The sequence below is a fragment of the Microbulbifer bruguierae genome, assembly GCF_029869925.1.
Classification (GTDB): Bacteria; Pseudomonadota; Gammaproteobacteria; order Pseudomonadales; family Cellvibrionaceae; genus Microbulbifer; species Microbulbifer bruguierae.
In genome coordinates this window covers 922,598-1,037,940 of the sequence record NZ_CP118605.1, presented here as the reverse complement: position 1 = coordinate 1,037,940, position 115,343 = coordinate 922,598, and the positions used below count along the sequence as shown (strand labels likewise).

General features: G+C 57.2%; 94 protein-coding genes, 5 tRNA genes and 1 other RNA gene (2 of these 100 running past the window's edge). 60 read left to right on the top strand and 40 right to left on the bottom strand.

The window, feature by feature from the left end; translation table 11 throughout:
• Positions 1–474 carry the end of a lysophospholipid acyltransferase family protein gene (locus tag PVT68_RS04455; protein WP_280321421.1) on the top strand. Its footprint begins 1,203 nt before the window's first position, so the window shows 474 of its 1,677 coding nt (coding positions 1,204–1,677); its start codon lies beyond the left edge, outside the window; it ends in the stop codon at positions 472–474.
• 64 nt (positions 475–538) lie between these two features.
• Here PVT68_RS04455 and PVT68_RS04450 read toward each other — a convergent pair whose 3' ends face one another.
• Complete coding sequence (locus PVT68_RS04450; RefSeq protein ID WP_280321420.1) at positions 539–1,198, bottom strand: hypothetical protein; 660 nt, start codon at positions 1,196–1,198, stop codon at positions 539–541.
• Positions 1,199–1,533: 335 nt separating this feature from the next.
• Between PVT68_RS04450 and PVT68_RS04445 the strand changes: the two genes are divergently transcribed.
• Complete coding sequence (locus PVT68_RS04445) at positions 1,534–3,006, top strand: NfeD family protein (protein WP_280321419.1); 1,473 nt, start codon at positions 1,534–1,536, stop codon at positions 3,004–3,006.
• A gap of 57 nt (positions 3,007–3,063) precedes the next feature.
• Positions 3,064–3,834 (top strand): slipin family protein, encoded by a 771-nt coding sequence (locus PVT68_RS04440; protein ID WP_280321418.1) that lies wholly within the window; start codon positions 3,064–3,066, stop codon positions 3,832–3,834.
• A gap of 49 nt (positions 3,835–3,883) precedes the next feature.
• Here PVT68_RS04440 and PVT68_RS04435 read toward each other — a convergent pair whose 3' ends face one another.
• Together PVT68_RS04435 and PVT68_RS04430 are read right to left on the bottom strand one after the other, a co-directional pair.
• Entirely contained in the window at positions 3,884–4,498 is a 615-nt protein-coding gene (locus PVT68_RS04435; protein ID WP_280321417.1) for a 2-dehydro-3-deoxy-6-phosphogalactonate aldolase, read from the bottom strand.
• Between the two features lie 121 nt (positions 4,499–4,619).
• Positions 4,620–6,362, bottom strand: coding sequence for an IlvD/Edd family dehydratase (locus PVT68_RS04430; RefSeq protein ID WP_280321416.1), 1,743 nt, complete (start codon positions 6,360–6,362; stop codon positions 4,620–4,622).
• Positions 6,363–6,625: 263 nt separating this feature from the next.
• Here PVT68_RS04430 and PVT68_RS04425 point away from each other — a divergent pair, with 263 nt between their 5' ends.
• Positions 6,626–7,561, top strand: coding sequence for an SDR family NAD(P)-dependent oxidoreductase (locus PVT68_RS04425; protein ID WP_280321415.1), 936 nt, complete (start codon positions 6,626–6,628; stop codon positions 7,559–7,561).
• 167 nt (positions 7,562–7,728) lie between these two features.
• Here PVT68_RS04425 and pgi read toward each other — a convergent pair whose 3' ends face one another.
• From pgi to nhaC, 3 genes are all read right to left on the bottom strand, one after another.
• A complete protein-coding gene (gene pgi, locus PVT68_RS04420) occupies positions 7,729–9,348 on the bottom strand; it encodes a glucose-6-phosphate isomerase (RefSeq protein WP_407666139.1) in 1,620 nt (539 codons plus the stop codon).
• An 840-nt stretch (positions 9,349–10,188) separates the two neighbouring features.
• A complete protein-coding gene (locus tag PVT68_RS04415) occupies positions 10,189–11,292 on the bottom strand; it encodes a DUF3549 family protein (protein ID WP_280321413.1) in 1,104 nt (367 codons plus the stop codon).
• An 84-nt stretch (positions 11,293–11,376) separates the two neighbouring features.
• On the bottom strand, positions 11,377–12,870 hold the full coding sequence (gene nhaC / locus PVT68_RS04410) for a Na+/H+ antiporter NhaC (RefSeq protein WP_280321411.1): 1,494 nt from the start codon (positions 12,868–12,870) through the stop codon (positions 11,377–11,379).
• 344 nt (positions 12,871–13,214) lie between these two features.
• On the opposite strand from nhaC, the gene PVT68_RS04405 reads away from it, so the two are divergent.
• The 8 genes from PVT68_RS04405 (at position 13,215) to PVT68_RS04370 (ending at position 24,552) form a co-directional block, all read left to right on the top strand.
• Positions 13,215–14,390: a 1-acyl-sn-glycerol-3-phosphate acyltransferase gene (locus PVT68_RS04405; RefSeq protein WP_280321410.1), complete on the top strand. Its 1,176-nt coding sequence runs from the start codon at positions 13,215–13,217 to the stop codon at positions 14,388–14,390.
• A 149-nt stretch (positions 14,391–14,539) separates the two neighbouring features.
• Positions 14,540–16,696, top strand: a complete 2,157-nt coding sequence (dinG, locus tag PVT68_RS04400; protein ID WP_280321409.1) for an ATP-dependent DNA helicase DinG — start codon at positions 14,540–14,542, stop codon at positions 16,694–16,696.
• Positions 16,697–16,710: 14 nt separating this feature from the next.
• Positions 16,711–17,037 carry a YqcC family protein gene (locus PVT68_RS04395; protein WP_280321407.1) on the top strand — a complete coding sequence of 109 codons (327 nt, stop codon included), beginning with the start codon at positions 16,711–16,713 and terminating at the stop codon, positions 17,035–17,037.
• 306 nt (positions 17,038–17,343) lie between these two features.
• Complete coding sequence (locus PVT68_RS04390) at positions 17,344–18,018, top strand: ATP-dependent zinc protease family protein (RefSeq protein ID WP_280321406.1); 675 nt, start codon at positions 17,344–17,346, stop codon at positions 18,016–18,018.
• Positions 18,019–18,126: 108 nt separating this feature from the next.
• Complete coding sequence (locus tag PVT68_RS04385; protein WP_280321405.1) at positions 18,127–19,659, top strand: inactive transglutaminase family protein; 1,533 nt, start codon at positions 18,127–18,129, stop codon at positions 19,657–19,659.
• Positions 19,659–20,645 (top strand): alpha-L-glutamate ligase-like protein, encoded by a 987-nt coding sequence (locus PVT68_RS04380; RefSeq protein WP_280321404.1) that lies wholly within the window; start codon positions 19,659–19,661, stop codon positions 20,643–20,645. Before PVT68_RS04385 ends, PVT68_RS04380 begins: the two co-directional genes overlap by 1 nt.
• Positions 20,646–20,717: 72 nt before the next feature.
• A complete protein-coding gene (locus PVT68_RS04375) occupies positions 20,718–22,808 on the top strand; it encodes a TonB-dependent receptor (protein ID WP_280321403.1) in 2,091 nt (696 codons plus the stop codon).
• A 67-nt stretch (positions 22,809–22,875) separates the two neighbouring features.
• Complete coding sequence (locus tag PVT68_RS04370; protein WP_280321402.1) at positions 22,876–24,552, top strand: right-handed parallel beta-helix repeat-containing protein; 1,677 nt, start codon at positions 22,876–22,878, stop codon at positions 24,550–24,552.
• Between the two features lie 113 nt (positions 24,553–24,665).
• Here the strand turns inward: PVT68_RS04370 and PVT68_RS04365 are convergent, their stop codons facing one another.
• From PVT68_RS04365 to PVT68_RS04350, 4 genes are all read right to left on the bottom strand, one after another.
• Positions 24,666–27,437, bottom strand: coding sequence for a valine--tRNA ligase (locus PVT68_RS04365; RefSeq protein WP_280321401.1), 2,772 nt, complete (start codon positions 27,435–27,437; stop codon positions 24,666–24,668).
• 142 nt (positions 27,438–27,579) lie between these two features.
• Positions 27,580–28,611: a hypothetical protein gene (locus tag PVT68_RS04360; RefSeq protein WP_280321400.1), complete on the bottom strand. Its 1,032-nt coding sequence runs from the start codon at positions 28,609–28,611 to the stop codon at positions 27,580–27,582.
• Positions 28,612–28,655: 44 nt separating this feature from the next.
• Entirely contained in the window at positions 28,656–29,081 is a 426-nt protein-coding gene (locus PVT68_RS04355; protein WP_280321399.1) for a DNA polymerase III subunit chi, read from the bottom strand.
• A gap of 245 nt (positions 29,082–29,326) precedes the next feature.
• Positions 29,327–30,796 carry a leucyl aminopeptidase gene (locus PVT68_RS04350; protein WP_280321398.1) on the bottom strand — a complete coding sequence of 490 codons (1,470 nt, stop codon included), beginning with the start codon at positions 30,794–30,796 and terminating at the stop codon, positions 29,327–29,329.
• Positions 30,797–31,165: 369 nt separating this feature from the next.
• Here PVT68_RS04350 and lptF point away from each other — a divergent pair, with 369 nt between their 5' ends.
• Entirely contained in the window at positions 31,166–32,320 is a 1,155-nt protein-coding gene (lptF, locus tag PVT68_RS04345; protein ID WP_280321397.1) for an LPS export ABC transporter permease LptF, read from the top strand.
• Entirely contained in the window at positions 32,307–33,368 is a 1,062-nt protein-coding gene (gene lptG, locus PVT68_RS04340; RefSeq protein ID WP_280321396.1) for an LPS export ABC transporter permease LptG, read from the top strand. Before lptF ends, lptG begins: the two co-directional genes overlap by 14 nt.
• A 24-nt stretch (positions 33,369–33,392) precedes the next feature.
• On the opposite strand, the gene PVT68_RS04335 is transcribed toward lptG, so the two are convergent.
• Both PVT68_RS04335 and PVT68_RS04330 read right to left on the bottom strand, forming a co-directional pair.
• Positions 33,393–33,899 carry an RDD family protein gene (locus PVT68_RS04335; protein ID WP_280321395.1) on the bottom strand — a complete coding sequence of 169 codons (507 nt, stop codon included), beginning with the start codon at positions 33,897–33,899 and terminating at the stop codon, positions 33,393–33,395.
• A 96-nt stretch (positions 33,900–33,995) separates the two neighbouring features.
• Positions 33,996–34,508, bottom strand: a complete 513-nt coding sequence (locus PVT68_RS04330; protein ID WP_280321394.1) for a hypothetical protein — start codon at positions 34,506–34,508, stop codon at positions 33,996–33,998.
• A 538-nt stretch (positions 34,509–35,046) separates the two neighbouring features.
• Here PVT68_RS04330 and PVT68_RS04325 point away from each other — a divergent pair.
• From PVT68_RS04325 to PVT68_RS04305, 5 genes are all read left to right on the top strand, one after another.
• The gene (locus tag PVT68_RS04325) at positions 35,047–37,812 is read left to right on the top strand and encodes a family 20 glycosylhydrolase (protein WP_280321393.1); all 2,766 of its coding nucleotides are present in this window, start codon (positions 35,047–35,049) and stop codon (positions 37,810–37,812) included.
• 310 nt (positions 37,813–38,122) lie between these two features.
• On the top strand, positions 38,123–39,751 hold the full coding sequence (locus tag PVT68_RS04320; protein ID WP_280321392.1) for a GMC family oxidoreductase: 1,629 nt from the start codon (positions 38,123–38,125) through the stop codon (positions 39,749–39,751).
• Positions 39,748–40,560 carry a 23S rRNA (guanine(745)-N(1))-methyltransferase gene (gene rlmA, locus PVT68_RS04315; protein WP_280321390.1) on the top strand — a complete coding sequence of 271 codons (813 nt, stop codon included), beginning with the start codon at positions 39,748–39,750 and terminating at the stop codon, positions 40,558–40,560. Before PVT68_RS04320 ends, rlmA begins: the two co-directional genes overlap by 4 nt.
• A gap of 18 nt (positions 40,561–40,578) precedes the next feature.
• Entirely contained in the window at positions 40,579–41,034 is a 456-nt protein-coding gene (tadA, locus tag PVT68_RS04310) for a tRNA adenosine(34) deaminase TadA (protein WP_280321388.1), read from the top strand.
• Positions 41,035–41,050: 16 nt separating this feature from the next.
• The gene (locus PVT68_RS04305) at positions 41,051–41,488 is read left to right on the top strand and encodes a potassium channel family protein (protein ID WP_280321386.1); all 438 of its coding nucleotides are present in this window, start codon (positions 41,051–41,053) and stop codon (positions 41,486–41,488) included.
• Positions 41,489–41,547: 59 nt separating this feature from the next.
• Here PVT68_RS04305 and PVT68_RS04300 read toward each other — a convergent pair whose 3' ends face one another.
• Positions 41,548–42,123, bottom strand: a complete 576-nt coding sequence (locus PVT68_RS04300; RefSeq protein ID WP_280321385.1) for an NADPH-dependent FMN reductase — start codon at positions 42,121–42,123, stop codon at positions 41,548–41,550.
• A 189-nt stretch (positions 42,124–42,312) separates the two neighbouring features.
• Here PVT68_RS04300 and PVT68_RS04295 point away from each other — a divergent pair, with 189 nt between their 5' ends.
• Both PVT68_RS04295 and PVT68_RS04290 read left to right on the top strand, forming a co-directional pair.
• Positions 42,313–43,224 carry a LysR family transcriptional regulator gene (locus PVT68_RS04295; protein ID WP_280321384.1) on the top strand — a complete coding sequence of 304 codons (912 nt, stop codon included), beginning with the start codon at positions 42,313–42,315 and terminating at the stop codon, positions 43,222–43,224.
• A gap of 66 nt (positions 43,225–43,290) precedes the next feature.
• A complete protein-coding gene (locus tag PVT68_RS04290) occupies positions 43,291–44,679 on the top strand; it encodes a hypothetical protein (protein ID WP_280321383.1) in 1,389 nt (462 codons plus the stop codon).
• A gap of 53 nt (positions 44,680–44,732) precedes the next feature.
• Here PVT68_RS04290 and PVT68_RS04285 read toward each other — a convergent pair whose 3' ends face one another.
• The 3 genes from PVT68_RS04285 to PVT68_RS04275 all read right to left on the bottom strand — a co-directional run bounded on the left by PVT68_RS04285 (position 44,733) and on the right by PVT68_RS04275 (position 47,722).
• The gene (locus PVT68_RS04285) at positions 44,733–45,437 is read right to left on the bottom strand and encodes an SRPBCC family protein (protein WP_280321382.1); all 705 of its coding nucleotides are present in this window, start codon (positions 45,435–45,437) and stop codon (positions 44,733–44,735) included.
• A gap of 199 nt (positions 45,438–45,636) precedes the next feature.
• Positions 45,637–47,010 (bottom strand): ATP-binding protein, encoded by a 1,374-nt coding sequence (locus PVT68_RS04280; protein WP_280321381.1) that lies wholly within the window; start codon positions 47,008–47,010, stop codon positions 45,637–45,639.
• A gap of 4 nt (positions 47,011–47,014) precedes the next feature.
• Positions 47,015–47,722 carry a response regulator transcription factor gene (locus PVT68_RS04275; protein ID WP_280321380.1) on the bottom strand — a complete coding sequence of 236 codons (708 nt, stop codon included), beginning with the start codon at positions 47,720–47,722 and terminating at the stop codon, positions 47,015–47,017.
• 233 nt (positions 47,723–47,955) lie between these two features.
• On the opposite strand from PVT68_RS04275, the gene PVT68_RS04270 reads away from it, so the two are divergent.
• The gene (locus tag PVT68_RS04270; RefSeq protein ID WP_280321379.1) at positions 47,956–48,453 is read left to right on the top strand and encodes a Spy/CpxP family protein refolding chaperone; all 498 of its coding nucleotides are present in this window, start codon (positions 47,956–47,958) and stop codon (positions 48,451–48,453) included.
• Between the two features lie 117 nt (positions 48,454–48,570).
• Here the strand turns inward: PVT68_RS04270 and PVT68_RS04265 are convergent, their stop codons facing one another.
• Together PVT68_RS04265 and PVT68_RS04260 are read right to left on the bottom strand one after the other, a co-directional pair.
• Positions 48,571–49,347, bottom strand: a complete 777-nt coding sequence (locus tag PVT68_RS04265; RefSeq protein WP_280321378.1) for a 16S rRNA (uracil(1498)-N(3))-methyltransferase — start codon at positions 49,345–49,347, stop codon at positions 48,571–48,573.
• Between the two features lie 29 nt (positions 49,348–49,376).
• Positions 49,377–50,219 carry a 6-carboxytetrahydropterin synthase gene (locus PVT68_RS04260; protein WP_280321377.1) on the bottom strand — a complete coding sequence of 281 codons (843 nt, stop codon included), beginning with the start codon at positions 50,217–50,219 and terminating at the stop codon, positions 49,377–49,379.
• A gap of 272 nt (positions 50,220–50,491) precedes the next feature.
• Between PVT68_RS04260 and ffs the strand changes: the two genes are divergently transcribed.
• From ffs to PVT68_RS04245, 3 genes are all read left to right on the top strand, one after another.
• An RNA gene (ffs, locus tag PVT68_RS04255) (signal recognition particle sRNA small type) lies at positions 50,492–50,588 on the top strand.
• A 280-nt stretch (positions 50,589–50,868) separates the two neighbouring features.
• The gene (locus PVT68_RS04250) at positions 50,869–52,806 is read left to right on the top strand and encodes a M2 family metallopeptidase (protein WP_280321376.1); all 1,938 of its coding nucleotides are present in this window, start codon (positions 50,869–50,871) and stop codon (positions 52,804–52,806) included.
• A 296-nt stretch (positions 52,807–53,102) separates the two neighbouring features.
• Positions 53,103–53,573: a Dps family protein gene (locus tag PVT68_RS04245; RefSeq protein ID WP_280321375.1), complete on the top strand. Its 471-nt coding sequence runs from the start codon at positions 53,103–53,105 to the stop codon at positions 53,571–53,573.
• Positions 53,574–53,682: 109 nt separating this feature from the next.
• Here PVT68_RS04245 and PVT68_RS04240 read toward each other — a convergent pair whose 3' ends face one another.
• Positions 53,683–54,579 carry a LysR family transcriptional regulator gene (locus PVT68_RS04240; RefSeq protein ID WP_280321374.1) on the bottom strand — a complete coding sequence of 299 codons (897 nt, stop codon included), beginning with the start codon at positions 54,577–54,579 and terminating at the stop codon, positions 53,683–53,685.
• A gap of 236 nt (positions 54,580–54,815) precedes the next feature.
• Between PVT68_RS04240 and PVT68_RS04235 the strand changes: the two genes are divergently transcribed.
• Positions 54,816–56,789, top strand: coding sequence for an acetoacetate--CoA ligase (locus PVT68_RS04235; protein WP_407666122.1), 1,974 nt, complete (start codon positions 54,816–54,818; stop codon positions 56,787–56,789).
• A gap of 146 nt (positions 56,790–56,935) precedes the next feature.
• Here PVT68_RS04235 and PVT68_RS04230 read toward each other — a convergent pair whose 3' ends face one another.
• Positions 56,936–57,079, bottom strand: a complete 144-nt coding sequence (locus PVT68_RS04230) for a DUF3149 domain-containing protein (RefSeq protein WP_280321373.1) — start codon at positions 57,077–57,079, stop codon at positions 56,936–56,938.
• A 230-nt stretch (positions 57,080–57,309) separates the two neighbouring features.
• On the opposite strand from PVT68_RS04230, the gene PVT68_RS04225 reads away from it, so the two are divergent.
• The 4 genes from PVT68_RS04225 to PVT68_RS04210 all read left to right on the top strand — a co-directional run bounded on the left by PVT68_RS04225 (position 57,310) and on the right by PVT68_RS04210 (position 64,430).
• Positions 57,310–57,696, top strand: coding sequence for a hypothetical protein (locus PVT68_RS04225; protein WP_280321372.1), 387 nt, complete (start codon positions 57,310–57,312; stop codon positions 57,694–57,696).
• 173 nt (positions 57,697–57,869) lie between these two features.
• On the top strand, positions 57,870–59,690 hold the full coding sequence (locus tag PVT68_RS04220) for an autotransporter assembly complex protein TamA (protein ID WP_280321371.1): 1,821 nt from the start codon (positions 57,870–57,872) through the stop codon (positions 59,688–59,690).
• A gap of 1 nt (position 59,691) precedes the next feature.
• On the top strand, positions 59,692–63,714 hold the full coding sequence (locus PVT68_RS04215) for a translocation/assembly module TamB domain-containing protein (protein ID WP_280321370.1): 4,023 nt from the start codon (positions 59,692–59,694) through the stop codon (positions 63,712–63,714).
• A 47-nt stretch (positions 63,715–63,761) separates the two neighbouring features.
• Complete coding sequence (locus tag PVT68_RS04210; protein WP_280321369.1) at positions 63,762–64,430, top strand: nucleotidyltransferase family protein; 669 nt, start codon at positions 63,762–63,764, stop codon at positions 64,428–64,430.
• Here the strand turns inward: PVT68_RS04210 and PVT68_RS04205 are convergent.
• Positions 64,318–65,235 carry a M90 family metallopeptidase gene (locus PVT68_RS04205; protein WP_280321368.1) on the bottom strand — a complete coding sequence of 306 codons (918 nt, stop codon included), beginning with the start codon at positions 65,233–65,235 and terminating at the stop codon, positions 64,318–64,320. The two genes, PVT68_RS04210 and PVT68_RS04205, sit on opposite strands and share 113 nt — an antisense overlap.
• 236 nt (positions 65,236–65,471) lie before the next feature.
• Between PVT68_RS04205 and PVT68_RS04200 the strand changes: the two genes are divergently transcribed.
• The 3 genes from PVT68_RS04200 to PVT68_RS04190 all read left to right on the top strand — a co-directional run bounded on the left by PVT68_RS04200 (position 65,472) and on the right by PVT68_RS04190 (position 70,309).
• Complete coding sequence (locus PVT68_RS04200; RefSeq protein WP_280321367.1) at positions 65,472–66,842, top strand: SLC13 family permease; 1,371 nt, start codon at positions 65,472–65,474, stop codon at positions 66,840–66,842.
• 183 nt (positions 66,843–67,025) lie between these two features.
• The gene (locus PVT68_RS04195; RefSeq protein WP_280321366.1) at positions 67,026–69,209 is read left to right on the top strand and encodes a prolyl oligopeptidase family serine peptidase; all 2,184 of its coding nucleotides are present in this window, start codon (positions 67,026–67,028) and stop codon (positions 69,207–69,209) included.
• Positions 69,210–69,358: 149 nt separating this feature from the next.
• A complete protein-coding gene (locus PVT68_RS04190) occupies positions 69,359–70,309 on the top strand; it encodes a MaoC family dehydratase (RefSeq protein WP_280321365.1) in 951 nt (316 codons plus the stop codon).
• Positions 70,310–70,436: 127 nt separating this feature from the next.
• On the opposite strand, the gene fdxA is transcribed toward PVT68_RS04190, so the two are convergent.
• From fdxA to PVT68_RS04160, 6 genes are all read right to left on the bottom strand, one after another.
• Positions 70,437–70,760 (bottom strand): ferredoxin FdxA, encoded by a 324-nt coding sequence (gene fdxA / locus PVT68_RS04185; protein ID WP_280321364.1) that lies wholly within the window; start codon positions 70,758–70,760, stop codon positions 70,437–70,439.
• Between the two features lie 141 nt (positions 70,761–70,901).
• On the bottom strand, positions 70,902–73,535 hold the full coding sequence (mutS, locus tag PVT68_RS04180) for a DNA mismatch repair protein MutS (protein WP_280321363.1): 2,634 nt from the start codon (positions 73,533–73,535) through the stop codon (positions 70,902–70,904).
• 258 nt (positions 73,536–73,793) lie between these two features.
• Complete coding sequence (gene ppnN, locus PVT68_RS04175) at positions 73,794–75,167, bottom strand: nucleotide 5'-monophosphate nucleosidase PpnN (RefSeq protein ID WP_280321362.1); 1,374 nt, start codon at positions 75,165–75,167, stop codon at positions 73,794–73,796.
• Positions 75,168–75,330: 163 nt separating this feature from the next.
• Positions 75,331–78,777, bottom strand: coding sequence for a pullulanase-type alpha-1,6-glucosidase (gene pulA / locus PVT68_RS04170; protein WP_280321361.1), 3,447 nt, complete (start codon positions 78,775–78,777; stop codon positions 75,331–75,333).
• Between the two features lie 310 nt (positions 78,778–79,087).
• Positions 79,088–79,164: transfer RNA gene (locus PVT68_RS04165), tRNA-Arg, on the bottom strand.
• Between the two features lie 268 nt (positions 79,165–79,432).
• Positions 79,433–80,434 (bottom strand): tRNA dihydrouridine synthase, encoded by a 1,002-nt coding sequence (locus PVT68_RS04160; RefSeq protein ID WP_280322575.1) that lies wholly within the window; start codon positions 80,432–80,434, stop codon positions 79,433–79,435.
• Between the two features lie 365 nt (positions 80,435–80,799).
• On the opposite strand from PVT68_RS04160, the gene PVT68_RS04155 reads away from it, so the two are divergent.
• The 6 genes from PVT68_RS04155 (at position 80,800) to PVT68_RS04130 (ending at position 86,854) form a co-directional block, all read left to right on the top strand.
• A complete protein-coding gene (locus PVT68_RS04155; protein ID WP_280321360.1) occupies positions 80,800–81,048 on the top strand; it encodes an OadG family protein in 249 nt (82 codons plus the stop codon).
• 123 nt (positions 81,049–81,171) lie between these two features.
• The gene (oadA, locus tag PVT68_RS04150) at positions 81,172–82,965 is read left to right on the top strand and encodes a sodium-extruding oxaloacetate decarboxylase subunit alpha (protein WP_280321359.1); all 1,794 of its coding nucleotides are present in this window, start codon (positions 81,172–81,174) and stop codon (positions 82,963–82,965) included.
• A gap of 56 nt (positions 82,966–83,021) precedes the next feature.
• Positions 83,022–84,290, top strand: coding sequence for a sodium ion-translocating decarboxylase subunit beta (locus tag PVT68_RS04145; protein WP_407666172.1), 1,269 nt, complete (start codon positions 83,022–83,024; stop codon positions 84,288–84,290).
• Between the two features lie 176 nt (positions 84,291–84,466).
• Positions 84,467–85,255, top strand: coding sequence for a co-chaperone DjlA (gene djlA, locus PVT68_RS04140; RefSeq protein WP_280321357.1), 789 nt, complete (start codon positions 84,467–84,469; stop codon positions 85,253–85,255).
• 17 nt (positions 85,256–85,272) lie between these two features.
• The gene (locus tag PVT68_RS04135; protein ID WP_280321356.1) at positions 85,273–85,578 is read left to right on the top strand and encodes a BolA family protein; all 306 of its coding nucleotides are present in this window, start codon (positions 85,273–85,275) and stop codon (positions 85,576–85,578) included.
• Positions 85,579–86,092: 514 nt separating this feature from the next.
• The gene (locus PVT68_RS04130) at positions 86,093–86,854 is read left to right on the top strand and encodes an OmpW/AlkL family protein (protein ID WP_280321355.1); all 762 of its coding nucleotides are present in this window, start codon (positions 86,093–86,095) and stop codon (positions 86,852–86,854) included.
• A gap of 126 nt (positions 86,855–86,980) precedes the next feature.
• Here the strand turns inward: PVT68_RS04130 and PVT68_RS04125 are convergent, their stop codons facing one another.
• Positions 86,981–87,958, bottom strand: a complete 978-nt coding sequence (locus PVT68_RS04125; RefSeq protein ID WP_280321354.1) for a calcium/sodium antiporter — start codon at positions 87,956–87,958, stop codon at positions 86,981–86,983.
• Positions 87,959–88,178: 220 nt separating this feature from the next.
• On the opposite strand from PVT68_RS04125, the gene PVT68_RS04120 reads away from it, so the two are divergent.
• Positions 88,179–89,129: a tellurite resistance TerB family protein gene (locus PVT68_RS04120; protein WP_280321353.1), complete on the top strand. Its 951-nt coding sequence runs from the start codon at positions 88,179–88,181 to the stop codon at positions 89,127–89,129.
• Here the strand turns inward: PVT68_RS04120 and PVT68_RS04115 are convergent.
• Positions 89,101–90,492 carry a serine hydrolase domain-containing protein gene (locus PVT68_RS04115; protein ID WP_280321352.1) on the bottom strand — a complete coding sequence of 464 codons (1,392 nt, stop codon included), beginning with the start codon at positions 90,490–90,492 and terminating at the stop codon, positions 89,101–89,103. The two genes, PVT68_RS04120 and PVT68_RS04115, sit on opposite strands and share 29 nt — an antisense overlap.
• 142 nt (positions 90,493–90,634) lie before the next feature.
• The gene (gene recQ, locus PVT68_RS04110; protein WP_280321351.1) at positions 90,635–92,500 is read right to left on the bottom strand and encodes a DNA helicase RecQ; all 1,866 of its coding nucleotides are present in this window, start codon (positions 92,498–92,500) and stop codon (positions 90,635–90,637) included.
• Between the two features lie 142 nt (positions 92,501–92,642).
• Between recQ and PVT68_RS04105 the strand changes: the two genes are divergently transcribed.
• Positions 92,643–93,116 (top strand): hypothetical protein, encoded by a 474-nt coding sequence (locus PVT68_RS04105; protein WP_280321350.1) that lies wholly within the window; start codon positions 92,643–92,645, stop codon positions 93,114–93,116.
• 42 nt (positions 93,117–93,158) lie between these two features.
• Here the strand turns inward: PVT68_RS04105 and PVT68_RS04100 are convergent, their stop codons facing one another.
• Positions 93,159–93,926 carry a glutaminyl-peptide cyclotransferase gene (locus PVT68_RS04100; protein ID WP_280321349.1) on the bottom strand — a complete coding sequence of 256 codons (768 nt, stop codon included), beginning with the start codon at positions 93,924–93,926 and terminating at the stop codon, positions 93,159–93,161.
• 54 nt (positions 93,927–93,980) lie between these two features.
• Here PVT68_RS04100 and PVT68_RS04095 point away from each other — a divergent pair, with 54 nt between their 5' ends.
• Positions 93,981–94,604 carry a DUF502 domain-containing protein gene (locus tag PVT68_RS04095; protein ID WP_280321348.1) on the top strand — a complete coding sequence of 208 codons (624 nt, stop codon included), beginning with the start codon at positions 93,981–93,983 and terminating at the stop codon, positions 94,602–94,604.
• On the opposite strand, the gene mnmC is transcribed toward PVT68_RS04095, so the two are convergent.
• The 4 genes from mnmC to PVT68_RS04075 form a co-directional block, all read right to left on the bottom strand.
• Positions 94,571–96,694, bottom strand: coding sequence for a bifunctional tRNA (5-methylaminomethyl-2-thiouridine)(34)-methyltransferase MnmD/FAD-dependent 5-carboxymethylaminomethyl-2-thiouridine(34) oxidoreductase MnmC (gene mnmC / locus PVT68_RS04090; protein WP_280321347.1), 2,124 nt, complete (start codon positions 96,692–96,694; stop codon positions 94,571–94,573). The genes PVT68_RS04095 and mnmC overlap by 34 nt on opposite strands.
• Before the next feature lie 13 nt (positions 96,695–96,707).
• Entirely contained in the window at positions 96,708–97,229 is a 522-nt protein-coding gene (gene fldB, locus PVT68_RS04085; RefSeq protein ID WP_280321346.1) for a flavodoxin FldB, read from the bottom strand.
• An 18-nt stretch (positions 97,230–97,247) separates the two neighbouring features.
• Entirely contained in the window at positions 97,248–97,715 is a 468-nt protein-coding gene (gene trmL / locus PVT68_RS04080) for a tRNA (uridine(34)/cytosine(34)/5-carboxymethylaminomethyluridine(34)-2'-O)-methyltransferase TrmL (RefSeq protein WP_280321345.1), read from the bottom strand.
• Between the two features lie 101 nt (positions 97,716–97,816).
• A complete protein-coding gene (locus tag PVT68_RS04075; protein WP_280321344.1) occupies positions 97,817–98,347 on the bottom strand; it encodes a glycine cleavage system protein R in 531 nt (176 codons plus the stop codon).
• 253 nt (positions 98,348–98,600) lie between these two features.
• Between PVT68_RS04075 and PVT68_RS04070 the strand changes: the two genes are divergently transcribed.
• The 3 genes from PVT68_RS04070 to PVT68_RS04060 all read left to right on the top strand — a co-directional run bounded on the left by PVT68_RS04070 (position 98,601) and on the right by PVT68_RS04060 (position 100,453).
• A complete protein-coding gene (locus tag PVT68_RS04070; RefSeq protein WP_280321343.1) occupies positions 98,601–99,407 on the top strand; it encodes a class I SAM-dependent methyltransferase in 807 nt (268 codons plus the stop codon).
• 159 nt (positions 99,408–99,566) lie between these two features.
• On the top strand, positions 99,567–99,797 hold the full coding sequence (locus PVT68_RS04065) for a YheU family protein (RefSeq protein ID WP_280321342.1): 231 nt from the start codon (positions 99,567–99,569) through the stop codon (positions 99,795–99,797).
• A complete protein-coding gene (locus PVT68_RS04060) occupies positions 99,797–100,453 on the top strand; it encodes an alpha/beta family hydrolase (RefSeq protein WP_280321341.1) in 657 nt (218 codons plus the stop codon). The genes PVT68_RS04065 and PVT68_RS04060 overlap by 1 nt, the downstream gene beginning before the upstream one ends.
• Here the strand turns inward: PVT68_RS04060 and PVT68_RS04055 are convergent.
• Positions 100,431–100,715, bottom strand: coding sequence for an antibiotic biosynthesis monooxygenase family protein (locus PVT68_RS04055; RefSeq protein ID WP_280321340.1), 285 nt, complete (start codon positions 100,713–100,715; stop codon positions 100,431–100,433). The two genes, PVT68_RS04060 and PVT68_RS04055, sit on opposite strands and share 23 nt — an antisense overlap.
• Positions 100,716–100,856: 141 nt before the next feature.
• Here PVT68_RS04055 and tusA point away from each other — a divergent pair, with 141 nt between their 5' ends.
• A complete protein-coding gene (gene tusA / locus PVT68_RS04050; protein ID WP_280321339.1) occupies positions 100,857–101,090 on the top strand; it encodes a sulfurtransferase TusA in 234 nt (77 codons plus the stop codon).
• A gap of 74 nt (positions 101,091–101,164) precedes the next feature.
• Here tusA and PVT68_RS04045 read toward each other — a convergent pair whose 3' ends face one another.
• The gene (locus PVT68_RS04045; protein ID WP_280321338.1) at positions 101,165–101,851 is read right to left on the bottom strand and encodes a hypothetical protein; all 687 of its coding nucleotides are present in this window, start codon (positions 101,849–101,851) and stop codon (positions 101,165–101,167) included.
• 475 nt (positions 101,852–102,326) lie between these two features.
• On the opposite strand from PVT68_RS04045, the gene PVT68_RS04040 reads away from it, so the two are divergent.
• From PVT68_RS04040 to PVT68_RS04020, 5 genes are read left to right on the top strand one after another with little or no spacing between them, the layout of a single operon-like run.
• The gene (locus PVT68_RS04040; protein WP_280321337.1) at positions 102,327–102,965 is read left to right on the top strand and encodes an elongation factor P hydroxylase; all 639 of its coding nucleotides are present in this window, start codon (positions 102,327–102,329) and stop codon (positions 102,963–102,965) included.
• Complete coding sequence (locus PVT68_RS04035) at positions 102,962–103,885, top strand: 5'-3' exonuclease (RefSeq protein ID WP_280321335.1); 924 nt, start codon at positions 102,962–102,964, stop codon at positions 103,883–103,885. Before PVT68_RS04040 ends, PVT68_RS04035 begins: the two co-directional genes overlap by 4 nt.
• Positions 103,882–105,045, top strand: coding sequence for a 4-phosphoerythronate dehydrogenase (locus PVT68_RS04030; RefSeq protein WP_280321333.1), 1,164 nt, complete (start codon positions 103,882–103,884; stop codon positions 105,043–105,045). Before PVT68_RS04035 ends, PVT68_RS04030 begins: the two co-directional genes overlap by 4 nt.
• Positions 105,042–106,235 (top strand): ATP-NAD kinase family protein, encoded by a 1,194-nt coding sequence (locus PVT68_RS04025; RefSeq protein ID WP_280321332.1) that lies wholly within the window; start codon positions 105,042–105,044, stop codon positions 106,233–106,235. Before PVT68_RS04030 ends, PVT68_RS04025 begins: the two co-directional genes overlap by 4 nt.
• Positions 106,236–107,174, top strand: coding sequence for a class I SAM-dependent methyltransferase (locus PVT68_RS04020; protein ID WP_280321331.1), 939 nt, complete (start codon positions 106,236–106,238; stop codon positions 107,172–107,174).
• A gap of 97 nt (positions 107,175–107,271) precedes the next feature.
• Here the strand turns inward: PVT68_RS04020 and PVT68_RS04015 are convergent, their stop codons facing one another.
• Positions 107,272–107,667, bottom strand: coding sequence for a hypothetical protein (locus PVT68_RS04015; protein ID WP_280321330.1), 396 nt, complete (start codon positions 107,665–107,667; stop codon positions 107,272–107,274).
• An 11-nt stretch (positions 107,668–107,678) separates the two neighbouring features.
• A complete protein-coding gene (locus tag PVT68_RS04010) occupies positions 107,679–108,893 on the bottom strand; it encodes a pyridoxal phosphate-dependent aminotransferase (protein ID WP_280322574.1) in 1,215 nt (404 codons plus the stop codon).
• 297 nt (positions 108,894–109,190) lie between these two features.
• Here PVT68_RS04010 and msrB point away from each other — a divergent pair, with 297 nt between their 5' ends.
• The 9 genes from msrB (at position 109,191) to queF (ending at position 113,888) form a co-directional block, all read left to right on the top strand.
• A complete protein-coding gene (gene msrB / locus PVT68_RS04005; RefSeq protein ID WP_280321329.1) occupies positions 109,191–109,613 on the top strand; it encodes a peptide-methionine (R)-S-oxide reductase MsrB in 423 nt (140 codons plus the stop codon).
• 22 nt (positions 109,614–109,635) lie between these two features.
• Positions 109,636–110,454 carry a DUF1499 domain-containing protein gene (locus tag PVT68_RS04000; RefSeq protein WP_280321328.1) on the top strand — a complete coding sequence of 273 codons (819 nt, stop codon included), beginning with the start codon at positions 109,636–109,638 and terminating at the stop codon, positions 110,452–110,454.
• A 195-nt stretch (positions 110,455–110,649) separates the two neighbouring features.
• Positions 110,650–110,725, top strand: a tRNA-Glu gene (locus tag PVT68_RS03995).
• A 1-nt stretch (position 110,726) separates the two neighbouring features.
• A tRNA-Gly gene (locus PVT68_RS03990) sits at positions 110,727–110,802 on the top strand.
• A 106-nt stretch (positions 110,803–110,908) separates the two neighbouring features.
• Positions 110,909–110,984: transfer RNA gene (locus PVT68_RS03985), tRNA-Glu, on the top strand.
• A gap of 39 nt (positions 110,985–111,023) precedes the next feature.
• Positions 111,024–111,099 (top strand) — tRNA-Gly (locus tag PVT68_RS03980).
• Positions 111,100–111,249: 150 nt separating this feature from the next.
• On the top strand, positions 111,250–112,200 hold the full coding sequence (locus tag PVT68_RS03975) for an ABC transporter ATP-binding protein (protein ID WP_280321327.1): 951 nt from the start codon (positions 111,250–111,252) through the stop codon (positions 112,198–112,200).
• A complete protein-coding gene (locus PVT68_RS03970; RefSeq protein WP_280321325.1) occupies positions 112,197–112,970 on the top strand; it encodes an ABC transporter permease in 774 nt (257 codons plus the stop codon). The genes PVT68_RS03975 and PVT68_RS03970 overlap by 4 nt, the downstream gene beginning before the upstream one ends.
• An 84-nt stretch (positions 112,971–113,054) precedes the next feature.
• Positions 113,055–113,888, top strand: a complete 834-nt coding sequence (queF, locus tag PVT68_RS03965) for an NADPH-dependent 7-cyano-7-deazaguanine reductase QueF (protein WP_280321324.1) — start codon at positions 113,055–113,057, stop codon at positions 113,886–113,888.
• A 70-nt stretch (positions 113,889–113,958) separates the two neighbouring features.
• On the opposite strand, the gene PVT68_RS03960 is transcribed toward queF, so the two are convergent.
• Positions 113,959–115,343 carry the 3' portion of an adenylate/guanylate cyclase domain-containing protein gene (locus PVT68_RS03960; RefSeq protein ID WP_280321322.1) on the bottom strand. The gene runs 10 nt beyond the window's last position, so the window shows 1,385 of its 1,395 coding nt (coding positions 11–1,395); the start codon falls outside the window, past its right edge; its stop codon occupies positions 113,959–113,961.

Genomic DNA, 115,343 nt, shown 5'->3' with positions numbered 1-115,343 from the left:
AGTTTCCTGCTACCGGAATACTGGCGCAGCCGCGGACTGGATTTGCTGTGGTGTGGTATTGGCCAGTGGATTGTGCGCAACAATCGCCGCTATCTGTTTGGCCCGGTATCGATGCCGGGAACCTTCTCCCGCCGCGCCAAGTCCGCGATAGTGCGCTTCTTCCTGTACTACTTTTCCACCGACAACCCTCTCGGCAACGCGCGCTTGCCGTTTGTGGAGGCCTGCGAGGACCTGCCCGAGCTTTCCGGTGATACACACGAAGATATGCTGCAGTTGAAGGAAATTCTCAAGGAAGAAGGGGTGGTATTGCCGCCGCTATTCAAGAAGTACACCGCAGTGACTGTGTCCGGGGGCACCAGCTTCCATGCCTTCAATATCGACCCGGATTTCTGTGATTCCGTAGATGGGTTGGTCGTAGTGGATCTGGAAAAAATGGATCCGAAGTTTGCACGGCGGTATCTGGCGGGAAGCTGACTCGGGAAGTGATCACCGGCTGGGGATATCGACGGTTGTATACATCCAGCCGGACCACATGGGATCACGGTATTCCGTATTTATCCGCAAGACGGCCAATATCTTCCTCAGACCGTTTTCTTTGGGTGCATTTGATCAGAAAGCGCTGGCTGACCGTACTGTCGATGTCACCGGGTAATAGCTTCTTTTCTTCCCAACAGCGGTCTCCTTTCTGGAAAAAGGTGCCGTTGTTAGTCGTTAATTCGACATCGCGGGATTCAAACTTCCGTACCCGATTGCGTTCGGTTTCCAGGCGGGTGGACAGACCGGGGTCAAATACCGTGGAGCGGGACTTGGCTCCGTCGTTTGAAGGTGGCGGTGTGAAGCTGTCTCGAGTGGGTTTCGGAGTATTTGCCGTTGAGATGGATGGCGCCGAGGGTTGATCCCGTGATGCCTGGCTAGCTTTATCTGGTACTGCTGGAAACACCTTTGCTCTGGGCTCTCGCTGCGGTTTCAGTATCGCGCTACTTTCTTTCTTCGCGGTCGGTAGAGGTGTCGTTGTCTGCGGAATTTCTGGTGTGACGTCCGGCAGTTTGGTTGGAGTATCAGGCACCTTCGGGGGTGCGTCTAAAGCCGTCAGTGTTACGTCTAACGTCGTCGTCGCAACTGGTGTTTCCTTGTCAGGCGCGACGGGATCCAATGTGACAGGCAGAAAAACCAGGGCCAAGTGTACCGCCAGGGCCACAAGCAGTCCGACAATAAGCGGCCTCGTGTCGCCCAATCTGTCTTGGGACACCGGGATGGTTTCTACAGGAGAATCAGTGACAGGATTACAGGAAGGATACACGAAGTAGGATTGCCGATGGTTTGCTGCCAATGAATGCTGAGCACAACTGTCTGTTTGGATTGTCAGGACGTCACTGAGTTCCCCATACTGGGTTTCTCATGTAGTGCCACCACACTGCAGTCCGGCGCGTCGATATTCGGCGCTTCTTCCCCTGTCTGTTTCCCTGTAGAGTTTTTTTCTTCTGATACGCTTGTGTTTCCTGTTTCAATACTTTCGCACCCGGAATAACAGACATGAATCAGTGGTGGTCGAAAGGGGTACTCGTCTGCCTGTTGCCTGTTTTGGCACAGATCATTTCTATTTGCGCCTGGGCGCAGGAGTCTGCGGAGAGCGAGCCCGGGCCCCATATCGCTGTGCTCGCGATTGACGGCCCCATAGGGCCGGCCACCACCGACTACTTTGTCAGGACCAGTGAAAAGGCGCGTGAACAGGGCGCGCAGCTGTTTATCGTTAACATGGATACTCCCGGCGGCCTGGATGCGGCCACCCGGGATATCATCCAGCATATCCTCGCTTCGGACGTCCCGTTCGTTACCTATGTCACACCCGCCGGTGCCCGGGCTGCCAGCGCCGGCACCTATATCCTTTATGCCAGTCATGTGGCGGCGATGACACCATCTACCACGCTGGGTGCGGCCACGCCGGTGCAGATGGGCGGTATGCCCGGTCAGCAGGAGCCACCGGGGACAGCGCCGGAGCAAACTCCCAGGCATTCAAACGACGACGGGAAGGACGGCGAAAAGGAGGATGGCGAAAGGGAGGATGGCGGCTCCGACGCCCCAGCGGAATCTGAGCCCGGTTCCAGGCGGGGCACACAACCCGGCACAACAATGGAACGCAAGGTCATCAATGACTCTGTCGCCTATATCCGAGGCCTGGCACAGCGTTATGGACGCAATGCGGACTGGGCAGAGAAGGCGGTACGCGATGCGGCGACCCTGACGGCGAAAGAGGCACTGGCAGAAAATGTGGTGGATGTTGTGGCGGAGAATCAGCAGCAGTTGTTACTACAGCTGCCCGGGCGAGAGGTGAGGCTGCGGGAAGGCACCGTCAAGATTGCGGCAGAAACCGCACGCCTGCCGGTAGTGGATTATGCGCCCGACTGGCGCAACAAATTGCTGTCGCTAATCACCAATCCCCAAGTGGCCTACATACTGTTGCTGGTCGGTATCTATGGCCTCATCTTTGAAGGTTACAGTCCGGGCGCCATAGTCCCCGGAGTTGTCGGGATCATCTGCTTGTTACTGGCGTTTTATGCGCTGCAGGTACTGCCGGTCAATTATGCTGGATTAGCGCTGATTGTCGTAGGTGCCCTGCTGATTGCCGCAGAACTGTTTGTGCCAAGCTTCGGTGCCCTGGGCATTGGCGGTGTGGTGGCGCTGGTAATCGGTTCGATCATGCTGATCGATAGCGACGTGCCCGGAATGCGCGTGTCCAAGGGGTTGATTGGCAGTATCGCAGCGGTCAGCGGTCTCGGTTTACTGGGATTGTTGTATGCCGTAGGGCGCAGTCTACACAAACCAAAAATTGCCGCCAATCAGGCGATGATTGGACGTACCGCGGTGGTAACCGAAGTCGAGCCTGAACTGCTGGTGAAAATCGATGGAGAAATCTGGCGCGCGCACTGCGACAACCTGTTGACCGAGGGCCAGCTGGTCCGGGTAGTGGCGGAGAGGGGGCTCAACCTGCAGGTGGAGCCGGAATAGTCCGACGGCTGATATTTTTCATCCTGAAAAATTGATGCTGCGAACAAGGAGGTCTCTATGATCAGTTATTTTGCCAGTCTGCTGTTTCTGGCGGTGGCGCTACTCATTATGTACGCGATCCGTATCCTGCGGGAATACGAGCGTGCGGTGGTGTTTTTTCTCGGGCGTTTTCAGGCGGTAAAAGGACCTGGGTTGATCATCATCATTCCCATTATCCAGACCATGGAGCGGGTGGATTTGCGCACGGTGGTCATGGATGTGCCCACGCAGGATGTGATCAGCAAAGATAATGTCTCGGTAAAGGTGAACGCCGTTGTTTATTACCGGGTAATCGATCCACAGTCCGCGATCATCAACGTGGAAAACTACCACGAAGCGGTGAGTCAGCTTGCACAGACTACGTTGCGCTCGGTGCTGGGAAAACATGAGCTGGATGAGATGCTATCGGAGCGTGACAAGCTCAATGTGGATATCCAGAAAATTCTTGATGAACAGACGGATGCGTGGGGTGTGAAGGTGACCAATGTGGAGATCAAGCATATTGATCTCGACGAGAGCATGATCCGCGCGATTGCCCAGCAGGCGGAGGCGGAGCGGTCCCGAAGGGCCAAAGTGATTCACGCGGAAGGCGAGGCCCAGGCGGCGATGAAACTTACCGAGGCGGCAGACCAGCTGTCGAAAAACCCCAACGCGATTACCCTGCGTTATATGCAGACCTTGATTGATATTGCCGGCGAACAAAATTCCACAATTGTATTCCCGCTGCCGATGGATCTGATCAAGCCGTTGCTGGATGCCGGATCGAATAAAGCGGCGAGCAAGGAGTAAAAAATATCGTGATTTGACTCATGTGAGTCTCGATAGAGCCTTGACGGTGTCATGAAATCGATTGGTATTTTTCTACGTAGTTTCGTGCCCTTGCACTCACGTTTTCATGACTGCGCCCAGGTTTATACAGGTCGCTGCCAATTCCAAAGCCGGCGATGCCGGCCGCATAAAAGTCGTACATGTTGACCAGATTAATGCCGCCAACGGCGAGTAAAGCGCACTCCGGCGGCAGTACCACTTTCAAGTTTTTCACATAGTCAGGGCCGAGACTGATTGCGGGAAACAGTTTGAGATATCGGGCCCCCGCGTTGATTGCGGAAAACGCCTCGGTAGGTGTCTGGATACCGGGCATGCTTACCAGCCCTAATTCAAGACTACGGCGGATTACGGCGGGGTCGCAGTTGGGGGAAACAATCAGCTTGGCTCCGGTTTCGGCGACGGCTTCAACCTGCTTCACAGTGGTCACGGTACCGGCACCACAGCAGGCGCGGTCGCCGAAATACCGCACCAGTTTTGCGATGCTCTGCAACGGCTCGGGTGAATTCAGAGGCACTTCGATGTAATAAAAACCCGCATTGTGGATAGTCTCTGCTACAGGTATCACTTCCTCTGGCGTGATGCCGCGTAAGATTGCCACCAGCGGGAAACGCTGCTCCGAGGGCATAAGTTAATTTTCCTTGTCTCTTGGTCGTTTCCTTACCTACGCTGGCTTAAGATGGGAGTTCTGCCAGCGTCATTTTTTCGCTAAAAATAGCTGTAATGTCTGATTTTTGGAGTCTGCGATGTCAGTGGGATTCCCGTGAGACTTCGTCACCGGAACCGCCCACAAGGAAGTCCAGGTCAGCGCCCTTGTCGGCCTGCAGCACTGTGTCGACGTATAGTCTGGCGTAACCCCGCTGGTAGGTGGGTTCGGGTTTGTTCCGCTGCCACTCTTCAAGGCGCGCCTGCAGTTCCTGATCGGAAATTTTCAGATTGAGGGTGCGGGCCTCGCCGTTGAATTCGATCAGATCGCCGCTGCGCACCACCGCCAGAGGACCGCCGGCGCTGGCTTCCGGGGCCACGTGCAGGATTACCGAGCCAAATGCTGTGCCGCTCATACGGGCGTCGGAAATCCGCAGCATATCCTTGACGCCTTTTTCCAGCAGTTTTTTCGGCAGTGCCATATTGCCCACTTCCGGCATGCCCGGGTAGCCCTTGGGACCGCAACCCTTGAGCACCATGATGCAGTGCTCGTCGATGTCCAGCTCCGGCAGGTCTTTGCGTGCGTGGTAGTCCTCAATGGATTCGAATACAACGGCGCGGCCGGTATGGTTCATCAGTTCGGTGGAGGCGGCGTTGGGTTTGATGATGGCACCCTGGGGGCAGAGGTTGCCGCGCAGCACCCAGATTCCGGAGTTCTCTTTCACCGGGTTGTCCAGGTTGCGGATCACATCGTCGTTGTAGCATTCGACGTTTTCGATTTGTTCGCCCAGGGTTTTACCGCTGACGGTGGTGGCGCTGAGATCCAGATGCGCACCGATTTTTTTTATCACCGCGGGCAGGCCGCCAGCGTAGTGGTAGTCCTCCATCAGGAAGCGGCCAGACGGCATCAGGTCCACAAGCAGCGGCAGGTCGCGGCTGTAGCGGTCGAAGTCTTCCAGTTCCAGGTCGATCTCCAGACGCCCGGCCAGGGCCAGAAGGTGCATGACGGTATTGGTAGAACCGCCGATGGCGGAGTTGACCTTGATGGCGTTGATCAGGGATTCCTTGCGCACGATGTCTTTCATGCGCACATCCTCTTCCACCAGGCGCACGATTTCTCGGCCGGACATATGTGCCATGGCCTGGCGGCGGGCGTCGACCGCAGGGATGGAACCGTTGTAAGGCAGGCACAGGCCCATGGCCTCCACCAGGTTGGAGACGGTGGAGGCAGTGCCCATGGTCATGCACACGCCGCGGGAGCGGGACATAGCGCTTTCGGCGGCAATGAAATCTTCCTGGCTCATTTCCCCGGCGCGCACCGCTTCCGAGAACTTCCACACATCGGTGCCGGAGCCGATATCGCGACCGCGGAATTTGCCGTTCAGCATGGGACCGGAAGACACCACAATAGTGGGCAGGTTGACGCTGGCGGCTCCCATCAGTTGGCCGGGGGTGGTCTTGTCGCAGCCACCCAGCAGCACCACGCCGTCGATGGGGTTGCCGCGAATGGATTCTTCCACGTCCATTGCCAGCAGGTTGCGGAACAGCATGGCGGTGGGGCGCATCTGGGTTTCGCCGAGGCTGGTGACCGGGAATTCCAGCGGTACGCCGCCAGCTTCCCAGATGCCGCGTTTCACGTATTCCGCCATTTCCCGCAAGCCAGAGTTGCAGGGAGTGATTTCAGACCAGGTATTGCAAATGCCAATGATGGGGCGGCCGTCGAAGCAGTGGTCGGGATACCCCTGGGCTTTCATCCACGAGCGGTGGATGAAACCATCTTTGTCCAATTTGCCGTAGCTCAGTTGGCTGCGGCGTGGCTTGCCGGGCTTGTCGTTATTATTGCGCATCAATTTGTTATCTCAATCTCGTTATTGCCGGCATGACGATGTCTCCTTGCAGTACGTCTTTAAAGTCATCGGCTTGTTTCGGGGTTACACACGAAACAGTGCAGCTGGCGCAGATCAGAAATGCCAGGGAAACGGTAGTCCGAGATACGGGATTTGGTCATTGGAAGCGCCATGCTCGGATATGTTTTATGACGGATGTAAGAGGCTGAATCGGCTAATTATTTATTTTATTTATATGATAAATCTAGCCAAGGGTAGCGGGCTTGGTTGTTACAGTCAATTATCATAATAATCCTATGAATCGACATGGCCGAAAAGTTTCAGTACCTTTGTTTGATATCGGTGATTTTTTTATAAATAAGAGGTGGCAACTAATGTCCCGCGAAGAACAGCAGATTGACGATTTTGATCAGGTATTTGCCAGCGGTGAGCTGGAGAAAATCACCCGTTACCGGGATCTCGAAGGTAAAAGGGTGTTTATTACTGGTGGTGGTTCAGGCATCGGTGCTTATTTGACGGCGGCTTTTGCGTTGCAGGGAGCCCGAGTCAGTTTCGTTTCACTGCGTGACCGAGCCGCGGAGCAGCTGTGTAACCAGGTGGAAGCTTGTACGGGTTTGCGTCCTCATTACGCGACTTGTGATATCCGTGATCTGGTGGCGTTGGAATCTTCCATGCAGGCCGCAGTAGCTGAGTTGGGGGGGCTCGATGTGCTGGTAAATAACGCAGCACGAGATACGCGCCATACTATTGACAGTCTGACGCCAGAGCAGTGGGACGAATCAATAAACATCAACTTGCGCCCACAGTTTTTTGCTATGCAGTGGGCCGCGCGGGAAATGGTAAAAGCTGGTGGAGGCAGCATTGTTAACCTTGGTTCAAACTCCGCCAATCTGGCGCTATGCGGTTACCCTGCTTATGTAACTGCGAAAACGGCAATCGTCGGCCTGACGCGTGCCGCGGCACGTGAACTGGGGCAGAAGGGAATTCGTGTAAATGCACTGGTCCCCGGTTGGGTTATGACCGAGCGCCAGAAACGCCTTTGGGTGACTGAAGAGGCGCTGGCGGAGTGCCTTGCCGGACAGAGCCTGAAATTCCCTATTCAGGGCGAAGATCTTGTGGAAGGCGCATTGTTCCTGGCCTCACGTGCGTCGCGAGTAATTACCGGGCAGCAATTGATCGTTGATGGCGGTCGCGTTTGACGACTTGCTTATCGTCTGACTGAAATCTATGAAAATACCGCTGTTTGCCGTTGTTAAAAAGAACGCGGCAACTTCTGTCCAGAAAATGAAAACGCCCCGGAGGTTCAGTTCCTCCGAGGCGCCTGTGGTTTTTATTTTTACCGTTATCCGGACTTATCCAGGATTGCTTATTCTGGCCTTAGCAGCTTCTTGAGTAGAGTGGCGGTGGATCCATCCCAGTCTTGCGGAATATCTCCGTCAATTGCCTGATACACGGCATTGCCGAGTACTTTACCCAGCTCCACACCCCACTGGTCAAACGGGTTGATGTCCAACAGGCATCCAAAGGTAAATACCTTGTGCTCGTACAGAGCCAACAGGCTGCCGAGATGGAAAGGATCGAGTTTTTCCAGGATCAGGGTATTGCTCGGACGGTTGCCGGGGACCACTTTGTGCGGCGCCAGCTGGTGTACCTCTTTGTGTGTGTGGCCGGAGGCTTCCAGTTCCCTGCGTGCTTCGGCCAGGGATTTTCCGCGCAGTAACGCCTGGCTCTGGCTCAGGCAGCAGGACAGCAGCCACTGATGTTGTTCCTTCAGTTCTGACGTCGGTTCCTTGATGGCGACAAAGTCTGCCGGAATCATGTCCGTACCCTGATGCAGCAGCTGGTGGAATGAGTGCTGTCCGTTGCTGCCTTCGGCACCCCAGATCACGGCGCCGCTGGGGTATGGCAGTGGTTCGCCGCCGCGGGTGACGCTTTTGCCGAGACTTTCCATATCCAGTTGCTGTAGCCACGCCGGGAACTTGGCCAGGCGCTGGGCATAGGGGAGAACAGCCAGGCTGCCGGCACCCCAACACTGGCGATACCAGAAGTGGATCAGAGCCATCAGCACGGGCAGGTTCTGTGCAAACTCCGCCTCGGCGAAGTGGGTGTCCATGGCATTAGCGCCTCTGAGGAGCTCGCTGTAGACTTCGAATCCGCAGGCGAGTGCTACCGGGAGACCGATGGCAGACCACAGGGAGTAGCGGCCGCCCACCCAATCCCACATGGGGAAGATGTTCTGCGCGGCAATACCGAAATCCTGGGCCGCGACAATATTACTGCTCACCGCGACAAAGTGCTTTTCCAGCTCAGATACCGCACAGCCTGCGTCGAGTACCCACTGGCGCGCTGACAGGGCGTTCTGGCGGGTTTCCAGCGTGGAGAATGACTTGGAGGCGACGATAAACAGGGTCTCGTCAGCGGGCAGCGGGGCGATGGTATCGCTGAGGTCAGCACCGTCGATATTCGCTACAAAGTGAACCGTCAGGTCCTTGTTGTGCCAGGGGCGCAGTGCTTCCCACACCATACGCGGGCCGAGATCCGAACCACCGATACCGATATTGACAACGTGGCGGATACGCTTGCCGGTGAATCCGGTCCAGGTACCGCTGTGCACCTGCTCGACAAATTTCGCCATTTGCGCGCGGCAATCGGCGACAGCCTGCTCGTGTTCGGTCGTGGGTTCACCCTGAAAACGCAGAGCGGTGTGCAGGGCTGGGCGGTGTTCCGTATTGTTGATATTGGTACCGGAGAGCAGGGCCCCGATCCGGTTTTTCAGTTGCGCGGTATCGGTGTAACCCAGCAGTAGTTGCAGGGTGTCTGTACTGAGCAGGTTTTTACTGAAGTCCAGATAGATACCGGCAGCTTCCGCACTGAATGATTGGGCGCGGTCGGGTGAGGCTGCAAACAGCTCGCGCAGTGACCAGTGTTGCTGGTCTTTGTGTTGTTGCAGTTTGGAGATGGCAGCAGAGAGGGGGAGAGCATCCATGGTCATTAATTGTTCGCTAAATGATTTTATCGGGAAAGACGGAAATTTTAGCGACAAATATGCGGTGCGACCAGTGTAGGAACCGGGTTTACTTCGCAGCTTGTAGGGAAAGTCGGGAACGAATCGAAAATGGTGGCGTGAGGCGACGTCTGATTCCGTGGCCGGTTTAATTCATCCAAAATGCAAAATGCCGCTTCGAAAAGCGGCATTTGCATGTTCCTGGCAGGACGGTGGTTACTTAACCACCTTCATGCAGCGAACGTTATCGGATGCCATCCAGCAATCCGCGTCCGCGGGGCAGGCCATAGAAGTCGGAATCTGTTCTGAGCCCGGAGGGCAGGCGGCCGGCATCGGAGCCGGTGCACAGCAACCTGCGAGGACCAGTGCACAAATAATTCCGGTTAAGTACTTGGCTGGAGTGAAATTCATCCCCTAACTCCTTTCCGTTGATGTTAGTCAATAGCATAGACAATAAAACGTCACCTGTTTGGTGTGCTTTGTAAAAATCTTTTCTACAAACATACCGCCCAATGGAGTGTAATAGGCGCGCGGTAAAAATAGCCGCCACGGTTCAATTCAGGATAAATATGCCGCCAGTTTGTCGCGGCCGTATGCCCGAATTTAAAGGGTTTTCCGCCAATCTGAGGGATAGAAGGTTGCAGGGCGGAGAAGGTTTTTTTTCAGTAAAGCGAAAATTTTTTTTTTGCTTGTGGGTAAAGCGCCCATTTAAAAAAGTGAGCGCCATTTTTCCTGTGTTCGGAAATTTTTTCGGGTGGCGGCCGGGAAGGTAGCCGGGTAAATCACTGGATGGTTTGGGCGTGTGTATACGCGTCTGCAGGTCTATTTTCCGGCCGGATTCAAAAAGGCACCAAATGCCAGGGCGAGGCCCTCGGTTCGTTCCGGGTTCCTCAAGACGGCCAGCAGTACATTGCGCAATTGTGGCAGAAACAGCAGATCGGTCAGCAGCAGGTTGAAGGTTTCCTGAGGCTGGCTTTCACTTAATTTCTCCAACCATAGTTGCGCAATCTCGGGAACAAATAAATCGTCCGTGCAGCGGCTGCCAATTGCGGCAAGAACCTCCCCGTTTGTGCCGGCCAGGCTTTGCAGCAGTGTAAGGAGAAATTGCTGGCGCATACCGCTGGCTGGGCTGTGGGATATCCCGCGAACAAGTGCCGTCAATAGCGCTGTATCCGGTTCCCCCGAAGCCAGGGATTGCTCACCCCTTGAAATCAATGGTTGTACCAGCTGATGATCAATGGTTTCACTTTCGAGGCACTGGCAAAGAGCGATGAGTGCGGGGGTGGCAAAGCGCGGCAGGCTGTGGCATAGCGATTCCTTTTCTTCCTCCCAGCGCACAGCCAGGTCTGCGAGCCCCTGAACGGCGAGCTGCTCCCAGGGGAAACACGCGGGATCCTTGGCGTAGGCCTTGGCAGCAGGGTAGTGATCGCTGTACGGGCGTCTCAGTATCTGTCCTGCCTTGGCGTGAAACACGGCGCGCTTATCTGCCGGCGGGTTAAATATCAGCTCGCTTTGCTCCAGTGTCCGCTGCAGATGTTTGCCCGGATCACGGTGGCCATTGGCGCCCTGGCCCTCCCCGGCATAGAGTCCTTGTTGCAACTGCTTCAGAAACCGGTCGCGAATGGGAAGGAGAAGTTTTCCCTGCTCATCCAGGGGGAAGCGCAGGAACCACACCACCGGCAGCGATGCAGAGCCTGGTTCGCCCGCGGGCCACAACAGCAGGCCACACCACGCCTGCCGCAGATAGGGGTGGGGCCAGGGGGAGGTGCCCTGTTCGAAGGCCTCGGCCGCTTTTCTGCTGATCGGCTGCACCCGCCGTCCGACGTCGAACCAGCGCAGATTGAAGTCTGCTGCCGCAACCAGTTCTGACAGGGTGGTTGGCGCGGTTGGGGGAGGCACGGGGTTATTTTCGTTCACGGCGGACATGGATTTTTGCGGTTGTGGTGGCGATAACTAGGCGGTAGAGCGCAACTGCGCTCTACCGAACAGGATAGAAAAAAACCGGCGGGATTACTCCGCAGGGATAGGTTGAGTCTGCTTGCCCAGTGGCATCTGCTTGAAGTGCAGCCAGCCGTAGGCGATAGCCAGCAACGGGCAAATGATGTTGAAAAGGGCAAACGGCGCGTAAGTGAATGTGGTGATACCGAGGGTCGCACTCATATAGGCGCCGCAGGTGTTCCAGGGAATCAGTACCGAGGTGATGGTGCCGGAATCCTCCAGGGTGCGGGACAGATTCAGGCCATGCAGACCTTTTTCGGCGAAGGCGTCACGGAACATGCGGCCGGGGATGATAATGGCCATGTACTGGTCCCCAGCCGCGGCATTCATGCCGAAGCAGGTGAGCACGGTGGAGGTGATCAGGCCGCCAACGGATTTCACACCGGAAAGCGCCCAGTTGACGATGCGCTCCAGGAAGCCAGCTCGCTCCATCGCGCCGCCGAAGGCCATCGCAGAGATGATCAGCCAGATGGTGTTGAGCATGCTGCTCATGCCACCCTTGGACAGCAGGGATGCTACCGCTTCATTGCTGGAAGTGGACTTGTAACCGTCGAACAGGCTGTGCCAGGCGCCTTTCAGCAGGCCCAGAGGACCTTCGTCGCCCGCCAGCTGACGAGTGGCGTTGGGCTCGAAGACCATCGCGATCAGGCAGCCTACCAGTGCGCCAATCATCAGGGTTGGATAGGCCGGGATCTTTTTCCATGCCATAAACAGCAGCAGAACCAACGGCAGCAGGCTGACGAAGGAAATCCTGAACTCTTCCTGCAGCGCACCGAGTAATTGCTCGATATCTCCTGCTGATGTATGGCCGGTATCGGCGCTGAGGCCGATCACCGCGAATACGATCAGAGCAACGACGAAGGCCGGAATAGTGGTCCACAGCATATGGCGGATGTGTAGAAACAGGTCGTTGGAAGTTACCGCCGCAGCCACGTTGGTGGTGTCAGACAGTGGGGACATCTTGTCGCCAAAGTAGGCGCCGGAGATCACCGCACCAGCGGTGATAGCGGGGTTCAATCCCAGGGCAGCGGCGATGCCCATCAGCGCCACACCCAGCGTGCCTGCGGTGGTCCAGCTGGAGCCGATGCTCAGGCCGACGACGGCACAGATGACGCAGCTGGCGGCGTAAAACCACTGCGGAGACAGCATCTGCACCCCGTAATAAATCATCGATGGCACCGTGCCGGCGAGTATCCAGCTACCGATTAGTGCGCCCACCGCCAGCAAGATCAGGATGGCTCCGAAAACCAGGCTGATGCCATGCAGCATGCCGCCTTCCATCTCATTCCAGGTGAATCCATTTTTCATGCCCATCAGGGCCGCCACGCCGGCGCACAGCAGCAGGGCTATCTGGTTGGGACCGTAGGAAGAGTCGGCGCCATAGAAAAACACGGACAGGGAGAGTAAGGCGATCAGTACCAGAAGGGGGATAAGGGCGTCCAGCAGACTGGGGCTGCGACTGGTGTGATGCGGATCGCGAGGTGTGCTGGAACTGGTATTGCTCAAGGGTGTCTCCTAACGTCTGGCAGCCTGGTATTGTCTCGACTATCCGGTCAAGCTCTTGTTATTTATGGCGTAAAGCGGGCTATTCTCGGGGGAGGCTGGACAGAAGTCTATAGTCGGCGGCTTCAGGGCTGGTGGCGGCAGGGCTAGAGCCACAGGGTAAGGACAGGCTGGTGCAGGCGAGGGATTACCGGTCAGTCCACTGCAATACTGGCAGTTCTCCTCTGCATCCGGTATGTTCTGCGCCCGGTCGCCTGAGCCTTGAAGTCGCTAGGCCAAAATAAGAACGAGCCAGAGCGCAGTACCGTTAGCGAGCGTGCGCCGAAGTTGGCAGGTAACACAGTTAAATGAATTCGAGAAATTTGGATCCCGATCTGTTTGATGAAATTCGCCCCTACCGCGACGATGAAGTACGGCCTGTGCTGCGACGTCTGGTAGAAGACCCTGAAATGTCCCGGGTAGTGGCGCATTTCCTGCTTCCTGGCGCCGCCAGTAAGCTCGAGCGCCCGCTGGCATGGCTGGTGCGCCAGTTTGTGCGCTTTGAATTCCGTAAAGCGAAGAATGTGCGCGGTGTGCAGGAGGTGGTTGCCCGGTATCTGGAAAAAGCGGTCAATCGCACCAGTTGCGGCCTCACCATTTCCGGACTGGAAAGTTTGCCGAAAAATCGCGCCTGTCTGTTTGTCAGCAATCACCGGGATATCGCGATGGACCCGGCGCTGGCGATTCTGGCGATGTTTAAAGAAGGGCATGAAACGTCCCGTATCGCCATTGGCGACAACCTGCTGTCCAAGCAATTCGCCACCGACATCATGAAACTGAACAAGTGTTTTGTGGTGAAACGCAGTTCCGGCAGTCGCCGGGAAAAATTGACGGCGGCGACCACGCTGTCCAATTACATCCACTATTCCATCGTCAATGACAATGAGCATGTGTGGATAGCCCAGCGTGCAGGTCGTGCCAAAGACGGTCTCGACCGCACCAATCCTGCGCTGGCGGCGATGTTTGCGATGGCCAAGCCGAAAGAGCAGTCGTTCGCAGATTTTTGGCGGGAGTTGCACATTGTGCCCCTTTCGGTTTCCTACGAATGGGACCCCTGTGATCGCGATAAGGCGCGGGAGCTCTATATCAAGGAGCACCAGGACGAGTACGAGAAAGAAGCGCACGAGGACCTGGGCAGTATCGGCAAAGGTGTGGTGGGCCAGAAAGGGCATATTCACGCTGCCTTCGGTGCGCCGATTGAGAAGGATTTCAACGATGTTTCGGCACTGGCTGAAGAAATCGACCGTCAGATCATCGGCAACTATGTCCTCCATCCCACCAATCTGATCGCCTATCAGATGATTTACGGTGAGTCTCCGGCACTGCCCGTTGGCTACCCGGCCAAACCCTGGCACCCGGATGAGCACATGGAAATCCGCGAGCAGTTTGACAAACGCATGGCTGCGATTGACGAACGCTGGCGCGACAAGGTGATTCAGGGGTATGCCAACCCGGTGGTCTCTCGCCTTGCGTTTGAGCAGTAATTTTGGAAGACGTTGCGCCTCTTTTGCGCTGTTCTGAATCGCTGCACTGAACTGAACCGGTGCTTGGTGAATCCAGGTTGGCTAAACCCTGAGCAACCGTGGATAATGCGCGGCTGACTCAACCTCAATGCATTTTTAGCCGGTTTCCAGTGCTCAGCGATAAAGACAAAGACTCCATCCAGAACGCCTATCGACAGTTTCTTAATGGCCGTGAGCTGAAGGCCCGCTACGGCCAGAAGCTGATGATCGCGGCGATTGCGCGGTCGATAGGCGGTATTCAGCGCAATGGGGCCGGTGAGCGGGACCACGGTAAAACCGACGGCGAACATATCTGTGTAGTGGAAGCGGGAACCGGTACCGGTAAGACCGTGTCCTACCTGCTCGCCGCCATTCCCCTGGCTATTGCCCACGACAAAACCCTTGTGGTCTCTACCGCCACAGTCGCTCTGCAGGAGCAGATCATCAACAAAGACCTGCCGGAACTCATCCGCCACTCGGGTCTGAAATTTGAAGTCTCCCTCGCCAAAGGCCGCGGTCGCTACCTTTGCCTGTCCAAGCTCGACCAGCTGCTCACCGAACTTACCTCCAGTGGAGTCGGTTCCTCGATGGCGCTCTACGAAGACGAAAAGCCGCAGGTGGACGAGGCCGGTATCGAGTTGTATCGGGAGATGGCAGACCAGCTCGCCACCGGTAGCTGGGATGGCGACCGCGATAACTGGAAAGATACCCTCGACGCGCAGGACTGGAGCCGGGTTACTACCGATCACCGTCAGTGCAGTGGTCGTCGCTGTCCCCATGTGAGCAGTTGCAGTTTTTTTCGCGCGCGCGAGAGTCTTGGCAAGAGCCGTGTCATTGTTGCCAACCACGATCTGCTGCTCGCGGATCTGGCCCTTGGCGGTGGCGCTATCCTGCCGCCGCCGGAAGAAACCATCTATGTGCTGGACGAGGCCCACCACCTGCCGGACAAGGCGCTCAATCACTTTGCCCACCACAGCCGGGTAGGGGCGACCACTGGCTGGCTGGATCAGGCCAATAAAAATCTCGGACAACTGCTCAGCGAAATCGGTGACGGCGGTGAACTGGATCGGGCCGGTGAAGATTTGCCGGCGCTATTTACTTCCGCCAAGCAAAAGCTGGAAATGGCCTGGCCACTGCTGGAAGACCTGTGCGAGTTTGAAGACGAGCGCGGACGCAGTCAGCGGCATCGTTTTGAAGGGGGCGTAGTACCCGAGTCCCTGATGCAGCTGGCGGAACAGTTGCGGGAGGACTTCGATGAGATGGAGGCTCTGCTGGGCAAGATGGTGCAGGTTGCCCAGCGTATGATGGAGGATGCCCACAGCCCGGTACCGGTTGTGGACCTGGAGCGCTGGTACCCCGTGTTGGGGAGTTGGCACGGCCGCGCCGAGGGCAACCTGGAATTGTGGGCGAACTATTCCCGCGAGGACCAGGGTTCAGTGCCGCAGGCCCGCTGGGTAACCCTGGTAGACTGGGGCGGCTCGTTTGATTTTGAAGTGTGCAGCTCGCCGATTCTGGCCGGCAAGACCCTGGAATACAGTTTATGGCGGCGCTGCTATGGTGCAGTGCTGACCTCCGCCACACTGACCGCGCTGGGCCGATTCGATCGCCTGAAAATGCGGGCGGGTACTCCGGACAACGCCAGTTACGAGATAGTCCCGAGCCCGTTTGATTTTTCCCGCGCCGAACTGCGTGTGCCGAAAGACGCGGTGGAGGCGAACAATGCGGACCTGCATACGAATGCGGTGATTGAGGCCTTGCCGGGCCTGCTGGACACCAACGCGGACACCTCGGGAGGCCCCGGTGGCGCGCTGGTGCTGTTTTCCTCCCGCCGGCAGATGGAAACCGTATATGAGTCCCTGCCAGGTACCTGGCGCAATCGGATTCTGATGCAGGGCCAGCAATCCCGTCAGCAGTTGCTCGACAGTCACAAGAAGAGCGTGGATAGCGGTGGCCACAGTGTCCTGTTCGGCCTCGCCAGCTTCGCCGAAGGTTTGGATTTGCCGGGTGACTACTGTCGCCAGGTAATCATCGCGAAACTGCCGTTTGCGGTTCCGGACGATCCCATCGAGGCGGCGCTGGCGGAGTGGATTGAAGCCAAGGGTGGTAACGCCTTCATGCAGATCACCGTACCGGACGCGGCGCTCAAGCTAGTACAGGCCTGCGGACGTTTGCTGCGTACTGAATCCGACAGCGGCACCATCACCCTGCTTGACCGTCGCATTGTCAGCAAGCGCTATGGTCGCGCCATGCTGGACTCCTTACCGCCGTTCCGGCGTTCGATTAACTGAACCAATTTGTCATTATGAAGTCGATTTATCCCGATATCGCTACCCTGCTGCTGGAACTTGAGGCAGAGCTGCGCAACCTGGATTTGTGGGATGCCGAGTCACCTTCCGCGGAGGCGTTGGCCAGCACCCAGCCATTTTGCGTAGATACCCTGACGTTGCCGCAGTGGTTGCAGTTTGTCTTTTTGCCCCGCATGAGCCAGCTGGTGGAGATGGAGATGCCTCTGCCGAAAGAATGCGGTATCGCGCCGATGGCGGAGGAATTTTTTCGCGGTAGCGACCTTTCCGTGGCGGCGTTGACCGGCAAACTGACGGAAATCGATGCGCGTCTGGCCAAAGGTTGATCGGATGACATCCGCTGGGGAATGAGGTGGTTGCCGGTGCTGGCGCTTGAATGATTGTGACCAGTTGGTACTATCTCGTTACATTTTGGGCCGGAGTCTATTCTTCACACGCTCTCCGCAGGTACTGACCCGCGCGCTTCAGCGCTCTCCGCAGTAGGCGGCGTCCGGGCGTATACGGTAGTATCGGCAGTTTGCGAAGCACGGGCGAAATGGACGGCCCGATAAAATTACCGCCAGGATCACACTTATAAACATCGCTCAGGGCCGGTTCTCCGCCCGTAAGGTAGTAATAAACAGATGCGGTTTTTGTCTTTAGTTTCTCTCCTTCTGGTTGCGCAACTCATGTCCGGTTGCGAAAACCTGCCCGAGATCGGTGCCGATACGACGGCCACTGACGCTGCCCCGTCCCCGGCAGGGGCGGAGTTCGACCCGAGCCTGTGCCCTGTGGTGGAAACCGTGGTCTGCGCTGAGCCGGAGGTGAAGGTGGTTGAGCGGGTGATCGAGCGCAACTTTGAAAAAATCGTTGAAGTACCGGTTGCCCGAGACAAGCTGGTGCTGGGTTCTGAAGAGTACTTTATCGTTGAACCCGGCGGTGTACGGCTGAAAGCTCTGGTGGATACGGGAGCCGCCACCTGCTCCCTCAGTGTGCTGAATCTGACCCCTTTCGAGCGCGACGGCAGTGAATGGGTACGTTTCAAGTTGGGAGATGGCGAGGACGATGAATCAGAACAGATTGAACTCCCGGTTAAGCGCCATGTGCGTGTCGCTCGCCCGGGCTTTGACCGCCAGCGTCGTCCGATTGTGAACATGAGCCTTACCGTAGGTGAGGTTACCCATATGGTGGAAGTAAACCTGGTGGAGCGTGGCGAGTTCGAGTTTCCGCTGCTGGTAGGGCGCAATTTCCTCAAGGATGCGGCCGTGGTGGACGTGAGCCTGAAACAGGTTCAGAGCAAACCGAAGATGCCGTCTTTCAGCAAATAATTTCACACGTAAACGTGGAAATGTGGTCGGGTTACTGGCATAGCGGCCGTTTCCCGGCAAGAATAATTGGCCACAAGCTGTAGTAAACAACCATTTGGGGATTGGCGAATGTCGCCACGGGCTCAGGTCTATATTCTCGCCGCGCTGCTCACCCTGATGGGCGCCGGTCTTACCATTTATAAACATTTTGAACTGGGCTTCCCGTTGTTGCCCGGTGAATACCGCACTGTCTGGACCATTGAAGCGAAGGTCGGGTTCACTGCCGAAGGTGGCCCGGCCAAAGCAGCGCTGACGCTGCCGCGGGAACAGCGCAATATGGAAGTACTGGGGGAAACCTTCAGTTCGTCCGGGTACGGTTTCAATGTAATCCGCGAGGACGACGAGTACCGCGCGGTCTGGGCCAAGCGTCGGGCCACCGGGGTACAGTCCCTGTTTTATCAGCTCGATGTACACCAGACCCCGGGGGCCGCACTGGAGCAGCCGCTGGATCTGAGTACCGAGGTGGTCAAGCCGCTGCTTGGCGCCCGCGAGCAGGAAGCCGTACGCCAGGCCATTTATTCGCTGGTGGAAACCGGCCGTCAACGCTCTTCCGATATCCGCACATTTACCTCCGAGCTGCTCACCGCCCTGGGTGATAGTCGGAACCAGGATCGAAACCTGATATTCGGCTATTACAAAGACCGCTCTTTTGTTGATGTGGCGTTGCTGGTATTGGCTGCGGCGGATATTCCCGCGCACCGTATTCGCGGTCTTTATCTGGAAGATGATCGCCGGCGCCTGGCTCCGGAAGACCTGCTGGAAATTTACGATGGCAAGCGCTGGGTGGTGTTCGAGCCGCTGAGCGGTTCACCGGGTGTGCCCAAAAACTTTTTTATCTGGCAGCGTGGCGGCAAGAGCCTGCTGGACGTGGAAGGCGGGCACAATTCGGGGGTGACCTTCTCGGTAATCGCCAATGATGTACCGGCCCGGGATGTGGCCATGTTGAGCACCAGCCAGGAAAAAGAAGCGCTGGTGGATTTCTCCATTTACAGTCTGCCTATTGAGCAGCAGAGTATTTTCAAATTGATTCTGCTGGTGCCAGTGGGGGCGCTGGTGGTAGTGCTGCTGCGTGTGTTCGTCGGCCTGCGCACTTCCGGTACGTTTATGCCTGTACTACTGGCTATCGCATTTATCGAGACTCAGCTATTCACCGGCCTGGCAATCTTTGTGCTGATCCTGATCCTCGGTTTGTGGATTCGCTTCTATCTCAGCAGGCTCAACCTGCTGCTGGTAGCAAGGATTGCGGCGGTAGTGGTGACGGTGGTGATTTTGATGGGCGCGATCAGCGTGGTCAGTTACAAGCTTGGCATCGAGCAGGCGCTGACGGTCACGTTCTTCCCGATGATTATCCTTGCCTGGACCATCGAGCGCATGTCTATTGTGTGGGAAGAGGATGGCCCCTACGAGGTTGTGGTACAGGCGGGCGGCAGTCTGCTTGTGGCGGTGCTCGCCTGGTGGGTGATGACTAATCGTTATATTGAACACTGGACGTTCAATTTCCCGGAGCTGTTGCTGGTACTGCTGGGGTTCATCATGATTATCGGTAACTACACCGGTTATCGTCTCGGCGAACTGGCGCGGTTCCGCCAGCTGGTGCACTGATGCAGTTGCCATCCTTTTTGCGCGGCGGCCTGGTTTCGCCCTTCAAGCTGCGCAAGCTGGGGGTGCTGGGAATGAATGCGCGCAACGTGCACTACATCGCGCGCTACAACGACCGCGACAAATACCCTGTCGTGGACGACAAGCTCAATACCAAACGCGCGGCCAAGCGTTACCGGATTCCCGTCCCCGAACTGATCGCGGCCTTTGAAACCCAGCCTAGTCGCACGCGGGTCATGCAGGTTATCGAGCCGTTGCAGAAGTTCGTGATCAAGCCGGCGCGGGGCTCCGGGGGCAAGGGTATCCTGGTGATTGTCGGCCGCGATGGCGACGATTACGTGAAACCCTCTGGTAGTAAAGTCACGGCCCTGGATATTCAGCGGCATGTGAGCAATATCCACAGTGGCCTTTACAGTCTCGGGGGCAAGCCGGACCGGGTGATGATCGAAGCACTGGTGGACTTCGATCCGGTGTTTGAAAAATACTCCTTCGAAGGTGTGCCGGATATTCGCGTGATCGTATTCCGTGGCTTTCCGGTTATGGCCATGTTGCGCTGCTCCACCCACGATTCCGATGGCAAGGCCAACCTGCACCAGGGTGCGGTAGGTGTGGGCATCGATCTCGCCACGGGGAAGGCTTCCCATGCGGTGCAGCGCGGGTTGCGGGTGGATATTCACCCGGATACCCAGATGCCGTTTTCCGACCTGGAAGTGCCCGGCTGGAAAGACCTCGTCAGCCTCGCCGCCAGTTGTTATGAAATGACCGGCCTCGGCTATCTCGGCTGTGACATCGTACTGGATCACAAGCGCGGGCCACTGTTGCTGGAGGCTAATGCCCGTCCGGGGCTCGCCATCCAGATCGCCAATGGAGTGGGGCTGCGCACGCGCCTGGAACACATCGAGTCGATGGATCTTGAGCAGTTGGAAAAAAACGTTGAAGAGCGGGTGGCCTATTCCATGGATTACTTTGCTGCCCGCAACGCCCGCTGATTCCTGCCGCCGTCACGATCTCTCTCGCCTGCCAGAAAACAGTGGGATTTCGGTACACGCATGTTGACGTATATGGCTAAACGCTTTTCGGCGGGTTTGTTTTCCGCGCTGCTGGCATCGTCTGTTTACGCTGATGGGTTGGCGGAGCCCCGCAGCGAAATCCTGGAAACAATTACGGTAACGGAAACTCAGACGCTCAAGGAGGCTGGTGACAATAGCACTGCCTCTTCAGTCGTTGATTCTTCGGCTATCGACCTGCGTTCATCCACCCACCCCTCAGAATTATTTTCGGCCATACCTGGAGTCTGGATAAGCCGGGGCAACGGCCAGGAACATCTCACTGCCATCCGCTCCCCGGTGTTGACCGGCGCCGGTAGTTGCGGTGCTTTTGCGGTGCTTGAAGGTGATATTTCGGTACGCGGTGCTGGTTTTTGCAACGTCAATCAACTGTTTGACCTGCCGCTTTCGCAGGCTCAAAAAATACAGGTGTTGCGCGGTCCCGCCAGTGTGCTCTACGGTTCTGATGCCCAGCACGGGGTGATTCGCCTGCTGAGTGAAGCACCGGCAGAATCGTTGCGGTGGCGCTTGGGACTGGAGCAGGGTGCGAATGATTTTACGCGGGTGACGTCAGCCTATAGTAATACTGTTGGCCGCAACGGGATCCGGCTGGGGCTAAGCGGCAGCCGCGACGGTGGCTACAAAATGGATTCCGGCTACGACCAGCAAAAATTGTCTGTCCGCCATGATTACCTCGGCGACCGCTGGTATGCACGCACGCTGGTGAGTTTCAGCAACCTGAACCAGGAAACCGCGGGTTATGTCACTGGTAAGGATGCCTATAAAGATCCGCACAGAAAGCGTGAAAACCCCAATCCGGAAGCCTTCCGAGACAGCCAGTCCGCGCGGTTGCAGACACGCTTTGAGTACCACACGGATTCCGGTGACCGATGGTTACTTACCCCCTATGTCCGGCATACGGACATGGCCTTTCTGATGCACTTTCTACCGGGGACGCCGCTGGAAGAAAATGGCCAGCAGGGCGCTGGTGTGCAGTCCAGTTACCTGCATAGCTTCAGTGACAGCGTCGCTCTAACCAGCGGTGCGGATCTGGAAGTCACCGATGCCTGGTTAAAGCAGACCCAGAGTGAAGGCTTTTCTTCCTTTCCTGGCGGGCGCCAATACGATTACCAGGTTACCGGAGCTCTGCTGGCGGTATTTGCCAACGCGGAGCTGGAGGTTGCGGAACACAGCAGGCTAACGTTCGGTAGTCGTTGGGAAGCTCTGGAATATGATTACGATAACCTTATGCGCAGTGGAGATACTGCGGAAGATGGTTCTTTCTGTATCAACGGATTTACGGGCGCCATCGGTTGCCGTTACAGCCGCCCGGATGATCGCCGCGATCGCTTTGCCAATCTCTCCTTCAATGCCGCACTGGAGCATGTATTCCATCCGGGCTTGGCCGGCAGCCTGCGCCTGGCCCATGGCTATCGCGCGCCCCAGGCTGCAGAACTCTACCGGTTGCAGAATGGTCAGATGGAGGCAGAACTCGACTCAGAATCTATCGACAGTATTGAGCTGGGGTTGAGCCGTGGTAGCGACAATCTGCGCTGGCGTATCGCCGGTTACTACATGGAAAAATCCGATGTGATTTTTCAGTCCTCAGACCGCCTGAATCTGAGTGACGGTGAGACCCGGCACTACGGTGTAGAGTACGAACTCGCATGGCAATTCGCACGGCATTGGGATCTGTCCTTTTCCGGCGACTTCGCTCGCCATCGCTACACCAGCGATGTCAGCGAACCTGGCAGTGGGGCGTTGATCGAAACAAAGGGCAACGACATCGATACCGCACCCAGGCGACAGCACAGCCTGGTTCTGGGTAGGGAGCTGGCGAAAGGCACCCGGGTGGAATTGCAATGGCAGGGGATAGGAAGCTATTACACAGATATTGAAAATGTGCACCGTTATGAGGGGCACGATCTGCTGTATATGCGTATGCGACATCAGTTGAATCCGCGATTGAATTTGGGTCTGCGAATCAATAATCTGGCAAATGTCGACTATGCCGAGCGGGCGGACTTTTCCAGCCTGGCCGGTGGTGACCGGTATTTTATTGGCGAGCCTAGAAGTGTTTTCGGTGATATCCGCTACGAATTCTAATTCGAGTAGCCAAGTCTGAAGGCTGTTTAAAATGTAATCTGACATGGGTTGGTCAAGGAGTGACAAGTTGTTTAAGGATAAATATACGGTTCGTGCAGTCTGTGTGTTTTTTTTGCTGTTTTTCGTGTTCGACGCGAGGTCGGTTGCGGGTGAGACTTATGCAGTAGCAGCGAATGAGACGCTGGCGAAAGCCCCCGACACATATACATTTAACGAGGCGGTGGAAAAGGCGCGGCAAGGTGATTCTATAATCCTGTCTCCCGGAGTCCACAAATTGGGAGTGGCAATGAAGTTGGTCGGGACTCCCGAGGAGCCGATAAAAATCTCGGGAGCCGGGGATCAAACAGTTATTGAAGTATCTTCAACTGAGCAGCAGTTCTGTCTCGGGTTCAAAGATTCGCAATTTGTCGAAATTGCAAATGTGCAATTCAGTGGGTGCGGGCAGATTTCAGTTGTCCTGCAGGATTCGCGATACTTCACTTTTAAAGACCTGTCTTTTCTTGAGGGCAGGTACCCGATATTGGCAAAAGGCATAGATACACATCATATCCTTATAGATTCGGTGTTCTGGAATCAGGATCCGAGCGGGGATGTATATGGAAAAATTCCCTGGTCAGAATCCCATCACGGCGACTACAAGCATTTAAATGGAAGCCTGATTTATGCTAATGATATATCCGGCAGTGTGATTGTCAGAAACAGTAAAATCACCAATGCCTTCAATGGGGTTCGCCTGAAAAGCAAGAAGAACAAACCTGGCCTGATGAACAAGAATATCGAAATATACAATAATGAATTCCACAACATCCGGGATAATCCGGTAGAGCCAGAAGTTGATGCAACCAACTGGTGGGTTCACCATAATAAAATCCTGGATGCTCACGGCTACTTCTCGTTTACTGAGGTTTCGGGTGGGGATTGGTATGTTTTCAGGAATATCGGCATTAGTAGGAGGAAACTGCAGGGAGAGCATACCGGGGGTAAAATCCTCAAGTTTGAAGATCACGGGCCGGTGCCTTCAGGTCCGTTCCTCGTTTTCAATAATAGCTGGCTGGGGGATCGTCCGATCGCCACTGGCGGCGAATCCAGGAATTTGCAATATATCAATAACGCCCATCAATTTATCGATGGCGTCGATCCGTTAAAATCAAAAAGCTTTCACGATAGCTATCGGGTCGAAAGCAATCTGGTTAACGTACCGTTTTCAATAAGTGCGCTGCAGGGTAAGAATGTTTACCTGCCCGAGTTTCAATTCAGCGACGACGTGGGTCTGGTGGAAAGATCTGAAGCGGTGGTTGACGCTGGGCAGGAGGTTTCCGTAAACGGTTACCGCGTTAAATTTTCGGGTCTTGCTCCTGATATCGGAGCTTATGAACAGGGTGGTATCAGTGACTATCCACCTTTCAGATTTAAGGGATCTACTTATACTGAGTATCCCAGGATTGTAAAGATTGATCACACATCCAAAGACGGTCTGGTGTTGTGGAGCTCTGTCCCCCTCGTTGGTATTTCGTTCGAGGCTGCAGCTGTCTTTCAGTCAGGCAAGTCGGTAACGGTTCCGGTTACTGTCGATGAATACAAAATTGTCGTTCGTGATTTGGACGTCGGCAGCCCATTAAAAGAGCTACGCCTGCCTTCGCTGCTCGGTAACAATGGGTTGAAAATGTTGACCTGGGGTGCTGTCGATGCGGATTTCAGGATTATCGTAGGGGAGCCGGGACGGCGCTCCGCATCGGCCATATAGTCTATATTTAGCCCCTGTCTGTCCGGCCGCGTCCCAAGTAAGGCTTTAACCTAAAAAAATGGCGAACCATTTCTGGTTCGCCATTTTTTATTTGTGGGTCTATTAACTGACCACTAGAGGTTCTTCAATGATTCCAGCTGCTGCTCGAAACGCGCCCGTGCGCTCTCCATTTCCGCCAGCCTGGCTTTTTCCTTATCCACGACTTCCTGCGGCGCCTTGTCCACAAACTTGGGGTTGTTGAGCTTGCCGGAAATCCGAGTCAGCTCCTTGCCCAGCTTGTCGATTTCCTTCTGCAGGCGCGCGCTTTCCGCAGCGACATCAATCAGGCCAGCCATGGGGACCAGCAGTTCCAGCTCGCCAACCAGTGCGGTTGAGGAAGCCGGTGCTTCGCTGCCAGTTTCCAGCCAGTCGATGGACTCCAGGCTTGCCAGTTTCGAAAGCAGGCTACGGGTCTGCTTCAGCAGGCTGGCATCTTGCTCGGCACCACCGCGCAGGATCAGCGGGATCTTTTTCGCCGGGGAGATATTCATCTCACCGCGGATATTACGCACACCTTCGATCACACCTTTTAGCCAGACGATCGCGGCTTCGGCATTCTCGTCGATGCGATGCTCGTTCGCTATCGGGTACTTCTGCAGCATGATCGTATCGCCGGGCTGGCCGGCAAGATCCTTCACGCGCTGCCAGATTTCCTCGGTGATAAACGGCATCAGCGGGTGCGCCAGGCGCAGGATGGTTTCCAGCACGCGGATCAGGGTGCGGCGGGTACCTTTCTTCACCGCGTCTGAGGCGTTGTCGTCCCACAGTACCGGCTTGGACAGTTCCAGGTACCAGCTGCAGTACTCGCCCCAGATAAAGTCGTACAGGGCCTGGGAGGCCAGGTCGAAACGGTAGGTGTCGATTGCCTCTTTGACGGTGATCTCGGTGCGCTGCAGCAGGGAGATGATCCAGCGATCGGCGATAGACAGTTCGAAATCCTCGCTGCCGTCCTGCCCGCAGTCGTGACCTTCACAATTCTGCAGCACGTAACGGGACGCGTTCCAGATCTTGTTACAGAAGTTGCGGAAACCCTCGATACGGCCCACGTCGAACTTGATATCGCGTCCGGTAGAAGCCAGCGAGTAGTAGGTGTAGCGCAGGGCGTCAGTGCCGTAAGAGGCGAGGCCTTCCGGGAATTCCTTGCGGGTCTGCTTTTCGATCTTCTCGCGCAGGTGCGGCACCATCATCCCGGCGGTGCGCTTCTGCACCAGGCTTTCCAGGTCGATACCGTCGATCAGGTCGATGGGGTCGAGCACATTGCCCTTGGACTTGGACATCTTCTGGCCGTGGCTGTCGCGCACCAGGCCGTGTACATACACGGTGTGGAAGGGCACTTCCTTCTTGAAGTACAGGGTCAGCATCATCATGCGCGCGACCCAGAAGAAGATGATGTCGAAGCCGGTGACCAGCACCGAGGTGGGGTGGAACGCCGCCAGCTCCGGGGTTTCTTCCGGCCAGCCCAGGGTGCCGAAGGTCCACAGGCCGGAGGAGAACCAGGTGTCGAGTACGTCGTCGTCCTGGCGCAGTTCGATATCGCCAAGGTTGTGCTTCGCGCGGACTTCCTCTTCGCTGCGGCCGACGTAGACGTTGCCGTCGTTGTCGTACCACGCGGGAATGCGGTGGCCCCACCACAGCTGGCGGGAGATACACCAGTCCTGGATATCGCGCATCCAGGAGAAGTACATGTTTTCGTAGTTTTTTGGCACGAAGTTGACGCGACCGTCTTCTACGACCTTGATGGCCTCGTCCGCCAGCGGCTGGGTTTTTACGTACCACTGGTCGGTGAGCCACGGTTCAATGACTACGCCAGAGCGGTCACCGCGGGGCACTTTCAAGGTGTGCGGTTCGATTTTTTCCAGGCAGCCGAGGGCGTCGAGATCGTCGACGATCTGCTGGCGCGCGGCGAAGCGCTCCATGCCGCGGTATTTTTCCGGCACGGCGTCGTTCAGATTGGCGTCGGCGTCGAGGATGTTGATCATCTCGAGGTTGTGGCGCTGTCCCATCTCGTAGTCGTTGAAGTCGTGCGCCGGGGTGATTTTTACACAGCCGGTACCGAATTCGCGGTCGACATAGTCGTCGCCGATAATCGGGATTTCACGGTCCGCCAGCGGCAGTTTGATGGTCTTGCCGATCAGGTGCTTGTAACGCTCGTCTTCCGGGTGCACCGCCACCGCGGTATCACCGAGCATGGTTTCCGGGCGGGTGGTGGCAACGACAAGGTGGCCGGAGCCGTCGGACAGCGGGTAGCGGAAGTGCCACAGGTGACCCTGCTCTTCCTCGTTCAGTACTTCCAGGTCGGAAATCGCGGTGTGCAGTTTCGGATCCCAGTTCACCAGGCGCTTGCCACGGTAGATCAGGTCGTCTTCATACAGGCGGATAAAGACTTCCTGCACCGCCTTGTAGAAGCCGTCATCCATGGTGAAGCGTTCGCGGGACCAGTCCGGGCTGGCGCCCAGGCGGCGCAGCTGGCGGGTGATGTTGCCGCCGGATTCTTCCTTCCACTCCCACACTTTCTCGATGAACTTGTCGCGACCCAGCTCGTGACGGGTCTTACCGTCAGCCGCCAACAGGCGCTCTACTACCATTTGGGTGGCGATACCAGCGTGGTCGGTGCCCACTTGCCACAGGGTGTTGTCACCCTTCATGCGGTGGTAGCGGATCAGGGCGTCCATGATGGATTCCTGGAAGCCGTGGCCCATATGCAGGCTGCCGGTGACGTTCGGCGGCGGGATCATGATGCAGTAGGGATCGGCGGCGGTATCGCCGGAAGGCTTGAAATAGCCGTTCTCTTCCCAGGTTTTGTACCACTGTTGTTCGATGGCGTTGGGCTGGTATGTCTTGTCCATGCGCGGGGGAGTGCCTTGCGTTGTATGGGCTGGCCGCCCGGTCAGAATATTTGACCGGGGGCGGTGAAATTCAAAAGGGGCGGAATTATACCGTCGGGGTCCGGCGGGGCAAAGGCGGTGGCAGGTCCGGAATAACCGCCCGTTATTCGTACTCGGAATAGATCTCTTCGACCAGTGCGGTAATGTTTGCACGCAGCTGCCGCTCGAGTTCTGGTAGTTGGTCTGCTACCAGCTGTTCGATCAGGCGCTCTTTTTCGTTTTTCGGGCCCGAAGTCACGGGAGTGCTGGCGGCGATATCGCTTACCGCATTCACGTGTACCTCTTCCACCTCCAGATCCCGGTCGATCGCTTCCACAGCCGCGGGTTCTACTTGTACGGGCTCTGCGGGGATGGGTGCGGGAATAGACGAGGCGGCGGGGATTGGGTCGGGCCGCGGAACTCTGCCACCGGTGAGGCGCGCGCGAATATGCGGGGGCAGGAACGGGTTATCGGATGTCTGCACGATGGCCTTGGGTACTGCTGAATGGGGCTTTTGGTTTTCCCTGCCCTGGGAGGTTGCCGGCTTTTTCGGCGCCTCTGGCTTTTGTTGCACGGTGGGCTGGGGTGTACTTTCAATGGGCGTTGGCGCTGATTTTCCTGGTGAATCGAACAGACCGGGTTGAAACTCTTTCCGGGAAATTCCCTGATCAAACGCCTTGTTTTCTTCGTCAGTGGCGATCTCCTCGATGACCTCCTCGACGATCTCTGCGGTGATTTCCTCGGAGTCCGCCTGTGCGGGCAGCTCAGGATCAGTCGTTGTTGCAGTTTCAGCGGCAGTGGTCTCAGGCCGCGGCATCGTTTCGGTTTGGCGCGGCAGGTCCTGTAGCGGGCGCAATAACTCGCGGTCAGCGTCGCTGAGTAGTGGCGTAAAGTCTTCCAGCGGCTCTTCGTCTACCGGACTGAACAGAATGGGCAGGTCGGCCTCTTTCAGGGGGCGCGGTGCGGCGTTGGGTGTGTGTGGTGGGCGCGTACCAGGGCTGCGTTCGCTGGGTGCCGGCTCGGCGATGTTGTCGAGCAGGGGGATGTCCGCTTCCATATCACTTCCGAGCAGTTCCCGCAGGGAGTTGAGCTCGTTGAGCAACTCGTGGGGGGGCTGGCCGCGGTGGCGATTCTTGTTTTTCTTTCGACCGGACATGGCAAGTGCCTTTGCTGGCATTTATCAGTGGCTGGCAGCCACATTCAACTGGAAATTTTATGTGATTGTAACGGATATCCCCGATCGCGAAAGTGACTGTATCGCGTTCTGGAGCGGGCAAGGGAATCGGGGTGCTGACAGACGATTTCCGCGAGCCGATCAAAGCGGCTGAACCAGGCGGGGATGTCGTTACACAGATTGATCAGCAGGCCATGGTGCATGCCGGGGTCTTCGCCGCTGTTGATTTCGATGGCGGCCTGTTGATCCGCATTCTGGGGCGCGTGGGGCAGGAAGCTGTCTTCCCGGTAGGTCCACAGCAAGTCGTCCAGCTGTTGAGCCTGTTCGGTATTGTCTACGGCGATCAGTACGTGCAGTCCGTTGCGAAAGGCTTTTTCCGCAAGGCGGCAGGCGAAGATCGGAATTTCGTCTGGATTCTCTGAGGCCAAGACGTAGAAATCTATTCGGGTCATTAAATTATTCGGAGTTAAGGGCTTTTCGAGAAGGTAGCGGCTTTACCTGATAACGGTGCCTCCACTCAACCAGCTCAGCGCACAGAACATGGTGCGGCGCCGGCAACGGTTCGCAGGACACAGCCGTTAACCCATCCATGGGCGCTCTTCCACGAGGTCCTCTCGCGGAAGGTCCTGCGAACCGTTTCCGGCGGCAGCACCTTCGCATCGAGGGTTTTAGTTTCTTAACAACCTTATTGGATTGTTTACTTACTGTTCAGGATGTATTGCAGCAGCAGAGGTACCGGACGGCCGGTGGCGCCTTTGGCTGCACCGGAAGTCCATGCGCTGCCGGCGATATCCAGGTGCGCCCAATTGTATTCCTCCGCAAAGCGCGCGAGGAAGCAGGCTGCGGTCACGGAGCCCGCTTCGCGGCCGCCGATGTTCTGCATGTCGGCGAAGTTGGAGTTCAGCATGGGCTGGTACTCGTCCCACAGGGGCATGCGCCAGGCGCGGTCGCCGGTGTTTTCGCCGGCGGCCAGCAGGTCTTCCGCCAGCTTGTCCTGGTTGGCGTAGAGGCCGGTAGCGTGGTTGCCCAGGGCAATGACACAGGCGCCGGTGAGGGTGGCGATGTCGATCACAACGCTGGGTTTGAACTTGCCTGCCCAGGTGAGGGCGTCGCAGAGCACCAGGCGGCCCTCGGCATCAGTATTGAGGATCTCGATGGTCTTGCCGGACATGGAGGTGACGATATCGCCGGGCTTGCTGGCGCGACCGCTGGGCATATTTTCAGCGGCAGCAACGACACCGACGACGTTGACTGGTGCATTCATTTCCACCAGTGCATTCATCACGCCGAAGACGCTGGCAGCGCCGCACATATCGAACTTCATTTCGTCCATCGCAATGCCGGGCTTGAGGCTGATGCCGCCGGTATCAAAGGTGATGCCCTTGCCAACGAGCACGATGGGCTTTTGGCCGGTTTTACCGCCTTTGTAGTTCATTGCGATCATCGCCGCCGGCTCATCACTGCCTTTGGCCACACTCATGAAGGCGCCCATGCCGAGCGCCTCCATTTTTTTGTTGTCGAGCACTGTGGTGGTGAGTTTCGGATGCGTTTTGGCCAGCGCCTTTGCCTCGTTGGCGAGGTAGCTGGGGGTGCAGATATTGCCGGGCAGGTTGCCCAGTTCACGCGCGATGTTGCTGCCCATAGCCTGAGAACTGCCGAGATCTGTGCCGCTCTGTACCGCTTTCAGGAGCTTCTTGTCGCCGGCGTGAATGGTGAATTTTGCCAGCGGGTTGGGTTTGGCGTCGCTGTGGCAGCGGGTGAATTTGTACGTGGCGAGACCTGCGGCCAGAGCCAGTTGCTGGGCTTGCCACTCGGGGGAGGCGTCGCTGACGGTAACTTCGGTGAGGTAGCTGGTAGCCTCTTTGAAGGATTTCACCGCCTTGGCGCTGGTGGTGGCCAGCTTGCGGAAGTCGGCCTGCTTGATCGGCGCTTTGCCGCTGCGCACCAGTAGTACGCGTTCAACGCCACCATCCAGCATGGGGACCAGTAGTGTGCTGCCGGCAACGGACTCTAGATCGCCGCGCTTTAGCAGTTTGGTCAGGCAGCCGCCGTTGGCCTTGTCGAGGGCGTTGCCACTGTCGGTGAGCTGGTTCTTGCTATCGACGGCAACGATGGCGCAGGCGGTGCGCTGTTTGCTGATTTCGGTAACCTTGGCGGTAAACTGCATGAATGGTGTTCCTTGAATTTCTCTTTGCAATGAAAGCTCGGGTGGTGGCGTATCGATTTCCGGAAATACCTATGCCCGCTGTGGGTGATTCAAAGGCTCGTGGACCAGACTGTCAATGTCGCAGCGGATTTCCTTCTCGGCAACCGGTCGCGGCCCGAATCTTGTTTTTCGCATCGGGCCGGCCGGTTCGAGACCAGTCGAGACATCGCCGGGCTTTTTGGTGATAATGCGCCGCACAAGTTTAACCCGAGAAGGATAGGATTGCTTGATCCGGCTGTCCTATCCTGACATCGGCGAATATCAAAGCGATGGAATTTCCATTTCCGTTCGTCATTTCTACGTAGTGCAATCAGGGAAGCTGGTCGTTCAGTGATTATTTTCCGCTACCTCTGTCGCGAACTGCTCGGTGCAACCCTGGCGGTCAGTTCTGTATTGTTGCTGATGGTCATGAGTGGCCGTTTTGTGAAGTATCTGGCCGATGCGGCGGCAGGCAATCTCTCTGCCGGGATCCTGTTTTCATTGATGGGCTATCGTCTGCCCGGATTTCTGGAGCTGGTCATCCCGCTGGGTTTTTTTGTGGGCATTCTGCTGGCTTACGGGCGCCTTTATATAGAAAGCGAAATGACGGTGCTGCACGCCTGTGGCTTTAGCGAGCGCCAGTTGTTGCGCTATACCCTGGTGCCGGCGGTACTGGTGGCACTGGTAGTGGCGGCCATGAGCCTGTACCTGACGCCAACAGGTATCGAGCGCACTTCCCATTTGCTGACTGCAGACAAGTCCCGCAACGAGTTCGATCATCTGGTGCCGAAGAAGTTTGTCGCCACCGAGGGCGATCGGGCGGTGTATTACGCAAACGGGCTGAGCGACGACAGGTCGACCATGCACGATGTCTTTCTGGCTGAATTGGGGTCCTCCCGCGGAGAGACGGAAACCGAACACCAGATTGTCACCGTGGCCCGGGAGGGCGTGCAGCAGATAGACCCGGAAACCGGGTTGCGCTATCTGGTGCTGCGGGATGGTTACCGGTACGAAGGTGTGCCGGGGCAGAGCGATTACCGACAGATGGCATTTTCCAGTTACGAGGTACTGCTGGATATCCCGCGACTGCGGAGCAAGGCCAGTGAGAAGCTCCAGTCCATGTCCACTGCCGCCTTGTGGAAAAGCGAAGACCCCCGCGAGCGGGTCAATTTGCACTGGCGTTTAAGCCTGCCGGTACTGGTGATCGTGATGGCCATTCTGGCGGTGCCGCTGAGTCGCACCAACCCCAGGCAGGGGCGCTATGCAAAAATGATTCCCGCCATATTGCTGTATATCGTCTATCTGGTTGCCTTGCAGAGCGTGCGCGGCGCTATTGAAGACGGCAAGATCGAGCAGGCCTGGGTTATCTGGCTGGTACACCCGCCATTTCTGATTCTCGGCCTGCTGTTGCTGGGTGGGCGCAACCGCAGGCCCCGTCGACGCTCGACTGGTGGCGACACGGGCGATAAGGGAAATGCTGTCGGAGGTGCCGATGTCACGGCTTGATCGCTATATCGCGCGTACCGTGATGATGTCGATTCTCGCGGTATTGCTGGTGATTCTCGGTCTGGAAATCATATCCGCGATTGTTGATGAGCTGGGTGAACTGGGTGGCGATTACCAGTTTGTAAACCTGTTGGAGTATGTGCTTTGGACCTTGCCGGAGCGGGTTTACAGTCAGCTGGGTTTCGCGGCTCTGGTGGGCTGCATGGTTGGTCTCGGTACCCTGGCGGGCACCAGCGAACTGACGGTGATGCGGGCTTCGGGCGTGTCTATTGCGCGTATCGCCTGGGCGGTAATGAAGCCGGTAATGATTCTGATCTTGCTGGGCTTGCTGCTCGCCGAGCTGGTGATCCCGGTAACCAATCAGACCGCCGAGAGCCGTCGTGCCATCGCCCAGGGAGAGCTGGAAAATTCCGGGCTGGAGCAGGGGCTGTGGCTGCACGAAAATGGTGAATTTGTCCATTTCAACGCGGCTTTGCCAGGGGGTACCCTGTTCGGAATTACCCGTTATCGCTTTGATGATGATCGCCAGTTGCAGCAGGTGGTATTTTCCGAGCGCGCTCACTTTGTGGATCAGCGCTGGGAACTGCAGAACAGCCGCCAGACCAGTCTGACGCCAGAGCGTGCGAGCAGTGGTCAGGAGGCTCAGTCTTACTGGAATTCGGATATGTCGCCGGACCTGTTTTCGCTGGTAGTGCCGATGCCGTCAGATCTGTCACCCCGCAATCTGTGGTCCTACGGTAACTTCCTCGACCGCAAGGGTGAGGAATCCGCCCGCTACTGGCTGGCTTTCTGGAAAAAGGTGCTGCAGCCGCTGACCATTGCCGGGCTGGTATTGATGGCTATCTCGTTTATTTTCGGTCCCCTGCGGGAGGTGACAACCGGGTTGAGGGTGTTCACCGGGGTCATTGTGGGGATCGTGTTCCAGACCCTGCAAGACATGCTCGGGCCGTCATCGGTCGTATTTGGGTTCCCGCCATTTATCGCGGTACTGGTGCCGATTCTCGCCAGCTTTCTGATTGGCTGGCTGTTGCTCAAACGGGCGCGGTGAGCGCCCGTTTTCCGCCATTCTCTATCAGAGTTTCTTCTCTTTTTTCTTCTTGGGTAACTGCCGTACTTCCGAGTCTGATGCCAGATCGTGCCAGCTGGCGCGGTCGGCGCGGAAGTAGCCCCACAAATATCCGAGCCCGAAGCAGGCGACGGACACCGGTCCTACCAGCGCGCGGATCACGCACTGGTACCAGCTCAATTGCATACCGTTGCTGTTTGCCACCATTAGGCGCCAGGCGCGCATGCCGATAGTTTGTCCGGCGACGCGCCATGACCAGATGAAGTAGCTGACGGTGACCAGTGCAAGACCCAGCTGGTAGAGGGGGCCGCTTACACAGGGGTTGTAATCGAGCTGATCCGGTTGGCAGTTGAGGCCGCCGAAAGTGGAGGCTACCAGCATGGCGAAAAAGCCGTACACCATCCACAGTCCGGCCACGATCAGGGCGTCATAGATCAGGGAAATCAGCCGCGGGATAACGCCGGCATGGGGCAATTGATTGAACTGGGTGGGTACATTGACTGAATGGGGCACGGTGATCTCCGCCGGTAAAAACTGGCGGAGATTCTAGCAAATGTCGCCCGCTGGCGGTGAGGGGCTTGAGTGCGGCTGCATCCACCCCCGGCAGGATCAGAATTCGTATTCGAAAGAGAAGTTGAACTTGTCGTCTGAAAGTCGGAAATCGTAATCCAGCGCGTCGTTCAGGCTCCCCTGAGTCTTGGTGTAGCGCAGTAGCGGATGCTGCTTGGCGCGCTTGTGTTGAGCCATATAGGTTTTAAAGCCCATTTTCAGGATTTCATTCACCGCGCGACTGCCGGTTACATTTTCCGACTGTTCCGGGTGGGTGTACTGTTCCAGCCACTGGTGGTTCAGACGCCGATGCACCATGCCCATAGAGTTGTTGCGCAGGTATTCGGCGGACTCGTACAGGGCCTGGTTGTCCATGCCGAAGGCGCTGTCGATAAAGAATGCGTTGTCTGCCTGGAGATTCAGCGCGCTGGTGGAGTCCGGGATGAAGATTTCCTCCGCGAGGAGGGGGGCAGAAAAGGTGAGCAGCAGGGCGCCAAGCGCGAGCGGCATTCTGGCCGCCAGGTGCCTGATGCTGTATTTGCTGGAACGAAACCGAATACTGCGAGTTTCCATGAGTCCACCCCGGGCGTTTTGTCTGGTTCAGTCAGTTGCTGAACAACCACTGAATTTATTATGGCTCACCCTTTGTAAACCGTTGTATCTCACAAACTTCCGCATTTTTCCAATTCCGCGTGTGAATTTGAGACCTTCGCTGGTCAATTTGTCGCGAGTCCCGTCATTGCTCGATATATGAAGTTTTGCCCAGTTGCCGAGGCCTGCAGGCAGGCGTCCGCCAATGTTTTTTAATCCCGAAATGCATTGCTAATCGGCGCTGATATAAAAACTTGGTCTAGTTGTTTGGGGTGTGGATGGATAAGAGCGTTAGCGGTTGGTGCTTATATGACTATTGGCGGACTTTCGGTCCTGCTTGGTCGGAGGGGTAAGCACCTCGGGGATTCGAAGGTTTTTCAGTTAAGAGGGCACAATCAGAACTTGTTGACAGCGCTGTCTTTTAGGTTAAGGTGTTGACCTCCGGTAGTACGATACCGGTCTGACTACATAAAAATCCAACAGGCATGCAGTGACGCATCCTTTAGAAAAGAGCAGACCCATGAAACGGCTTTCCCTCTTTGCCGGCCTGGCGCTTTCAGCCCTTGTGGCCTCCTGTACCGACTCCCCCAAACCCGCTGGAGCGGAGTCTGAAACCCGCGCTTCGTCGACACCTGATACTGTCCTCGCGAGTAAAAATGATGCGGCAGCCCGCATCGCGGCCCATTTCACCGTCACGCAGGAATTGGTCACCAATTTTCAGGGGGTCGATGGAGAGCTGCGTGCGCGCTGCAAGACGCTGGGAGTCAGCGGTGCCAGCTGCTTTACCTTCCAAATCAACCTGACCAACGACGGTCCCGCTATTGACGCAAGTGAGCAGGACTGGACGCTGTATTTCCACAGTGTGCGCCGGGTGTTCGATGTACTCAATTCCAGCGCGTTTAGCCTGGAGCGCGTGAATGGCGACCTGCACCGCCTGACGCCTACCGCAGAGTTCACCGGTATTGCCAGTGGCGAAACTCTGGAACTCGAGCTACTGGGGGAGAGCTGGATACAGTTCGAGTCTGATTTTCAGCCGCGCCTGTTTGTGGTTGACGGCAACGGTAATGCCAGCGTGATTCAATCCACCGATACCGACGATCTCAGTGACATGGTGCTGCCGATCAACCGGAATCATCCGGATAACTGGAAGCGCACCAGTGGCGATGCCAACGAGCTTGCCACTGCTGCCAGCCGCTACCAGCGTTTTGCTGCGGATGCGGCCCCTGTCGCCGAGAGCAGATGGCACAGCCGAATCATTCCCCAGCCGCGCTCAGTATCTGAAAAAGAGGGCGCACCCGTAGTGCTTGCTGCCGGCGTGGACTTTCGCGCTGAAGGTCTTGGAGAGGGCAGTCTGCTGGCATTGCAGCAGCGCCTACAGACACTGCAACTGGTACCTGCGGACGCCGCGAAGGCCTACCCGATCCGTATTCAGGTGGATAAACGCGAGTTTCAGGGGCAGCCAGCGGGCGCCTACTCACTTGATGTGAGCGACACCGGGGCGACGGTAGTGGCGGCTGATGAAAGTGGCGCTTTCTACGGTGCGCAGTCGTTTCTGGCGTTGGTGGATCTGAAAACTACGAGCGCACCCCAGCTTCGTGTCGATGATGCACCCCGTTTCCCCCATCGCGGTCTGTTTCTTGATGTGGGCCGCAATTTCCACAGTAAGGAAGTGGTACTGAAGCTGCTCGACCAGATGGCGGCCTATAAACTCAACCGTTTCCATTTCCATCTGTCCGATGACGAGGGTTGGCGCCTGGAGATTCCCGGTCTGCCAGAGCTGACGGAAGTCGGCGGCAAACGCTGTTTTGACCTGGAAGAAAACCGCTGCCTGTTGCCGCAGCTGGGTTCTGGTCCGAATAGCGATAACTACGGTAGTGGTTTCTTCAGTGTCGACGACTACCTGGAAATCCTGCGTTTTGCCGCTGATCGCCATATCGAGGTGGTACCGGAATTCGATATGCCCGCCCACGCTCGCGCCGCAGTAGCCTCCATGGAAGCGCGCTATCGCAAGCTGCGAGACACGGATTCGGCGGCGGCGGCGGAGTATCGCCTGATCGACCCCGAGGACGATACTCGCTACCTGTCGGTTCAGTTTTACAGCGACAGCTATATCAATCCCTGCGTCGATTCCACTTACCGGTTTGTGGGAAAAGTGATCCGTGAAGTGAAGGCGATGCATGATACTGCCGGCCATCCGCTGAAAACCTGGCATTTCGGCGGTGACGAAGCGGTAAATATCCTCGCATCCGACGCATTCGAGGTGGGGCCAGGCAAGAACCCGGAGAAGGGCGATGTTACCGCCGAGGTGCGTAACAAGCCGTGGACAAATTCCCCCCAATGTCAGCGGCTCATCGCCAGTGGCGAAGTGGCGTCCCTGGACGAGCTCGGTGAGCGCTACGCCAGGCAGGTCAGTAAACTGGTGGCGGACGCGGGTATTTCCACCATGGCGGCCTGGAATGATGGAGTGAAAAAGATTGTGAACGCCGGTGAAGAACTGGCAACCGATCACAACTATGTAAACTCCTGGGCACCGCTGTTCTGGGGTGGTGGCGATGAAAGTGTGCATTTTGCCGATGCGGGTTTTGAGCTGGTGCAGTCCCACTCGGATTATCTCTACTTCGATATGCCTCAGGAGGTCGATCCGGAAGAGCGCGGCTACTACTGGGCTTCCCGCTACACGGACACCCGCAAGACATTCAGCTATGCCCCCCTGAATACAGCCCAACAGGCGGAATTGTATGCCGACCGCGATGGCCTGAACTGGTCGGCGACTTCCCCGGAAGAGAGTTTTGCTGACAGTGTCCGCGGTATCCAGGGACAGTTATGGAGCGAGGTGGTGCGCACCGATGCCGCGGTGGAGTACCAGATTTTCCCGCGCCTGCTGGCACTGGCGGAGCGGGCCTGGCACCAGGCTTCCTGGGAGTTGCCATTGCAGGCCGGGCAAACGTTCTCCGCGGAAACCGGGTTTGTAGACCGGCAGGCGCTGGCGCAGGACTGGCGGGAATTCGCTGCGGCCCTTGGTAACAAGGAGCTGCTGAAGCTGGATCGCGCGGGTGTAGGTTACCGGATCCCGGTTCCGGGTGCGGTGGTAACGGGGGGGAGGTTGCAAACCGCACTGCCGTATTCGGGGCTGGATCTCGAATATTTCAACGGCGAGCAGTGGCTACCTGTGTCTGAATCTGTGGCGCCGCAGTCGGTACTGTCGTTGCGCGCGCGCAGCGCCGATGGAGCCCGTGCCGGGCGGGCGGTAGAAATGAACCCGCCAGAGAACCTCGGAGCACGCTGAAGACGCAATTCTCTTCCGTGGGAGCTCTGTTTATCGGGGCTTTCACGGACTTCCCTTCCCCGAATCGTTCCGCATAGTCCGGAGCAGGCCTAAACGCTCCTCAAGAGTTCTGAACAATACTAAGCCAGGCTTCCACCGATCTTTTGATGCCAGCCCCGCGGGCAATCCCGTTGTTCCCGACCAGCTGATACCCGGTTCAACACCCCGGAAAGCTACAATTGCTTCACGGAAATTTCCGTGGTGGGATTGTCGATTGCCGCAGACAAACAGCGCAGACAAACACTGCAGACATACAACAGGGATGGCAGCGATGGGGCGGAGCAAGGTCTACGACTATGTGATTGTCGGCGGAGGATCGGCGGGGTGCGTGCTCGCCAACCGCCTGAGTGAAGATGAGCAGAACCGTGTTTGCCTGCTGGAATCCGGCCCCTCCGATCACAGCCTGATGCTGCAGATGCCCGTCGGCATTGGCTACCTGTTGCCGGGTACGCGTTTTAACCTCCACCACTACACCGAGCCCCAGTCACAGCTCGACAACCGGCGCCTGTTCTGGCCGCGGGGGCGGGTGCTTGGGGGCAGTAGTGCGATCAATGCGATGATTTATACCCGGGGTAACCCCGGTGATTACGACGCCTGGGAGAGGGCGGGCAACCCGGGATGGGGCTGGCAGGGAATATTGCCGTATTTTCTATTGGCGGAGGGCAACCAGCGCGGCAGCGATGCCTATCACAGCGGCTATGGACCGCTGGCGGTTTCCGATCTGAAATGGAAATCTGCCGCCGGGCAGGCGTTTGTGCGGGCGGCGCAGAGTGCCGGGCACAGGCTCAACCACGACTTTAATGGCTACCAGCAAAACGGCGTCGGTTTTTATCAGGTTACCCAGAAGCACGGTCGCCGCTGCTCCGCCGCAACCGCCTATATCTATCCGGTCAAGAATCGCCCCAACCTCAGTATTTATACCAGTACCCGCGCTGCACGGCTCGAGCTCAAGGGGGATCGCGTCTGTGCCGTCGAGCTGGTCAACGGGCAGCGCATTGTGGCCAACAAGGAGGTCATCCTGTGTGCGGGGGCAATTCAGTCCCCGCAGCTGTTATTGCTTTCCGGCATTGGGCCGGAAGCCGACCTGAAAAAGCTCGGTATTGTGCCCCAGTGCCCCCTTCCGGGGGTGGGACAGAATCTGCAGGATCATCTGGATATCACCCAGGTGGTGGAAACCAACCGAACGGTGGGCTTTAACGACGGGTTGCTGCCAAAGTTGAAAGCGGCCCTGCATTTGCCGGAATATCTGCTGCTCAACCGCGGTATGCTCACCAATAATGTGGCGGAAGCTGGTGGTTTTGCTTCCTCCAGCCTTGCCGGTGCTTTTCCCGATATCCAATTTCATTTGAGCGCGGTGCCGCTTTTCAAGCACGGGCTCGACAAGCGGCCCGGCAATGGCTATTCACTGCATGCCTGCGCCCTGCGGCCTAAAAGTCGCGGGCGCATTACGCTCGCTTCGCGGGACCCGGAAGCATTGCCGGTGCTCCAGCCCAATTACTTGAGTGCGCCAGAGGATCTGCAAGTATTGTTGGAGGGCTTTGAGATGGCGCAGGAGATTATCCTACAGGCCGATCTCAAGCATCTGCACAAACGCTGGTGGAATCCAGGTGATGCCTTGACGTCCCGGGAAGCCATAGAGCAATTCATTCGGCAGAACGCAGAGACCATTTACCATCCGGTGGGAACTTGCAAAATGGGGCCGGACGAGGATGCGGTGGTGGACAGTGAGCTGTGTGTACACGGGGTAAATGGACTGCGGGTAGTGGATGCGTCCATAATGCCCACCCTTATCAGCGGCAATACCAATGGGCCCGTCATCGCCATTGCGGAAAAAGCTGCAGAAATGATCCTCAAAAAATCCAATCTCAAACAACCGCGGGAAATCAGCGAAAGCGCATGATCTGGCAGTGTCCCCTTTGTTGCGAAAAACTGGAATCCGAATCACAAAGTTGGCGCTGTGCCCATGGCCACAGTTTTGATCGCGCGAAAGAGGGTTACGTCAACTTGCTGCCGGTGCAGCAGAAACACAGTCGAGAGCCCGGGGATTCGCCGGAAATGTTGCAGGCGCGACGTCGATTTCTGGAGGCCGGGCACTATCTTCCGCTGGTGGACGCCATTGCTGCACTGTTTGCTGATATATCCCTCGACCGCTCCGCGGTTTTACTGGACGTGGGGTGCGGTGAGGGCTATTACGGTCGCCAGATACTGGAGCGCGGCTGGGCCGCAGAACAGTTGTACGGAGTCGATATCGCCAAAGCGGGTGTGCGGCTGGCGGCAAAAAAACAGCGGCAAGCACACTTTGCCGTAGCCAGTAGTTACCACCTGCCGGTCGCTGACAAGAGCGTGGATGCCGTGCTGCGGGTGTTCGCTCCCGGGCCCGCAGAGGAGCTGGCCCGAGTGCTGAAACCGGGCGGCATATTGCTGGACGTTTCGCCGGGGCCGGAGCATCTTTGGAGTCTCAAAGCTGAACTGTACGATAGTCCGCAGCAGCACCAGACGCCGCCCCTGCTGGAAGGCTTTGAACTGTTGAATGAAATGCGCTGTGCTTTCGCCCTGGATATCGAGGGCAATGAACGGGTGCACGATTTTCTTTCCATGACACCGTTTGCCTGGAAGGGCCGCAGTGAGGTTCGCCAGTCGTTGGAACAACGGGATGCGTTGCAGCTGGAGGCAGATTTCCTGCTGCGCCGTTTTGCTGAAAAACAATAAACAACCGGAGAGAGTGGTTTGGCAACGCCGCGGGATTTTATGTATATGCAGCGTGCGCTGGAACTGGCTGCCAGGGGGGCGGAGCTGGGTGAGGTTCCGGTGGGCGCCGTTGTGGTACTGGATGGGAAGGTTATCGGGGAAGGCTACAACCAGCCGATCACCTCGTCGGACCCCAGCGCCCATGCGGAAGTGGTAGCCCTGCGCGCCGCCGCCCGACAGCAAAATAATTACCGCCTGCCGGGCGCCACGCTGTATGTCACCATCGAACCCTGTACCATGTGTTTCGGCACCCTGGTGCATGCGCGCATTACCCGACTGGTGTACGGCGCGGCAGAGCCCCGTGCCGGAGTGGTGGCAAGTCAGCTAAAACTGGCGGATCAGACTTTTTTTAATCACAAAATCCAGGTGGAAGCCGGGGTCATGCAGGACGAGGCCGGCGCATTGGTAAAGGATTTTTTCCAGAAACGACGCTGACTCGAATTACCCGGACATGGTGCTCACATTTTTTATTAACAGCCTGCTGGTAGCGATGGCCGTCGTGATTCATCACGAGGTGTTGAACGGGCTGTTCAAACTGGGGCACAAACTGAAGCTGCGGCGCAACCCCGGGGTTCTGATTGGCGTTTTCGGGGCGCTTATCGGCCATATCGCTGAAATCTGGATGTTTGCGCTTGGCTATTATTTTATGTACCACTCGCCGAACTTCGGCAGCCTCACGGGCAATTTCAACGGTACCCTGATCGACTGCGCCTACTTTTCCTTCACCACCTATACGTCGCTTGGCTTTGGTGACGTCGAGCCCCATGGCGAGTTGCGTTTTACCGCCGGACTTGAAGCGCTTACCGGCCTGGTGCTGATTACCTGGACCGCTTCCTTCCTGTTCCTGAAGATGCAGCGATACTGGCGGCAGTACGAGGAAGAGGGCTGAGAGATGGAGGAGGGAGAGACAAAGGAGGGCTTTCGCCCTCACCAGATCACAAAGATTCGTTAGACGATAATGGCGGCCAGAGTTTGTTCCACCAGGCTGTGCAGCTGATTCCTGGCGCCTTCGTCCACCAGATTACCTTCTGCATCAAACACCTTCATTGAGGCGGGAACTGCCAGCATTGTCGGCGCGATCCATGTGCCCAGAGGCTGCAGAATGTCCCGCAGATGGTTGAGCCCGCGCATGCCGCCAAGGCCGCCGGGCGAGGTCGCGAAGAGCGCGGCACGGCGACCCTGAAACACTTCCGCGCGGCCGTACTGCCCGTCCGGGCGAGATACCCAGTCGATCAGGTTTTTCAATGCCGCGGTGACAGAGCCGTTGTATTCGGGACTTGCAATCAATAGGCCATCCGCGCTGGCGAACAGGTCCTTCAGCCGGCTCACCAGCTCCGGCACCCCGGCGGCTTCGATGTCTTCATCAAACAGGGGCAGGGGGTAGTCCCGCAGGTTCACTTCCACTACCTCTGCGCCAGAATCCCGGGCCATCTGTGCGGCGGCGGCGGCCAGTTGGCGGTTCCAGGAATCCTGGCGCAGGCTGCCGGCAAGTGCCAGCAGGCGGGGTTTGCGTTGGTTGCTCATGATGTTTCCTCTGATACTTGCGCGCGGCCACTCGGTCGGTCGCGGAATTGCGGTCACGGTGATGGGGCCCATTGTGCGCGATCTGCGGGGGGACAGAAATAGAAGATCTGCAACGGTTCTGTGCGTATTTGCACAGACGCGGAAGTGGGGGTAGATTCGCCTTCGCTTGGATAACGCGAGGAGGCCCGGATGCCCGGTAATTCGGTCAAGGACTGGAACAATCTGCACTATGCACTGGCGGTGGCGCGCGCCGGTACCCTCTCGGGTGCGGCACTGGAGCTGGACGTCTCGCACTCTACCGTGTTGCGGCGTATCGATGCCTTGGAAAAAGCGCTGAAAACCCGCCTGTTCATCCGTCATCCCCGGGGTTATGTGCCTACCGAGGCCGGACAGCTATTGATGGGTGCGGCAGAAAACATGCAGGACCAGCTGGACCTGCTGGTGGGCAGGATGCAGGGGGTGGATGAAACACTCCAGGGCACCCTGATCATTACCACCGTCAATACCCTGATCCCACAGCTGATGCCGATAATGCGCGGGTTTCAGCTCGAGAATCCCCAGGTGCGGTTACAGCTGGTGGCGGATCGCCGCCATCTGCGACTGGAGCACGGCGAGGCGCATATCGGCATCCGCCCGGGGGCCAAGCCCACAGAGCCAGATTATGTGGTACAGCCCGGCGTATCCCTGCAGAACACCTTGTACGCTTCCGAGGCTTATTTGCGCGAGTGCGGGCCGCTGAAAAGTCGCGACGATCTGTCCGGGCACCGGTTTATCGCACCGGTGGAAACCTACGATTTCATTCCCAGCCTGGACTGGCTTGCCCGGCAGGTGCCGGAGGAGCAGATCGTGTTCCGCTGCAATGAGTTTTCCGGGTTCGAAGATGCCGCCCGCTGCGGGGTCGGGATTGCTGCCCTGCACAGCTGGTGCGCGGAAGCGCGCCCGGGGTTGTTGCGGATGATTGAGCCGCCCGCGGAATGGCGCACGAACCTGTGGCTGGTGACACACCGGGATATGCATCGCACACGCAAGGTGCAGTTGTTTCTCGAGTGGATCAAGCGGCAGCTGGCCCGTCTGCCGCCCCACATCGGTGTAAAACCTTGAATCGACTAAGATCGTGGTTTGTAGCCCATCAATTCGAACACGTGGAAATCGACCGGGAGAAAGGCAATGAAAAGAATAATGATCGCTGGCGGCTGCCTGCTGTTTTCACTGCTGGGCGGTTGCGGCGCCGGGCAAGATGAGGGGCGAAATGCCGGGAAGTTGGGTGGTGGCGCAGGGGAGAATCCTCCGGGTCCGACTGGGCCCGATACAGTGGCGCCGGAAGACCCCCACAGTGACTCCGCGTTGAATCCGTTGGCTGAAGACTACGTGCGGCTGGTGCTGACCCTCGGCAAGCACGATAAAGCGTATGTAGATGCGTATTACGGCCCCGCGGGTTGGAAAGCGGAAGCCGAAGCGGACCAGGCGACACCGGCGGAGCTCGCGAGCCGCGCGGAAATGCTGCTGGCAAAACTGCCGGAAACAATCGAGCCTGCGGATGATTTGCAGACCCTGCGCGCGCACTACCTGAAAACACAACTGCGGGCGGTTGTCGCCCACGCGCACCACATCGCCGACGCCAGTTATCGCAATTTCCAACGGGAGGCGAAAGCCCTGTACGATACCGAGCCGCCTCTGCAGCAGTACGCGGAATTCGAACCGGTACTGGCGGCACTGGAGAAAGAGTTGCCGGGCAGTGAACCGCTACATATTCGCGTGCAGCAGTTTCAGGAACAATACAGAATTCCGGAAAGTAAACTGTCCGCAGTGTTCGACGCCGCGATCAAAGAGTGCAAAGCGCGCACCGCCGCACATATCCAGCTGCCCGCAAACGAAAGTTTCGAGCTGGAATATGTACAGGGCAAACCCTGGAGTGGTTACAACTGGTACCAGGGCAAATCCCACAGCCTGATCCAGATTAATAGCGAACTTCCTGTCTATATCGACCGTGCGGTTGATCTGGGTTGCCACGAGGGGTATCCAGGCCACCACACCTACAACGCACTACTCGAACAGAAGTTGGTCGCAGATCGCGGCTGGGTCGAGTACAGCGTATATCCGCTTTTCAGCCCGCAATCCCTGATCGCGGAGGGCAGCGCCAATTACGGAATCGACCTCGCTTTTCCCGGTGACGAAAAAACCCGATTTGAAAAAAATGTTCTCTATCCCCTCGCGGGACTGAATCCGGCGGGTGCGGAAAAATACCAGCGGGTACTGTCTCTGCTCGCAAAATTGAAGTTCGCAGAAAATATCGTTGCGCGGCAGTATATCGACGGTGAAATTGAAGAAAGGGAGGCGGTGAACAGGTTTCAGAAATACACCGCCATGAGCCCGGAAAAGGCCGCGCAACGGGTGAAATTTGTGGATGCCTACGGTGCCTATGTGATCAATTACAACTGGGGTAAACAACTGGTCCAGCAGTATGTTGAAGAGGGTTCCGATTCGCCAGAAGCGCGCTGGGACAAATTTTCCCGACTGCTGTCCTCGCCGCGCCTGCCGTCTTCACTGACGTGGTAGCGCGAATATTGCCTGTCGAATTTTTCCTGTCTAGAAAGCAGAAGAGCTGCCCGTCAGGGCTGATCTTCCTGTTCGAATTCCTCCAGTGCGTCGCCATCGGAATCCGGAACCTCGATATCGTCGCCCTCGATAATCTGATTTTCCATTCCGGGGTCCACGGTGTCCGGTTGGATCGTGTTAGGTTCGGCCGGCGTCGACAAATTTTCTGGAATTGGGGAGTTTGCCTGACCGGAAAGGCCTTCTGTTTCCGTCAGGGTTTTTAGTTTCTGCAACCCGTCCTCATAGGATTGCCCTACCATTTTTGCCACCATCAGGCCCATCCAGCGAGCGATCGGACTGCCCCCCATGTCGGAGGAAAAGGACCAGGTCACATTGGTACCGCCGTCCTGTGGTTGTAGCCTGAACTCCGCTTGCGCTTTGCCGTGGGTGCCGAAGTCCAGATCGGTGGCGACACGGGAGTAGGGCTCACTGGCGGTGATCGTCTGGGATCCGGTGCCCACATTGGGGTTTTCACTTTTCCACTTCATCACAGCGCCATTGCCTTCAGGCGCACCCTCAAAGGTATATTCGGTGTTGGGATCGATCTGGTACCAGGGAGACCATTGATTGAAGTTCTCGAAATTGTTCAGGTAGGGAAACACCGCCTCCGGCGGCTGAGTGATGTAAACGCTGCGCTCTGTGGTGACGACGCGAGGAAAGAAGAAGCCGGCGAGTACCAGCAGGGCGAGAAAAATCAGTATGTACAGTATCCAGCGCATGGCGGATCCCCCGATCACTGTTATTGGCGCACGCAGCGTGCGGTTAATTTTTCAGGGCCGGGAAGCAGAGGCCGCCGCCGGCACCGGGTGCATACCTCGCTCTGGAGTGTACTGGCAGGTGTGGGGCTTCGCCAGTGGTGGCATGAGGCAGGTAGCTGGTGATGGGTAATCCGGCGGGGGAGTTCCCGCCGGGAGGGGATCAGAAACTGGTGTCCAATAACGGTAGGGTAAGGCGGATACTGAGCCCCGCACCGTTGGCGTTGAATGCTTCCAGGGTGCCCTGGTGCTGGGCAACCGTACGCTGGGCGATGGCAAGTCCCAGGCCAAAACCGCCGCTTTCCCGGCTGCGCGCTTCATCAGTGCGGTAGAAGGGGCGGAAAATGGCTTTCAGTTCAGCTTCTGGTACCCCGTTGCCGGAATCCGTGACCTGAATTTCGCACTGCTCCTGCCGGTGCCGGATTTCCACTGCTACGCGGCCGCCGCAGGGACTGTATTTAATCGCATTGCGCAGAATGTTTTCCAGCGCTGCGGTCAGCGAACTGCCGCGCGTGGCGACCAGCAATTCGTGGTCATCGCTGCGCAGGTCGAAATGTACTTGCTTGCCCTGGGCTTCGTCCTTGAGGTCATCGGTGAGGGCGATCAACAGGCTGTTCATTTCCACCACATCGTCCAGTGGGCGATCGTCGCCACCGCTGACCGGGAGGGAGAGGATGTCGCTGATAATGTCTTCCAGGTAATCCGCCGCCTTGCCGATTTTGTCCAGCTCCGGGTCCAGAGCCTGCACATTTTTCTGCCGTGCGATACCGAGAGCCACTTGCAGGCGGGCCAACGGAGAGCGCAATTCGTGGGAGACGTCTTTGATCAATCTGCGCTGCTCAGCCGTGGATTCCTGTAATTGCGCGGTCATGGAATCGAAGTCCCCGGCGAGCTCGCCCAGTTCGCGGCTGTGCCCCCCCAGGGTTGGCGTTACCCGATAGCTGAGGTCGCCGGCGGCTACGCGTCTGGTGGCCGTGCGCAGATTATCCAGGGGCTTGCTCAGGTAGCGCGCCAGCCAGTAACAGGCGAGGCCGGAGGCGAGGGTGGCGAGCACAAGAATTGGCCAGAAGTTGCGCAGAATAAATCGAAGCAGGAGTTCTTCCTTGCTCATGCCGGCAATGAACACTACTCGCAGGCTGTCGTTGTCCCGCTGGGGCACAAAAAATGCGACGGTTGGTTTTTTGTCTACCAGTGCGCGGGATTCCCGGTTGCGGTAATTGATAGACTCGAGGAGGGGAATCATCGATGGGGATATCTGGCGCCCGAGTAGTTCGCGGCCGCGACTGTCGAGGGCAAAAATCCGCGCCTGCACTTTGGGCGGCTGGTCTTCTAGCCAGTGTCGGAAATGTTCGCTACCGTTGCGACGGGTCATGCGCAGGTTGTGAGTGAGTTCCCGAAACATCTCGGGCCCTTCCCAGCGGTCTTTATGCCGAGGATTGCCGAACTCGCTGAATTGGGTGATGTAGACCGCTGCCAGCACCATGATGACCGCGGTCAGCCAGGCGCCGAGAAACATTCTTCCAAACAGACTGTTCATGGCTTCAACCCTGGCCGCCTGTAAGCATGTAACCGGCGCCGCGGATATTGATGATCAGGTCGCGGCTGGCGCCGCGCTCAGCCAGTTTCTTGCGGATATTACTTACATGCACGTCGATAGAGCGATCGTAGGGCATCAGCTTGCGGCCCAGGGCCTGCTCTGTGAGCACTTCCTTGCTGACCACCTCGCCGACGTTTTCGACCAGTACCCTCAGGACTGCATATTCCGCCCCCGTCAGATTGATGACCTGTTCTTCCCAGTGGCACAGGTGCTCCCTGGGTACCAGGCGCAGTGGGCCGCTGGACAGCGCGTTGTCAGAGGTTTCCGCCTCGCTGCCACGCCCGCGGCGCAATATGGCGCGCAAGCGTGCTGCCAGTTCCCGCGGGTTACAGGGTTTCGGCAGATAATCGTCGGCGCCCATTTCGAGCCCGACAATACGATCCACCGTATCGCCCTTGGCGGTGAGCATGACCACGGGGAGCGAATGACCGGGATTGGCGGTGTCCTCGCGCAGCTTGCGCAATACGTCAAAGCCATTATGTACCGGCAACATTACGTCCAGTACCAGTGCGTCAAAAGACTGCTTGCGCGCCAGCTCCAGCCCGTTGCCCCCGTCATTGGCCACGGTAACTTCAAACCCTTCCCCGATCAGAAACTCCTCAAGCAGCTCAGTCAGTTCGGTGTCGTCGTCCACCAACAGAATGTGACTCATTCTTCACCCTTGTTGCGAAAATTAGCAGCATTGTTGCGACGCATTATATGCATACCTCGCCGGAGAGCTGATGGCGGGTATTGCGGGTTTTACCGTTCTTAACAAATGTTTACTGCGGTTATCCCCTCTTTACAGTGGCGGAGCCTAATATGCAGCTACCGAATCGGGAAACACATATACATAAGGTACCCCCCACACGGTATCGTTATTCAGCATCACTTGAGGATGACACTATGAACAAATTCAAAGCGCTCGCAGGCGGCCTGGCACTGGGTCTCGCATTGACTGCTCCGGGAATGGTGATGGCATTTCCGGATGGCGGCCACGGGCCAGAAGGCCACCATGGTCACCACGGTGGATTTCATGAAGGGCGCATGCTTGAGCATCTGGCGGAGAAGCTGGATCTGACCGAAGGTCAGAAAGCGCAGATGGAGGCCAATCGCGAGGCCGGCAAAGCGGCGCGCAAGGCAGCGCGCGAGGAAATGCATCAGGTGCATGAGCAGTTACGGGAGGCCATTGAGTCTGGCGCCGATCAGGCGACACTGGATGATCTGGCAGCAAAGCTGGGCCGCCTGGAAGTGCAAAAAATGCAGTACATGCACGAGCGGAAGGTACAGTTCGAGTCCATTCTGACGGACGAACAGAAAGCCAAGCTGGAAGAGATGAAGGCTGAGGGTAAGGCCCGTTTTGAAAAGCGCAAAGAGCAGTGGGAACGCAAACGGGATCAATAAGAGTTTTACCGCACCTGCCGGGCTCGGCGGTGCGGCCCTTCCGCTATTCTTCCGCTATTCCATGTGGCTCGCTGGGATGAGTATCTCCGAGCGCGCTGCGAACTGGAACTCCGCGGCTCAGCGACCTGGAAACAGGCGGCTCATGAGTACCGGCAAGGCTGTTTCCACTCGCAGAATACGCGGCCCCAGATGCACCGGGGCAAACCCCGCCTCCTGCAACTTTTCCACCTCATAGGGAATAAACCCCCCCTCCGGACCAACGGCCAGGGTTGTCTGCTGTTGGATATCCACTGGGCAGGGCGCGTCGGTGACCGGGTGTGCCACCAGTTTCAGTGAGTCGCTGGCAATCGACGGCAGCTCGTCTTCCACAAACGGTTTGAAGCGCTTGCGCAATTCGATGTGCGGGAGGGTGGTATCAACGGCCTGCTCGAGCCCCAGCAGGCACTGCTCTCGAAGCTTGTCCTGGGCGAGCCAGGGACTCTGCCAGTACGATTTTTCCACCCGGTAGGCATTGATCAGATAGAGTTTTTTTACCCCCAGCGCAGTGGCGTGCTGGATGGTGCGCTTGAGCATTTTCGGCCGTGGCAGGGCCAGAATCAGGGTGAGCGGCAGGGGCGGCGGCGGAGCGCGATGAAAGGTTGCCTCAAGAGTGATATGGGACTCCCCTCGCTCCACGACACGAGCCTCGCCGATCTTGCCGTCGAGCAGTCCGACCTTGAGCTTGTCACCCACGTCAGCGCGATGGACTTCCACGACATGTTGAAAACGCCGGTCGCGAAGCTGGGCGCGGATCGGGGGCTGCTCTGAATGTTCATCGCCGGAAGAGTTTCCAAACGGCGATTGCGACATTGCCGGCGATTGAATGTCGCCGGGCTCCAGTAAAATCAGGTTCATAGTCTGTCTATGCGAGTGTCAGTGCCGATTCAGTGTTTGGCACTGGCAATGGCGCCCTTGCCGATCCCCTCGTAGGCGCGCACGCGTATATCGCGGCCGGGGTGCGCGCTGGCGAGTTGGTCAGCAATATACTGGGCGAGCTGCTCCACCGTGGTATCGCAGTCGAGAAGTTCACAGCGGCTTGCGGGCATGCTCAAGGCAAAATCTCCCTGGCGGGCGCGATAGGCGAAATGCAGTGACTCCTGATCTTCCCCCTTCAGGTCTTCCCGGGTACCTAGGTAGATATCCTGCCAGCGTTGTGCCCATTGGGATTCGAGGGCGCTGCTGCGTTCGCCGTCCATATGGATACATATCCGCGAGCGGTGGCCGTGGGCAATGCGCTGGCAGTTGCCGTCGTGCTTTTTCAGGCCGTGGCTGTAGTGGTAGTAGGGCGTGTCGATGACTTCGTGAGAAAAACTCAGGCTCAGCTGGTCGACACTGGTGGGAAAGATTCCATCCAGTTGCGCGACACTCCAGGCGGCAACGGACACCGGTGTGACGGCTTCCGCTGCAACCAGGGCGAAAGCCTGGGCCGGGCCGTTCACGACGATCGTTTCGCCATTTGCGAGATTCCATTGCAGAGCCACTTGCCCGTTGTTCTCGCTCAGGTCCAGATGCGGGGATAGCGTGGGGACCAGCAGGCGGTGATCCAGCTCTGTGTCGAGCCAGTTCCGCAGGGTTTTCTTGACGATACCGAAGTCGCAGACCATTCCCTGGTGATCCAGGGCACCGTCAAGTGCCGCATTGGCCAGCCAGGTTTCGCCGACAATACCGCGAGAGTGGTGGAGATAGCTGAAATCCACATTGGTGAGATTGTCGACAAACAGGTGCATAGAAGTTCCGGCATTACATAGAGTGATTCGCCCGGATTCGGGCGCCGCACAGTATAGCTTTTTGCGCTGGTGAATTGACCTTTTGCCCGAGGAATTTGCCAGTAATACCTGCAGGTGAGAACGGCCATTTCCAGTGACCGGGTGGCGGGATAAAAATTGGGACTGGAACCTGGCGCCGAGAGTCTCTATAATCGCGCCCTCTTCGAGCGCAGCCACTGCTTGTTGAGTCTTGTAGTGGTGCTAGTCTGAGTGCTCGAGCGTGATGGTGGCCCTTCCGGTCTCCTCGCAATGATCAGCTGTGAACCCCGCCAGGCCCGGAAGGGAGCAACGGTAGCAGTGACATCATGTGCCGGGGATGTGCTGGTTGGGCTACCTCCAATTCTTCTCCCTCCGTACTACCTTTTCGAAAGCTTCATGATTTTTTGTGTACATTGCTGCTGTGCGATGGATTCTTCTGTGCCATTTTCGAAATTTTTCTCCAAATAAGTCCCTTCTCATGGAATTCTGTGCCTATGTTTGGCGCCAGCTTGTGGTGCCGTCTCGCTGATTGGCAACCATGTGCTATAAACGGCGACAACAGGAATATTTTCGCCTCCCATTTCGGGCCCCATCAAAATCAGAAAATTAATAAATCAAGCAGAGGATGCCGATGAAAAAGCTCGCGTTGGTTATTGCTGTCGCCGCTTTGGCTGCCGCCGGGTGCGACCGCGCAACAGACAAGCCGAAACCGGGGCAAGCGGAGGTGGCGGCGCCAGAGGCGCAATCTGCCGATACCGCCACCGATACCGCGGCGGCCGGTGGAATCGCGGAAGACGCTCCGGTGACCGGCGCCGCAGTTGCGGATGATGCCAAGGCATTTCTTGAAGATGCTCAGCAGCGTTTGGAAGAAATGTCTCTGGAAGCAAACCATGCGAGCTGGTTGGCGCAGACCTACATCAATATGGATTCCCAGTTTGTGGAATCCCTGGCGTCAGAGCGCTTCACTTCGCTTGCGGTGGAGCTGGCCCAGCAAGCGGCGAAGTTTGACGATGTCGAACTGGACCCTGAAACCCGCCGCATGCTCACCATGCTCAAGCAGGGACTCGTCTTCCCCGCACCCAATGACCCGGAGTTGACCGCCGAACTGGCGCAGATTGGCTCCAAAATGCAGGGCATGTACGGCGCGGGCAAATACTGCCCCGACAAAAAAACCGGTGGCGCAGCTGAAGCGGACGAGGGCAAGTGCTACACGCTGACGGAAATGGGGCAAATGATGGCAAACAGCCGCGACCCCAAACTTCTCAAAGAACTGTGGGTTGGTTGGCGCAAAGTGGCGCCGCCGATGAAGCCTCTCTACCAGCGCCAGGTGGAAATCGGCAATGCCGGCGCCAAAGCGTTGGGTTACGACAATCTCAGTGTGATGTGGCGTTCGAAGTACGATATGCCGGCAGATGCTTTTGCTGCAGATATGGATGCGCAGTGGAATAAGGTCAAACCACTTTATGAAGCGCTTCACTGCCATGTGCGCGCCAGGTTGAATGACCATTACGGTGATGAGGTGGTGGCTGCCACTGGAAAAATCCCTGCACATCTATTGGGCAATATGTGGGCCCAGGAGTGGGGCAATATTTACGATATCGTCAAAGACGACGATATGGAGGCACCTTACGATCTTACCCAGCTGGTGGTGGATTCCGGCATGAGTGAGAAGGATATGGTCAAGACGGGAGAGAAGTTTTTCACCTCCCTCGGCTTTAAGCCTTTGCCGGAAACCTTCTGGGAACGTTCGCAGTTCGTTCAACCTCGCGATCGCGATGTGGTGTGTCACGCCAGTGCCTGGGACCTGGATGACAAGGACGATATCCGCATCAAAATGTGCATTAATAAAACCGGTGAAGATCTGATTACTGTGCATCACGAGCTGGGGCACAACTTTTATCAGCGTATCTACAATAAGCAACCATTCCTCTACAAGAACGGCGCAAACGATGGCTTCCACGAAGCGGTGGGTGACACCATCGCACTTTCCATTACCCCCAAGTACCTGAAACAAATCGGGTTGATGGATGAGATCCCCGGTGAGGACAAAGACCTGGGTTACCTGATGCAGCAGGCCCTGGACAAGATCGCGTTTCTGCCGTTCGGGCTGCTGGTGGACAAGTGGCGCTGGCAGGTATTCAACGGTGAAGTGCCGCCGGGAGACTACAACAAGGCGTGGTGGAAATTGCGGGAAGAATATCAGGGCATACAGGCACCGGTTGCACGCTCCGAGGCGAATTTTGACCCGGGTGCGAAATACCATATTCCCGGCAACACCCCCTATGCCCGCTACTTCCTGGCGCGTATCCAGCAGTTCCAGTTCCATCGTGCACTGTGTGAAGCGGCCGGCGAAACCGGACCACTGCACCGCTGTTCGATTTTCAAAAACGAAGCTGCGGGCAAGAAGCTGCGGGATATGCTCGCTATGGGCGCCAGCAAGCCCTGGCCGGATGCGATGGAAGCCCTGACCGGGCAGCGAGAGCTGGATGCCTCGGCCATCGTGGACTACTTCCAGCCGTTGATGGATTACCTGCAGGAGCAGAACAAGGACCGCCAGTGCGGCTGGTGATTGGCTAAGGCTATCGGCGGTATTTGGATGATCAATGGGCGCAGGGGTTTGAAAAGCCACCTGAGACCCTAGTATCTATTCTGACTTGATGTAGATCAGTTGATGCCACCTGTATAGGTGGCACTATCTGTAGGCATCAGGTGTGACAAAATAAGCCTGCGATTTTTTGTTCTGAAGCTGCACGGTTTCTACAGCCGATTGGCAATAGGATTGGCAAGAAACTGGTATGTGTAATGAAGCAGGCATCGTCGCCCGAGGAAAAGGAATGAACCCGAGCCAGAAAAATGAGGTTGCTAATGAGCAATATTGATATCGGTATTGGTGCAAAAGATCGCGAGCAAATTGCGGAGGGGTTGAAGCGACTGCTCGCAGACACTTATACACTGTATCTGCAAACCCACAATTTCCACTGGAACGTGACGGGCCGCCTGTTCCGTGAATTGCACTTGATGTTCGAAGAGCACTACACCGAATTGGCGACGGCAGTGGATGAAATTGCCGAGCGCATACGTACCCTGGATGTGGTTGCACCGGGAACGTACAAGGCGTTTGCGGCATTGAGTTCTATCAGTGAAACGGAAGACGTGCCCGCCGCGGAGGACATGGTGCGGATTCTCACCCATGGGCACGAGCAGGTGGTGAAAACCTGTCGCGAAGTGCTAAAGGCCGCCCAGGAAGGCGACGATGAATCGACGGCAGCGCTGGTTTCCGACCGTATGCGTGTTCACGAGAAAACCGCCTGGATGCTGCGCGCCACCGCCCAGTAAGGGGGATCCACCATTGATTTTAAAACCGGCCAGTGGCCGGTTTTTCTGTTCCTGTTGCCGGCGGTTGTGCAGCGTACACCTTGTGTCCATGATTTTGTTCGGCGCAGACTCATGTGGTAGCCAGGGCAATAAACGCCCTGGCCGGTGCTGACAGGGCGGCGCTCGCTTTTGTCAGAATACCCACCTGATGGACCACTTCCGGCTCAGACAGCGGTCGACAACTCAGTCCATAGGATTGCATCTGCGACATACACAGGCTGGGTACCGCACTCACGCCTAACCCGGACTGGACCAGTCGACCGATAGTGCTGAGCTGGTTCGCTTCACACAAAAAACGTGGAGCTATTCTCCTTTCTTTTTTCTGCGCACACTGTGCAAATGCGGCGTCGGTCCAGCGACGTACTGCCGATCCGCGATTCATCGCGATAAAGGGCTCTGCCGCCAGCTCCCGCCAGGTGAGGTTGCCGCTGCCATTCAGGGCATGATCTGGCGACATTACTGCGATAAAGCGGTCGTCGGCGATGGGGGTGAAAGCCAGATTACCGAGGTCGTCCGGGCGAAAACTGATACCCAATTCCACACGGCCCTCCTGAACGGCGCTGACCACACGCTCCATGACGATATCCTCAAGCACGATATTGATGCCGGGGTGCTTTTGGTGGAACCGTTTCAACAGGTCCGGTAGCTGGTTGAGGGTGAACGCTGGCACCGCAGCCAGGGACAGCTGCCCGTGCTGCAGCTGAAAGCGCTGCCGGGCAGCGTTCAAGGTGTTGTCCCAGTTGTGCAGCAACTGCTGCGCGCGCGCTACAAACTGTTCGCCCTCCGGTGTCAGCACGAGCTGGCGGCCGTCGCGGCTGAACAGGTCTCCCCCGAGGGATTCCTCCAGGCTGCGGATGGCGATGGAAATGGCCGGCTGCGAAACGTGCAGCTGTGCGCTGGCCTCCGCCAGACTGCGAGTCCGGGCCACGGCCGCAAAGGCTCGCAGTTGTTTGATGGTGGCACTCAACGTCGACAGTCCTGCATAGAAAGATTGTTAAGTAAAATTTATAAAATATTAAATAGTTTAAATTAGTTTTAACAGTTAGACCAAGGCATGATTGTTTGCGTAGCGAGACCGCGAATAATGGTCAACCATTCAGAGGACATGGCAGATAGCCCCTGAAACGAATAAATAGAGCAGGTGCCGATACGGTCCTCCGGTGCCAGGCAGGATGAGTAGGCAGGAAATGAGAGTCTTTCAAGATGAGTAATCCCGTACAACCCCTTTGGCAGCCGACCGCCGCGGTCATTGCCGCCACGCAAATGAATCAGTTTCGACGTCTGGTGAATGAGCGTCATCAGCTGTCACTGTCGGATTACCAGGCGCTGTATCAGTGGTCGGTAGATCAGCGCGAGGCGTTCTGGACCCAGCTGTGGGACTTTGGTGAGGTGATTGCCAGTCAGCGTGGCGAGCGGGTGCTCGGCCGGGATGAGATGCCTGGTGCCGAGTGGTTCCCGGAAGCGCGGCTGAATTTCGCGGAAAACCTGCTGCGCTATCGGGACGACAAGGTGGCCTTGGTGGAGCGGCTGGAAAACGGCAGCCGCCGGCAGTTGACCTATGGGAAACTGTTTATCGAGGTAGAGCGCCTCGCCGCGGCGCTGGCGGCAGAGGGGGTTGGCAAGGGCGACCGGATTGCGGGGTTTATGCCCAATATCATCGATACTGCCGTGGCTATGCTTGCGGCTACCAGCCTCGGCGCCATCTGGACATCGTGCTCTCCGGACTTTGGTATCAATGGTGTGCTCGATCGCTTTGGCCAGGTTGAGCCAAAGGTGCTGTTTGCCTGCGAAGGGTATTTCTACAACGGCAAGACCATCGACTCACTGCCTCGTCTGCGCCAGATCGTGGACCAGATCGACTCTATCCAGAAGCTGGTAGTGGTGCCAGTTGCTCGCAGCGCTGAGCAGACTGCCGCGGATATCGTCGGGCTCGATCGCGCCTGTGTTCTGAATGCCTTCGTTGACGCAGCACCACAGCAGCCGCTGACCTTTGTGCAGAGTGAATTCAATCACCCGCTCTATATCATGTATTCCTCTGGCACCACCGGTGTGCCCAAGTGCATAGTCCACGGTGCCGGCGGTACTCTGCTGCAGCATATCAAGGAGCACCGGCTGCATACGGATATTTCCCGAGATGACACCCTGTTCTATTTCACCACGTGCGGCTGGATGATGTGGAACTGGCTGATCAGTGGCCTCGCCTGTGGCGCCACCCTCGTGCTCTACGATGGCTCGCCGTTTTACCCGGCGGCCCAGAGTCTGTGGGATATGGTCGACGAAGAAAGCATCAGTGTGTTTGGTACCAGTGCCAAATATATCGCGGCACTGGAAAAGGCCGGCTGCAAGCCCCGGGAAAGCCACCAACTGGCGGAGTTGCGGGCGGTGCTTTCCACCGGCTCGCCTCTGGCCCACGAAGGATTCCGCTACGTCTACCGGGATATCAAATCCGATGTCTGCCTGTCTTCCATTTCCGGTGGTACTGACATTATTTCCTGCTTTGCGCTGGGGAACCCCACGCTGCCGGTGTACCCGGGAGAGCTACAGTGCCGCGGTCTCGGCATGGCGGTAGAGGTGTGGAGCGAAGAGGGCAAGTCGGTGCAGGAGGAAAAAGGTGAACTGGTATGTGCCAGCTCGTTTCCCTGTATGCCCGTCGGCTTCTGGAACGACGCCGATGGTAGCAAGTATCGTGGAGCCTATTTCGACAGCTGGCCTGGAGTCTGGGCCCATGGCGACTATGCAGAAATCACCGAACACGGCGGGGTGATCATTTATGGCCGCTCCGATGCGGTGCTGAACCCGGGCGGGGTACGTATCGGGACCGCGGAAATCTATCGTCAGGTGGAAAAGGTGGCGGAGGTGCTGGATAGCATCTGTATCGGTCAGGAGTGGCGCGACGATGTACGGGTGGTGCTGTTTGTCGTATTGCGCGAAGGACTGACCCTGGACGACGATTTAACCCAGAAAATCCGCACCACCATTCGTGCCAACACCACACCGCGCCATGTGCCGGCCAAAGTGATCCAGGTGGCAGATATCCCCCGTACCATTAGTGGCAAAATTGTCGAACTCGCGGTGCGCAATGTGGTACACGGCAAACCGGTGAAAAACCAGGAGGCTCTTGCCAACCCGGAAGCGCTGAAATTGTTTGAGGGGCTGCCGGAACTGGCCGGGGACTAACGGCGCGTCTACTTAATGACGGCAAGTGACAGTCAATGAAGGCCCGGCAACCAGAGGTTGCCGGGCTGTAACGCATGCTGTAACGCATGCTGTAACGCATGCTGTAACGCATAGTGTCTCGACGAGCGGGAACTTTATAAACCGTTTTATCGGGGTTTCTGTGCCAGTTCCTCATTCATTTTGTGCAGAGCCATGCGGGTAAAGTAGGCGCCCATCAGGCACACGAAAGCAATAATGCCCAGGCTCAGCAGGCCGGAAAAACTGCTGAAAAGGTCGATCATGGCGTCCATGGTAGTCTCCAGTGCTGGTTACTCATCTTATCTAACGGCCTCCAGTGTATTTATTCCCCGCGCGCCGGTTTTGATCCAGGTCAAGGCCGCTTGTGAATTTCCGGTGCCTTGCTCTGGCTGAACCACATTCCCCGGCTGAACAAGGCGCTATACCGCGCCAGGCAATCTGCGCTACCCTGTTGAAAGCTGACAATCAGTGTCCGTAAACCAATAATTCACGGAAGATAAATATGATTACTTACCTTTATTGGGCCGCTGTCATCGCGCTGGTCGTGCTGTCGCTGTTTGCGGGGAGCCGCCTTGGCAGTCTGGGCAAAGGTGCCATTCTTGGCGCGATCATTTTTCTGGCCGGCTGGCTTGCCTACTATTTTCATTTTGAACAGGTCTTCGTTAAACGCTTTGGCGGCGTGATGCGTATCTCCGTGCCGGAGGGGCACCGACACCTGGGTTCGACCTGGAAAGATGACAACCTGTGGGTTGAAAACTACAACCCGAAAACTAACGAGTGCATCTTCAGCGAATACTCCAAGGGCAACCTGCTCGAAGGTCAGGTGATCATCAAGAATTGCAATCCGTTGATCGAGCGCAGAGACACGCCTTCGTTACCAGCCCGCTGAGCACTTTTGGCCAGCGGTGTAAAGAAGGGTTAAATACCCTGCACAGCCGCCCGGTATCGGGCAACTTTCCCCCATCCCCGGCGTCGCAGTATTGACCCGGCTGCCGGACAGGCGCTATGTGATCTGTCGGGACGCCGGGTGATGAATAATGATTGGCAAACGGATTTTTAGTCTTGCGCAATTCCTGTTTCGCTCCCAGCACGGCATTTTTTTCTCGCGTGGCGTTGGTGCTGCTGGCCGTTTTTCTATTGTTGCCGCCGGCGGGGAATGCGCTGCCATTCTTCGATAGCCTGCCCAAATTCAAAGTCCGTGTTGCGGAAGACAGTGAGCTGCAGGAGTGGTTGCGGGAAGCGCTAAACGAGCAGCGCAAGTCCAGCAGCGTACTCAAATCCTATGAAGACGCCCTTGATGTGGCCCGCTATGAGCGCGGGACCCTGGAAAAACTGCTGCGTTCCCGCGGCTATTACGATGGCCGCGTGCGTCAGACGGTGACGGATGGTGAAATTCTCTATCGCGTGGTGCCAGGTCCACTGTACCGAATCAAATCCCTGGAAGTGCGTATGCCACCGCAGTTGGCTCCGGGGTTTCCCGGGGTGGGCCTGCAGGTAGGGGATCCACTCGAAGCGGAGAAGGTCACCCAGGGGGTCAAGAAAATCGAGGAATACCTCGCCGCTAACGCTTGTCTGCTGAATGTGGATGTGAGCTACAAGGCTACGGTCATTCACAGTGAGCAGGCGGCCAGGCTGAGGTACCGGGTGAAAGAAAGCCCACAGGTCCATGTCGGCCAGGTCCATGTTGCCGGGCTGTCCACCGTCAACGAGGAATATCTGCGCAAGCGCGTGCAGCTCAAATCCGGGGATTGTTTCAACAGTAAAAAAGTGGATGCGGCAAAACTGCGCCTACTGCGGACAAACCTGATTGCCGGTGTCAACGCCAGCGTGTCCGAGCCTTACGAGGGTACCGTGGACATCACCTTCGATGTCATCGAGCGCAAGCACAAGACTGTGCGCCTGGGGGTCGGGTATACGTCTGACGAGGGCGCCGGTGTTTCCGCGGGATGGGAGCATCGCAATATTCTCGGGCGCGGCGAAAAAATTGAAGTGGAAACCCGGGTTAATGAGGTCAAGCAGTCCATCAAGGGGGAGCTGATCGTACCGCGCTTCTTTCGCGATGATCAGGACTTCTCGGCGAAGGCTGAATCGTCCAACGAAGAGCGGGATGCCTACGATGCAGAATCGGTGACGATTGGCGGCACTATCTCCCGGCGTCATACCAAACACCGCACCTTCAGTGTGGGTAGTGAACTGAAATTCAGCCGGGTGCAGGAAGAGGGTGAGGAGAGCGAGAACTACAATCTGCTGTCCTTTCCCCTGGGGATGAAAATCGATACCACGGATAATCTGCTGGACGCCCATCGCGGCGCTACCGTAGCGCTGGAAGTCAGACCGTACCTGGACCTAAAGGGTAATAGCCCCAGTTTCGTCAAAAATACCCTGGTGATGACCGGTTATCTCACCGGGGAAGATATCCGATTCGACCCCACACTGGCGCTGCGGATAAAGGCCGGCGTGATCAGTGGTATCGCTAATCTGGATATTCCCGCCGATGAGCGCTTTTACGCCGGCGGTGGTGGTTCGGTGCGCGGTTACAGTTATCAGGCCCTGGGTCCGCGGCGTTTGATCCCCTCTGACGTGGCAGGGGAACCTCCGACCTTGTCCGATCCCATCGGTGGGCGCGGCCTGAGTGAAATTTCCCTGGAGGGTCGTTTTCGCTTTACCGAGACCTGGGGTGGTGTTCTGTTTGTGGATGGCGGCAACGCCTACGAGAATCCCCGGCCCCAGTTTGACGACCTGTACTGGGGTGCGGGTTTCGGCGTGCGTTACATGACCTCCTTTGCGCCGCTGCGTTTCGATATCGCTTTCCCGCTGGATCGTCGCGACGATGTGGATGACAGCAGCTACCAGATCTATGTCAGCCTGGGGCAGGCATTCTGATATGCGCGACATCCACGATACGCCCAACCCGCCAACTCCCGATGATGAGCCGTCGCGGCGCGCTGACGCCTTTCGGCGTCGCCGGCTGCAAGTACCGCGCTTCACCGTCTTGGTTTGCACCCTGTTAATGCCACTGCTGATGGCGATTTTTCTGATTGGCTCCGATAGCGGGCGCGAAGCGGTGACCCGCGCTGGGCTTGCCGCCGCCCGATATTTTTTACCGGACATCTCCATCAACGCCGAAGGCCTGCGCAGTGCCGAGCTGGGGCACTGGTATTTCGAATGGCTGCAGGTGCAATACCAGGACAAGCCGTTGTTGGATGCGCGCAAGCTGACCCTGCAACTGGATCTGCAAAAACTCTGGCACAACCAGATTCATATGCCGGAGCTTAGTGCGCAGTCATTGTTGTTCGACAATACGGCGCTCGGGGAGTATCTGCAGGCGCATGTGAATGCTGAGGAGATAGAGGAGAGCGCAGACACGGGGATGGCACTGAAGCTTCCGGCAATCTGGCTGGAAAAGCTATCGGTCGAAAAACTGACCCTGATAGATCACAAGTTACAGGACTTTCCCGCGTTGACGGTCAACGGCCACGGTAGTTACCACTGGCCGGGAAAGGAGTCCGCATTGCATCTGGATATAGCGGAAATTGCTGGCAAGCAGATGCACCTCCAGCTCAATGGCAGTATGCAGGATGCAGAAAATTACATACTGACTCTGGCGGCGAGTGAGCAGCCAGGTGGCTTTCTCACCCGCGCCTTGCAATTGCCTGCCGGCGAAGCGCTTGATGCCGGTGGCAAGATATTGCTGAAGATTGCCGGGGACAATCGTATACAGGTTGTTATTGAACGATTTTCCCTGCCGCTGGTTCGCCACCGCTTCGGCTTGCGAGGTCGCGGGGACATTGCACTGTCACCCTGGTCAGTAGCGACAGATGATCTTGAATTGCTGGTGGATGAAACCAGCCACCAGGTGCACGGCACCATTGATGGCGAGTCACTGGCGTTACAGGTTCAGCTCAATCGGCTGCCGCTGGCGATTTCCCAGCCATGGCAGGATTACTTGCAAGGGGGCTGGTTGTCGGCAGATCTGGACATAAAGGGGCCGCTTAAGCTGCCCAGTGCCGATGGCAATATCGAATTGAAATCCACCTATCAAAAACAGCCTCTCCATCTCGTTGGCGAAGTGGAAACGGTAGACGATGAAATCCGTATTCGCACTGGGCGGCTGACCCTGGCCAAGGCGCAGTTGGGGGTGCGTGGCAAGGTGGATATCGGTGAGAAATCTATCGACCTCTCGGGCCTGATCGAGAAGTTGACCGTGAAGGAAATTCGCAGGCTTGTCGCCGGTCTGGAACAGACCCGTGATGTGGTAATCCCGCCGGAGCTGGACGGCACGATAGAGCGACTGAAAGTGACTGCCATTGGCCCCTGGGATAATCCGCAATTGGCACTGGAGCTGGCAAGTGCGCTGCAATACCAGGAGCAGCAAGCGCGGCTGCAGGGGCGTGCTGCTGGAGACCTGAAACGGATGGCGATCAGGGATCTGCTGCTGGAAGGCGAGGGGGTAAGGGTTGGCGGTAGCGGTGAGATCGACATTCAGGGCAAGGCGCTGCAATTTCAGCTGGATCTGGCAGCGCGGGGTCTACAGCCGGCAGAACAGTTCGGAATTCCGCTAGACCCTGGTACCCGGGTTGATATGGATGCGGTGGTTTCGGTGACCGGTCCCTGGGACAACCCGAAGATGTCCGCGCGCCTGTCGTCCGATGGCCGCTACCGCGAATACCGCTACCGACTGCGCGGCGGCGCGGCGGGCAATCTGGAAACGCTGACCTTTGACGGCTTGCGGCTGGATCTTTTCACTGGAGGTGCTGCGGATACTGCCGAGGCCGTGCCGGAGCATTCGCTGGTGCCGGACGAACTGGTGGAACCGGCAGAAGACTACCCGCTGCAGCAATCTGCCCCGCGTATTGTCGGCACTGATGCCCTAGCGCAAGATGCCGAAGCCGCGCGCCGGCGTGGCAATGCGTGGCTGGAGCTGAATGGGGTGGTGGAACCCAGGGCCCGGCAGGCTAATGGCACCCTGGCGGCGCGCAATATTCCCGTGGCAATGGCCAAACTTGCCGGTGTGTCACTGCCTCCCTCTCTACTTGGCGAAGTCAGTATCGACGCGCAGTTTTCCGGCCCATTCCAGGCGCCACAGGCAAGTGCCAATGTGCTCGGGTTGGGAGAGTACCTTGGGGAGCCCTGGCAGGTGCAGGGTGATGTGAGTTACCGCAAGGCGCAGATAGAGTTGTCCGGGGTGAGATTGTTGTGGGCGGCGCGCAATCAGCTGATCGCCGATGGCAGTCTGAGCGAACAGGCGCTGGATCTCGAATTACGGGCCAGCGCGGTTCTGGCGGATTTTGAAGAGTGGCTCAGTGCGGATATCAGTGACAGCGGTGAACTGTCACTCTGGGCCACTGCCCGCGGTGCGCCGCGAGAGCCCGAACTGGCTGGCGAGCTGAAAGTGAGCGGACGCGCGCCGACACTGCGTGACGACGCACTGGTGCAGTCGCCCCTGACATTACTGCTTGAATGGCAAACCAGAGCCGGTGATCTGTTGATGTCGCTGGATGCGAGCCACGGCAGTCGCAAGGCTGCCGACGCCGAGGCCCGTCTGGCCATCGCGCCGATACTGGAACAGCTGTTCCGGGAAAAACCGGAGGGGGAATCACCACCGCTGCCGGTGGATCTGCAAGCCACGGGTAAAGCCGACCTCGCGGCCCTCAGTGCTTTCTTTGACCCGGAAATTCACACCATGCGCGGTGAACTGGATTTCAACCTGGTGGCAAAGGGCACGAGTGCGGCACCCAATGCCCGCGGGAAGGTCAACCTGCGGGACGGTTATTACGAACATCGACCGAGCAATACCCGTTTGCGCAATGTTGTTTTCGTTGCCGATCTGACCCCGGATATCTGGCGAATCGAGGAGGCGAGCGCCAGAGACAGTGAGCGCGGGCGCGTAGACCTGACAGGGGCGGTCACCTTCAACCCGTCGCAACCTTCTCAGCCTCCCGCGCTGGATTTCACCCTGTCGGCGCGCAAGGCGCATTTGCTGAATATGCCAGGCGCCAAAGGGGCCTTTAGTGGCGATTTGCACCTGACCGGGAACACCGAGGATGCGCTGTTTGCAGGAACGCTAAACCTGCGGCCGCTGGCTGTCCAGGTGGAACATTTTATCGGCAGCAGTGTGCCGGAAATTGACGTCATCGAAGTGGAGGTTGACGGGGGTGAGCAGGCTCGTGGGCCCTCAATACTGGAAAATGTCCGTCTCAATCTGCAGGTGGTGCTGGATCAACAGTCCTATGTGAGAGGCCTGGGGCTGGATTCCGAGCTGAAGGGGGAAATCGGAATTAGTGGCACTGCAGCGAATCCCAGCGCTTCCGGGACGGTGACCATCGTGCGGGGTAAATTTGACCTGCTGGGGAAAAAGTTCGAGTTACAGGAAGGGCAGGTACAGTTCCAGAATAACGTGGCGGCGATCTATATAAAGGGCGTACACACCTATACCGAAGGTGAAATCACTGCGGAAATCTCCGGCACTACGGACAATCCGAAAATCGAGTTCAGCTCCAGCCCCGCCGCCGCCCAGGATGAGATTTTTGCCCAGCTGCTGTTCGGGAAATCCCTCACAGATATCTCGCCGTTGCAGGCGGTGCGCCTGGTCAGCGTGGTGAGGACCCTGCAGACCGGCAGCACTGGTTTCGATCCCCTGGCCAGCACCCGTGACCTGGTGGGGCTGGATACCCTGGATTTCGAATCCGAAGCAACCGATGACGGTGATCAATACTCCCTTAGCCTGGGGAAATACATCACCAGTCGTATCTATCTCGAATTGCAACGCAGTACCGACCCCCTGAATCCATGGCAGGCGGAAATGCAGATCGAATTGCGCAAAAATCTACGTCTGGATATTAAATCGTCGGATAGCAATGAAAGCAGTGCCGGAAGTGTGGAACTGCAGTGGAAGAAGGATTATTGACTGTCTATAAGAATTAGAACTAATTAAAACAGATGGGAGAAAACGTAATGGAATATTCAATCGTGGTTTTGGCCGCCGGTTACTCCCATCGATTTGGCAGCGACAAACGCCTTGCCAGTATTCACGGTGAGCCCATGTTGTTGCGCACCGTGCAGGCCGCAATGGCAGCCGCTTCCACTCTCCAGGATACCCAGGTTCAGGTCGTGCTCCGAGCGCGCGACCCGGTGATTTCCAGTGAACTGGCCAGGATGCCGGTTCAGGTTCTGCACGCACCGGTGTGGCCGGTGGGGATAGGCACCAGCCTCGCCTCTTCCGTAGAGCAATTGCAGCGACAGGGGGCCAACCCCAAAGCGGTACTGGTTTGCCTCGGGGATATGCCCTTTGTCGAGCCGGAATCCCTGGTGAAGGTACTGCAGTCGTCGGAAGAGGATCGCATCTGCGTGCCGGTATGCGCGGGCACCCGGGGTTACCCCATTGCTATCGGCCGGCGCTTCCTTTCCGCACTCTCGCGCCTGCGCAGCACTGGCGTGGAAAAGGTTCTGCGGATCTATGCCGATGCCGTGCAGGATGTGGAATTATCAGACCCGGCAATCAACTGCGATATCAACCGCCCGGACGACTTCCACGCAGCAATGCGGCAGGATCTGTTCGGAAATAGTTTTGCATCTCCCGATACAGTTCCGGGTGAGCGGCTTCCATCCTCCCTGGGACAATAAAAAAAGCCTCAGTGGCGACGGCGAAAAACTCTGCCGGGGACTGCGCCCCGTAACTGTCCAGCACCCAGAGTTGCGACTTGTCTTGCCCCATTGATTGGTCGGTATCGGATTGGTCAGCATCGGATGGGACTGCGTCGGGTTTGGCGGTGTCGCTGTACTCGGCGTGAAGCCTCTGCCGCAATTTGGCAAATGCTTCGCGCATCACCGGTGCCCAGGTTTTTCCCTCACTGCTCGTCTCAAACGGTGGGCGCCCGTCCACATAGCCGTCTTCTTCATCCAGCTTGTGCGCGAATTCGTGAATGGCCACATTGTGGCCCAGTTGCGGCTGTGCGAGTCCCCGCTGCAGGTCTTCCCAGGAAATAACCACCGGCCCCCGATAGTGCGATTCGCCGGCGCGGGCGCTGAGATGAGTGGATTGCACCTGGCCTTGATAGTGAGTTTCTTCCGCCAAATAGGCATCCGGGTATACCAGTACCGTGTGCAGATTCGGGTAGCAGTTGTTTTCCCGCTGTAGCAGTAACAGGCAGGCGTGCGCAGCGATCACTACTCGGATTTCTTCGGTGATACCCAGGCCATTGCAGCCGACAAATTCCTTATCGCGCAGAAACAGACTGATGTTCTCTTGCAGCTCCTGTTGCCGTTTTGCGGGCAAGTAGGGGAATAGCGCGAGTCTCTCACTCAGGATTGCCTGCTGTTGTGCCGTCAATTTTCGTGAACGTAAATAGCGTCGACGCCAGCGCTGCCAGAGCAAGGGAAGTACCCACACGAGGATAGCGAGCAGAACTATGGCCAGAAATGTTTTCAACAGCTAGGTTCCGAGTTGCTGGGGTGAGTGAAGAGGCCCAGTGTACGCGAAATTGGCTCATTATTGACCTTCGGTCAGATTCTGCCACCATGGTTGCCGCGCGATCCGCTGTCTCCGTTTATGGGTGGCGTTGCCGGGATGCTCGTTCGTGGATCCTCCGGGCAATTACTTTTCTCCCCGCCTGAGCGTCGATGTTACGTCTGTGGGTTGTCAGCAGAACCGGAATAATAACAACCATGTCAAAGTATTTATTTGTAGTCCTCGGGCCGCTATTGGCGATTGCCTTTTATTTTTTGCTGGCGGCCACGGGCATGCCCTATCTGCCGGCCGTGACTGCGGCTATTACGCTGCTGACTGTCATCTGGTGGATCAGCGAAGCGCTGCCGATACCGGCGACTTCGATTGTTCCTTTTGTTCTTCTGCCGCTGTTTGGGGTCGGCGACCACAAACTGGTGGCTTCCTCCCTGGGCAGTCATGTAATCCTGTTGCTGATGGGGGCCTTTATCCTCTCCAAGGCACTGGAAAAAAGTGGTGCCCACGAACGCCTGGCCCTGTACATGCTCAAACTGGTGGGAGTATCGAGCGGGCGACGGCTGGTACTGGGTTTTATGCTGGCTGCGGGCCTGCTAAGCATGTGGATATCCAACACCGCAACCACCTTGATGATGTTGCCCATTGCACTCGCCATCCTGTCGCGGGTGGACAATCATCGCCTGAGTATTGCCCTGGTGCTCGGGATCGCTTATGCCGCCAGCCTCGGTGGGGTTGGCAGCCCGCTCGGGACGCCGCCCAACGTGATTTTTATGGGCATTTATGAAGAAGTCACCGGGCGTGAGTTCAGTTTCGTCCGCTGGATGAAAGTTGGTTTGCCGGTGGTGCTGATCACTCTGCCACTGATGGCTCTGTGGTTGACCCGCAACGTGCACCTGCAGAAACAACTCGAACCTCCTGCGGTGGGTGCATGGCGGCCGGAGGAGAAACGCACCCTCGCCGTGTTCGCGCTGGCAATATTTTTCTGGGTGACCCGCAACGAGCCTTTCGGAGGCTGGAGTGATCTGCTGAATGTACCGGGGGCTGGTGACAGCACCGTGGCACTGGGGGCGGTGGTGTTGATGTTCCTGGTGCCCAACGGCAAGGGAGGTCGGTTACTTGACTGGGCCACGGCCGAGAGCATTCCCTGGGGTATGTTGCTGCTGTTTGCTGGTGGAATTGCCATCGCCAAGGGATTTGTCGCCTCCGGCTTGAGTGATCTGATGGGGCAGGGGCTCACCTTCCTTACCGCTATGCCTCTTTGGTTGATGCTGATCATTCTGTGTTTATCGGTCACTTTCCTGACCGAGATCACCAGCAATACCGCCACCGCTACGTTGTTGATGCCGATTCTTGCCGTGGTTGCTACCAGTGCGGGCTATGATCCCATGGTGCTGATGATCCCCGCGGCCATGTGTGCAAGCTGTGCCTTCATGCTTCCTGTCGCCACTGCGCCCAATGCCATTGCCTACGGTACCGGTAAGGTTCGGATTCAGGAGATGGTGCGTGAGGGGGCTGTACTGAGTGTGCTGGCCTCACTGGTGATTGCCGCGGTGTGTTGGTGTTTGCTGGTTTAGTTCGGTAAATTTCAGCTAGCCGCAAATGCTGGGGAGTCGCAATTGTGTGGATGAAAGTCTGGTTTGGACGGTTTTTTGTGAGTGATTGTCCGGTGTGTTTTCGCAGAGGCGCAATAGCTTGATCTGAAAGGCTGAATTGGGTTTCCTATCCGATCTATTCAAGCCGAAGGAACACCTACGACAATGAAAAAGCTTTCCGTACTAGCGGTGGCTGGCGTACTGGCCGCCTGCTCTGGCGAGTCCCCGGAGTCCAACAATTCCATGAATGGTAACCAGGCTGAACATACACAGACTGCGATTCAGCAGGTTGCTGGATGGAGCTATCCCGAAACCCGTAAAGACGACGTTGTAGACACCTATTTCGGCGCTGATGTGGCGGATCCATACCGCTGGTTGGAAGATGACCGCAGTGCGGAAACCGAGGCTTGGGTAAAGGCGCAAAACCAGGTGACCTTCGGTTACCTGGATCAGATTTCCTACCGCGATACCCTCAAGCAGCGTCTGGAAGCTCTGTGGAATTACGAGAAAGTTGGCTCGCCGTTCCAGGAAGGTGATTACACCTACTTTTATCGTAATGATGGTTTGCAGAACCAGTACGTGGTGTGGCGCAAGAAAGGGGACGGCGAAGCGGAAGTTTTCCTGGACCCAAACACCTTCAGTGAAGACGGCACCACCTCACTGGCCACGTTGAAGTTTTCCAAAGATGGCTCCATTGCCGCCTACGCAGTTTCCGAAGGGGGCAGTGACTGGCGCAAGGTCTATGTGATCGACGCGGAAACCAGAAAAGTGCTTGAGACCCCTCTGGTGGACGTGAAGTTTTCCGGCATTGCCTGGAAGGGCAACGAAGGGTTTTACTATTCCAGCTACGATAAACCGGAAGGTAGTGAGCTGTCAGCGAAGACAGACCAGCACAAGCTGTATTACCACAAGCTGGGACAGGCGCAGTCTGAAGACACTCTGGTGTTCGGTGGTAGCGAAGAACAGAAGCGCCGCTACGTTACCGGTTATGTCACCGAGGATGACCGCTACCTGGTGATTTACGGGGCGACATCCACCTCTGGCAACGACCTCTTTATTCGTGATCTCGTCAAGGCAGATGCGCCGCTGGTGCCGGTTGTCACCGACTTTGATTCGGATACTGACGTGATCGATAACCAGGGCAGCAAGCTGATTCTGGTGACCAATCGCGATGCGCCGAACAAAAAGATCGTCACCGTTGACGCCGCGAGTCCCGCGCCGGAAAACTGGCAAGACCTTATCCCGGAAACGGAAAACGTCCTCACCGCCTCGACCGGTGGTGGCTACATTTTTGCCGAATACATGGTCGATGCACTGTCCAAAGTGTATCAGTACGACTACAGCGGCAAACGCGTACGTGAGATTGCTCTGCCGGGTCCGGGCAGTGCCTCCTCGCTGAACGGCAAACTGGAAGATAAGACCCTCTACTATTCCTTCACCAACTACAAGACGCCCTCCACCATCTTTGCCTTCGATGTGGAGAAAGGGGAGTCCGGTGTTTACCGGGAGTCCGGGGCCAAGTTTGACCCGGCGGGCTATGAGTCGAAGCAGGTGTTCTACCGCTCCAAAGACGGTACCAAGGTATCAATGCTGATCACCTATAAAAAAGGCCTGAAACTCGACGGCAAGAATCCGACCATCCTGTATGGCTACGGCGGCTTCAATATCAGCCTGACACCGTCCTTCAGCATCGCCAATGCGGTGTGGCTGGAGCTGGGTGGTGTCTATGCCGTGCCCAATCTGCGCGGTGGTGGTGAGTACGGTCGGCGCTGGCACGATGCGGGCACCAAGCTGCAGAAGCAGAATGTGTTTGATGACTTTATCGCGGCGGGTGAATACCTGATCGACCAGGGCTACACCTCCAGTGATTACCTGGCGATCCGCGGCGGTTCCAACGGCGGCCTGCTGGTGGGCGCGGTGATGACCCAACGCCCGGAGCTGGTGAAGGTCGCGCTGCCGGCGGTAGGTGTAATGGATATGTTGCGCTACCACACTTTCACCGCGGGTGCCGGTTGGGCCTATGACTACGGTACCGCTGAGCAGAGCCAGGAAATGTTCGAGTACCTCAAGGGATATTCTCCGGTGCACAACGTGACTGCTGGTGTCAGCTACCCGGCCACACTGGTAACCACTGCGGATCATGACGATCGCGTGGTACCTGCGCACTCCTTCAAGTTTGCCGCAGAGCTCCAGTCCAAGCAGGCGGGGGCGGCACCTACCCTGATTCGTATCGAGACCAATGCGGGCCACGGCGCGGGTACGCCGGTATCCAAGAGCATTGAGCAGTACGCGGATATCTTTGGCTTTACCCTGTTCAATATGGGAATTACCGAACTGCCCCAGGGTTGATCTGGCGGCGGAGCTATCCCACCTTGTACAAAACCCGGCAGCTGCCGGGTTTTGTCATTTTTCGGGCATCCATTTTGTGCAAAATGGAGCGGCAGCAGGGCTACCTGCAACATCCCATTTCGAATTATCATGCGGAGCCTAATTTCGAGATGTACAGAATTGTCACCGTGTCTGGCGAAGCCAACAGAGTCATGCCGTTACAGATAAAACTCAAGTCTCGTCCGGCCATATTGCCGCTCTATCTTCGCGCGCTGACTGCCCGTAAGCAGGGCAGACTGGCGGGTGAGGGCGGGCGGATTCTCGCCAGTGTCAGTCTGAACAATCAGGCTGTAGATCCGATCTCCCTACGGGCGTATCGGGAGGTCTGCGGGTTTGCTGATGGCTCGCAGTTGCCGGCGACTTATCCTTTTGTCCTTGCGATGCCGCTGCAACTGAGATTGCTGGTTTCCGAGGCGTTTCCTTTTCCGGTTCTGGGTGTGGTGCATCTGCGCAACCGTATCCGGCAATATCGCGGTCTGCAGGAGAGTGAGCGACTGGATATCCGCTGTGATCTGTGTGCACCGGTGGCGGTGAAGCGTGGGTATGAGTTTGAGCTGGTAACCAGTATCCGGGTTGCTGGTGAATTGGTGTGGGAGTCTACCAGTACTCTGATGAGCCGGGTGAAACACCAGGACACACAAACGTTGCGGACACCAGCGGCGACTCAGCGTGGTGGAGGGAAGTCGGATGTGGCTGACACGGTTTCCCAGGACTGGCAGGTGGCGGCAGATACGGGTAGGCGCTATGCGCGGATTTCCGGAGATAGAAACCCCATCCACTTATGTGCGCCTACGGCAAAACTGTTTGGTTTCCCCCGCGCCATCGCCCATGGTATGTGGAGCAAGGCGCGCTGCCTGGCGGCGCTGGAAGAGGGGGTATTTGCCGGAAAACTGCCGACTCAGTTCGAAGTCGAAGTGGCATTTATCAAGCCGATTTTTTTACCCGCCCGGGTTTCGTTTGAATCCTCAACAGATACTGATGGCACCGTATTCCAGGTGTATAGCGGGGAGGGCAAGCGGGTGCACCTGACTGGAAAGCTTGTTGCCTTGCGCGAAGTTTAGGGATAGGGATAGGGATAGGGATAGGGATAGTGTTCGGGGGATAGTGATCGGAAGAAATCCGGCCGTCTCGACCGGGCACAAAAAAGCCGTCTGAACAGACGGCTTTTTTGTGCCCGGCGCGCCGGTATCAGCGCTCCAGATGTTCCAGTTTGCCTTTCACACCGTCCCACTCCTCGGCATCCGGCAGGGAGTCTTTTTTCTCGGTAATGTTCGGCCATACCTCGGCCAGTTCAGCGTTAAGCTCGATAAATTCCTGCTGGTCTTCCGGCACTTCGTCTTCGGAGAAGATGGCGTTTGCCGGGCATTCCGGTTCGCACAGGGCGCAGTCGATACATTCATCCGGGTGGATTACCAGGAAGTTGGGGCCTTCGTAGAAGCAGTCTACCGGGCAAACTTCCACACAGTCCGTGTATTTGCACTTGATGCAGTTTTCCCCAATTACGAATGTCATGCTTGTCCCTCGATAGTGCTGTGCGTTACCGCTGTCTGGCCGACGCCGCTTGGCGGCGCCGTACCTTAATTCTGAAAGCTGCGGATTTTAGCAATTACTGGCGCGAATTGTAGTGGCTTTTGAGTCAAATTGGTTGGGTGCTTATAACAATTTGCGCAGCGCATAGAGCTGCTCCAGGGCCTGGCGCGGGGTCAGGTTGTCCGGATCGAGGGATTCCAGGGCCTCGACGGCGGGGTGAGGAGTACTTCCGAACAGATCTACCTGGGCCGGGGCAGCGGCTACAGGTGTGGGTGTGGGGCGCGCCTGTGGCGCGAATGCGGAGCTGGAGCTCCGCGCTCCCGGGCCGGAGTCACGGGTCGTGTGGCCGGCTTCGAGCGAGGCAAGGCGGGCCTTGGCTTCATCCAGCACTTCCTGGGGAATGCCGGCAAGTTTGGCCACCTGCAGACCGTAGCTTTTGGACGCGGGGCCTTCCTGAATACGGTGCAGGAATACGATGGAGTCCCCGTGTTCGGTGGCATTCAGGTGAATATTGGTTGCCTCCGGGCACTGCGCGGGCAGTTCGGTCAGCTCAAAATAGTGGGTGGCAAACAGGGTAAACGCGCGTACCCGTTCGGCCAGGAAGTGGGCGCAGGCCCAGGCCAGCGACAGACCGTCGTAGGTACTGGTGCCGCGACCAATCTCGTCCATCAGAATCAGGCTGTGCTCGCTGGCATTGCGCAGAATGTTGGCGGTCTCTGTCATCTCCACCATGAAGGTGGAGCGACCGCCAGCCAGATCGTCGGCGCTGCCGATGCGGGTGAAAATGCGGTCCAGCAGGCCGATGCGGGCACTGTCTGCCGGTACGAAGCTGCCGCAGTGGGCGAGCAGGGCGATCAGTGCGGTCTGGCGCATATAGGTCGATTTACCGCCCATGTTCGGGCCGGTGATCACCAGCATTCGCCGGGTGTCATGCAGGTCAATATCGTTGGCGACGAAGGGGTCATCCAGCACCTGTTCCACCACCGGGTGGCGGCCGCCCTCGACATGGATACCAGGTTGCTCGGACAGTTCCGGGCGGGTCAGGCGCAGCTGGTCGGCACGCTCTGCCATATTGGCCAGCACATCGAGCTGGGATACCGCGGCTGCGGCGGTTTGGAGTTCTGCCAGCGATTCGTTCAGGGTGGTGATCAGTTCCTCGTATAGGAACTTCTCCCGGGCCAGCGCGCGGCTCTTGGCCGACAGGGCCTTGTCTTCAAACTCCTTAAGCTCCGGGGTGATAAAGCGTTCGGCGTTTTTCAGGGTCTGACGGCGGATATAGTCCGCCGGTGCCTTGTCACTCTGGCCGCGACTGATTTCGATAAAGTAGCCGTGCACGCGGTTGTAACCCACCTTGAGAGTGGGGATGCCGGTGCGCTCTTTCTCCCGTACTTCCAGCTGCACCAGATAGTCGCCCGCGTTTTCGCTGATACCGCGCAGTTCGTCCAGCTCCTCGTCGAAACCGTCGGCAATCACGCCGCCCTCGCGGATGACCACCGGTGGGTTCTCCACCAGCGCACGCTCTAGCAGCTCTACGGTTTCAGGCCATTGCCCCATTTCACGGCTGAGCTGCCCAAGCAGGGCGGCATCGGCTTCGCTCAGTTGACGCTGCAATTCCGGGAACTGCGCCAGGGACATTCCCAGTCGGGACAGGTCCCGCGGGCGCGCGGAGCGCAGGGCCAGGCGGCCGAGAATACGCTCCATATCGCCGATGGGTTTGAGGACTTCGCGCAGGGGCTCGAATCGGTAATCGGTAATCAGTGCGGTAATGGCTTGCTGGCGTTGTTCCAGAACCGACAGGTTGCGCAGGGGGTTGTTCAGCCAGCGACGCAGCAGACGGCTGCCCATGGCGGTCTTGCAGGCGTCGAATACTGACAGAAGTGTGTTGTCGTCGCCGCCGTTGAGGTTGGTATCGATTTCCAGGTTGCGGCGGCTGGCCGGGTCCAGGGCCACCGTGTCTTCACTGCGCTCGGTGCGCAGGGTACGGATATGGGGCAGCTCGGTGCGCTGGGTGTCACGGGCATATTGCAGCAGGCAGCCGGCGGCGGACAGCGCCGCATGCATATGACTGCAGCCGAACGCTTCCAGGTCCATAGTGCCAAACTGGCGGTTCAGCAGGCGCAGGGCGTTTTCCAGGTCGAATTCCCAGGGCGCGCGGCGGCGCAGGCCGGCGCGGCGCTCGATGTCTGTCGGCAGGATCAAGTCTTCGGATACGAGCAGTTCGGTGGGACTGTAACGCTGGACCTGCTCCGCCAGTGCTTCCAGAGTATCCACTTCCTGTATCGCGAAGTGCCCGGTCCCCACGTCGAGAAGCGCCACACCAAACTTGCCGCTCACCATGACGGCGGCTGCGAGCAGGTTGTCCCGGCGTTCGTTCAGCAGTGCTTCGTCGGTAACCGTGCCGGGGGTGACGATGCGCACAACTTTGCGCTCCACCGGCCCCTTGCTGGTGGCCGGATCGCCAATTTGCTCCACAATAGCCACGGAAACCCCGGCCCTGATGAGCCGCGCGAGATAACCTTCCGCTGCATGGTAGGGGATTCCCGCCATGGGAATCGGCTGTCCCCCGGACTTGCCCCGCGCAGTGAGGGTCACGTCCAGCAGTTCCGCCGCCCGCTTGGCGTCGTCGTAGAACAGCTCGTAGAAGTCGCCCATACGGTAGAACACCAGCTCATGCGGGTGTTCGGCCTTGATGCGCAGATATTGCTGCATCATCGGTGTGTGTTCGGCTTGCTGGGTTTTACTGGCGGTTGCGGGCATGAGCGAGGAAATCTTTATAAATCAGTGGCTTAATTGTTTTGTGCAGGCCGCAGCGGGCGGCCATCGTGTCCCGTTGCGGGCTGTTTTGATAAGAGCGCAAGGATACCAAAGCGGCACGGAAACCACTATCAGACCGGATGGTCGGTATGGGTAACAAGGAGGCTAACAATACGCAACTAATACAACGCGATTCACGACAGGATTGCAGACCGACGATGTGGCCCCGCTGAAGATCGAGCGGGGGCCGGATTGGGGAGGTCAGTCTGCGCTGATCCGGTAGCAGGGAATGTACTCCTTACCGGGCAGCTTCATACGCTGCTGTTTCACAAATGACTCCAGTAGGGTATCCATACTACGCATCAGTGCCGGATCGCCACGCAGTTCATAGGGGCCATTTTTTTCTACGTTGCGAATTCCCTGGTCCTTCACGTTGCCGGAAACGATCCCGGAAAATGCGCGACGCAGATTGGCCGCGAGCAGATGGGGTTCCTGTCTCTTGTGCAGCTCGAGACTGCGCATATTTTCATGGGTAGGGACAAATGGTCGCTGGAATTCCGTAGAGATTTTCAGCTGCCAGTTGTAGTAATAGGCATCGCCGGTTTCCTTGCGATATTGGCGAACCTTTTCGATGCCGGTGGCCATTTGGCGGGCGACTTCCTCTGGGTCGTCAATAATAATCTGGTAGCGGGACCTGGCGTCTTCGCCCAGGGTGCTGGCGATAAACTGATCGATGCGGATGAAATAGTCTGCCGCGCTGGTAGGGCCGGTAAAAATTACCGGGAAGGGCTGCGCCCGGTTGTCTTCGTGCAGGAGAATACCCAGCAGGTAGAGAATTTCTTCGGCGGTACCGGCGCCTCCGGGGAAGACCACAATACCGTGGCCGGTACGCACGAATGCCTCCAGGCGCTTCTCGATATCCGGCATGATGACCAGTTCATTGACGATCGGGTTGGGCGCTTCGGCGGCGATGATTCCCGGTTCGGAAATGCCCAGGTACTGCCCGTGTTGATCGCGCTGTTTGGCGTGGCCAATGGTGGCGCCTTTCATCGGTCCTTTCATGGCGCCAGGGCCGCAACCGGTACAGATATCCAGATGCCGCAGGGCCAGCTGATAACCTACGCGCTTGGTGTAATCGTATTCCTCGCGGGAAATGGAGTGGCCACCCCAGCAGACGACGAGACGGGGAGAGCGGTCCCGGTCAAAGGTGCCCGCGTTGCGCAGGATATGAAATACCGCGTCGGTGACGCCCTGCGCCGATACCAGGTCGTAGCGCGGGTCGCCGGTGATTTCGCTGTTGACGTAGATGATGTCCCGCAGCACTGCAAAAAGGTGCTCGGCGATACCGCGGATTATCTTGCCGTCTACGAATGCGCTGGCGGGCGCGTTGGTTACTTTTAGCTTTACGCTGCGCTCGGTGGGAATAACAGAGATATCGAAATCGGCATATTTTTCCAGCAGTTCTTTGCCATCATCCATGTAATTGCCGCAGTTGAGTACGGCGAGAGAGCAGTTGCGGAAAAGCTGGTATTGCGGTCCGCGACTATCGTCGGTGAGTTTGTGAATTTCGTATTTGGACAGGATATCGAACTGCCCGGTGGGTGATACTTCGGCATTGACAACATCAGTGACCATACAATCCCCTCTCACTAGATATTTCCACAGTACAGCATACACTCAGATCTGGCTACAGACTTGTTAGTCACTTTGTGGTTGGCAGGGCGAACTGATACGAGGGGGTAAAAATGGGCCCCGGCTGAATGCCGGGGCCTTGCGGGTTAAAACCTCTGTCTTCTATTCACCGCAGGCGACGGCGCATCAGCGCAAGAGCAAAAAGTGCCAGCAGGGCAAAGCCCATGGAGCCACCCCGGCGGCGCCCGTTATTTTCTTGCGGGGTTTCCTCTTCTTCCGGTGCGTCTACTACGATTGAGCTGTCGTCCGCGCGAGCGAGCACAAACACCGCAGTGGTGCGGGCGGGAACAGTGAACACGCCTGCGTCGACACCCGCCGCTGCCAGGGCTTCATCCACAGACTGCTGTTGTATGGGGTGCAGGGTGAAGGGCAATGCTGCGGCTGACTCGAGAGTAAACTCGACCGTTTCGCTACCCCCATTGAACAAGGCGACGATCTGCGAGGTTTCCCCATCGAAATCCCCGGCCGGATCCTTCAGGTGCATGGCGATCAGTCCCGGGATCTGATCCGGTCCAGTATTGGCAAAGGACAACACAGACGTCACCGCTTCCGCAGTTGGCAGGCGGAACAGGCCGCTGCTGGCCCGGATCTGCAGCCATTCCTTGAATACTGCCAGGGCAAATTCACGATCACTTTGCTGTGGTGCGATTTCCGGATTGGCCAGCAGGGGAGCCATCAGCGCCCATTTGTCCTCGTTCTTGTCCGCAACTGGCAGCCCTGCCGCCCAGTTGTCGGTGGCGAGGGAAAAATCCAGAGCGTTGAACCAGTCACCGGAATTGTAGCTGTCACGGTCCATGGATTTGGAGCGCAGGAACTCCTGTCCAGCATGGATAAATGGCACCCCCTGGGCCAGCATTACCAGTGAATTGCTAAAGTTTTGCAGGCGTACCCGATCGGCCAGGCTGGTAATACTGTTGGCCTTGATCTGAATCCCGTCGAACAGGGTTTCATTATCGTGCGCGGCGACATAGTTGATGGATTCCTGTGGGTCCGCCGTGTAACCGGTGGGCTGTCCGTTATAGATCAGCTCTGCACCGGTGAGCGAGGCCCCACTGGAATCCGTCAACGTGTAGCTGGCGAGGTTGCCTGTGAGAGAGATGCGTACTTTGTCCGCCAGGGTAAGCAGTGTTGCGCGCTCGTCGCTGCCGCCGAACTTGCCGTTACTGTCACTGTACAGGCCGGTGCCGAAGCCCTGCTCTTCATAACCGCCGAAGGGGTTGCCGCCGCGTACGCTGTCGCGCAGGCGGTCGTTGAAAGTGCCGACCCCAGTGCCCGCCATATTGGCCTGGCGAGCTTGTGTGAAGCGGGCATCGTCAGCGACTTCGCCAAAGTTCCAGCCCTCGCCGTACAGGTAAATAGCAGATCCATCCACACCCTCGTCTTCGATGGTCAATGCGTGCATGTCGGCGGCCACACTCAGGATGTTTTCCCTGCTGTGGTGGCCCATCAGGTCGAAGCGGAACCCGTCTACTTTATATGCCGTTGCCCAGGTCTTGATGGAGTCGCGCATGAGCTTTTCCATCATGGTGTGCTCGCTGGCGGTGTTGGCGCAGCAGCTGCTCATTTCGACGAAGCCTTCGTTATTGCGGCGGTGGTAATAACCGGGAACGATTTTGTCGAGGATAGAGCGGTCGTGTTGGCCAAAAGAGCTGGTGTGGTTGTAGACCACATCCATTACCACGCGCAGACCGATGTCATTCAGAGACTGCACCATCTGGCGAAATTCGACAATGCGCTGGACACCGTCTGGATCGGTGGCATAGCTGCCTTCCGGCACCGTGAAATGGAGTGGGTCGTAGCCCCAGTTGAAGCCATCGCCATCGCGGATCGCATTCACTGCTGCCTGCTGCTCGGTACTGTCGGCGGCATAGACACTGAGATCCGGAGTGGTGAGGTGTGCTGTCCGGTCTTCATTCACGGTTGCGAAATCGAAGGCGGGCAACAGGTGCACATGGGTCAGACCGGCGCCCGCCAGCTCGGCAAGGTGCAGCATGCCCCGGCCGTCTTCCGTGAATGCGGCAAAGGTACCACGCGCCGCTTCGCTGACGAGATCGTCGCGAACGCTGAAGTCGCGCACGTGCAGCTCGTAAAGACTGATATCTTCGGTCGCGTGCAGGGCGGGTTTGGTTGTAGCGTCCCAGCCTTCCGGTTTCAGATCGGCGTCATTCAGGTCGACGATCTGGGATTTATGGGAGTTGGCAGACAGGCTCAGGGAGTAGGGGTCTGACACCCAGTTTGTTTCTATCCTGCGGCTGGCATAGGAGTAGACCTCCACTTCGTACAGATAGAACTTGCGGTTCCATTCGATGCTGGTGGATGCGCTCCAAACACCGTTTTCGGAAGTCATTTCAACCTGGGCGCTCGATTCGTACTGGTCGCTACTGTCGTAGAGATGAACTGTCACGGACTTTGCGGTTGGGGCCCAGAGCGCGAAATCGATGGCGTTTTCGCTGACGCTTGCTCCCAGGGTGCCGTCGTAGGCGAACACCGCGTCGAGTACTCCGGCGGTTTGCACGCCGCTTGCATCGACGATATTGCCCTCGGCATCGTAGATCGCTAGTGCAAGCTGCCCTCTGACCAGGGCGGCAATGTCGGCAGTGGCAGGAAGGGTAAATACCGTGTGACCCGCAAGGTGCGGGAACCTGGCTTGAGCAGCGGTGGACATGCCCTGCGGGTTGAGCTGCAGGGCGATTTCACTGTCTCCAGACACACCATCCGGCCCAAGTTCCAGGGTGGCCGAGTCGCTGACCACAAGCCTGGCACTGCCGCCCTCGGGCAGGTTCAGCGGCCAGACGATGGTTTGGGCATCTACCCAGTGCGCCTTGTCTGTGGAAAGGTCACCTTTTGGAATGCCGTCGGTGCTGACAACCACCGTTTTCGTGGCGCTGTCGAAGGCGAAATACACCTCTTTACCCGCTTCCACGGTAAAGGCGATATTGCTGCCGTCGCTGCCATAGCTTTCATCCCAGCCTTCGTGCAAAGCCGCCTTCATCTGATAGTCGCCAGCGGGGATTTCGCTGGTGATAAAGGTGTAGATACCGTCTCCGTCCACATCCTGCAACCAGCTTCGCAGGCAGTCTGGCTGCCAGTCTCCGGGGCAGCCCAGTTCACTCTGGAAGTCGCCGGCGGCAGTGACGACGGTGTGTCTTACATTGTCGGCAATCCATTTGGTCTCATGGTCATAAATGAATTTGATCGGGCCAGTTGCGGCTAGGCTGAGGCCGATGTTGGGGCCGCCGGGGTCGGCACCACCGCCATAGTTTTCGTCCCAGCTGCCGTTGATGGCCACTTTGTATTCGTAATTGCCTGCCGGCAGCGGGAAGCTGCCCTGCCAGATATCGTCCTGTTCGTCATACGTCAGCTGGGATACCGCGCACTCGGGTTGCCAGTCTCCCTCGCAGCCGATCGCGGTCTGAAGAGAGCCGGGAATGTTGACCATGGAGAGTTCGGAGTTGGTGCTGGCGAGTGCGGTGCCGTGGACCGATACAGCAATGGCTGTCGCCAAAAGCGAAGCCGCATGGACGCGCCCCCGCGCGCGGAAGAATACTTGCATGACTGAAGACCTTGTTATTGAAATTATTGATGGATTTGTGTTCCGACAAATGTGCTGTGGCACCTGCGGAAACCGGCTCATCATCGCGATATGCATTGCCCTCAACACTGATGGACAGATCAATGCATACAGAAACCGGTATCTGGATTAGAAGTCACGAAATTGGCGGGAGCCTCCCACCCGGTGGGGGAGGAGTCAAAAAATGATCAGGGTTGATGGTGGGTTTATTGATGTGGGCGCTGGAGGTACGGAAGGCGTTGTGGAAAACGAAAAAGGGCCCGTACATTTCTGTACGGGCCCTTTGTTCGTATGGCGCGCTCGGGAGGATTCGAACCTCCGACCGCCTGGTTCGTAGCCAGGTACTCTATCCAGCTGAGCTACGAGCGCGTCGTTGTGGTTGCGAACTATAGTGACCTGCTTTCACATCGTCAACTGTTTTTTTAAGTAGTTTTTCAAAAAACTCTTTAAAAATCCGCAAGTTACCGAGCCTTTTGGCTGTCCGCAGATAGCTGGTTCAGCTCGATAGGGCGCGCATTCTGCCGTGTGGATCCCGGCTTTGCAAGATTTTTTTTTCAGCTTTTTGGCGGGGCTCTTTTATTGGACTCTTTGCGGGGCTCTTTACGGGTTTGGCCGAGACCGAGATGGTACAGATCGCTCACGCCGCGTGGGCGCCTGCCCTTGCGGGCAGATTGTTTTCCCCGGAGGCGGCCAGTTGCTCGGCAAATGCGATTTCCAGTAGTTCGGCATCCCTGTGACGTTTGATGCGCTCAAAAAACGTCGCCGCCTGTGGGTAGCTCAATTTAAGGTAGGCGAGCCATTGCTTGATACGGTTCCCCAGGTATTTGGCCGGGTACTCGTGTTTGGTGGTTGTGTAGTATTCGTAAAGCAGGGCGGCAATTTGCTGCCACCTCAGTGGCACATACTCCCGCCCTTCACACAAGGCGCGTATCTGAAGTCCGATATCCGGTCGCGCCAGTAGGCTGCGGCCAAACATATAGGCATCGCAACCAGTTACTTTCCGGCAACGCTGGAAATCCTCCAGCGTCCAGAGGTCGCCGTTGGCGATCACCCGGATGTCGAGTTGATCGCGGATTTCACCGATGTACTCCCAGTAAGCGGGAGGTCGATAGGCGTCTACCTTGGAGCGTGCGTGGACCGCCAGCTCAGAGGCTCCGCCTGCTTCGGCGGCGCGGGCATTGTCCAGGTAACTGCTTCGATCCTCGTAGCCGAGACGGATCTTGGCCGATACCGGTACTTCCCCCGGCACTGCGTTACGCACGGCGGCGACGATGGCCTCCACTCGGGACGGTGACTGCAGCAGACAGGCGCCGCCATCGCTGTTGTTCACGGATTTGGCCGGGCAACCGAAATTCAGGTCAATGGCGCGAGCACCGGCCTCGACAGCTTTGGCAGCGTTGTAGGCCATGGCCTGGGGATTGCCTCCCAATAGCTGCAGTCGCACCGGGATTCCACTGGGGGTTTTTGCGCCCTGTTCCAGCTCCGGGCACAGGCGGGTAAATACACGCCGGGGCAACCGGGTGTGGGTGACACGCACAAATTCCGTTACGCAGATATCGACGCCGCCAAGTTTCGACAGCAGCGCTCGCACATGGTGATCGATAACGCCCTCCATCGGCGCCTGGTAAATCAGGGGCATTGGCAATGCCGTAGAGGACGGTGGAGCGCGATCGCCGTCGGCAGTGGAGGAGATCGTGGTGGGATTCGGAATTTTCTGGGAAAACATGGCGAGCCGTTGAGCTTCTGGCTAGATTGAACCGGGCGCATATTGTACGAAAAACCACAGCACGTGGCCGAAATTTATGCGGCTGATTTCTGGGCGCGCTTGTCGGACTATCCAACTGAACGAATCTGGTAGGGAAAATGGTCGAAAATGTCGGCTTTTGGCGGGTTCTTGGTTGCTTCTGTAACTAATAAGTGTTTGATTTTGAAAGGTTCTTTTACTGATAATGTTGCCCGCTGATTGAAACCAGATAAATAAATAGCAACCACAAGGGGAAAGACGTGCAACAAGCTTTATTGCAGCAAGGCCTGGACATCACGCTGTTCGGTATGGGAATCGTATTTACGTTTCTGCTGCTGCTTGTGATTTGCACTACTTTCATGTCCCGCGTCATGAGCCGCTTTTTCCCCGAACCGGAGCCGGTGGCTGCGCCGTCTCCCGCCCCCGCATCAACCTCTGCTGCGGGTAATTCCAAATTACGAAAAATCATTGAAGCTGCCGTCGAGCAACACCGTAATCGCCGCAAGTAATCTGAATAATCTTCGGTAATTTGCCTATCGGTTTCATGCCGCTGTTTACGGTGTACCGGCATGCAGAAATGGCGGCACTCATTTTTCATTTTCCAAGATCAATTTTTCGAAGAGAGACCACCCATGACTGAGGTTAACTCTTTAGTTAAAAAATCCCCACTCGGGATTACCGACGTAGTCCTGCGCGACGCCCACCAATCGCTATTCGCTACCCGCCTGCGGCTGGACGATATGCTGCCCATCGCAGAGAAATTGGATCAGGTCGGGTTTTGGTCTCTTGAATCCTGGGGGGGAGCGACCTTTGACGCGTGTATTCGTTACCTGGGTGAAGATCCCTGGGACCGTATTCGCGAGCTGAAAAAGGCGATGCCCAATACGCCACAGCAGATGTTGTTTCGCGGCCAGAATATTCTGGGTTACCGCCATTACGCGGACGATGTAGTAGAAAAATTTGTTGAGCGGGCAGCGACTAACGGTGTCGATGTGTTCCGCGTATTCGACGCCATGAATGATATGCGCAACCTGCAAACGGCACTGGGCGCCGTCAAGAAGCAGGGCAAGCACGCGCAGGGCACCATCTCCTATACCGTGAGTCCGGTGCACAACATGGATATGTGGGTAGACCTGGGTCGGCAGATTGAAGACATGGGCGCAGACTCTATTGCCATTAAAGATATGGCGGGCCTGCTGCGTCCATATGAAGGTTTCGAACTGGTGACCAAACTGAAGGCCGCATTGGATATTCCCATTCATATGCAATGCCACGCTACCACTGGCCTTTCTACGGCGACTGCGCTGAAGTGCGTGGAGGCAGGTATCGACAATATCGATACTGCAATTTCCTCCATGTCGATGACGTATGGTCACAGTCCTACCGAAGCAGTTGTCGCAATCCTGGAAGGCACTGATCGCGATACTGGTCTGGATATCAACCTGCTGGAAGAAATCGCGGCTTATTTCCGTGAGGTGCGTAAAAAGTACGCAAAATTCGAAGGCTCACTGCGCGGCGTCGACTCGCGGATCCTGGTCGCACAGGTGCCCGGCGGTATGCTGACGAATATGGAAAACCAGCTGCGCGAACAGGGTGCCGGTGATCGTCTGGATGAAGTACTGGAAGAAATTCCCCGGGTGCGCAAAGACCTGGGTTATATCCCTCTGGTAACACCGACCTCCCAGATCGTTGGTACCCAGTCGGTACTGAATGTTTTGACTGGCGAGCGTTACAAGTCCATTTCCAAAGAAACCGCCGCAGTACTGAAAGGCGAATACGGTGCAACTCCGGCCGAAGTCGACAAAGAACTGCAAGACAAAGTATTGGACGGTAGCGAGCCGGTGACCTGTCGCCCGGCAGACCTACTGGCCCCCGAGCTGGACAAGCTGGCTGCGGAGCTGCAGCAGAAGGCCGCGGAAGAGGATATTGCCCTCGCCAGTGGCGCAGGTGAAATCGATGATGTGCTGACTTACGCACTCTTCCCCCAGATTGGTCTCAAGTTTCTCAAGAATCGCGGCAACGCGGATGCCTTCGAGCCGGTACCCACCGGCAATGAGTCTTCCGAGGTGAAGAATGCGCAGGGAGAGGGAATTTACACGGTAACCGTAGAAGGCCAGAGCTACACCGTGACGGTTGCTGACGGCGGTGATGTGACGGGGCTGGTGCAGCTCGGCGGTGGCGATAGCGCTGCGGCACCAGTGGCCGAGGGTACCGGTGAAGCGGTGAAAGCACCTTTGGCTGGCAACATCTTCAAGGTGCTGGTGAAGCCCGGTGATCAGGTTGCCGAAGGCCAGAACATCGTGATTCTGGAGGCGATGAAAATGGAAACTGCCATCAGTGCGCCCTGCGCAGGCAGCGTGACCGGTGTCAGTATAAAAGAAGGTGATTCCGTGGCGGTGGGCGATGCCCTGCTGACCATCGCATAACGGAGGCGGACGTGGAAAATATAACCAATCTATGGCTATCGTCCGGCGCCAACCAGATGACCTCCGGTCAGTTCATCATGATCCTGGTTGGTCTGGGGTTGCTGTTTCTGGCCATTCGCAAAAACTTCGAGCCATTGCTGCTGGTGCCTATCGGTTTCGGTGGCATCCTGGCGAATATTCCCGGTGCCAACTTGGCGCTGCCAGCGGTAGAGGCTGCCATTTACGCCGGTGATGCCGGGGTGTTGGCACAGCTGGCCGAGGCTCTCGGTCAGGGCACATTTGAATCGGTCAAGGAACTGAAGGTCGCACTGGAAAATGCGCCGGCGGCGGCCTATCAGAGTGCCGTTCAGGTGGCTGCGGATGCCGGATTCTCCAATGGCATGCTGTACAACTTCTACAGCGTGGCCATCGCTTCCGGTATTGCGCCACTGGTGATTTTCATGGGTGTTGGTGCCATGACGGACTTCGGCCCATTGCTGGCCAATCCACGCACCCTGTTTCTCGGCGCCGCGGCACAGTTCGGTATTTTCGCCACGGTGCTGGGAGCAGTGGGGATGTCCGCTGCCGGGATCATGGATTTCTCCATCGCGGAGGCGGCGGCCATCGGTATCATCGGTGGTGCTGACGGCCCTACCGCGATCTATGTGTCCAGCCTGCTCGCTCCTGAATTGTTGGGTGCCATTGCCGTGGCGGCGTATTCCTATATGGCGCTGGTGCCGCTGATTCAGCCGCCTATTATGCGTGCGCTGACGACGGAGCAGGAGCGTCGTATCGAGATGGTACAGCTGCGACCGGTGAGCAAGCGCGAGAAAATCGTGTTCCCGCTGGTGCTGTTGATTCTGGTGGCGCTGTTCCTGCCGGATGCCGCACCGCTTTTGGGAATGTTCTGCTTTGGTAATCTGATGCGCGAGTGTGGTGTGGTATCCCGCCTGTCGGATACGGCGCAGAACGCATTAATCAATATCACGACCATCTTCCTCGGCCTTTCCGTGGGCTCCAAGCTGGCGGCGGACAAGTTCCTCGACCCGAAGACCCTGGGGATTCTCGCACTGGGTATCGTGGCCTTTGCCATTGGCACCGCGGCGGGTGTATTGATGGCCAAGTTGTTGAATGTGTTCAGTAAGAACAAGGTCAACCCGCTCATTGGTTCGGCCGGCGTTTCCGCGGTACCTATGGCAGCGCGGGTCTCCAATAAGTTGGGGCTGGAAGCGAATCCGCACAATTTCCTGCTGATGCATGCCATGGGGCCGAATGTGGCCGGGGTGATCGGTTCCGCGGTTGCCGCCGGTGTGATGATCACTATGGTTCGCGCAATGACCGGCTGATTCTGTCGTTGGTCAGGTTCTGAGAAACCCCGCTTCGGCGGGGTTTTTTATTGGCGTCGCGGACTGCCGGGGCAGTCGGGGGCCGGCTATTGGGATCTTATCCGGATCCGTCGTGCTACTATAACCGCCGTTTTTTTGGCTGAAGGGCGCCGCTGGTGGCGCCGCAAGGAGAAGTTATGTCCTGGTTGGGTGCTGGTATCGGTGCCGGTATTGGCATGATGTTTGGCGGGCCTATCGGCGCTGCGCTAGGTGCCTGGGTGGGCAGTTCCTTTGGCTCCGGGCTCAAGAGACTGAGCGAGGCCGGCGTTACCCTGAACCGGGACGGTGCGCAGACGGTGTTTATCGTGGCACTGTTTTCCATGTTGGCGAAAATGGCCAAGGCTGACGGGCAGGTTTCCAAAGAGGAAATCCAGCTGGTTGATGATTTCATCAAGAACAATTTGCGTCTCGCTGCCGAAGATCGCCAGGAGGCGATCAAGATTTTCCAGAACGCCAAGGATGACAACTACAGTATCTACGATTATGCGCGCCAGTTTCGGCAGCTGATACGCAATCAGGCCATGCGGGAAATGGTGTATCGGTTGCTGTTTGCGGTGGCCTTTGCCGATGGTGAATTACACCCGGCGGAAGAGCGGATTCTGCGGGATATACCCGAGGCGCTGGGGCTACACAGTTCCATCTTTACGGCGATGTTCAACGAGTTCGGCCAGCGCGGCGCGGCCACCAGTGGTGGCAGTCTGCAGGCGCACTACGATGTGCTCGAGTGCTCCCCGGAAGTCAGTGACAAAGAATTGAAGCTGGCCTATCGCCGCAAGGCTGCGGAATTCCATCCGGATAAAATCGCGTCGAAAGGTCTTCCGGAAGCGTTTATGCGTCATGCGGAAGACCAGATGAAAAGTATTACCGTGGCGTACGACACCATCGTCGCGGCGCGCAAGCGCCAGGCGGCGGTTAACGAGGCCTGAGGGTTAAGGAGTTTTTCATGACTTTGGCAGATCAGATTCAACAGAAGCTCAGCGATGCTTTTTCCCCTTCGCATATTGAAGTGGATTGCGAGAGCCATATGCATAATGTTCCGGCGGGCTCGGAAATGCACTTCCGGGTGGTGCTGGTGACAGAAGCGTTTTCCGGGCTGCGCAAGGTGCAGCGGCACCAGCAGGTTTACGGTGCGTTGGCGGAAGAAATGGCGGGCCCGATTCACGCGCTGGCCTTGCATTTGTTCAGCGAGGAAGAGTGGGCGGGGCAGGCACCGGATAGTCCTCAGTGTATGGGTGGCAGTAAAGGGTAAATCTGAACGGATTTATCTCCTTCTTTTTATTTCCCCGGTCTCTCCCGGGTTCCCTCTGAAATTCAGGTGGAGTGTCGAAGCCTCAAGTAGAGGTTAAGTGTGATACTCCGCCAGATTTTTCACCCGCAACACTTCTTTACGTTTAATCCTGAAGGTGGATCGCGACCTGAATGTCGTGTGAATGACTGACGGAAATTTTCCTATCTGTTGCTCTCAGCGATAAGTGTCATCATCCGTGTGGCGCAAAAATCAAAATTTTTTATCCGCCTTGACGCCATATTCTTTTTTTATGGCGTAAAAATATTTCCTGTGGGCGCGTGAAAAATTTCCGTGAATTTTTATGCCAGGCGTTTGAATTATTTTTTAAGAATAGTGCGGCGACAGAATCGTACAAAAGTTCCACGATTGAGGTTTTTTTTTGGTTGTTTTTTCTACGACGGTTCGGTTCCGTGTCTAGACTGACAAGTGATTGGGTTGATTGCTGTTTAATTTGCCGAATACGATGGAGTTCTCAATGAAAATGACACGCGTTCTGACACCGCTTGCAATTGCTGTAGCTGCTCTGGTTAGTGCACAAAATGCGGCGGCTGGTTTTTGGGAAGAGGGTGATTACGTTGTCCGTGTTGGTGCCAGCTGGATCGATCCGGATGATGGTGATGATCAGCTGAAGTTTCGCGACACCTGGCTCAATGAAGGCTTCGATGTCGATGCCGATACCACCTGGAATATTTCCGGTGCCTGGTTGCCGGCAGAACACTGGGGCGTGGAACTGATGTACATCGGTGAAACCAACCACGATATGGAGCTGGAGCGTGTTCGCGATGGCAACCTCATCTACGACATCGACAGTTATGATGTTGGTAGCTTTGATGCGAGTTATGCCAATGCGTTCGTCAACTGGTATATCCTGCCGAGTACTTGCATGGGTCGTCCTTATGTCGGTATCGGTGTGAATTACACCGACTTTTCCGATGAAGGCTTCTCCCGTCGCTTCAACGATCTGCTGATTGACGAAGACTTGATCCTTACCGATGCCAGTGTGGGTATGGGGCACTCCTGGGGTGTAACCGGGCAGGTCGGTGTGGATTTCCGCTTTGGCCGTGACAGTGCTTTCCTGGTGAACGCTGCACTTCTGTACATCGACACCGATTCAGATTTCAACGTTTACTATAAGGATCCTCGCTCCGATGATCCGGCACTGACCCGGAGAGTCAGCGTAAATAACATGGACTTTAGCCCCTGGGTATTCAACCTGGGCGTGGGTTACTCCTTCTGATCGATCCTCCTAATGCGAGAATCGCATCGAGCGTAACCTTCATGGATGAAAAGAAAAGGGCACCACAGGGTGCCCTTTTTTTTGACGTTGTTTCCCGCAGGGCCTTAACCAGCCCGTCTGGATCGATTACTGGGCACCGCTGATTTCCAGGATGAGATAGCCGGTGTACACAATATACGCCAGCAGTAGCGCCAGACCTTCCCAGCGATTGATGCGGCCTTGCCCTTTAAAGCCGTAGGCGAACACAAAGAGCGCAATAGTAAGCCCCAACACCACCGGCCAATCGCGGGTCATCGCTTCAGTGGGGACATTGGACATCGGGGCGATGACACCTGCAATACCGATTACCGCCAGCAGGTTGAACATGTTCGAGCCAACCACGTTGCCGATGGCGATATCGTGCTCCCCTTTGCGCGCGGCAATAACCGTGGCGGCCAGTTCCGGTAATGAGGTTCCCAGGGCGACAATGGTAAGTCCGATCACAAGGTCACTTACACCCAATTGCTGGGCAATGGTGACAGCCCCCCACACCAACAGGCGCGAACTGACGATCAGTAAGAGCAAACCCGCGATCACCCAGAACAGCGCTCTGCCGAGTGGCATCGCATGGGCTTCTAGCTCACTTTCGATATTGCCTTCGATAACGTCGCCTTTTCCCGTCAATGCGGAATAGATCGACCAGCCGATCAGGCTGAAGAAGCCGAGTAGCAATACCGCACCTTGCCAGCGCGCCAGCTCACCGTTCCACAGGAAGACGCCGGTTAGGCAGCTGATCGCGAGCAATAGTGGCAATTCCTTGCGCACTATTTTCGAGTGCACGCTCAGCGGAATAAACAGTGCGCACACACCAAGAATCAGGCCGGTGTTGGTAATGTTGGAGCCAAAGGCGTTGCCCAGTGCCAGACCGGGACTACCGTCCATCGCTGCTATCGCGGAAACCACCATTTCTGGCGCAGAAGTGCCAAAGCCGACAATAACCATGCCGATCAGTAAAGGTGGCATACCGGCGTGGCCGGCAGTGGCGGCTGCGCCTTCGACGAAGCGGTCGGCGCTCCATACCAGAATGACGAATCCGGCGACGATAGCGATGAGGGCGAGGATCATGATTTTCCTTAACACAACGTGAAGACAACTTGGCTGGGGTTGCAATTGGCCTGCACGACCTTTTTCAGCTCCCGGCCTTTTCAGTTCCAGGCTATGGAACAGGCAGTTTGCGGGGGCGCATTGTAGCGGCTCTGGAGACGGGATGCAGCGGCGGTGGTGGCGAATTAGGCGGCACCTTAAAACATGGGCAGCTTCTCACCAGTGAAAAGGTCGGCTCCCTATGAACAAAAAGCTGTTGCTCGGCGCATTGATTGGCGCGGGCATATCCATGTTGAACAAAAAAATCCGCGCACAATCCGCCCCCGCACCGGGCAAACCACCACCGGACTTCAGCAAGGTGCCGGCTCCGGATACCAGTGACGGTCCCAACCTCGATGATATTCTGGCGCGCGCGAGCAAGCCCGGCGGCCTCGGCGGTGGCTGGCAGGGCCAGTCTCCAGGTGGCGCACAGGGAGTGCCGACCGGCCCTGGAAGTGGAGATATTTTTGGCGGTGCTATCCCGGCGGGCGCGGGTGCCGGTGGTGCTGCGGTTCTGATGGAGATAGCGCGGCGGATTTTTGCCCAGATGCAACAGCAGGGGCCGGGAGGAATACCAGGAGGCACACCGGGGGGAATACCTTCAGGTGATGGCGCTGGGGGCGGTATGTCCGGCGGTGGAGGGTTGGGGGATATCCTTGGTCAGATCTTCGGTCGCGCGGATGGTAAATTTGGCCAGCAGGGCCCGCAGGGGTCGCAAACCAAGCCGGGTAATTGGGGACAGATGAAGCCTCGGGGTAAGGGTGGTCTGTTCGGGTTTGTGAACACGGATACCGACGCAGACGACGATGAACAGCAGGCGGAAACCATGCTCAAAGCGATGATTGCCGCGGCTCAGGCGGATGGGAAGATAGACCCGCAGGAACAGGAAAATATTATGCAGGCGTTGCACGGCCAGGTGGACAGCAGTGAACTGGAAACCTTTCGCACAATGCTGACCACACCAGTCGATCTTGACCAGGTGGTCGAGGGTGTCAATGACCCCGCCACGGCATTCAACCTCTACCTGGTGTCGGCCATGACCATCAACCCGGACAATACCCGTGAGCGCCAGTATCTGGAGGAACTGGCGCAAAAGCTCGGTATGTCGGAGCAGGCTGCCAGGGTTATCGAGCAGCAGATACCTCGGGGCTAGCCGTTGCAGATGCCAGTATCTCCGCAAAGTTGGCGCCGGTGGGATATTCACCGGCGCTCCATCCCAGCCGCACCATTACCGTTTTGGTGGATGGGGAGATCATGACCACCTGCTCGCGGTTGCCGAGCATAAAGTAGGCGTCCGCGGGCAGCTCGGGAAAGCGCAGAGCGTCGCCGCCGCGATTGAGCCAGAATTGGTAGCCGTAGGCCGGCTCATTACTGCTGTCGTTGGGGCTTTGTGCACGTTCGACCCAGTCTTCGTTGATCAACTGTTTACCCTGCCAGTTGCCGCGTTCAAGCATCAGCAGGCCCAGCCTAGCCCAGTCCCGGGCGGATGCGTAAATGTAAGAGCTGCCAACGAATATTCCACTGGGGTCCAACTCGAATACCGTGTTGCGCATGCCCAGTGGCCGCAGCATTTCCTCGCGGAAAAAATCCACACTGCTTTGGGGCGTATTACCCAGGCGCTCGGCGATCCAGCGGGCGAGCAGATTGGTCGTGCCGGAGGAATAGGAAAAGTGCTCTCCCGGCGTATGCCGGGGCGGGCTAAGGAGAGCTACCTCAGAGGCGCTGTGAGTGTTGAACAGCATACGGGTGGCATCGCTGCCGGGGGCATAGGTTTCGTCAAAATCCAGCCCGGAAGACATCTGCAGAAGGCTGTCCAGAGTGATGGCTGCTCGCTCGTCATGCTGCCACTGCTGGAAAAGCGGAGTCGACAGGTTACCAGCGCGACCCAGTTGCTCCAGGCGCCCCAGCATCATTGCGGTCAGGCTTTTGCCCATGGACCAGCCGAGTAGGGGCGTGTCTGTGGAAATTCCGTCGGCGTAGGATTCCGCCACCAGTACGCCATCCTGAACCAGCAGAAGGGCGCGGGTTTGCCGGTTGGCGGCATTGTCGCGGGCAAGTATATCGTCGAGTGCGCGCTGCAGTCGCGGGTTGATATCGGTTGCCTGGTCGCCCGAGGGCCACGGGGCCGAATACGGCTCGATTTTGTCAATCCGGATCCGATCCAGGTCGCTGGTGTCGCCGATATCCAGTGTGCAGCCGAGGCCAGGACGATAACGGGCGCTGGTCTCGCCGAGGCCGAGCAGGGTGGCGCTGACTTGTTGGCGTTCGTCGTTATAGCTCAGCTCCAGAAGCCGGTTGGCCGGAGAGTAGGAGGCGAGATCTTCCAGATTCCGCTGGGGAGAAAACCCGGATACATAGCGCCCGGAACAGGCCAGCTTGGCACCCATGCCGGTGGCAACGTCTACAGCGGCGCCCAGCTGGCTGATGGAGAAGCCGAGTAGCGAGGGCGCCAGCAATGTCAGGGCGATGGCGAGAGTGGCGAAACTGCCAAGGGTGAAGAGCAGGATTTTTTTCATGATTGTTGCTATCGGTTTGGGGCTGGGTGCTGCGTGGGTAATCTCGACAAGGGGATTTTAACAACGGCCATTTTGTTGTCGGCAGGTTAACCGCGGCCAAAAGGCTGGTGACAGGGGATCGCCGGCAACCCGGTGGCGATCACTACCCGGTAACGGTTTCTGTACCGCTGAAGCTCGCCAGAAGTGCCAGAAAGTCGTCGCCGAAGCGTTCCAGTTTGCTGTCGCCGATTCCGGAAATGGCTAGCATTTCCGCGCGGTTGCGGGGTTTGGCACTGAGCATTTCGCGCAGTGTGGCATCGTGGAATACCACATAGGGCGGTACGCCGCGCTCTTCCGCCAGGGACTTGCGCAGGGCTCGCAGGGCGTCCCATAGAGGTTGATCTTGCAGGCTAATTTCGATGTGCTCACGGGCGTTGTTCGCGCCTGAGGAATTGCCGGCTACACGGGTCGCGGCCTTGGGTAAAGTGCGCAGTTGCAGGGATTCTTCGCTACGCAGTACTGGCCTGCACAGCTCGGTCAATTGCAGGGCATTGAAGGCTTCGCCGTTGACCTGCAGGTAGCCCCGTACCACCAGTTGACGCGCGATGGCACGCCACTCGGTAGCGCTCAAGTCGGCGCCGATACCGTAAGTGGATAGCTGTTGGTGGTTGAACTGGCGAATTTTTTCCGTATCGCCTCCCCGCAGCACATCGATGACATGGGCGGCACCGAACCGTTGACCGGTGCGGTAGATGCAGGACATCAGTTTGCGCGCTGCGTCGCTGGCATCCCAGGTGGCCGGAGGTTCGAGGCAGGTATCGCAGTTGCCGCAGTCATGGGGCAGCTCTTCGTCGAAATAGCGCAGCAGCGCGCGGCGCCGGCAGCTGGTGATCTCGCAGAGGCCCAGCATGGCATCCAGCCGCTGTCGCTCCTGGCGCTTGTGTTCCTCACTGCCTTCGGACGTGGTGGCCATCTGGCTCAATTTCACCACGTCTTCCAGCCCGTAGAGCAGCAGGGCGGTAGCGGCTTCGCTGTCGCGCCCGGCGCGTCCGGTTTCCTGGTAATAGGCTTCGATGCTTTTGGGCAGATCCAGGTGTGCCACAAAGCGCACGTCCGGCTTGTCGATACCCATACCAAAAGCGATGGTCGCTACCACGATCACCCCGTCCTCGCGCAGAAATCGCCGCTGGTGCACTGCGCGTACATCGGCGGCAAGCCCTGCGTGATAGGGCAGTGCATTGAAGCCCTGGCTTTGAAGCCAGGCTGCGGTCGACTCCACCTTGTTGCGCGACAGGCAATAGATAACCCCCGCATTGCCCCGCTGCTCGCTGTTCAGAAACTGCAGCAACTGCTGTTTCGGATTGTTCTTGGTGGCAATCCGGTACTGGATATTGGGCCTATCAAAGCTGCTGACGAAGTGACGTGCATTTTCCAGGTCTAGTCGCTGGGCGATTTCCCGGCGGGTGCGTTGGTCGGCAGTGGCCGTAAGGGCGACTCGGGGTACCTCAGGAAAGCGTTGGTGGAGGCAGGACAGTTGCAGGTAGTCGGCGCGGAAGTCGTGTCCCCACTGACTGACGCAGTGGGCTTCGTCGATGGCAAAAAGCGAAATTTGGACTCGCTCCAGCAGCTCCAGGGTGCGGGGCTGGAGCAGGCGCTCGGGGGCCAGGTACAGCAGGTCGAGTTCTCCCTGCGTCAGTCGGGCCTCGATATCCTGCACCTGGTCATAGCCCAGGGAGGAGTTCAGGAACGCTGCCGCGACACCTGCAGCCCGTAGCGCTTCGACCTGATCCTGCATCAGGGCAATTAATGGCGAGATAACAATACCGCAGCCGCGGCGGGCGAGGGCGGGAATCTGGTAGCAGAGCGACTTGCCGCCACCGGTGGGCATCAGTACCAGAGCATCCCGGCCGCGCACCAGGGTATCGATAATGTCTTGTTGGTCACCGCGGAATTCGGTGTAGCCGAACGTGTGCTCGAGGATGTAGTGAGGTGTGCCGCTGACGGCGGGAGGGGGGGCTGTGTCTGTCATGGGCGGCAGTATACCTCTGCCTTGGACTTTGCTGCGAACCGGTACGGCGGTTCTGTGGTCCAATTCTTGGCATTCATTACCTCATCAACTTGCGATGTCGATCTATAATCCCTCAACCGCAGACATAGACAGGGATAAGCCTATGTGTGTCGTTATTAACACAGTCAACAAAATACTATTGCCATTCGGCGCCTTGGTCGTCGGTATACTGCTATTGGTTCTGGGTGGCTGCACCACTCAGTCCTCAGTGCTGAATCCGCGGAACCTGGCGCAGTCCGCCGTGGCGGATACTCACCTCGGCTGGAAGCCCGCACCGGCGCATGAACTCAATTATTCCCTCGCCACCTCAAGTGGTATTGCGCGAATGGAAGTACGCGAGCTGCCGCTGGATCTGCAGGCGGTGACGATCGAGTTACCGGGGATGCGCAATATCGAAGGGGTTCAGTGGCGCGCTGCCAACGGCGCTCACGCTCTGCTGTTTGACGGTGTAGATGGCATGGAGGGGGTGACTGTTGAGCGGCAACAGCGGGGTTATCGGTTGCAGGTGAACGGTCCGGCGCTGGAGTCCATGCGCAGCGGCGGTATGCTGACCGTTATCGATTACCACAGAAACTGACGCCGGCAGGGGCTATCCGACGGCGGCCTTTCTTGATCACCCTCAAAAACCGAGGCCGTCGGGCCTGATCAGGTAAAGCTTGGGCCAGTATTTTCCCGTCACCCAGAGCCCGTTGCGGGCCTGGTCCCAGGCGATGCCATTGGCCACCGCATCTACATCCCGTTTTCCCTGCAGGCTGTCTTTCAGCAATGCCTCAAGGTTGATTACGCCTTTTACACTGCCATTTTCCGGGTCTATGGCAATAATCCTTGGATCCTGCCAGATATTGGCCCACACCAGACCGTTTATGTATTCCAATTCGTTCAGGCGCGACCAGCGCTCACCGCCACCGGTTACCTGCAGGCTGCGAGTTACCTCGAAGGTTTCCGGGTTGCGGAAGGTCAATCTGTCACTGCCGTTGCTCATGATCAGCTGCTTACCGTCGGTGGTCAGGCCCCAGCCCTCTCCGGCATATTCCAGGGTTTTTTCCAGGGTGAAATTCTCGCGCTTGTAGACCTGCAGCTCGCCAGACAGGTAGGTCAGCAGATAGAGCCGGTCCCCGTAAACTGCGAGCCCTTCCGCAAAGCGATTACTTGCCAGCCACTTGCGTCTTACCGGATTCGCTCCCGGGTCGGTATACTCCGCCAGCCAGGATTGTCCATAACGTCCGCTACTTTCCAGCCAGCGCTCGCCATCGTAAAAGAGTCCCTGGGTGAAGTGATCGGCTGGGCGGGAAATGCTGTCCAGTAACCGGTAATCCAGTAACTGGGTAGCGTGTCCGTGTACTGATACAAGCAGCAGTGACAATAGGGCGGTGAATAGAAGTCTCATTGTTATAGCGGCTATCCGATTACCAGAGCGAATTTCAATGCAGTGCAGTATTTTATGACCAGAATAAAAACCTTTGTCACCTTGACCCTGCTCGGTGGACTGGCGGTGGTTCTGCCGATTGCCATCTTCATCATGCTGTTCCAGTGGCTGTTTGGCCAGATCAGCGAGATGGTGGCCCCAGCCACCGAGTGGATGCAGGCACATACCGAGTTCAAGGATAACTTTGCCCGCCTTATCGTCATAGCGCTGATTCTGGGCTTGTGCTTTGTTATCGGGCTGCTGGTAAAAACCAGTGTGGGGCGCTGGGCGCACCGGCACCTGGATCACTGGTTGGGAAGGCTGGCGCCGGGGTACAACACCATCAAAGATCTGGTGCTGCAGTTTATTGGTGGTGCGGGCAGTGAAGGGGTGCTTTCCGGGCCAGTAGCACGGGCCCGGATCCACGGCGCAGATAATCCGCTGTCGGTGACCGCGATTGTGACGTCGCAACATCCCAATGGTGATTACACCGTGTATGTGCCGACTGCGCCGGTGCCCACCTCCGGATTTGTTTATCATCTGCCGCCCGAGTGCGTAGAGATTTTGCCCCATGTCACGGTGGAGGCGGCGATGAAATCCATAGTGGCTTGTGGTTCCGGCAGCGGTCAGTTGCTGCAGTCAGGCGTGCGCGCTTCATGACCCGGTGTTCTGCCCGGTTCTTTACCTTCCTGCTGGAGCGGTTTGTTTTTCCCCAGATTCCTGATCGCGAAGCGCATCGGGTGCAGTGCTTTCACCAGATCCTCTGATACCGGTATGACTTCACCGCTGATCCAGGCGGCGATGACCTCGGCGGCCAGTGGTGCATAGGTAAACCCCCGCGATCCCAGTCCCGCCAGCACGTATAGGTTGTGCTGGTAAGGGGCGCGCCGGTCTATCAATTGCTTGCGATTTTTGCGTAGTGCGCTGTAGGTCTGTTCCAGTCCTTCCCAGTCCGCCACCGGGCCAGCCATGGGTAAATAGTCCGGAGTCGCAGCGCGCAGGGCGGCGCGGCCGCCCAGTTTCTGAGCGGCGAACGATTGAGAAATTTCCGGCAGCAAGGTGGCGAGAGTGGTGAGGTTTTCCTGGTGTTCATCCTCGCGGATGGCAGTATCCGTTTGCTTCAGTTTGAAGGTGGCGCCGAAGCTGTGCTGTTGCCCCTGGTCCCCCTCGTGCGCCGGCGCAATATAGCCCTCGCCGCAGAGCGCGATATTCAGCTGACTGGATTGCGCCGTGGCCCGGGCAAACGAGACCTGGCCGCGGATGGGTTGTAGCGGCAGCGGTGTTGTCTGCTCGAAATCGCAGTTGAAATTGGCTGAGCAGAGTATCAGGGCATCGTACGCTTGTTGCTCAGTACCCGGTTCTTGAACGGATTGGTTTTTTTCAACCCCGAGATGCCACTGGCCATCCTTTTTCCGGGCACTGTGTACCTTTGACGTGAAGCGGATGTGGATATTCGGATGCTGTAACAGTGTGGTGCAAACCCGTTTGGGTTGCAGCCAGCCTGCCTGAGGGAAGTACAGACCCGGCATTGCCAGAGGTACGCCGGCCAGAGCACTGGCTTCGTCGTCGGTCACCGGTTGTGCGAGTTCGGAGTCTTTCTGGAGACAAAGATGCTGAACAATCTGCTGTTGTAGCTGGCGTTCTTTGTCAGTTTGCGCAAGTTGTAGCAGACCATCAAAATGAACCGCCTGAGGGCAGAGGGCGGGGTAGTAGCGCTGGGCAAACTGCAGTGCCAGCAGATTGAAATCCCCATTCGGGCCGGGCTTGGGGGAGAGTTTCGCGTAGAGAATGCCCTGGTCATTGCCGGAGGCGCCACTGCCGGGCGCATCCCCTTGTTCAAATACGGTGACGTCGAAACCCCGTTCCGCCAGCGCGCGTGCGGCGCAGGCACCGGCAATACCGGCGCCCACCACCGCAATATTTCCGGCCCGCTTTGGGGTGTATTCCGGAAGATGCCACGGCGTGGTTTTGTGCGCATGCTCTGAGTGATCTGCCTCTGATAGTGAGGCGGAGAATGAACCTCGCAGCATTTCCCGCTTATGGCCGAAGCCCGGCACCTTCTCCAGCGCGAAGCCAACGCCCTTGAGCCCGCGTTTGACAATGCCGGCACAGGTAAAGGTGGCGAAGGTTGCGCGTTCGGTGCTCAGGTCTGCGATTGTGCGAAACAGGGCCTCACTCCACATGTCCGGGTTTTTCGCTGGTGCAAACCCGTCGAGAAACCATGCATCGATTGCGCGGTCCCGCGGTGGATCGTCGAGCAGCAAGCGCTGAAAACCGCTGCTGGCTTCGTCAATGATCAGGGTCAGATGTACCTTGTCGCCAAAGTTCAACCGGTGCACACCGGTTGCCAGATAGGCCGGGTATTGCCGGAGCAGTTGTGTGCTGAATTCTGCCAGCTCCGGCCACAGCGTCAGCGCTCGGGCCAGGTCGTCCCGGCGCAGGGGGAATTTTTCCACGCTGACAAAATGGAGGTGCGCAGAGGCGGGGGCTGTGGCCTGCCAAAGTTGCCAGGCGGCAAGAAAGTTCAAACCGGTACCGAAACCGGTTTCACCGATGGTAAATACGCCGTTATTTTCCAGTGCCGTCCAACGCTCCGTCAGGTTATTCTGCGCGAGAAATACGTAGCGGGTTTCTTCGAGACCGGAGGCACTGGAAAAATAGATATCGTCAAAGGCGCTGGAAACCGGCTGGCCGTCTTCGCGCCATTGTAGGTTGGCGTGGTGTACCGGAATGTGTGGTTTTTCAGACATCGCGATAGCCCGATTACTGAAAACCGAATTCGCACATGATCTGCGCGCACCATTGGTCGAGGCGTTCCTCGCTGCGATCGAATTCGTTTTCCTCGTCGAGGGCGAGGCCTACGAAGTGCGTGCCATCTGGAGTCAGCCCCTTGGACGCTTCGAACTGATAACCTGCCGCGGGCCAGTAGCCTACCGCCTTGGCTCCGACGGCAAGGACCTGAGCATGCAGGTAGCCGAGGGCATCCTGATACCACTGGGGGTAACCTTCCTGGTCGCCGAGGCCGTAGAGTGCGACGGTTTTGCCGCTCAGGTCGAGTTGAGCCAGTTGTTCCCAATGGTTTTCCCAATCCTCCTGCAGTTCGCCGTAATCCCAGGTGGGGATGCCGAGAATCAGGAAGTCGTAGTCTTCCATCTGGGCAATATCTTCGTCTGCCACGTTGTGCAGATCGACCCATTCTTCGCCGAGGCGATCACGGATTTTTTCCGCAGTCATTTCTGTGTAGCAGGTGCTGGAACCGTAAAAAAGTCCGATAGGTGCGCGCATAAATTAATGAGCCTTGATTCAGGCTTGAGCGTTAATGTAGCCCAGCTGTCGCCAGGCCTCGTAAATCACGATGGCCGCGGCATTGGATAAATTGATACTGCGGCTGTTGGCGCACATGGGGATGCGCAGGGTATGTTGCTGGCCGGTGGTGGCCAGAAACTCCGCCGGTAAGCCGCGGGTTTCGGGGCCGAATACAATAGCGTCGCCGTGCTGGTATTCGATATCCGAATGCCGGCGGCTGCCTTTGGTGGACAGGGCGAGTACCCGCGTGGGCTGCTCAGTCTCTAAAAATGCCTGCCAGTCCCGGTGGCGGACCACTCGGCTGTATTCCGCATAGTCCAGCCCCGCGCGTCGCAGGCGCTTGTCGTCCATGGCGAACCCGAGCGGCTCGATCAGGTGCAGCTCGGCACCGGTATTGGCACATAGGCGGATGATATTGCCGGTGTTGGGGGCAATTTCGGGCTGGTAGAGCACAATCTTAAACATGATCTGGGGTCGGTTGGATCGATCTGGGCTGGTAACCAGCCTGCAGACTGGATAACGGCCCGGCTCAAAAACTGATCAGCCGGGCCGCAAAAGGCGGAGGATTATAGCGCGGAGGAAGTTTCTTCGCAGTCGATCTCTACCCCCAGTTCGTCGGCGATTTCGTCCAGCTCGTCGTAGAGACCGTCGATACTGACGTCTTCAGCGATACTGATGGTGCATTCGGCGGTGAATAGCGGTTCGCCGCTCCAGGGCGTGCTGCCGTAACGGGTGTCGAGGGTCTCCACGTTGATCCTGCGGGCGGCAAGGGCACGGGAGATTTCTTTCACAATTCCAGGCCTGTCATTTCCGACCAGCTTGAGCTGCAGGGTCTGGCGGCTGTCGGCCGCCACCGCGAGGGTGTCCTCAATCTGTAGTTTGAAGTCGGAGCCAGCAAGATTGAGCAGTGCCTCTTTCAGGCGGGTGCTGTCGTCTGCGGCCACACTGACACGGAGAATCCCGGCAAACTTGCCGGCAAAATGTGCCATGCGACTGTCTTCCCAGTTGCCGCCATTTTCCGCTACCGCGGCGGATAGCATTTCCACTACACCGGGTTTGTCGTCGCTGATGATACTGATGACGAGGTGTTGCTGCATGAGGACTTCCTTATTGGCGCTGCTGATACATTGCGGTGAATTGTAGCCAGTGTGGCGCTTGCTGGGCAAAATTCTCGTGTGGCGGTGGACATGGCGGGTGTGGAATCAGTGATGTTGAGAGCCCGGGCGCGGGCGCGAGTCAACGATTGGCTGAAACCGGGAACTTGGGCTCATCCGCGAAGTCTTTACAAGACAGGGCCGGCAGTGTTGAATCTCAGGTCGAAGGAAAATAATCAATACAGGAGGACGTTGTATGAAGTTTACTCATTTACTGGCCAGTATGGCTTGCGCGACGGTGTTTGCGGGAGCTGTGCAAGCTGCGCCGCACAAAGAGGCGATTGAGGGAGATCATCGAACTCCGGCATACGCCGCGCGGGACCAGTATCGTCACCCTGCGGAAACCCTGGAGTTTTTTCAGGTCAAGCCGGATATGACGGTGGTGGAAATCTGGCCGGGTGGCGGTTGGTATAGTGAAATCTTGGCGCCGATGTTGAAAGAGAATGGCACCTTTTATGCGGCCCATTTTCCTGCAGATACGGAAGTTGGTTACTTCAAGAGCTCCCGCAAATCTTTTGAAAAGATGTTGGCGGAGGAGCAGGACGTGTACGGAGCGGTGAAGCTGACCGAATTTGCCCCCGGTGGCGATAGCGAAATTGCACCAGCAGGGGTTGCGGATGCGGTGCTAACCTTCCGCAATGTGCACAACTGGATGGGTGGCAAAAATGAGCAGGCGGCATTCAAGACGTTTTATAAAGCGTTGAAGCCGGGTGGTGTGCTGGGCGTGGTCGAGCATCGGGCCAAGCCGGGTACCAGCCGTGCTGATATGCGCAATAGCGGCTATGTCACTCAGGATTATGTGATCGAACTGGCGAAAAATGCGGGTTTTGTGCTGGAAGAGTCCAGCGAGGTCAACGCCAATCCGAAAGATACCGCCGATCACCCGAAGGGAGTATGGACTCTGCCGCCGTCTTTGCGTCTGGGAGACGAGGACAAAGACAAGTATCTGGCCATTGGTGAAAGTGACCGTATGACCTTGCGGTTCCGGAAGCCTAAAGCCTGATTTCTCCATACAGGTAAAGCTAGAATGCCTCGGGACTTCCGGGGCATTTTTGTTTGCGGATTTGCGGCAGACCAGGAAGCAAATCCCCAGTAATTACCTTTAATTCAGGTTCTGAGTGCCGAGAGCGCGAACCTGCTCACAGCAGTATCCGAGAAACGAATGATCATCCCCTACAAGCAACTGGATCCCGATACCCTGCAAAATCTTCTGGAAGAATACGCGACCCGCGACGGCACCGACTACGGCGAGCGTGAAACTGGCCTGAATGACAAGGTTGCCAGTTTGCGCCGCCAGCTGGAAAACAGAACCGTTGTGATCTGGTTCGAACCCGGCGAAGAAAGTATCAACCTGGTACTGGCCGAAGACATTCCAAAAGAAGGTGAATACTGATGTCGGCGCCTGCCGGGTGGCTGATCGACAGGCCGGAAACAGAGCCGCGCAGCTGGTTGCTGTTCGCCCACGGTGCGGGCGCACCAATGGACAGTGACTTTATGCAGGTGTTGTCTGCTCAGATGGCTGAGCAGGGCGTTGGCGTAGTGCGATTCGAGTTTCCGTATATGGCGGAGCGGCGAGTGAGCGGCGGGCGCAGGCCACCAAACAAAATGAATGTATTACTGGAATTTTTTCAGCAGCAGATTGATGTGATCCATGCTCGAATGCAGCCGGAAAACCTGTTCATTGGCGGCAAGTCTATGGGAGGGCGGGTGGCCAGCATGGTGGCGCAAGAGAATTTTGACGCGGGTAGGGTTTCCGGGGCGGTTTGTTTGGGGTATCCGTTTCACCCGCCGGGTAAACCGGACAATTTACGTACCGAACACCTGGCGTCACTCACCTGTCCTACCCTGATTGTCCAGGGGACCAGGGACAAGTTGGGAAGCCGGGAGGAAGTTGCGGGATACCCGTTATCGACAATGATCGACTGTTGTTGGCTGGAGGATGGCGATCACGATTTCAAACCGCGCAAAATCAGCGGATTTACCCGGCAGGCACACTGGCAAAGGGCTGCTGACCTGGCGGTTGCATTTATGTGTGCTCGAGAATTGTGATGCGTTCTTCGTGAGCGAGTATCGGGGCAAGTTGTGACATCTGGTCTCGCCGCTCTTCGCTGTTGTACCACTGCTGCCAGTGCAGTATGGATCTCCATTTTGACAGCGTGAAACGTCGCAGCGGATTTCCCTGTTCCTTGAACGTGTGTCCCTCGACAAAACCGGTGGTCTGGTAGGCGTTGGTCAGCAGCTTGAGGGCGGCTTCTTCATAGGTGGATTCGAGGTCTTCGGCAATTTCCCGCTCGATGAGTACGTAAATCATTGCAGCATAAGCACCGTGAATGTAAATCTGGCTGGTGACTCTGTTGTTTGCAGTTTAGTCTTTTATGGAGTTGTCCGGCGGGTCAGGCACCTGATCAATTTTACGGGTGACGTATCCATTTAAATCCTCGACAATAGCGTCATGAAGTCACAACACACTCTCGATGCCCGCGGCCTGCTGTGCCCGGAACCGGTTATGATGCTGCATTCTGCGGTGCGCAAGGTGGCCGCTGGCGAAGTTTTACAGATGTTTGCAACGGACCCTTCCACGCAGCGTGATGTACCCAAATTCTGTCAGTTTCTCGGTTATGAGCTGATACAGCATCTGGAAGAGAATGACGAGTTCGTCTATTGGATTAAGAAGGCAGATGACTGAATCCGGATAGGCGTACAGCAGTTGCAACAAGGGCGACCACTGGTCGCCCTTGTGTGTTGGATTGAGAAGAATTTTCAGGGCGAGGTGACTAACGCCGCGATCGCTGCCAGGGCTTCCGGGTCCTCCGACTTGATCTTGTTGGCGATGTGGTGTTGGAAGAAGTAGCGGAAGCATTCCGACTCCTGCGCCGGGTACAGGCATTCGTCCCCGGGAAGAACCGGTGTAGTTTCCACACTGTTGTGATCAATCAGCATGCCGTGAATCTCTCCGCTGGCAAACAGGCGCCAGCTCACGACTTCGGTCAGGGTCAGGTTTTCTTTTTCCTTATCCATAAATACCGCGTGGGTACCAATGGTATCGGGAACTTCCTGGACCACTTCATCCGCGTGATTGCTTTCGTACTCGAAGTATTCCGCCGCAGTCTCCAGCTCGACGATTTTATGGATGGGGGGTGCGTGGAAAATTTCCTCGATACCCGGGTCGTAGTAGCCTTCAAACCGTCCATCCAGGGGATCCTGGATTTCCGGGCAGGCCACGATGGCGTTTAACCAGGGAACCAGTCCGACTACCTCGCCATTGGCACGCAGGCCCCAGCAAAGAATTTTCAGACTGTAGAGATCAGTTCCACTGGAATTGTTGGAGTAGAGCATTTCCAAGCCATCCAACTCCGGAGACAGACGTATAAAACGCAAGTTCTCAGTCGTTTCGATGGGCTTGCCGGTGAAGAGGTCAACCACGTTATTGGTACGTTGGTCGGTCATAGTGCACCTCCATGCAGGGCCGGTAGTAGGGCGGGAAGGTCTTGTACTACTTATTTGGTGCAACCGGCGTAGAGATAGCGTGCGAGGGCCGAGTGGCCGTCCGCCGAGATCCAGACTCCGGGAGCGCCTTGTTTGCCCCCCCTGGGAAGCCGGTACCGCAACCGAAAACAACCACTCACAGCACTCGCGGGGACTGCGCTGAGCGGCAGCAGGTTTCCGGTATCCCTGAGTTCAAAGGTATATTCTGATTCGCGGAAATACAACCTGCGAACACGGGTTCTTTGCCTTGATTTTCCTCCTTTTTTACTCTGAGTGAGGGGGCAACGGGCAAGTTGTGGAGAATTGTGGAATTTCCGCCACCCTTGATCCAGATGTCCCCCCTGTCTATAGTCCGCGCCAACTGACGACCCCCTGTATAAGTCGGGCTCCAGGGCCGGATCGCAGGGCAATAGCAATCGCCCATAAGAGCCAGTTTTTGTCGGAGATCCCTTTGGCCAGCGCGCAACAAATTGAGCAGCAAGTTTCATACCAGCTGCAAGAAAATGATGCAGTTACCGGTGAAGTGAACGAAACCAGCGTGACTGAACGAATAGTCACAGTGTTCAATGCCTGTTTTTCGCCGGCGGATGGTCTGAACACGTGGCTCAAAGGGGGATTCGAGGAGCCCTTTTATCGGCCCGCCGGGGATGGTCAGCCCTTCCATCAGGTTGAATTTACCCGCGACTACCCCGCCAGTGCCCTGCACGAAGTTGCGCACTGGTGTGTGGCTGGTGCCCGCCGGCGTCAGTTGCCGGATTACGGATACTGGTATGCGCCGGATGGCCGCAGTCCGGAGCAACAGGCGGAGTTTGAGATAGTTGAGGTCAAACCTCAGGCGATCGAATGGATCTTCGCCCGCGCCTGCGGCCTCAAGTTTCGGGTCAGTGCCGATAACCTCGGTGCCGGCCTCGGCCCCAGTGCAGTGTTCAAACTGGCCATCTGGCAACAGGCGCGCCGCTATTGCGAAGAGGGTGCCAATTCCCGCGTCCGGCAGTTTGCCGAGTCGCTGGCACAGGCATTCGGTCGTCCGGATCCGCTGTGCGTCGGGCTTTATCGTCTGGAGGACCTGGGGTGAGCGCTTGGTCGCGTCAGGGCGAGACCTACCTGGTGGATGCCTCTGTATATATTTTTCGCTACTACTTTGCGCTGCCGCCGAACTGGGTGAGCCGCGCTGGCTACAGTACCGAGGCGGTATACGGTTTCACTAATTTCCTGCTGGATCTACTGACGCGAGGGCCAGCGCGCATCGCCTGTGCGTTTGACGAATCTCTGGGTAATTGCTTCCGCAATGAAATCTACCCGGACTATAAATGCAGTCGCGCGCTGCCGGACGAAGCGCTGGCCTATCAGTTGGCGGCCTGCCGGGAAATGGCCAAGGCGCTCGGAATAGCCAGTTTTGCCAGCGAGCGTTTTGAGGCGGACGATATTCTTGCCTCGCTGACACAGGTATGTGCACAGCAAGCCCTGGCACCAGTGATCGTCACCCGGGACAAGGACCTGGGGCAACTGCTGGAGCGGGGCGCAGCCACTTTGTGGGACTTTGCCGCGGACAGGCATCTGGATCAGGCCGCGATTCAGGCCAAGTTCGGTGTGCGTCCGGGGCAGATAGCTGACTACCTGGCGCTGGTGGGCGACAGCATTGATGACATACCTGGAGTCCCGGGGGTCGGAGCCAAAACCGCTGCGAGATTACTGGCGGAATTTGATGGTGTCGAAGCGCTTATTGCCAATGCCGAGCAAGTGGCGAGCCTCAAGCTCCGCGGTGCGGCTAATATCGCTCGGAAAATAGTCGACCACCAGGAGCAGATTCGCATGGCGTTGCAACTGGCCCAGCTCGAATATCTGGTGCCACTGAATGTCAGCACGGAAGATCTTGCCTGGCAGGCGCCAGCGCAGGACTATGCGCTGGCACTGGCTGACGAGTTAGGAATTGGCGGGCTTGCGAAAAAAATCCGCCGCACATGTATGGGTCAGTTTGAACCGGAAATCCTATGACCGCATCGCGTCGAAATGGTCTGAGCGGCAATCGATTGAACATCGTTGCTGACGAAAATATCCCCGGCCTGGAGAACTGGTTCGCCGACCTCGGGGAGATTACCCTGGCTCCGGGGCGTTCGTTGAACAAATCACAGTTGATGGAGGCCGACATACTGCTGGTACGCTCTGTTACGCAGGTTGATGCTGCACTGTTGCAGGGAACCTCCGTGCGCTTTGTAGGCAGTTGTACCATCGGCACCGATCACCTGGACACTGGTTGGCTGAACGATCAGGGCATCCACTGGAGCGCGGCGCCAGGCTGCAATGCCAACTCGGTTGTGGAATATGTTTTCTGTGTGCTGGCGGCACTGAATGTTAATTGGAGCGGGCGCAGTTTTGGCATTGTGGGCTGCGGTAATGTTGGCGGCTTGCTGCAACAACGCCTGCATGCATTGGATGTTTCCTGCAAAGTCTTCGATCCCTGGCTGCCGGATAACCCGGATGCCGCCAGTTTGGAAACCGTACTGCAGCAGGACATCATTTGTTTGCATGCGCCGCTGGTTAAAGGCGGTCCGCACCCGAGCCTGCATTTGCTTGATGCCGATGCGCTGGCGAAGATCAAACCCGGTGCAGTGCTGATCAGCGCTGGGCGAGGCGCGGTGATTGACAATCGGGCCCTGTTGGCGTTGCTGACTCGAGAACGGAATTTCACCACAGTGCTGGATGTGTGGGAAAACGAACCGGACATCCCTCTGGGCCTGCTGGAAAAGGTTGATCTTGGTAGCCCCCACATCGCCGGCTATAGCCATGACGGCAAACTGGCGGGCACACGCATGATTCGCGAGGCGCTGGACAGGGCGCTACACCTGTCGCCGCCGCAGCCGGATGATGCCGCAGTAGCAGGGCAGCGGGGCGCGCAGCAGGTGCTTTCCAGTGACGAAAGCGGATTTTCCGCAGTGCGCTCGTTGTTGCTGCAGATGTATGACCCGAGACAGGACGATCGCCGCTTGCGGGATGTGGCCCTGAGGGCGCTCTCTGGTGGCGAGCCGATGGCGAAATCCTTTGATCAATTGCGCAAGCAGTACCCGAAACGCCTGGAGTTTTCCCATTACCGCCTGGTGGCGGAAAATCTGGATGACGCAGTGCGGCAGCAACTGGCAATACTGGGGCTCGTGTGAAGCTGAAAAAACTTGGACTGATTGTTAACCCCTGGGCTGGTGTAGGTGGTCCCGCAGGCCTGAAAGGGAGTGACGGAGCAGATACCGTTGAGCGGGCCCTGGCGGCAGGTATCCTGCCGCAGTCGCACGAGCGGGCGAAGATCGCACTCGCTTCCCTGGTGCCCTTTGCGGGGGAGTTGGAAATTGTCACCTTTGCCGGTGATATGGGCGAGACACTGGCGCAAGAGCTGGGGCTGCACGTCACGACCGCGGGCCAGGCCGAGGGGGAGCGTTCCACCCCGGCGGATACCGAGCGCGCGGCCCGCGAGCTCCGCGCCGCCGGTGCGGATCTTATTGTGTTTGTCGGCGGCGATGGTACGGCTCGCAATATGGTCAATGCTCTCGGTGACTGCTGTCCGGTACTGGGTATTCCTGCCGGGGTGAAAATGCACTCCGCCTGTTTTGCGATTTCCCCCAAGGCCGGTGGTGAAGTGTTGCGGCGGTTGTTGGCGGGCGAACTTGTAGACCTGCACCAGCGTGAAGTACGGGATATTGACGAAAACTCCTTCCGTGAGGGGCGCGTTAGCACCCGCTACTACGGTGAACTGCTGGTGCCGGAAGAGGGGCATTTTCTGCAGGCAGTAAAAAATGCCGGCCGCGAAGTGGAAGAGCTGGCGGTAGCCGATATTGCCGCGCAGGTAGTTGAGGAAATTAATCATCTGGCCCCGGAAACGCTCTACATTGTTGGCCCCGGCTCCACGACCCTGGCGGTGCTCTCCGAACTCGGAGAAGAGGGTACGCTATTGGGGGTGGACCTGTGGCATGAGGGCGGGTTGATTGCCGCTGACGTAAGCGCGCCAGATATCGAAGCGGCGATCGCTGAACACCGTGCGGCGCAGCCCCATATTCCGATCAAAATCATCCTCACCGCCATCGGTGGCCAGGGTCACCTGATTGGCCGTGGCAACCAGCAACTGAGCCCCCGAGTGTTGCGAGCAGTGGGTCGTGAAAATCTGATGGTGATCGCCACCAAAACGAAAATTACCGAGCTCGGCGGGCGCCCTCTGTTAATCGACAGTGGCGAACCCTCCCTGGATGAAGCCTGGAGTGGCTTTGTACGGGTGGTGACGGGTTACCGAGATGAAATTCTTTACCCGCTGTCTGGTGACGGCAGTGGGGAAATTCCTGCAGTGCAGAATACAAGCGAGTAAATGATGGATTGGGAACCGTTGCTGCAGGTTGTACGCAGCAAACTGGAAGAAAGATGTGCGGACAGTCGCCGCCTGTTTCACGGCCGCGGTCGTTGCTACCCGGGTTTTGAAAGTATTTGTGTGGACAGTTATGCCCCGGCATTACTGGTGACGTTGTTTGACGCCTACGACGATGAGGAAGGGCTTGTCGCATCCCTGTGGGCGCTGATCGAGCCACTCGGGTATACCGGGGTGGCCGTGCAGCGTCGCTATGAGCGAGGTGCGCCAATTCTGTGGCAGGCAGGCTCGCCGGTAGAGGCTCCGGTTGCCCAGCGCGGCGACCTGCAGATTCCACTGACCTTTGATCGGCAGAACGTGGGTTTTTTCCTCGATATCGAACCCGGGCGCCGCTGGCTTGAGCAGCAGGTGCAAGAGAAAGCGGGGCGGGTGGACAATCTGAAATTGCTGAACCTGTTTGCGTTTACCTGCGCGTTTTCAGTGGTGGCGCGTGCTGCGGGTGAGCTGGGGGTGCTGAATGTGGATCTCAACAAAGGCGTTTTGAAACGAGGTGAAGCCAATCATCGCGCAAATGACGTGCCGTTAAAGGGGATCAGTTTTCTGGCGAGGGACGCGTTGCGTGATTTCGGAAGGTACGATCGGCGTGGGCCGTTCCATCTGGCGGTTGTGGACCCGCCTACCTTTCAGCGAGGCAGTTTTGATGTGCAGGAAAATTACGCTCGCCAGCTGGAGTTGCTGCCGGCGTGTCTCGCGGATGAAGCGGATTTGCTATTGGTGGTGAATTCGCCCCGTATCAGTGAAGCGGATTTCAGGGGGCTGATTACCGCAGCGAATTCTGGATATTCTGTCATTGAACGATTGCCTCAGAATCCCGATTTCCCGGATAGTGATCCGGATGCGGCACTGAAGATGTTGCATGTGAGGTTTCGTCGAAGCTCCTAGTTTTTCGTAGGTGTTGCTATGGCGGCCAGGCCTGGTTCTGAAAACTCGTGCCCAGTGTTCAGCCGCCACAGAGAACCAGGTTCATGACCGCCGTAATTCAGGCTTCGAGACGCTTCATCAGTTCCATCATCAACGCCTCGAGCTGAGGTGAAGATCCTCCTCGTACCATCTGATCCAGCTTCTCCGCATTACTGACCCCGTTGTCCCCGCGGCTGACTAGTACCAGAAAACTCCGGTGTGAAAGCGTCGCGTCCTCTATCGCTTCCTGTCGCACCAGCTGGGAAAAATGGATATAGCCGCACTGTTTGAGCCAGGTCATGGCACCCAGGCAGGCCAGATGGCGGGGGGAGTGGAGGCCGAATTCGTCCGGGGTGTCCGGGCCGGCGATATCTTCCACGTAAATGGTGGCCGGGGCCGGAAAGCGCTGGAACAGTGCCAGCAGAATCCGCCCCGCATCCCGGTAAAAGTCGTGAATATGCAGATCGTCCAGCATCTATCGCGTCGCTATCCGGTATACCGTTCCAGGAAGTTGCCCAGGCGATCGATTGCGTGGGCGAGATCATCGGGGCGCGGCAGGAACACGATGCGCAGATGGTCCGGTGCATCCCAGTGAAACGCCGAGCCCTGTACCAGCAGGATTTTTTCCTGACGCAGGAAGTCCAGCACAAATTTTTCGTCGTTCTGGATCTTGTGTCGATCCAGGTCGATCCGCGGAAACAGGTAAATGGCACCCTGTGGTTTTACGCAGCTGACACCCGGGATGTCGTTCAGCATCCGGTAGGCGAGGTCACGCTGCTGGCGCAGGCGCCCGCCGGGGAGTACCAGATCCTTGATGCTCTGGTAGCCGCCGAGGGCGGTCTGCACCGCGAACATCGCGGGTACATTGCCGCACAGACGCATGGAGGAGAGGATGTCCATACCCTCGATAAAGCCCCGCGCGCGCTGCTTGGCGCCGCTTACGATCATCCAGCCAGAGCGGAAACCGGCCAGGCGATATGACTTGGACAGGCCGTTAAAACTAAGGCACAGCACATCTTCCGCCAGCGTAGCCATGGGGGTGAATACAGCATCGTCATAGAGGATTTTGCTGTAGATTTCGTCGGCGAAGATCACCAGATTGTGCTGGCGGGCGACTTCGACGATCTGTTCCAGCAGTTCTTTGGGGTAGACAGCGCCGGTGGGGTTGTTCGGGTTGATCACCACGATGCCGCGGGTGCGTGGAGTGATCTTGGATTTAATGTCGTCGATATCCGGCAGCCAATCGGCCTGTTCGTCACAGCGGTAGAGCACCGGTTTGGCACCGGTCAGGTTGGTGGCTGCCATCCACAGCGGATAATTCGGCATCGGCAGGAGCATTTCATCGCCGTTATTCAGCAGTGCCTGGGTCGACATCGAGATCAGCTCGGACACGCCATTGCCGAGGTAGATATCATCGATGTCCACGCCCCGGATACCGAGAGTCTGGCTTTCCTGCATGATTGCCTTGCGGGCCGCAAAAAGCCCTTTGGATTCCACATAACCCTGTGCCTGCGACAGGTTGTAGATGACGTCCTGAAGGATTTCGTCCGGCGCATTAAAGCCAAAAGGTGCCGGATTGCCGATGTTCAGCTTCATGATCCGGTGGCCTTCTTCTTCCAGGCGGGTTGCCTGCTCCATCACCGGCCCGCGTATTTCATAGCAGACACCGTGGAGTTTCTCAGACTTGTGAATATCCTTCATCATTGCGTACTTTTCACTGGCGCCCCGGTCACTGACGGGGCTTTGGCTGTTGTTAGGCAAGTGCTGCGAAAGTCTGCAAAAGACAAACGCATGGGCAAATTCTTCTAACCGGGATTCGACCTTTAGTAGGCTTTACTACCTACTGCGGAATCCGGTTGTATATCGCTCTGGGAATGTAACCCGGGGCGCGATGCTTCCAGGCACCTGGGGTAATGAAAAGGTGCTGCTGCTAAGCGTTTTGCCGGGCAGGGTATGCCGCTGGATACTGACTTATCAGGCGAAAAAAGGAGACACAGTATGTCAAAAGAAAAAGACGATAACTACTGGCGCGAGCGCCTGACCGAAGAAGAGTTTTATGTGTGTCGTAAGGCGGGGACCGAGCGGCCTTTTTCGGGGGAGTACTGGGCTACATTTGAGGATGGCAGGTACCACTGCCGCTGTTGTGGCGAGGTCCTGTTTGAGTCGGCTTCCAAATTCGATGCCGGGTGCGGCTGGCCCAGTTTTGATGCTGGGGCGGGCGAGGGCGTCATTGCCGAACAAGCCGATCGCAGCCTGGGGATGCTGCGTACCGAGATTCTGTGTGCCAGTTGCGGGAGTCACCTGGGGCACGTGTTCCCCGATGGCCCAACGGCCACCGGGCTGCGCTATTGTGTTAACTCACTGTCGGTAAAATTCCACCCGGAAGAGGATACCGGGTCGGAGGAAGCTGACGAGGGTTGATTGAACCGACTGGAGGCCAGCGATGATTCGTTCTGGACGCCCGCGGCACTGGGGGCGCTGGTTGTACCGCATTCAGTGGTTGTTACTGGCGGTCGGTGGTCTTGGTGTGGCGGGAGTGCGGCTCAACCTGCTGACGCTGGATTCGGCGTTAGTCCTGTTTGCCGCGGTGGGCCTGGCAATGGTGGCGGTCGCACTGGTCGCGATGCTGGTGTTCCTTTGGGGGCTGGTTCGCCGTCATGGGGAGGCGCGTACCGCAGCCCTGTGGGCCATGGTGCTGGGATTGGTGCCGGTGGCGCTGCCACTGTTCACGGTGGGGCAGCAGAACCTGAGTGCTCCGGCGCTTTATGATATCTCGACGGACCTGAAGGATCCGCCGCAATTCGATCTGCTGGTTTCCCTCCGGGATACTGGCGACCACAGTCCGGATTACCCGGGAGCCGTTGCCGCCGATGTGCAACGTGCGGCGCCGGGCTACGCGGATATCCAGCCACTGATTCTTCCTCTGTCGGTGTCCGATACCATCGCCAGTTCGGAGGTGGTTGCACGGGATATGGGTTGGCGGGTCATCGCCGTGCAGCCGGGCAAGGGACGCCTGGAGGCTGTCGCTCGCACTCCTGTACTGGGCATCACTCAGGATGTCGTCGTGAGAATCCGACCTGAGGGTGCCCAAGGTGCTGAGGGTCCAGCTCCGGGGCGCGGGGATAGCGCCGGCAAGCAACGGGGTACCCGGGTGGATATACGTTCTGCGTCCCGCAAGGGGCAGAGAGATTTCGGCAGCAACGCGGCCAGGATCCGGGAATTTCAGCAGCGCTTGCGGGCGGCGGCCGGGCTGGCGCAGTAATTATTGGTCAGCCGGTGCCCCATTTTCACGAGTTCCGAGGGGTGTTTCTGTAAGTGTCTGTATGCAAAGGAAAAATTCTTAAATTTTTTTGCAACGAAGTGTTGACAGCCCCCGGGGGTCTCCATAGAATGCGCCCCACTTCGACGCACTACGCACTTGCCGAAACGCAGTGACGAACGCTGAGAAGGTTTCTGGGTCCCCATCGTCTAGAGGCCTAGGACACCGCCCTTTCACGGCGGTAACAGGGGTTCGACTCCCCTTGGGGATGCCACGCGGGAATAGCTCAGTTGGTAGAGCGCAACCTTGCCAAGGTTGAGGTCGCCGGTTCGAACCCGGTTTCCCGCTCCAATTTTTGTTCGCCGGCAATAGCGGGTGAGCAGGTAAGTCGGAATATGGTTGAAAGGCTGTTTCCGGTTTGCCAAACCCAACTTCAAAGAGGTTGGGAATGTTCTATGTCCCCATCGTCTAGAGGCCTAGGACACCGCCCTTTCACGGCGGTAACAGGGGTTCGACTCCCCTTGGGGATGCCATTTCGCTGGGGTCGCAACTGCGACCCTGGGACAGAAAAGGCGGGAATAGCTCAGTTGGTAGAGCGCAACCTTGCCAAGGTTGAGGTCGCCGGTTCGAACCCGGTTTCCCGCTCCAATTTGAAAGCCGCTCAATGAGCGGCTTTTTTTTGCCTGAAATTTGGCGCCGGTGCCGGTCCGGTTATAGTACGGAAAAGGTTCGGTTGAATTGTCGCCGCTGAGGGCTTTGAATAAGTACCTCTTTCATTGATCGAAATATTGGATACCTATGACCGCCGCACTCTCCATACGCGATCTGCAAAAAACCTATGACAACGGCTTTCGGGCGCTGAAGGGCGTCAGTTTTGATGTGCAGCCCGGTGACTTCTTTGCTTTGCTCGGCCCCAATGGCGCGGGCAAGTCCACCACCATTGGCATTCTCTGCTCGCTGGTGCGAAAAACCGGCGGTTGCGTGTCGATCTTTGGGATCGATATCGACCGGGATTTTCCGCGGGCCAAGCAGATGCTCGGCGTGGTGCCGCAGGAGTTCAACTTCAGCCAGTTTGAAAAGGTGTTCGACATCGTCTGTACCCAGGGTGGTTTTTACGGCATGCCGCGAGCACTGGCGGAAGAGCGCACGGAAAAATACCTGCGCAAGCTGGGGTTGTGGGACAAGCGTAGCACCCAGGCACGTATGCTCTCCGGTGGTATGAAGCGCAGGTTAATGATCGCTCGCGCGCTGATTCATGAGCCCAAACTCCTCATTCTGGATGAGCCAACGGCTGGTGTGGATATCGAACTGCGCCGTTCCATGTGGGAGTTTCTGCAGGAAATTAACGCTCAGGGCACCACCATCATCCTCACCACCCATTATCTGGAAGAGGCGGAGAGCCTCTGCCGCAATATCGCCATCATCGACAAGGGCGACATTATTGAAAATACGTCCATCAAATCCCTGATCAAGACCCTGAGCAAAGAGGTGTTTATTCTCGACACCCGTGAGGCTCTGGGTGAGGCGCCGGATTTTGGCAGCTTTGAGGGGCGCCTGCTGGACGAACACAGCCTGGAAGTGACGGTGGAGAAGGGGCAGTCGCTGTCGGACCTGTTCGCACACCTGAGTGCGCAGAAACTATCCGTGACCAGTATGCGCAACCGTGCGAATCGCTTGGAGGAACTGTTTGTTTCTCTACTCGCACAAAACAAACAGCAGGATGTTGAAAACCAGGAGGTGAAGTCGTGAGCCCGCAGTTGATCTGGACTTCCTTTTCCACCATTTTCCGTCGCGAAGTGCGGCGCTTTACCCGTATCTGGCCACAGACCCTGGTGCCGCCGGTCATCACCATGTCACTCTATTTCGTGATTTTCGGCTCGCTGATCGGTAGCCGCATCGGAGAAATGGGGGGATATTCCTATATGGAATTCGTGGTGCCCGGGCTGATCATGATGTCGGTCATTACCAACTCTTACGCTAACGTGGTGTCCTCATTTTACAGTGCGAAGTTTCAGCGCAGCGTAGAAGAGTTGCTGGTTTCGCCGACGCCAAACTGGGTGGTGATGGCTGGTTACGTGCTGGGTGGCGTGGCCCGCGGGTTGATCGTGGGGCTGATTGTCACGATCATTGCGCTGCTCTTCACCTCGTTGGAAGTGCAGCATATCGGGGTGACAATCCTGATCGTGTTTCTGACCTCGGTGTTGTTCTCCCTTGCGGGTTTTATCAATGCCATCTATGCCAACAGCTTTGATGATATTTCCATCATCCCGACCTTTGTGCTGACACCGCTGACCTATCTGGGCGGGGTGTTTTACTCCATCGAACTGTTGTCGCCATTCTGGCAGGGGCTGTCGAAGCTGAACCCTATCCTGTACATGGTGAACGCCTTCCGCTACGGCGTGCTTGGTGTATCCGATATCAATGTAGCCTGGGCGTTTGCCGGCGTGCTGGTGTTTATTGGGCTGCTCTCGGGGTGGTCGCTGTACCTGATGCGTCACGGCAAGCGCTTGCGTCATTAATAAAGTTTGGTTCGCCAGCAGGCAGGCTCCTACGGGCACTTGGTAGGAGCCCGTGTACCGGTGAAAATAAATTCGAGCAGAAGCATGAATCGAGAAGATTGGCAAAACCTGCCGCTGGGGCAGGAAACCCGCTACGAATCCAGTTATAACCCCAAGCTGCTGCACCCGATCCCCCGCTCCGTGTCGCGCGCGCAGTTGGGGCTGGAACGGAAGGCGTTGCCGTTCACCGGTGCCGATGAGTGGTGGGCGTTCGAGTTGTCGTGGCTCAATCCGAAGGGGTTGCCTCAGGTGGCGGTAGCGCGTTTCCGTTTTGCGGCCACTACGCCATCGATGATTGAGTCGAAGTCGTTCAAGCTCTACCTGAACTCCTTCAACCAGACTGTGCTTGCTTCTGCAGATGCGGTGCGAGATCTGCTGGAAAAGGACCTCAGTGCCGCCGCCGGTAGCGACGTGGCTGTAACCCTGTTTGATGTGGAAAGCGAGGCGCTGGACGTGGTGCGCCCGCAGGGCATCTGTCTTGATCGGCTGGATATCGAAACCCGTCAATATCAGCCGGACGCTACGTTGCTGCAGCTGCAGCGGGGCGGTGATGCGCTGGTGGATGAAACGCTGTACAGCCACCTGTTGCGAAGTAACTGTCCGGTAACCGGTCAGCCGGACTGGGCGACGGTTTCCATTCACTACCGTGGCCCGGCTCTGAACCGGGAATCCTTGCTGGCATACATAGTGTCATTCCGCGAGCACCAGGATTTCCATGAGCACTGCGTAGAGCGGATCTACTGTGATCTGCAGGCGTTAGCGGACTTTGATAGTCTGACGGTCTGTGCTCGCTATACCCGCCGCGGTGGTCTGGATATCAATCCCTTACGTACCTCGACCGGTGAAATCCTGTTTCCCGGCCGTTTCGCTCGGCAATAGGGGCTGCTTGATAGGGTAATAACGGGGTATAGAAAGGCAGAGAGGGGTATAGGGCGCGTTGAGCGCCCGATCAGAGAATAACTTTGCTTTTCAGGTGCGCCTGGGCTTTCTGTAGTGCCTGCAACACCTTTTCCTTGTCGTAGTTGCGGATCTTGTCCAGATCCAGGTGCATGGCAAATCCGGGGGCGTGCTCTTCCAGGTAGCTCAGCTTGCCGCCAAGATTTTTACGCAGATCGGCAACCGAGTAGACTTTCACGGGGGTGCTGAAGCCTTTCACGCTGACGTGGCCCTTGTCGCGACACAGTACGGTTTGCTTGATCATTGCCCAGGTTTCATGGCTGATCAGGATCTCTCCGGGCTCTGCAGCGCTTTCCAGTCGCGCCGCAAGGTTCACGTGGGTACCCATCACGGTGTAGGTCTGGTGGTCCGCAGTACCGAATACACCGACGGTGCAGTAGCCGGTGTTAATGCCCATGCGGATTTGCAGCGGGTGAGAGATGCCCTGGTTGTACCACTCCTGCATCATTTCACGCACGCGTTTACGCATCTCCAGGGCCATGGCTACGCAGCGCAGTGCGTCAGATTTTGGGCCCTTGCTTGCGTCATCCCCGAAAACCACCATCACCGCATCGCCGATAAACTTATCGATGGTGCCGCCGTACTTGCCGACAATACGAGACATTTCCGTCAGGTAATTGTTGAGCAGGCGGGTCAGGGTTTCGGCCTCCATCTCTTCGGTGAGCTGACTGAAGTCCTTGATATCGGAAAAGAACACGGTGAGCAGTTTGCGCTCGGTAACGATTTCCTTTTCCTTGCCGCTGGTGACCGCGCGCCACAGGCGTTTGGGGAGGTAGCGGGAGAGTTTGTAGCTGGCCAGGTTGGCGATGCGCTGTTCCTGCTGCAGCTGCTGATTGTTTTCCCTGAGGTGGGCAATCTGATTGTGGGTGTAGAAGGCGTACGCGCAGAAATACGTGAAAACTCCGATCAGGCTGGCCGCGCTGATGTTGAGATCTGCATTGACCACCAGGGCCGGGCGATGTATCAGGTAGCCCACGCCAACCCCGAGCAGCATCGCGGTATTGTGTTCAAACCAACGGCGGCCTCCGCCCTGGGTCAGGGCATTGAACTGGATCATGGTCAGGAACAGCAGGCTGGGCAGTAGGCTGAAATTTGCCATTGCCATGGCCATCCCGATCAGCAGGGCGTCGGTAAACGCCAGCCAGCGGCGCAGCTGTTCGGTATTCTCGGCACCGCTGCGGCGGGAGATCTGGTAGGCGACTGGGATGTAGCTGAGTAAAAGCGCGGCCATCGCCAGTTGCATTAGTGCGCTTTGAGTGAATTGCGCAGACCAGTTGACGCTGTTCAGCAGCGTGCCGGAAGCGGCGAAACAGATAAGTGCGCGAAAGTAGAGCGGGTAACGCGCGTCGGGCTGGCGGTTGCCGTTTGCTTCAGGCT

What these genes read in the sequence shown, in the direction of transcription:
- PVT68_RS04435 (WP_280321417.1), bottom strand. Translation starts at nt 4,498, where the DNA reads ATGCCCTCGGAGCAGCGTTTCCCGCTGGTGGCAATCTTACGCGGCATC.
- PVT68_RS04120 (WP_280321353.1), top strand. Translation starts at nt 88,179, where the DNA reads ATGAACAAAAAGCTGTTGCTCGGCGCATTGATTGGCGCGGGCATATCC.
- tusA (WP_280321339.1), top strand. Translation starts at nt 100,857, where the DNA reads ATGAAGTCACAACACACTCTCGATGCCCGCGGCCTGCTGTGCCCGGAA.
- PVT68_RS04045 (WP_280321338.1), bottom strand. Translation starts at nt 101,851, where the DNA reads ATGACCGACCAACGTACCAATAACGTGGTTGACCTCTTCACCGGCAAG.
- PVT68_RS04330 (WP_280321394.1), bottom strand. Translation starts at nt 34,508, where the DNA reads ATGGAAACTCGCAGTATTCGGTTTCGTTCCAGCAAATACAGCATCAGG.
- fldB (WP_280321346.1), bottom strand. Translation starts at nt 97,229, where the DNA reads ATGCGCGCACCTATCGGACTTTTTTACGGTTCCAGCACCTGCTACACA.
- mnmC (WP_280321347.1), bottom strand. Translation starts at nt 96,694, where the DNA reads ATGTCTGAAAAACCACACATTCCGGTACACCACGCCAACCTACAATGG.
- PVT68_RS04065 (WP_280321342.1), top strand. Translation starts at nt 99,567, where the DNA reads ATGATCATCCCCTACAAGCAACTGGATCCCGATACCCTGCAAAATCTT.
- PVT68_RS04020 (WP_280321331.1), top strand. Translation starts at nt 106,236, where the DNA reads ATGATGGATTGGGAACCGTTGCTGCAGGTTGTACGCAGCAAACTGGAA.
- PVT68_RS04355 (WP_280321399.1), bottom strand. Translation starts at nt 29,081, where the DNA reads ATGACCCGAATAGATTTCTACGTCTTGGCCTCAGAGAATCCAGACGAA.
- msrB (WP_280321329.1), top strand. Translation starts at nt 109,191, where the DNA reads ATGTCAAAAGAAAAAGACGATAACTACTGGCGCGAGCGCCTGACCGAA.
- PVT68_RS04075 (WP_280321344.1), bottom strand. Translation starts at nt 98,347, where the DNA reads ATGCAGCAACACCTCGTCATCAGTATCATCAGCGACGACAAACCCGGT.
- PVT68_RS04095 (WP_280321348.1), top strand. Translation starts at nt 93,981, where the DNA reads ATGACCAGAATAAAAACCTTTGTCACCTTGACCCTGCTCGGTGGACTG.
- PVT68_RS04225 (WP_280321372.1), top strand. Translation starts at nt 57,310, where the DNA reads ATGATTACTTACCTTTATTGGGCCGCTGTCATCGCGCTGGTCGTGCTG.
- PVT68_RS04260 (WP_280321377.1), bottom strand. Translation starts at nt 50,219, where the DNA reads ATGCACCTGTTTGTCGACAATCTCACCAATGTGGATTTCAGCTATCTC.
- PVT68_RS04305 (WP_280321386.1), top strand. Translation starts at nt 41,051, where the DNA reads ATGGTGCTCACATTTTTTATTAACAGCCTGCTGGTAGCGATGGCCGTC.
- PVT68_RS04440 (WP_280321418.1), top strand. Translation starts at nt 3,064, where the DNA reads ATGATCAGTTATTTTGCCAGTCTGCTGTTTCTGGCGGTGGCGCTACTC.
- PVT68_RS04230 (WP_280321373.1), bottom strand. Translation starts at nt 57,079, where the DNA reads ATGGACGCCATGATCGACCTTTTCAGCAGTTTTTCCGGCCTGCTGAGC.
- PVT68_RS04265 (WP_280321378.1), bottom strand. Translation starts at nt 49,347, where the DNA reads ATGAACCTGATTTTACTGGAGCCCGGCGACATTCAATCGCCGGCAATG.
- PVT68_RS04055 (WP_280321340.1), bottom strand. Translation starts at nt 100,715, where the DNA reads ATGATTTACGTACTCATCGAGCGGGAAATTGCCGAAGACCTCGAATCC.
- lptG (WP_280321396.1), top strand. Translation starts at nt 32,307, where the DNA reads ATGTCACGGCTTGATCGCTATATCGCGCGTACCGTGATGATGTCGATT.
- PVT68_RS04190 (WP_280321365.1), top strand. Translation starts at nt 69,359, where the DNA reads ATGTACAGAATTGTCACCGTGTCTGGCGAAGCCAACAGAGTCATGCCG.
- fdxA (WP_280321364.1), bottom strand. Translation starts at nt 70,760, where the DNA reads ATGACATTCGTAATTGGGGAAAACTGCATCAAGTGCAAATACACGGAC.
- PVT68_RS04060 (WP_280321341.1), top strand. Translation starts at nt 99,797, where the DNA reads ATGTCGGCGCCTGCCGGGTGGCTGATCGACAGGCCGGAAACAGAGCCG.
- PVT68_RS04200 (WP_280321367.1), top strand. Translation starts at nt 65,472, where the DNA reads ATGTCAAAGTATTTATTTGTAGTCCTCGGGCCGCTATTGGCGATTGCC.
- PVT68_RS04135 (WP_280321356.1), top strand. Translation starts at nt 85,273, where the DNA reads ATGACTTTGGCAGATCAGATTCAACAGAAGCTCAGCGATGCTTTTTCC.
- PVT68_RS04215 (WP_280321370.1), top strand. Translation starts at nt 59,692, where the DNA reads ATGCGCGACATCCACGATACGCCCAACCCGCCAACTCCCGATGATGAG.
- PVT68_RS04010 (WP_280322574.1), bottom strand. Translation starts at nt 108,893, where the DNA reads ATGAAGGATATTCACAAGTCTGAGAAACTCCACGGTGTCTGCTATGAA.
- pulA (WP_280321361.1), bottom strand. Translation starts at nt 78,777, where the DNA reads ATGCAAGTATTCTTCCGCGCGCGGGGGCGCGTCCATGCGGCTTCGCTT.
- PVT68_RS04325 (WP_280321393.1), top strand. Translation starts at nt 35,047, where the DNA reads ATGAAACGGCTTTCCCTCTTTGCCGGCCTGGCGCTTTCAGCCCTTGTG.
- PVT68_RS04350 (WP_280321398.1), bottom strand. Translation starts at nt 30,796, where the DNA reads ATGCAGTTTACCGCCAAGGTTACCGAAATCAGCAAACAGCGCACCGCC.
- PVT68_RS04115 (WP_280321352.1), bottom strand. Translation starts at nt 90,492, where the DNA reads ATGAAAAAAATCCTGCTCTTCACCCTTGGCAGTTTCGCCACTCTCGCC.
- PVT68_RS04070 (WP_280321343.1), top strand. Translation starts at nt 98,601, where the DNA reads ATGAAGTTTACTCATTTACTGGCCAGTATGGCTTGCGCGACGGTGTTT.
- djlA (WP_280321357.1), top strand. Translation starts at nt 84,467, where the DNA reads ATGTCCTGGTTGGGTGCTGGTATCGGTGCCGGTATTGGCATGATGTTT.
- rlmA (WP_280321390.1), top strand. Translation starts at nt 39,748, where the DNA reads ATGATCTGGCAGTGTCCCCTTTGTTGCGAAAAACTGGAATCCGAATCA.
- PVT68_RS04415 (WP_280321413.1), bottom strand. Translation starts at nt 11,292, where the DNA reads ATGTCCGCCGTGAACGAAAATAACCCCGTGCCTCCCCCAACCGCGCCA.
- PVT68_RS04275 (WP_280321380.1), bottom strand. Translation starts at nt 47,722, where the DNA reads ATGAGTCACATTCTGTTGGTGGACGACGACACCGAACTGACTGAGCTG.
- PVT68_RS03975 (WP_280321327.1), top strand. Translation starts at nt 111,250, where the DNA reads ATGACCGCCGCACTCTCCATACGCGATCTGCAAAAAACCTATGACAAC.
- PVT68_RS04290 (WP_280321383.1), top strand. Translation starts at nt 43,291, where the DNA reads ATGAAAAGAATAATGATCGCTGGCGGCTGCCTGCTGTTTTCACTGCTG.
- PVT68_RS04015 (WP_280321330.1), bottom strand. Translation starts at nt 107,667, where the DNA reads ATGCTGGACGATCTGCATATTCACGACTTTTACCGGGATGCGGGGCGG.
- PVT68_RS04100 (WP_280321349.1), bottom strand. Translation starts at nt 93,926, where the DNA reads ATGAGACTTCTATTCACCGCCCTATTGTCACTGCTGCTTGTATCAGTA.
- PVT68_RS04160 (WP_280322575.1), bottom strand. Translation starts at nt 80,434, where the DNA reads ATGCCCCTGATTTACCAGGCGCCGATGGAGGGCGTTATCGATCACCAT.
- PVT68_RS04360 (WP_280321400.1), bottom strand. Translation starts at nt 28,611, where the DNA reads ATGTCCGGTCGAAAGAAAAACAAGAATCGCCACCGCGGCCAGCCCCCC.
- PVT68_RS04300 (WP_280321385.1), bottom strand. Translation starts at nt 42,123, where the DNA reads ATGAGCAACCAACGCAAACCCCGCCTGCTGGCACTTGCCGGCAGCCTG.
- PVT68_RS04125 (WP_280321354.1), bottom strand. Translation starts at nt 87,958, where the DNA reads ATGATCCTCGCCCTCATCGCTATCGTCGCCGGATTCGTCATTCTGGTA.
- PVT68_RS04105 (WP_280321350.1), top strand. Translation starts at nt 92,643, where the DNA reads ATGTGTGTCGTTATTAACACAGTCAACAAAATACTATTGCCATTCGGC.
- PVT68_RS04395 (WP_280321407.1), top strand. Translation starts at nt 16,711, where the DNA reads ATGAAGTCGATTTATCCCGATATCGCTACCCTGCTGCTGGAACTTGAG.
- PVT68_RS04145 (WP_407666172.1), top strand. Translation starts at nt 83,022, where the DNA reads ATGACCTCCGGTCAGTTCATCATGATCCTGGTTGGTCTGGGGTTGCTG.
- PVT68_RS04210 (WP_280321369.1), top strand. Translation starts at nt 63,762, where the DNA reads ATGGAATATTCAATCGTGGTTTTGGCCGCCGGTTACTCCCATCGATTT.
- mutS (WP_280321363.1), bottom strand. Translation starts at nt 73,535, where the DNA reads ATGCCCGCAACCGCCAGTAAAACCCAGCAAGCCGAACACACACCGATG.
- PVT68_RS04250 (WP_280321376.1), top strand. Translation starts at nt 50,869, where the DNA reads ATGAAAAAGCTCGCGTTGGTTATTGCTGTCGCCGCTTTGGCTGCCGCC.
- PVT68_RS04445 (WP_280321419.1), top strand. Translation starts at nt 1,534, where the DNA reads ATGAATCAGTGGTGGTCGAAAGGGGTACTCGTCTGCCTGTTGCCTGTT.
- PVT68_RS04430 (WP_280321416.1), bottom strand. Translation starts at nt 6,362, where the DNA reads ATGCGCAATAATAACGACAAGCCCGGCAAGCCACGCCGCAGCCAACTG.
- PVT68_RS04365 (WP_280321401.1), bottom strand. Translation starts at nt 27,437, where the DNA reads ATGGACAAGACATACCAGCCCAACGCCATCGAACAACAGTGGTACAAA.
- trmL (WP_280321345.1), bottom strand. Translation starts at nt 97,715, where the DNA reads ATGTTTAAGATTGTGCTCTACCAGCCCGAAATTGCCCCCAACACCGGC.
- PVT68_RS04285 (WP_280321382.1), bottom strand. Translation starts at nt 45,437, where the DNA reads ATGCGCTGGATACTGTACATACTGATTTTTCTCGCCCTGCTGGTACTC.
- PVT68_RS04030 (WP_280321333.1), top strand. Translation starts at nt 103,882, where the DNA reads ATGACCGCATCGCGTCGAAATGGTCTGAGCGGCAATCGATTGAACATC.
- PVT68_RS04320 (WP_280321392.1), top strand. Translation starts at nt 38,123, where the DNA reads ATGGGGCGGAGCAAGGTCTACGACTATGTGATTGTCGGCGGAGGATCG.
- PVT68_RS04280 (WP_280321381.1), bottom strand. Translation starts at nt 47,010, where the DNA reads ATGAACAGTCTGTTTGGAAGAATGTTTCTCGGCGCCTGGCTGACCGCG.
- PVT68_RS04130 (WP_280321355.1), top strand. Translation starts at nt 86,093, where the DNA reads ATGAAAATGACACGCGTTCTGACACCGCTTGCAATTGCTGTAGCTGCT.
- PVT68_RS04295 (WP_280321384.1), top strand. Translation starts at nt 42,313, where the DNA reads ATGCCCGGTAATTCGGTCAAGGACTGGAACAATCTGCACTATGCACTG.
- PVT68_RS04380 (WP_280321404.1), top strand. Translation starts at nt 19,659, where the DNA reads ATGCAGTTGCCATCCTTTTTGCGCGGCGGCCTGGTTTCGCCCTTCAAG.
- PVT68_RS04245 (WP_280321375.1), top strand. Translation starts at nt 53,103, where the DNA reads ATGAGCAATATTGATATCGGTATTGGTGCAAAAGATCGCGAGCAAATT.
- ppnN (WP_280321362.1), bottom strand. Translation starts at nt 75,167, where the DNA reads ATGGTCACTGATGTTGTCAATGCCGAAGTATCACCCACCGGGCAGTTC.
- pgi (WP_407666139.1), bottom strand. Translation starts at nt 9,348, where the DNA reads ATGGATGCTCTCCCCCTCTCTGCTGCCATCTCCAAACTGCAACAACAC.
- recQ (WP_280321351.1), bottom strand. Translation starts at nt 92,500, where the DNA reads ATGACAGACACAGCCCCCCCTCCCGCCGTCAGCGGCACACCTCACTAC.
- PVT68_RS04000 (WP_280321328.1), top strand. Translation starts at nt 109,636, where the DNA reads ATGATTCGTTCTGGACGCCCGCGGCACTGGGGGCGCTGGTTGTACCGC.
- oadA (WP_280321359.1), top strand. Translation starts at nt 81,172, where the DNA reads ATGACTGAGGTTAACTCTTTAGTTAAAAAATCCCCACTCGGGATTACC.
- PVT68_RS04270 (WP_280321379.1), top strand. Translation starts at nt 47,956, where the DNA reads ATGAACAAATTCAAAGCGCTCGCAGGCGGCCTGGCACTGGGTCTCGCA.
- PVT68_RS04375 (WP_280321403.1), top strand. Translation starts at nt 20,718, where the DNA reads ATGGCTAAACGCTTTTCGGCGGGTTTGTTTTCCGCGCTGCTGGCATCG.
- PVT68_RS04385 (WP_280321405.1), top strand. Translation starts at nt 18,127, where the DNA reads ATGTCGCCACGGGCTCAGGTCTATATTCTCGCCGCGCTGCTCACCCTG.
- PVT68_RS04235 (WP_407666122.1), top strand. Translation starts at nt 54,816, where the DNA reads ATGAGTAATCCCGTACAACCCCTTTGGCAGCCGACCGCCGCGGTCATT.
- PVT68_RS04405 (WP_280321410.1), top strand. Translation starts at nt 13,215, where the DNA reads ATGAATTCGAGAAATTTGGATCCCGATCTGTTTGATGAAATTCGCCCC.
- queF (WP_280321324.1), top strand. Translation starts at nt 113,055, where the DNA reads ATGAATCGAGAAGATTGGCAAAACCTGCCGCTGGGGCAGGAAACCCGC.
- PVT68_RS04195 (WP_280321366.1), top strand. Translation starts at nt 67,026, where the DNA reads ATGAAAAAGCTTTCCGTACTAGCGGTGGCTGGCGTACTGGCCGCCTGC.